Genomic DNA, 115,343 nt, shown 5'->3' with positions numbered 1-115,343 from the left:
CGCCACTGGCCGGCGTACTGCCGCAAAGCGCTGGCCACGCCGGCGGCGCAGCCAAGCACAGCCTGGAAATCGCCTCGGGCGCCATCGCCATCGCCGGTATCCTGCTGGCGGCGCTGCTGTTCCTGGGCAAGCGTCGCTTCGTGACGGCGGTTGCCAACAGCGGCATTGGCCGTTTCCTGTCGGCCTGGTGGTTCGCCGCCTGGGGCTTCGATTGGATCTACGACAAGCTGTTCGTCAAGCCATACCTTGCTATCAGCCACATTCTGCGCAAAGACCCGCTCGACCAGACCATCGGTTTGATCCCGCGTGCCGCCAAGGCCGGTCACACCGCCCTGAGCCGCAGCGAGACTGGCCAACTGCGTTGGTATGCAGCTTCCATGGCCGTCGGTGCCGTGCTGGTGATCGGCGCCATCGTTGTGGTAGCGGTCTGACTATGAACATTGCGTACTTTGCGAACTTGCGAAAGGAAACGAGCCCGTCATGATTCTGCCCTGGCTAATCCTGATCCCCTTTATCGGCGGCCTGCTCTGCTGGATGGGTGAACGCTTCGGCGCCACCCTCCCCCGCTGGATTGCGTTGCTGACCATGTCCCTGGAACTCGCACTCGGCCTCTGGCTGTGGGCGCATGGCGACTATTCATTTGCTCCGGCACCGGGTGTCGATCCCACCTTCGCGCTTGAATTCAAGCACGTGTGGATCCAGCGCTTCGGCATCAACGTGCACCTGGCCCTCGACGGCCTGTCGCTGTTGATGATCCTGCTGACCGGCCTGCTGGGTATCCTCTCGGTACTCTGCTCCTGGAAAGAGATTCAGCGTCACGTGGGTTTCTTCCACCTGAACCTGATGTGGATTCTGGGCGGCGTTGTCGGCGTGTTCCTGGCGCTGGACCTGTTCATGTTCTTCTTCTTCTGGGAAATGATGCTGGTGCCGATGTACTTCCTCATCGCGCTCTGGGGTCACAGTTCTTCGGACGGCAAGAAAACCCGGATCTACGCGGCGACCAAGTTCTTCATCTTCACTCAGGCTTCCGGCCTGATCATGTTGGTGGCGATCCTGGGTCTGGTGCTGGTCAACTTCAACAACACCGGCGTGATTACCTTCAACTACGCCGACCTGTTGAAAACCAAGATGTCGCTGACCACCGAGTACATCCTGATGCTGGGCTTTTTCATCGCGTTCGCGGTGAAGCTGCCGGTGGTGCCGTTCCACTCCTGGCTGCCTGACGCGCACGCCCAGGCGCCGACCGCAGGTTCTGTGGACCTGGCCGGTATCCTGCTGAAAACCGCTGCGTACGGCCTGTTGCGTTTCGCCCTGCCGCTGTTCCCGAATGCCTCGGCCGAGTTTGCGCCGATCGCCATGACCCTGGGTCTGATCGGGATCTTCTACGGCGCGTTCCTGGCTTTTGCACAAACCGACATCAAGCGTCTGATTGCCTTCTCGTCCGTTTCCCATATGGGCTTCGTACTGATCGGCATCTACTCCGGCAGCCAACTGGCGCTGCAAGGCGCAGTGATCCAGATGTTGGCCCACGGTGTTTCGGCCGCTGCCCTCTTTATCCTGAGTGGTCAGCTGTACGAGCGCCTGCACACCCGTGACATGCGTGAAATGGGTGGCGTGTGGTCGCGCATCGCGTACTTGCCGGCGATCAGCCTGTTCTTTGCCGCCGCGTCCCTGGGCCTGCCGGGCACCGGTAACTTCATCGGCGAGTTCCTGATCCTGATGGGTTCGTTCGTGCACACGCCGTGGATCAGCGCCATCGCTACCTCCGGCCTGGTATTCGGTTCGGTCTACTCGCTGATCATGATCCACCGTGCGTACTTCGGTCCGGCCAAGTCCGACACCGTCCTGCACGGGATGGATGCTCGCGAACTGATCATGGTGCTCGGCCTTGCGGTGCTGCTGATCTACATCGGCGTGTACCCGCAACCGTTCCTGGACACTTCTGCCGCGACGATGCATGGCGTGCAGCAGTGGTTCGGCACCGCCTTCACTCAACTCGCTTCGGCACGGTAAGAGCGCTATGGAATTCACGATCCAACACTTTATCGCGCTTGCGCCGCTGCTGATCACCAGCCTCACCATTGTGGTGGTGATGCTGGCGATCGCCTGGCGCCGCAATCACTCGCAAACGTTCCTGCTGTCCTGTGCCGGTTTGAACCTGGCCCTGCTGTCGATTATCCCGGCACTCAAGGTTGCGCCACTGGCGGTCACCCCGCTGATGATGATCGATGACTTCGCGCTGCTGTATATCGCGTTGATCCTCGTCGCCACCCTGGCGTGCGTGACCCTCGCCCACGCCTACCTCGGCGAAGGCGGCACGGGCTACCCGGGCAACAAGGAAGAGCTGTACCTGCTGATCCTGCTGGCTGCGGCCGGCGGCATCGTGCTGGTCAGCGCTCAGCACCTGGCCGGCTTGTTCATCGGACTGGAACTGCTGTCGATCCCGACTTACGGCCTGGTGGCCTACGCCTTCTTCAACAAGCGCTCCCTGGAAGCCGGCATCAAGTACATGGTGCTGTCGGCCGCCGGTTCCGCGTTCCTGTTGTTTGGTATGGCCCTGCTCTACGCAGAAGCCGGCAGCCTGAGCTTCACCGGTATCGGTCACGCCCTGGCCGCCAGCAACAGCCCGGCGCCGATCGCCCAACTGGGCCTGGCGATGATGCTGATCGGCCTGGCGTTCAAGCTGTCCCTGGTGCCTTTCCACCTGTGGACCCCGGACGTGTACGAAGGCGCCCCGGCGCCGGTGGCGGCGTTCCTGGCCACGGCCTCCAAGGTTGCGGTGTTTGCGGTGATGGTGCGTCTGTTCCAGATCTCGCCTGCTGCCAACACCGGCGTGCTGAGCAACGTGCTGACCGTGATCGCCATTGCGTCGATCCTGTTCGGTAACCTGCTGGCCCTGACCCAGAACAACCTCAAGCGTCTGCTCGGTTATTCGTCCATCGCCCACTTCGGCTACCTGCTGATCGCCCTGGTGGCGAGCAAAGGCCTGGCCGTGGAAGCCATCGGCGTGTACCTGGTCACCTACGTCATCACCAGCCTCGGCGCGTTCGGTGTGATCACACTGATGTCCTCGCCGTACAAAGGCCGTGACGCCGATGCCCTGTACGAATACCGCGGCCTGTTCTGGCGCCGTCCGTACCTGACTGCCGTGCTCACCGTGATGATGCTGTCGCTGGCCGGTATCCCGCTGACCGCAGGCTTTATCGGTAAGTTCTACATCGTCGCGACCGGTGTCCAAGCCCACGAATGGTGGTTGGTTGCCTCCCTCGTGCTGGGTAGCGCCATCGGCGTGTTCTACTACCTGCGCGTGATGGTCACCCTGTACCTGATCGAGCCAAACCTGCGCCGTGTGGACGCCGAGCTGCACTGGGAACAGAAAGCCGGTGGCGTGATGCTGCTGGCCATCGCCCTGCTCGCGTTCTTCCTGGGTGTGTACCCACAACCGTTGCTCACCCTGGTGCAGCACGCGGTACTGGGCGTTTGATCGCTTAGGACTATGCAGTAAACAGAACGGCGCCTTCGGGCGCCGTTTTTGCGTTCTGGGGGAATGTATTGGGCAAGGTGTCTCTTGGTACCTATCCGTTATTTGGGTTAGGGCCGGTCGCGGCTAAACCGGCGTCCTGCCGGTTTACCCGCTCCGTACTACCTGCGTTCAGCCAGCGTGGTTTAACGGGGCGTCTAAGATCAAAGTCAAAAGCAGATCAAGATCAAAAGCAGAGCACGGCGGCCTGACAGCCGACCTGATCCTTGAAGCTGAACCCAATTCCAATGTGGGAGCTGGCTTGCCTGCGATGGCATCTACTGGTTATGCCTGATACACCGAGTTGTCTGCATCGCAGGCAAGCCAGCTCCCACAGAAAAGCAAAGCAGTACGGTGCTGGCAGATGCACTCGGTTGAATTGTGGGAGCGGGCTTGCTCGCGAAGGCGTTGTGTCAGTGACACATGAGCTGGCTGACCCACCGCCTTCGCGAGCAAGCCCGCTCCCACATTTGGATTTCAGTACATCAGGTAGAGGTGCTTTTGCCCTGCTCGCTTGCAGCGCTTTTATCCTCTTCCAATCACGGAAAATTCCGCTTCCGTTTGCTACCGCGTCCGGCATCTCCCCGCTAAGGGCCGCCGTATGGTGGTTGCGTTTTAGGAAAGTTCCCACAGCCAGGTCACTCGACCGAGTGCGCGCGGGCCAACAAACTATACGCTGACAAATCAAGCTCCGACTGGTTCGGGGCGGTTGGCTAGTATCTAGCGGCCGCCAAGCATCTCGGCAACGGTCTCGCTGCCCGGCCCCCCCTCAACCCACCCACACCGATGGCGCCACGCGCGGTGAACCCTCAGTCCAGAACAGCGAGTGGCTCGCGAGGGCCAACGAATCAATCCACCCACGCAGTTGCGACATGCTGTAGGCCAAGCTGACGATTCCGTTTGCCTTGTGAGGCGTCGGGGTCGTTGGGTAAATCCGCTTGTTGAGCAGGGGCCACCTAAGCTCAAGATCAACCGCCCAGCCGAGGCGGCGTGCACCTCCAATCGTGATCCGAGACGCCCCGCGCGCCCAGTAAGGGAGAGTGCCCTAACGAGGCTGCAACAGCAGCGCCACCAACGCACTCCAGCCCGTCTGGTGCGAGGCGCCCAGACCGCGCCCGGTCTCCCCGTGAAAATACTCATGAAACAGCACCAGATCACGACTGGCCGGGTCCGCTTCCAGCTGCGCATACCCCGCCATCGATGGACGCAGCCCGTCCTCATCCCTCAGGAACAATCGCGTCAGACGCTGACTGAGGCCGTCTGCAACTTCTTCAAGGGACGCCAGATAACCACTCCCCGTCGGGTACTCCACCGAGAAGTTATCCGCGTAGTACCGATGAAACTCGCGCAACGATTCGATCAGCATGTAGTTCACCGGCATCCACAAGGGCCCGCGCCAATTCGAATTGCCGCCGTACAACCGTGAGTCCGACTCGCCAGGCTGGTAACGCGCGCACAAGGTGTCGCCGTTCATCTTCAGCGCCAGTGGCTCCTGGGCAAACGCCTTGGACAAGGACCGCACACCAAAGCCTGACAGAAACTCCTGGTCATCCAGCATGCGGCGCAACAAATCCTTGGTCCGTTCGCCACGCAACAGCGCCAGCAACAGGCGATTGCCCTGCCCCGGCTCGTTCCAGCGCGACACCAACTTGGCCAAGTCCGGCCGGTGATGCATGAACCCCAGCAGCCGCTCACGCAAGCCTTCCAGGCCTTCATGTTCGCGCTGCTCCAGCACCAGCACGGCAAACAAGGGCATCAGGCCGACGATGGAACGCAAGCGCACCGGTTCGTTCTGGCCGTCGGGGCGGTGCAACACATCGTAGAAGAACAGATCCTGCTCATCCCACAGCCCTTCGGCGCTGTCGTCGACGCAGTTGATGGCGCCGGCGATGTACAGGAAGTGCTCGAAAAACTTCACCGCAATATCGACGTACACGACATTGCGCTTTGCCAGCTCCAGCCCGATCCGCATCAGGTCCAGCGCGTAGGCCGCGACCCACGCCGTGCCGTCGGCCTGATCCAGCTGGTAACCCGGCGGCAAGGTCGCCGAGCGGTCGAACAAGGCAATGTTGTCCAGGCCCAGGAACCCGCCCTGGAACAGGTTGCGGCCTTCGGCATCCTTGCGGTTGACCCACCAGGAAAAATTCAACAGCAGTTTGTGGAAAATCCGCTCAAGAAAATCCATGTCGCCGACACCTGTCAACGCCTTGTCCTGCTGATACACCCGCCAACTGGCCCAGGCATGCACCGGCGGGTTGGCATCGTCAAAACGCCATTCATACGCCGGCAGTTGGCCGTTGGGGTGCATGAAGCGGTCCTTCACCAACAGCAGCAACTGCTGCTTGGCATACCCAGGATCAATCAGCGCAATCGCCACCGCCTGGAAGCCCTGGTCCCAGGAGGCGTACCACGGGTATTCCCAGGTGTCGGGCATGGAGAGGATGTCGAAGTTGGACAGGTGCCGCCAATGGGTATTGCGGATGTGCAGGCGCTCGGGCGGTGGCGCCGGTTGGGCAGGGTCGCCGTCGAGCCACTGGTTCACGTCGAAATAGTAGAGCTGTTTGGACCACAGCAAACCCGCCAGGGCCTGGCGCTGCACATTGCGCGCGTCCGCATCGGAGATGCCGTGTTGCAAGGCCGCGTAGAACTGATCGGCCTCCTCGCGGCGCTGTTCGAACAGCTTGCGCGCGTTGATCTGCGGCGCATCGGTGGGCGCAAACCGCAGGTACAGGATTTTGCTTTCCAGGCCCGCCAGTTCGAGGATGAAACGTGCGGCGACCTTGGTGCCCGCATCGCGGCGAATCGCCGACTGCACGCCAGCCACCACGTAATCGTTGATGCCATCCTTGAACGGCCCGGGTGCCGGCTGCCCGTCCAGGCGCTGATAGTTGCTCTCGTTTTCGCAGAACAGCCACTCCACGCCGTCCTGGCCCCAGGCGCTGAGGTGGCGATCGGAAAGTTCGTGATGACGGGCCAGCACCTGTTCGCCGTCCAGGCGCAACTGCGGCTTGGGCGCATCCTGGGTCCAGCTCCAGTCATTGCGCGCCCACACCTGGGGCAACACCTGCAGGCGCGTCGGCTGGTCCGAGCGGTTATGCACGGTGACGCGCATGAAAATATCGTCGGGCTGATGCTTGGCGTATTCGACGCTGACATCGCAGTAGCGGTTGTCTTCGAACACGCCCGTGTCGAGGATTTCGTACTCGGCATCCGCAAGCCCACGGCGCGCGTTCTCGGTGGTCAGGTCGGCGTAGGGAAAGGCCGCATGCGGGTATTTGTAGAGCATGCGCATGTAGGCATGGCTGGGTACACCGTCGACGAAAAAGTACAGTTCCTTGACGTCTTCACCGTGGTTGCCCTCGGCGTTATTCAAGCCGAACAACCGCTCCTTGAGGATCGTGTCGCGCTCGTTCCACAGCGCCAGGCCCAGGCACCAGCGTTGCGCCTTGTCGCTGAAACCGGCCAGGCCATCTTCGCCCCAGCGATAGGCGCGGCTGCGCGCGTGGTCATGCGGGAAGTAGGCCCAGGCATCGCCGTCTGCGCTGTAGTCTTCGCGCACCGTGCCCCATTGGCGTTCACTCAAGTACGGGCCCCACTCGCGCCAACGCTCGGCCTCTGGCGTCGCCAGGCGCTGGCCTTCAATCGTTTCAAGGATGTTGGTTACGGGTGCGGCCGTCATTGGGTCCTCCATCACTGACACAGTGACGGGCAGTGTAGAACCCATCCACGCTCGGATGCACATGAAGTCTCGTCCACCCAGGCAAAAAAAGAGGCCGCTGATCAGGCGGCCTCGGTTTTTTCAACGCGGTAAAAGTGCGAGCGTGCTTAGAAGATCGCGTAGGTGTAGTTGAAGATCAGGCGGGTTTGATCCTGATCCGCAGTGCCGGTGTTGTGACCGTGATAAGTACCGGTCCGGAAGGTGGTGCCGAAGCCTTTGAGCGGGCCTGCCTGCACGACGTAATCCAGGCGGAAGTCGGTTTCGTTTTCTTTCTGGTCAGGGCCGCCGGCGACTTTGGACTTGATGTCCGTACCGTCCAGGTAAGCCACGGAAGCTTTCAGGCCGGGTACGTAGGCCTTGAAGTCATACGAGTACTGACCGAAGTTGACTTGCTCGCCCGCACGGGAGAACTGGCCAACCACGGCGTCGGTGAACAGGTAGAAGTCGCTGCCGCCCGCGCCTTGTTGCTGTGGGTCAGCGAGGCTGCCCTGGTTGACCCAGACGAAGCCGCCGTCGTCGCTCACGCCGATGTGGCCGAGCATCAGGCTGCTGCCGCCCAGTTGGTAAGTGAACGCGGCGCTGTAGGTTTTGTTGTCCACTTCACCGGCGTGCTTGGCGTAGCCACCGTTGTTGTTGAACGCATAACCGCTTTCGCCATTCTTGCCGTCGCTGGTGCTGTCGAAGTAGCGCAGGTCAGTCTTGAACGATTGGTCATTGCCCAGCGGCAATACGTGGACCAGGCCGAAATAGTTCTGTTTGTAGAAGTCTTGCAGGTTGGCGTAGTAGTACTGCAGCGTCAGGTTTTTCGCGATGGCGTTGTCGGACGACCCGAACGGTTTGTAGTCCACACCACCAAACTTGAAGCTGTCGCTGTCGCGCGTACCGCCGGCCACACTCAGGCCCGTGGAGTTACTGGACGCACGGCCTTCGGCCTTGTTCAGCTCACCGCCGGTGAAGGTTACGTTCGGAATGTCGCTGGAGGTGAGGATGCCGCCGTCAAAGGTCTGTGGCGCAACACGGCTGTCGTTGGAGACCAGAATAGGCAGCACCGGGGCCAAACCACCGCCGACGTGCAACTCGGTCTGGGAAATACGGAATTTCACGTTACCGGCGGCGCGACCGAAACTGTCGGCCGGTTCTGTGCCGTTGTTCTTGGTCGGGAAGAAGCTGTTGCCGTTCCCTGCCAGGCCTGGGCCTGCGGCGTGGCCGTCGCCACCATCAAGACGCAAGGCGCCGAACGCCATGACGTCGAAACCGACACCAAGGGTGCCTTGGGTGTAGCCGGATTTGTAGTCGAAGCGCAGCAGTGTCGCAGCTTCGCGCAGATCGTTGTTGGTCCCCGAGCGGTTGTCTGCGCTGTAGTACATGGTCCGCGAACTGATGGCGGCGTGGCTGTCTTCAAGAAAGCCACTGTGACCTGTGCCAGTGCCCAGAGAACCGAGCCCGAAGTCATCCGCGCAGGCGTGTTGCGCGAGCAATGCAGCGGTGATGGATAACGCCAGTGTAGAAATTTTCATGCGTGACGGCCCCTAAACATTTTTTTATGTGCGTTGTGTGCAAAACGGCGTTTTCATCCCTACAAACGTGACGATTGTTTCATGAGCACCGCGGCGCTCCTCGTGAAGAATTTGTTAGAAAAGTGCCTGTGAAAATGAAATTTCGCCGCCAGGGTTTTTTGTCATATTCACGTCATCTCATTCATTTGCAGAATGAAGTCCAGAGGATTCTTCGTTTGCAACACTGGCTCAAGCTCAACAAAATCCAGCGATAGGCCAAGTTCACGCCCCTAGCCATCAGGAATTTTTCTATGCCCACCACCGCACATGTCAGCCCCGACGACATCCGCAGAGGCTTTTCCAAAGCCATGTCCGACATGTACCGAGATGAAGTTCCGCTGTACGGGGCGCTGATGGCCCTGGTGGCCGAGACCAATAGCCGGGTGTTGGCCGGTAATTCGGGGCTTTCCCGGCAGTTGCAGCGCACGGGTGAAATCGAGCGTCTGGACATGGAACGCCACGGCGCCATTCGCCTGGGCACAGCCATGGAACTGGCAACCATCCGCCGTCTGTTTGCCGTGATGGGCATGCAGCCGGTGGGCTACTACGACCTGACGCCCGCGGGCGTGCCGGTGCATTCCACTGCGTTTCGCGCCGTGCATGAACGCTCACTGCAGGCCAGCCCGTTCCGTGTCTTTACTTCACTGCTGCGTTTGGAACTGATTGAAAACCCTGAGCTGCGCGCCTTTGCCGAAAACGCCCTGGCCAAACGCAACATTTTCACCCCGGGCGCCATGGCGTTGATCGAACAAGCGGAACGCGACGGCGGCCTCAACGCCCAAGACGCCGATGCATTTATCCGCCAAGCCCTGGAAACCTTTCGCTGGCACCACACCGCCACGGTCACCGGCGCGCAATACCAGCAACTGAGCGACCAGCATCGCCTGATCGCCGACGTGGTTGCGTTCAAGGGCCCGCACATCAACCACCTGACCCCGCGCACCCTGGACATCGACCAGGTGCAGGCCGCCATGCCCGGCAAAGGCATCACCCCCAAGGCCGTGATCGAAGGGCCACCGCGTCGCCACTGCCCGATCCTGCTCCGCCAGACCAGCTTCAAAGCGCTGGACGAGCCGATCGCCTTTACCGACGCGAAGGGCAGCCACAGCGCGCGCTTCGGCGAAATCGAACAACGTGGCGTCGCGTTGACGCCCAAAGGCCGCGCCCTGTACGACCAGTTGCTGAACGCTGCGCGCGACGAATTGGGCGCCTTCCCGAACGAGGCCAACGCCGCGCGGTATGTGCAATTGATGGAGCAGCACTTCGAGGCCTTCCCCGACAACCACACTCAGATGCGCGAGCAAGGGCTGGCGTACTTTCGCTATTTCGTCACTGAGCAAGGCCTGGCGGCGCGCGGCCAAGCCAATCAACCGGACACACTCCAGGCGCGCATTGCTGCCGGCCATGTGGACGTGGAACCGCTGGTGTATGAGGATTTTCTACCGGTGAGTGCGGCGGGGATCTTTCAGTCCAACCTTGGGGATGCGGCGCAGAGTCACTATGCGGCGAATTCGAACCAGGCCGAATTCGAGAAAGCACTGGGCTGCCGAACGATTGATGAGCTGAAGCTGTACAGCGAGACGCAACAGCGCTCCATGGATGAATGCATCCAGGCGCTGCAGGCATGAAATGAGAGTGCCCACCCGGCTCACCAGCGCAATCCTTGCGCCGCAACAGTCCCCAGAGCCGGGTGGGCGGTGCGCATGATAGGCAGTGAAAAGCGCTCTGTCCCTCAGACAATTCTGAACAAATATGTCCGCGCCCTGTAGGAGCGCGGACGGCAACTACACCAACTGCTGCACAATCTTGTCTTTGACCAGCAGACGCTTCTTCTTCAATTTCTCCAGTTCTTCGTCAGCTCCGCCTGAAGACTCGAAAGCCAGCACCTCCTTGTCGGCGGCGTCGTATTGCTCGAGCAGCGTGTTCAAACGGTCATCGCCCCTCCTGCGTTCGTGAACGACTTCCTTGGTCAAACCCAGATCCTGATACAGGTCGTGTTTCACTGGCATGGAGTACCTCCGCAAGTTGATCAATGGCCTACGCGTTTGAAGCTAGCCCATTGCGAGGGGTCTTGTCATGTCCGGAGTCATTACATCCCCGTTCGTCGTAATGCGGGCGATGCGATCAAACCTTTACCACGCCCTGCCCTCCACTGTAGATCGCCACCCGAGGGAGAACGGTTTCATGAATCACGCTGCCACTGCTGTCGACACCCAATGCATCAACACGATTCGCACCCTGGCCATGGACGCCGTGCAGAAGGCCAACTCCGGCCACCCCGGCACGCCGATGGGCCTGGCGCCAGTGGGCTACACGTTGTGGAGCCGCTTCCTGCGGTATCACCCGCAGCATCCCGACTGGCCTAACCGCGACCGTTTTGTGTTGTCAGTGGGGCACGCGTCGATGCTGCTGTATTCGCTGCTGCACCTGGCCGGTGTGGTGGAGATTGATGCTCACGGCAAGCGCTCCGGCCAGCCGGCCATCAGCCTGGACGATATCAAGCAGTTCCGGCAGATGAGCTCCAAGACCCCGGGCCATCCCGAGTACCGCATGACCACCGGCGTTGAAACCACCACCGGGCCCCTTGGCCAGGGTTGCGCCAACAGTGTCGGCATGGCCATGGCCGAGCGTTGGCTGGGCCAGCGTTTCAACCGCGACGGCAGCGTGCTGTTCGATTACAGCGTTTACAACCTGTGCGGCGACGGCGACATGATGGAAGGCATCAGCAGCGAAGCGGCCTCGATTGCCGGGCACCTGAAGCTGGACAACCTGTGCTGGATCTACGACAACAACACCATCAGCATCGAGGGCCATACCGAACTGGCGTTCAGTGAAGATGTGATCAAGCGCTTCCAGGCCTACGGCTGGCATACCCTGCACGTCACCGATGCCAATGACTTGCAAGCCTTGAGCAGCGCCCTGGAAACCTTCAAGGCCAACACCGGCGCACCGACCCTGATTGTGGTCGACAGCGTTATCGGCTACGGCTCGCCACACAAACACAACACCGCCGCCGCCCATGGCGAACCGCTGGGTGCTGATGAGATCCGCCTGACCAAGGCGGCCTACGGCTGGCCCGAGGATTCCAGCTTCCTGGTGCCCGACGAGGTCCGCACCGTGCTGCGCGATGCGCTGCTTGAACGCAGCCAGCCGCAGTATGAAGAATGGACCCGCCACTTGTCGCAGCTCGAACAGTACGAACCGGAACTGGCGGATGAACTGCGCCGCATGCGCGCAGGCGAAATGCCCGAGCATTGGCAGGATGAGCTGCCCAGCTTCGAAACCGACGCCAAAGGCGTCGCCAGCCGCGCAGCCGGTGGCGAGGTATTGAATGCCTTTGCTCAACAGGTTCCGTGGCTGCTCGGCGGCTCCGCAGACTTGTCGCCATCGACCAAGACCAACCTGACCTTTGATGGCGCCGGGCGGTTCAGTGCCGATGATTACAGCGGGCGCAACCTGCACTTCGGCATCCGCGAGCACGCCATGGGCGCGATTGCCAACGGCATGGCGCTGTCGTACCTGCGACCCTACACCTCGACTTTCCTGGTGTTCAGCGACTACATGAAACCGCCGATCCGCCTGGCGGCGATCATGGAATTGCCGGTGGTGTTTGTGTTTACCCACGACTCGATTGGCGTCGGCGAAGATGGGCCGACGCACCAACCCATCGAGCACCTGACGCAACTGCGCGCGACGCCGGGGCTACTGACCCTGCGACCCGGCGACGCCAACGAAACCCTGGAGCTGTGGAAGGTCGCACTGGCGCAGACCCATCGGCCAAGTTGCGTGGTGTTGTCGCGTCAGGCGCTGCCCACCCTGGACCGTACGAAATACGCGGCGGCGTCCGGTGCGGCCAAGGGCGCTTATGTCCTGGCGGGCGCGGACAACCCCAAAGTCCTGCTGCTGGCGACGGGCAGTGAAGTCAGCCTGGCGGTTGCGGCTTATGAGCAGTTGAAAAGCGAAGGCATTGCTGCGCAGGTGGTGTCGATGCCCAGCTGGGAACTGTTCGAAGAGCAGGACCAGGCATACCGCGACAGCGTGTTGCCGCCGGCGGTAAAAGCCCGGGTCGTCGTGGAACAAGCCGGCCCGCTGGGGTGGGACCGTTACGTCGGGCAGACCGGCGCCAAAGTGGTGATGAGCACCTTTGGCGCCTCGGCCCCCTTGGCCAAGCTGCAGGAAAAGTTTGGGTTTACCACAGAGAACGTGGTGAAGCTGGCCAAGGAGCAAATAGCTAACGCCTGATAAAAAATGCGCAAGCGGCTGGCCCGCTTGCGCATTTTGACCTGATTGGCAGTTAAGTCAGTTCTCGCACCAGAAACGGCGCAGTACGGCTGACCTTGCTTTTGGCCACCTTCTGCGGCGTGCCACTGGCCACCACCTTCCCGCCCTGCATGCCGGCCCCCGGCCCGATATCGATCACCCAGTCGCTCTGCGCCACGACGCGCATCTCGTGCTCCACAACCACCACCGTATGCCCCGCCTCGACCAGATGATTCAGCTGGCTGAGCAAGCGGTCCACATCGCGTGGGTGTAACCCGGTGGTGGGCTCGTCCAGGACATACAACGTGGAGCCGCGCGCATTGCGTTGCAGCTCGGTCGCCAGCTTGATGCGCTGCGCCTCACCGCCGGACAGCTCGGTGGCCGGCTGGCCCAACCGCAAATACCCCAGGCCAATATCGCGCAACACCTGCAACGAGCGCAGCACACCAGGCTGCTCGGCAAACACCGCCACCGCCTGCTCCACTGTCAGCCCCAGCACTTGGGCAATGCTCAACCCCTGCCATTTGATCGCCAGGGTTTCAGGGTTGTAACGCGCACCGTGACAAGTCGGGCACGGCGCGTACACGCTCGGCATGAACAGCAACTCGACACTCACAAACCCCTCACCCTCGCAATTGGGGCAGCGGCCCTTGGCGACGTTGAAGGAGAACTGCCCGGCATCATAGTGGCGCTTCTTCGCCGCCGGCGTGGCGGCGAACAGTTTGCGCACGTTGTCGAACAGCCCGGTGTAGGTCGCAAGGTTGGAGCGCGGCGTACGGCCGATGGGTTTCTGGTCCACCTGCACCAGGCGCCGGATCGACTCCAGACCCGCAGTGATACGTCCGCCGCTGGTTTGCGGGGTGTCGTCTTCCAGGCTGGGCTCTTCGTCGGCTTCCACCACACGGCCCAACCCCGCGCCCACCAGTTCCAGCAGCGCCTGGCTGACCAGGCTGGATTTGCCCGAGCCCGAAATACCCGTTACGGCCGTGAAGCATCCCAGTGGGAAGTCCACGCTCAGGTCATTGAGGTTGTTGCGCGTCACGCCTTCGAGCTTCAACCAACCGGTGGGCTCACGGCGCGCCTGGCTCGGCGGGCGTCGCTCGGCAAACAGATATTCGCGCGTCTGCGACGCCTCGATATCCGCCAGGCCCGCTGGCGGGCCGCTGTACAGCACTTGCCCGCCGTGCTCGCCGGCAGCCGGCCCCACGTCGATCAGCCAGTCGGCGCGGCGCATGGTTTCCAGGTCATGCTCAACCACAAACAGCGAATTGCCTGCGGCTTTCAAACGCTCCAGCGCAGTGAACAACGCTTCGCCATCCGCCGGGTGCAGACCCGCCGATGGTTCATCCAGCACATAGATCACGCCGAACAACTGCGAGCCCAATTGCGTGGCCAGGCGCAGGCGCTGCAGCTCGCCGGATGACAACGTCGGCGTACTGCGCTCCAGGGACAGGTAGCCCAGGCCCAGCTCGATCAGGGTGCTCACGCGTTCAAGCAAATCCTCGGCGATGCGCTGGGCGGCCAGGCGTTTTTCCACCGACAGCTTCATCTTGTCCTGCCCCGCCGCCACCGGCCGCAGCAACTCGGCCAACTGCGACAGCGACAGTTGCGACAGCTCACCGATATCCACCCCGGCAAATTTCACCGACAGCGCCGCGCGGGTCAGGCGTTTGCCCTCGCACATTGGGCAGGCGCTGCCCTGCATGAACTGCGAGACGCGCTTTTTCATCAGCGCACTTTGGGTGTGGGTGAAGGTGTGCAGGATATAGCGCCGCGCGCCGCTGAAGGTGCCCTGGTAACTGGGTTCGAGCTTGCGCTTCAAGGCCGCGCGGGTCTGTTCGGGCGTGAAGCCTGCGTACACCGGCACGGTCGGGGTTTCTTCGGTGAACAGGATCCAGTCGCGCTGTTTTTTCGGCAGGTCGCGCCAGGGAATGTCCACGTCATAGCCGAGCGTCACAAGGATGTCGCGCAGGTTCTGCCCTTGCCACGCCAACGGCCACGACGCCACCGCACGCTGGCGAATGGTCAGCGACGGATCGGGCACCATCAGCGCCTCGGTCACCTCATACACCCGGCCCAGGCCATGGCACTGCGGGCACGCGCCCTGGGGCAGGTTCGGCGAAAAGTCCTCAGCGTACAGCATGGCCTGGCCCGGCGGATAACTGCCGGCACGCGAGTACAACATGCGGATCAGGCTCGACAAGGTCGTGACGCTGCCCACCGAAGAACGCGCACTCGGCGTGCCGCGCTGCTGCTGCAGGGCCACGGCCGGCGGCAGGCCTTCGATGGAATCCACATCCGGCACGCCCACCTGATCGATCAGGCGCCGTGCGTAAGGCGCTACCGATTCGAAATAGCGACGCTGGGCTTCGGCGTACACCGTGGAAAACGCCAGGGATGATTTGCCGGAACCCGAGACGCCGGTGAACACCACCAGGGCGTCCCGCGGAATGTCGACGTCGACGTTACGCAGGTTATGTTCGCGAGCGCCGCGCACTCGCACAAAGCCAAGGTGCTGGCCGGTGACGGGAGGGATGTTGCGCTGTGAAGTCATGGAAGACCTTATCGGACAGTGAGCACGCTGCGCACCCGTTGTGTGAGGGATTCGGGGCTGTAGGGCTTGCTCAGCAGATGAATGTCGGGGCTCAGCAGATGATTGCTGGAGAGAATGTCGCGGGTATGCCCGGAGGTGAACAGCACCGCCACCGGCGGTACCTGGGCGCGGGCCCAGTCGGCCAAGTCAGTACTTTTGACCCGGCCGGGCATGACCACGTCGGTAAAAATCAGGTCCGGCTGCACGCCGCCCTGCAGCGCTTGCATCGCGCGGTCGCCGTCTTCGGCGGTGAGCACGGTGTAGCCCGACTGCTCGAGCAATTCCACCACCGTCACCCGTACATCGACGTTGTCCTCGACCACCAGAATGGTTTCCTGGCCGCCCGCGTGCGGCACAGCCTCAACGGGGTGGCTGTCCGGGTCCTCGGCGCCGAGGCTGCGCGGAAAGTACATTTGCACCACCGTGCCCTTGCCCTCCTCGCTCCACACCTCGACATGGCCGCCGCTTTGCCGCACGAAACCAAACACCATGCTCAGGCCAAGGCCGGTGCCATGGCCTTCACGCTTGGTGGTAAAGAACGGTTCGAACACCCGCGCCAGGACCGCCGACGACATGCCCACGCCAATATCCGTGACGGCCAGGCGCACATATTCGCCAGGCAGGACGCTCTTGCCCGCACAGTCGTCGGGGTTGAGGATGATGTTATCGCCGGTGATGCGGATCACGCCCTCGCCTTGCATGGCATCGCGGGCATTGATCGCCAGGTTGAGCAAGGCGTTTTCCAGCTGGTTGCGGTCGACGTTGATGCACCAGGAATCCTGGGGCAATTGCACATCGATATGGATGGTTTCGCCCAACGCGCGCTGCAGTAATTCACCCAAACCTGCATAAATGCGCTGGGGGTTGTAAACAGCCGGCGACAACGGCTGGCGTCGAGCAAAGGCCAGCAGTTGCGACGACAGTTTGGCGCCGCGCTCCACCGCTGCGATGGCGGCCGTGACCCGGCGCTGTACCTGGGCATTCTCGGGTTCGTGCCGGGCCAGCAGGTGCAGGTTGCCGGCGATCACTTGCAGCAGGTTATTGAAGTCGTGGGCCACGCCACCGGTCAGGCCGCCGATGGCTTCGAGTTTTTGCGACTGACGCAATTGCGCTTCGGCCGAGGAGCGCGCCTGCACTTCGGCCGCCACGCGTTGCTCCAGGTTATGCGTCAATTCCTGGCGCAAGCGCTCGGAGTTCACGTGGCCGGTGGTCTCTACCACAATCGCGAGCACACCGGCCGGTTGTTGGTCATCGCCGGCGACGGGGCTGTAGTAAAGATCCATCCAGACATCTTCCGGCTTGCCATTGCGCAGCAGCACCAGTGCCTTGTTGTTGAACGATAACGTGCCGCCCGCCAGACAGGTGTCCACGACATGCCGGTTGAACTCGGCCACTTCCGGCCAGCCCAGCTCCACGGGCGTGCCCAACAGAAACGGATGCCGGCCGCCGGCAAATACCGAGTAGCTGTCGTTGTAGATCATGTACCCAAGCCGCCCCCACAGCATCACCATCGGCATGGGGGATGCCAATAGCATCTGCACGGCGCTGACCAGACTCTTCGGCCAGGCGTGGATCGGGCCCAGGTCAGTGGTCGACCAGTCGAAGGCGCGGATCCGCTGGGCCATTTCACCGCCCCAGCCTTCGCAGCCATGGGTGTTGGATAAAAATTGCATCTATGGGCTCGTGGCGAAGAGAAGGATGGATGAGTGATGCAGTTACGCTGATAAAAACTTGGAGCCTGACTGCAATAATTCGTTTCATTGCATATAGCTTATCCGAGAAGGACTGAGCAACTGCCGTCAGTGAAAATCCCGGCTGCGCACATTAATCCCATCCAGCAGCGGCGTCAGATCGGTCAGGCGCCCGGCAATCAAGTGCCGCACCTCGCCTACCGCCTCCCAGCGCCCGTCGACTTTCAACAGGCGCGAACCGACCAACGCCTGACGCTGACGCTCGGCCAAGTCACGCCAGACCACCACATTGAGGTTGCCGAACTCATCTTCCAGGGTGACGAAGGTAACCCCGCTGGCGGTGCCCGGGCGTTGCCGGCCAGTGACCAGCCCCGCGACGCTGACGTTGCGCCCATGCGCCACCGCCATCAGCTCGAGGGAACTGCGACAGCGGCGTTTACGCAGCTCATCACGCAGCAACGCCAGGGGATGCGGGCCGAGGGTGGTGCCGACCGTGGCGTAGTCGGCCTGCAGGTCTTCGCCAACCGTTGGTGCCGGCAGCTGCACCGCCGCTTCGTCGGGGCTGGGCAGGCCAGCGAACAGCCCCAGCTGTTTATGCACCCCGGCCACTTCCCAGCGCGCCGTGTGCCGGTTGCCGGCCAACGCGCGCAAGGCGCCCGAGTCCGCCAGCAACGCCTGGGCACGAGCATCCAGCCCAGCGCGTTCGTCCAGGTCGGCAATGTCGCTGAACGTACCGCGCTGGCGGGCCGCTTCGATGCGCCGCGCGTCCTCCTCGCGAAACCCCGAGATCATGCGCAAACCCATGCGGATCGCCGGTTGCTGGCCGTCGATGGGTTCCAGGCTGCAATCCCAGTCACTGGCCAGCACATCCACCGGGCGGATCTGCAAGCGATGCCGCCGCGCATCCTGCAGGATCTGGTCCGGGCTGTAGAAACCCATGGGCCAGCTGTTGATCAGTGCACAGGCAAAGGCCGCCGGCTCATGGCATTTGAGCCAGCAACTGGCGTAGGTCAGCAAGGCAAAGCTGGCCGCGTGGGACTCGGGAAAACCATAGCTGCCAAAGCCTTTGATCTGCTCGAAGATTTGCGCGGCAAATGCCTCGCTGTAACCGTTCTTGAGCATGCCGGTGCGCAGGCGCTCCTGATGCGGTTCCAGCCCGCCGTGGCGTTTCCAGGCGGCCATGGAACGGCGCAACTGGTCGGCCTCGCCGGGGCCATAGTCGGCGGCGACCATGGCGATCTGCATCACTTGTTCCTGAAACAGCGGCACGCCCAAGGTGCGTTCCAGCACCGCCTCGAGTTGCGGTGAGGGATACGTCGTCGGCTCTTCGTTATTACGCCTGCGCAAATACGGGTGCACCATGCCGCCCTGGATCGGCCCCGGCCGCACGATGGCGACCTCGATCACCAGGTCATAGAATTTTTGCGGCTTGAGCCTGGGCAGCATCGACATCTGCGCGCGCGACTCGATCTGGAACACGCCAATGGTGTCGGCCTTGCTGATCATCGCGTAGGTGGCGGCGTCTTCCTTGGGAATCGTCGCCAGCGCCAGGTCCAGGTTGCGATGCCGGCGCAGTAAATCGAAGCAGCGGCGGATCGCACTGAGCATGCCCAGGGCCAGAACATCCACCTTGAGCAGGCCGACAGCGTCGAGGTCGTCCTTGTCCCATTGGATGATAGTGCGCTCGGCCATGGCAGCGTTTTCCACCGGCACCAGCGTGTCCAGCGGGTATTCGGAAATCACGAAACCGCCCGGGTGCTGGGACAAGTGCCGGGGGAAGCCGATCAACTGCTGCGTCAGCGTGAGCACGCGGCGCAGGATCGGGCTTTGCGGGTCGAAGCCGCCTTCGCGCAGGCGCTCCAGGGGCGGCGCATCGTCACTCCAGCGCCCACAGCATTCGGCCAGGGCGTTGATCTGGTCCGGCGGTAAGCCGAGGGCCTTGGCCACATCGCGCACTGCGCCGGCCGCGTGGTAGCTGCTGACCACCGCCGTCAAGGCCGCGCGGGTACGCCCGTAACGCTGGAACACGTACTGCAGCACTTCTTCGCGGCGTTCGTGTTCGAAGTCGACGTCGATATCCGGCGGTTCATTGCGCTCCTTGGACAGGAAGCGCTCGAACAGCATGCTCATCAGGCTCGGGTTGATCTCGGTGATGCCCAAGGCAAAACACACCGCCGAGTTGGCCGCCGAGCCCCGGCCCTGGCACAGGATCGAACGGCTGCGGGCAAAGCGCACAATGTCGTGCACGGTGAGGAAATAACTTTCGTAACCCAGCTCGCTGATCAACTCCAACTCATGGTTGATCTGCTGCAAGGTCTTGGCGTCGACACCCTCAGGCCAGCGCTGGGCAATGCCTTCTTCGGTGAGCTGGCGCAACCAGGATTTCGCGTTCTGGCCGGCGGGCACCAGCTCGCGCGGGTAGTGGTAACGCAATTGGCTGAGGTCGAACGTGCAGCGCCGCGCGATGGCCAGGGTTTCATCGAGCAAGGCCTGCGGGTACAGCGCGCCGAGGGCGTCGAGGCTGCGCAGGTGCCGCTCGCCATTGGGGTGCAGGCGTGTGCCAGCGTCGGCCACCGTGACGTGATGGCGGATGGCGGTCATGGTGTCTTGCAGGGCGCGGCGACCGCGCGCATGCATGTGCACATCGCCGCAGGCCACCGCCTTGATATGCAGGCTGGCGGCCAGGGCCAGGCGCTGCTCCAGGTGGCGCGCATCGTTCTGGCCGCAATGCAGGTGCACCGCCAGCCACAGGCGATCGGCGAAGGTACGCCGCAGCCACTGGATCGAGGCCTGGGTGTCGCTGTCTTCGGCAACCCACAGCGCCAGCAGGCCAGGCAGAGGCTGGTCGAAGTCTTCCTGCAGCAGGCGATAACGACCTTTTTCGGCACGGCGTCGGGCCAGGGTAATCAGCCGGCACAAGTGCTGGTAGCCACTGAGGTCTTCTACCAGCAACACCAGTTTGGGGCCGTTCTCGATGCGCACCTCGCTGCCGATAATCAGCGGCATGTCCACCGCCTTCGCCGCCTGCCAGGCGCGCACGATGCCCGACAAGGTGCATTCGTCGGTGATCGCCAAGGCGCTGTAGCCCTGGCGCTTGGCGCGCTCGAACAACTCCAGCGCACTCGACGCGCCGCGCTGGAAACTGAAATTGGACAGGCAATGCAGCTCGGCGTAACTCATGCAAACCAGCCTTGCAGCCACAGCCCATCGCTTTGCCCGACGGTGCGATAGGCCCAGCCTTGCTGCCCGGCGCGGGTCTGGATCAGGTAATAGTCACGGCGAATATCGGCGCCATCCCACCAACCGGATTCGATGCGTTCCGGGCCCATCAGAATCTGTACGCCCTGCTCGGCCAGCAAGGTCGGCTCGTGCAGCAACCAGCCCGGGCGCTGCACCTTGTTCAAGGTGGGGCACGCGCGGCTATCGGCGGCGGCTTGCCAGGCGCATTCGGGGCGGTGGTCGGCATGAAAGCGCAGGCCTTGCACAGCTTCATCGCCCAGGCGTGCGCGCAGGCGTTCGCGCAGTTGCTCCCAGGGCAACGTCTGTTGCGGGCGGTCGTCGAACAAGTCCTGGCGCTGCGGCACGAACACCGGCAGGTCCTGGGCCACCAGGCGAAAGCCGCGAACCGGCGAGGTGACTTGCACCTGCTCCAGACGGCCGCGGGCCAGTTCGAACAGCATCGCCGGTTCGCGCTCGGCGCTGAGCAGGCCGACCTTGATCACGCTGTCAGGCGCCTGGGCGTGTTCCAGGTGCAGGTCGAAACGCTGCACGCCGCTGTCGCGACCGCAGAGGAAGGCCGACAGGTCACCGGTCAGGCGGCGCAACGGAAACAGTAAGGCCTGGTGGGATTGCACATCGAAATTCAGCTCGATGCGTGCATCGAACTGCTCCGGTGGCTGATAAAACGCCAGTGGCAGCGGCCGCTGCCCGCTCAGCGCATCCAGGTGCTTGAGCAAGCCGGCATCAAAGCGCCGCGCCAACGTGTGGCGGGGCAACGCCTGCACCTGGGCCAGCGTGCGCAGGCCCATGCGTGACAAGGCGGTGGCGGCTTGCGGGTCGAGGCCTGAACGCTCGACAGGCAGTGGCGCCAGGGCTTGGTGCAGCGCGTGATCATCGGCCACGGCCAGGCCATCGTAGATATTGGCCAGCACCCGCGCCGCCGCCGGATTGGGCGCGGCGACGATACGGTGGCGAAACCCCAACGCGGTCAGCTCGTTGCGCAACCGCGCCTCGAACTGCGGCCACGGCCCGAACAGGCCCAGGCTCGATTCGATCTCGAACAGCAAGGCGCGCGGGTAATACACACTGACCTGGGAACTGAACCGGTAGGCCCAGGCCGCCAGAAACTGCTGCCAGCGCTCGATTTCTGCGGGGTCGTATTCGGCGCTGGCGAAGGTCTTGGCCAGCGCATGCGCAGCCGTCAGCGATTGCCCGGGACGCAGGCCCAACGCGCGGGCGGCGGCATTGACGGTTTGCAACACGCGACGCTGCGGCGTGCCGGCCAGCAGCACCAGCGGCTGGTCGGGCTCGGGATGCACACGCTGCACCCCGTCCAGCGCCAATTGCGGGAAGACAATACACACCCAGCGCATGGCAACCTCAGTGCCCCGCCAGCGCAATCGGCGCCGGATGGGCCAGCCCGCCCCGGCATTTGAGCACCCGCACTTGCGCAGGTTTTGCCTCAACGGCCAGGCGCAAGGCGGCGGGCGAGGCATTGATTGCCTCGTGTAAAGAGCGCCAGGCAAACGCCAGGGTCTGGCCGGTTTCGGCCGCCACCTGCAAACGGCGCAAGGCGCGGTCATCAGCCTTGCGCGGCCAGCACAGCACGGCGCCGCAACTGCCGGAACGCAGGCATTGTTCGACGGCCCACAAGGTATCGCGCTCCTCGGCCTGGATCACCGAAAGCTGGCGCAAATCCACCCCGGCGTTCTGCCAGGCGTGCGGGTACGGCGTGTAAGGCGGCGCGACCAGCACGATGCGCTCCCCTGCCGTTGATAAGCGCGCCAGGGTCGGCAACACCAATTGCAACTCGCCGACCCCTTCCTTGGCCATCAGGATTTCGCTCAGGGCCGCCTCCGGCCAGCCGCCGCTGGGCAGCACCGCGTCCAGCGCCGCCAGCCCGGTGGGGTGCACGCTGGCCGGCGGCGCAACCGGCCGGCCCTTCCAGACTCGGCCGCCATTGAACAGCGAGTCCAGAGCAACGACGGCGCCCATCAGCCTTGCCTCACCAGGCCGCAGAACACCCCTTCGATGGCCAGGTCCTGATCGGGGCCTACCTCGATGGGTTGATACGCGGGGTTACGCGGCAGCAGGCGCACATGCTCGCCATGGCGCTCGAAGCGTTTGATGGTGACCTCGCCGTCCAGACGCGCCACCACAATCTGGCCGTTCAAGGCTTCGGCGCTGCGACGTACGCCGACCAGGTCGCCGTCGAGAATGCCGTCTTCGATCATCGAGTCGCCCTGCACCCGCAACAGGTAATCCGGGGTTTTCGCAAAGGTGGCGGGGTCCAGTTGCAGGCGGTTGTGCACTTCGGCGTCGGCGCCAATCGGCAAACCGGCGGCGACGCGGCCGAGCACGGGCACATCCAGCCATTCGGGGCGTGCCGGCTGGTTGAGCAGGCGGATGCCCCGGGCCTGGTTAGGGTTGACCTCGATGTAACCGGCTTCCGTGAGGGCCACCACGTGCTTGCGCGCAACGCTGCGGGAGGCAAAACCGAACGCCTCGGCGATCTCGGCGAGGCTGGGGGGCTGGCCTTGCTGCGCGATACGGTCGCGGATGAAGGTCAGGATGGCAGTGCGGCGGGGGGTCAGGGTCGTCATGGAGTACATTTGTACTCTTGTAGGAAATCTCTGACAATAGCCGTCAGTCGGGAGCGTTCGAGTGCCTGTCCGAGGGCAGCAACGCACCGGCACTCAGCGCAAGCCTGCCTCTCGAGTCAGCCATAAAAAGGCCAGGTCTCAACTATCTTTGCGCCGCGCACCGCCAGCAGCTCCCCAAACTGCAACAGCACATACTCACTCTGCGTGGGCCGCAGTGGCGCGTTCGGGGGGGATGTTTGGGCGTGTCGTCACAGGCGGCGAGCAGGCCGAGGACGGCCAACAATAAGGCAATGCAGCGCATGGCCACCCTCTCTTTTTAGGCTGTGGAAGCTGCTTGCACACTAAGACAGCAACGCCACGGCGCTGAGGGTTTTGGCGGACACAAAGGGGGCTTGGTGGGGCAGTCGAATGCGAGGCGTTGGCCACCCCGCATCCAGCGGTTCGCTTAGAACGCGATACCGACCTTGAAACCGTACTCGTCACGCTTGAGCTTGGTGTTGTCGGCGACATAGGAGTCGTCGTCAAGCTTGTATTCGGTACGGGTGTAGTACAGGCCCGCCATCACTGGCAGGTCGCCTTTCTGGTTCATCAGCAGGCTGACTTCAGCGTAAGGGTTGGTGCGGTCCTTGAGGTCCACGGTGTCGCTGCCCACGCCATCGACTTTGAGCTTGGCACGGCCGTCGATGGTACGACGGGCACCGGCTTCGACGCGCAGAGTCATGTCATCGAACTGGTGGTTGTAACCCAGGGCAGCTTTGGCGAACGGCGACTTGTTGGTGAGCTTGACGTCGTAGTCATTGGTGTCCGGCTCGTAGCGGGTCCAGCTGTAGCCACCACCCACAATCACGTCGACAAAGTTGCGCGCGTCGAGCGCGGCACGCCAGCCGAGGTCCAGGTCAGCCTGGCCTTCCTTGAGTTTGTTGTCGCTCTTTTCGCCGTACTTGGCTTCGATCCCGGCCTGGTAGATAAAGCCGGATTCAGCGGTGAGCTTGTTGCCGAAGTTGTAGAACAGGCCCGCTTCAGGCATGTGGTCCTTGTCGCTGTCGCTGCCGCCTTCGAGCTTGAAGTCGTTGTAGCTGCCCTGCAGACCGAAAACCGAAATCGGGCCCGTCGGTGCAGCGGCGAACACCACGGCAGGCGCAGCGACCAGCGCCAACAGCGAGGAGCCCTTGAGGAATTTTCCGAATAGCTTGGACATCGTTTTACATCTCCTTGTCTGGTGAGCAAATTATTCAGGAATCGCTTCGAACCTCGGCTTTCGCGAAAGGTTCGAATTAATTTGCGTCGATTTGGAGAAAAAACGGTTCAGCGCAGGCTCTATCTCAAGCTTCTTTGGAAGCTGCTATCACTAGGCCATTAAGGCTCTCGCGAAGAAGAGGATGCACCGGCAGGCGAATACCCAAGGTGCCATGCAGCACTGCCAGCAGCTCATCGACACTCTCGATTGCGCGCTTTTCACTGGGCTGATCCAGGCAGTGGACCGCGTAGTGGGCGTTATTCAATGTGTAGCGTTTACCCGGCGCGAGCAGCGCAGCTTTCAATTGGCCGACAAACACCGAATCCGGGTGCGTCGACACGTACCAGTTGCCGATTTCATAGTCCCTATCCGCCTGCACCTGCAGGTCAAACACATACAAGCCACGCCACTCCTCGCCCACCTTGGCCCACAAGGTGTAATCGGCGCCATTGCACGTCAGCCGATAGGGTTCGTGGGCGGTGGCCTGGATCGCCTCGGTGTCCAGCTGCAAGGGGCTGCTTGGCACCATGCCGCCGAAGCCGACGTCGGTGACATAGCGCACGCCTTCCAGGGTGACCAGGCTCAGGCGATGGGTGCGTCCGGTGCGCGCATCTACCGGCCCGCCCATCACTACCCAGCCGGTGAGACCGCGCGCCTCGAAACCCAAATCCTGCAGGAGCGCGAGAAACAAGTGGTTCAACTCGAAGCAATACCCGCCACGCCCATCGAGCAGAACCTTTTGCTCGATGCTCGGCAAGTCGATCGGCACCGGGCAGTGCAGCAACGTCGACAGGCTTTCAAAGGCGAACGTGCACACATGGCGCAACTGCAATTGCTGCAGGGTTTGCAGGGTCGGCGGCGGCGGCGTGTCGTAGCCCAGGCGTTGCAGATAAAGCTGGCGATGAGTCAAGCGGGGCATGGCGCGATCCTTGAGCGCGGGGCGAAGCGCTCACTATGCAGGGCCAGTGTGCGACTTGTCATTTTGACTGAACCTTTTTGAACACTCACCGATCCATCTATAACAAGACAGGGAGGCAACATGAGTACCGCAAAAATCTACACCATTAATTACCAGCTGCACGGCCAACCGAAGTCCTTTGTGGTGCGCGCGGAGGTGATGAACAACGCCGAGGCGTGGCATTGGGCAGCGGTGGATGCCGACATCGCCCATGTCAGCCGCATTGGGCGTGTGGGTCACGAACAGGTGAAAAAAACCACTCGGCCCTGGGCGGAAAAGTTCGGTATTACCGACGTCACCTGGGTGCCGCCCAAATAAGCAAAAGCCCCGCAATGGCGGGGCTTTTTGTGTTTCTTTAGTTAGTTTTCAAGTCGCCCAGCGGATCATAGGGCGGCTTTTTTTTCGGCTGTTTTTTCTTGTCCAACGGCGCGATCGCAGGGCCGATGGGGTCGACTTGCGGGTCGGCTACATCCGGGGAGTCCGGGTCAAAACCCAGCTCGTCCTTGCCACTGCCATGCTCGTCTGAACGCGGGCCTTTCGGGGGATTACTCACGGCGATCTCCTGGTTTTAAAGCGGGCGGGCTTTGTCGTGAAGGTGTTCAAGGTCTTGCTCGACCTGTTCCACATCGTCGTCCTGACGCTGCGCCGGGTCGTTGGGGCGTAACGCATCGTTGTCGCGCTCCTCTTCACCGGGTGTGCGATCAGGGTCAGGGGTGCCGGGCGGCGGCTGTTTGTATTCGGGCATGATGGTTTACCTCACGGGGGCTACACAGATGTAGAGAAACCGCGGCAAGCCATCGTTCAACTTGATTGCGCAAAGCATGCGAAGATGCCACCCCGCCCTTCTTGAGACCAGACCCGGATGTTCGAGCTCAAACCCTGCGACCCCGCCACCTTCCGCCAGCAGACCCGCCGCAGCACCCTGATCATTGCCGTGCTGTTCGTGGCCCTGGCAATGCTGCTGTCGAGCCTGGCGGTCATGCTGTTCGGTGAACCTGGCGGTGACAACTTTCGCTTCAATGTCGGCGGTGTGTTTGCCGGGGTGCTGATCACCGTCGCGTTGGTGCGCGGGCCGTTCTGGACCCAGCCCTGGCTCGCGCCGGCGGTGTATGGCTGGCAGCTCAAGCGCAGTTTGATGAGCGTCACCAACGTGATGCACAAGGTCACCGAAGGCGTGCAGGCCAACGACCCGACGGCGATCAAGCTGCTGCGTTTTTACCACTTGGGGCTCACGCAGATGCATGCACTGGACGCCAACTCCAGTGCCCAGGCGCAATTGCTCGGCGAGATCGACGCCCACCAGGCGAAGATGCAGGCACTGGGCATTAACACCGAGCAAACCCGCCTGGACCCCGCATGGCTGGACAGCCTTAAAAGCGCCTAAGCCAGCACGCCGATGCTCTGTTCATCCAGCCCCCGCACGAAAGCTTCTTGAAGGGACACACACCCCCTCACCGTGTCAGTTGGAAACCTGGGTGCGCCAGCAAAATACCGCGCTCACCGCGATGGCCGCGCCCGCCAGGCCGAACACCCACGGCGCTGACGCCACCGGCAGCAACAGGCCCGCCAGCAACGGCCCGAGGCCCGCGCCGACATCGCGCCACACCGCATTCGAGGCCAGTGCCGAGACGCGCATCGAGCCCGGGTTGCGCTCGGCCACCAGGGTGGTCACCAGCGGCAGTTGCAGCGCGCGCAGCACCAATACCGCCGCCGCGCCGACGATCACCCAATAACTGCCGAACGCCGTCAGGGCCAGGGCACTCAAGAATGAAAACAGCAACAGCATCGACGTGGCGCCAAAGCGTTGCGCCGCCCGGCCGCCCAGGGGGCTCAGGAGCATTTCCGAGGCATACCGCAGGGCCATCAAGCCGCCGGCGATCAGCACCGCATCGCCGCCGAGAATCTTTTGTGCCTGGATCGACAGGCCAAAAATAAACAGCCCGTCCAGCGCCACGCCCTCGATAAACGACCAGGTCGCCACACTGTCGGGCCACTTGAAGCGCCGCCCGGTGCTGTGCAAATCATGCCCGGCGGTGGGCAAGCCACGCGCCACCCACAAGCCCGCCAGGCAGCAGCCGGCAAGCATCACAAAGATCGGACGTGGGCCGGCCCATAAGGTCAACCAGCCACCCAGCGGCAGCGCCAGCATCGGCCCGAGGGCGATCATCGCGCGTGAACGCCCCGCGCGGCGGGCTGCGCCAACGGGCTCGGACGTTGCCAACACTTGGGTCGACAGGTTCAGCGCGGCAAAACACAGGCCCCAGATCAGCCGCAGGCCCAGCAGCGCAGCGAACCCTGACAGCAGCGAGTTGCCCAGGGCGCACACCGTCGCCGCGCCGGCAGCAATCATGCACGTCAGCCGGTCACCGTTGCGCGCATAGAAATTGAGCACATGCCGATAGCCAAAAATCCGCACCAGGCGGTTGGCTGCCAACAACACCCCGGCCTGCGCCAGCGTGATGCCAAAGGCCTGGGACTCCATCGGCAACAGCAAGTACAGCAACACGTCGCTGGGCAGGCACAACGCGAGGGTCAGCGCGGCGCGTCGGGACGTGGTATCGGCAGTGCGTTGGGCCAGGCTGGACATAAATCTGAAACATCCTGAAATATTCAGGCCGCCACGTTAGCCTTCCCATGGCGGACTTTACAACGCCCAATCACGCCTTTTTCCCATAGGGCAACAAACGCAAACCGCTGGCCACACTGCCCACCAACGCAAACACGCACCCCAACCACAGCGCGTATTGCGGGCCACTGCCCAGGGACAGGTGAAAACACAACGCCACCAATGACGCCCCCAGCGTTTGCCCCAGCAGCCGCGAGATCGCCACGATGCCGCTGGCCCCGCCGCTGCGGGCCAAGGGTGCGCTGGTCATGATCGCCTTGAGGTTGGGCGATTGAAAAAAGCCAAACCCGGCGCCGCACAGCGCCATGCGCCAGCCGATATCAAAGGCCGACGCGCCGCTGCCCAGGGTGGCCAGCGCCGCCATCCCCGCACTGAGCAGCAACAGGCCGATGCCGCACAACACGCCCAGCGACACGCGGTCTGCCAGGCGCCCTGCGACCAGGGCCATGACCGCAACAACGGCCGGCCACGGCGTCATCAGAAAACCGGTTTCCACCTGGCTATGACCAAGCACCGCCTGCAACAGAAACGGCAATGACACAAAGGCCAGGCCCTGGGCGCTGAACGCACAGATCGCCGTAAGGGAAGACAGCGCAAACACCGGGCGCTTGAACAGATCCAGGGCCAGCATCGGCGCCGGGTGCCCAGCCTGGCGGCGCAACAGTAACGCACCGCAGACCAGCGCCACGGCGATCAGGCCCAGGGTCAATGCGCCCTGAACGCCGTGCACCGCCGTGCCCAGGCCAAGCACCAGCAAGGCGAACAACCCGGCACACAGCAGCGCGGCGAGGCGGTCGAACGCGTGACCGGTCATGGGCAGTGTCGGCAATGACCGCAGGCCCAGCCCCAGGGCCAAAAGGCCCAACGGCACGTTGATCAGGTACAGCCAGTGCCAGCTGGCCACCGACAGAATCGCCGATGCGGCAGTCGGCCCGAGGGTGAACGCCAGCCCCACCACCAGCGAGTTATAGCCAAGGCCGCGCCCGAGCATTTTTGCCGGGTAGATATGCCGCAGCAACGCGGTATTCACGCTCATGACCGCCGCCGCGCCCAGGCCTTGCGCCACACGCGCGGCCGTCAGGGTCAGCAACGACCCGGCCAGCCCGCACAACAGCGACGAGACAATAAACAGCAGCAACCCACCGAGGTATACCCGACGGTGCCCCCACACATCACTCAACGAAGCGAATGGCAGCACCGTGGCGATAATCGCCAGTTGGTAGGCGTTGACCACCCAGATCACCGAGGCCGAGTCGGTGCCGATGCCTTCGGCCAATGTGGGCAGCGCGGTGTTGACGATGGCCGTGTCGAGGGTCGCCATGCCGATCCCCAAAGAAAGAGCGATCACGGCCGGCAGGCGTTTATTGAAGGGCAACCCATCGGCAACAGAAGACATGAACAATCCGGCGCTGGTAACAAAGGCCCCTAGAGTACGGGCAGATGCGGATTTTTTCAGTGGCCAATTGCCTGGCTGTCAGAGTTTTCATGTTTGCCAACGCCTCGTGGCGAGCGGGCTTGCCCCGCGTTGGAGTGCGAAGCGCTCCCCCTCCAGTCGCCGCGGTGTATCTGACAAACCCGGTGGGCAGCCTTTGGGGCCGCTTCGCAGCCCAACGCGGGGCAAGCCCGCTCGCCACAGGTTATTCACTCGCCACAGCTCCCACTATCAACTCACCGCCCAACCAACCGACCTGGACCACGCCTGCTTCCTCGCCCAGGCGCGCCACCAAAAATTCACACAACCGGGCAAAACGGCCGTCGCCCTGCACATGCAGCAAAGCGTCGAGCTCCAACGCCTGCACCTGCCGCAAGCGCGAGGTGAACTGGCGCCGCCATACACGTCGGGGTTATGCGGGAACACCGTCCTCAACGTCGCGGTGCGTGACCGCCGGCGCCGGCTGGTGAACAGCGTTAACGCCAGGCGTGTATCCGCTCTGTGTCGCAAACACGACAGAACGTCATGCCGGTGTATCAAGGTGGTGCGCGGATACACAGCGATACACAGTGAATAATTAACCGCCAGATAGACGCCAAATTATTCGGCATCCCGAACGACACAATTAGAAATATTCGCCTTTCCGAACGAAGCCCTTCAGGTGGCCTCGATGACCCTAAAAATCACCATAAATTTCATGCGGTTGTTGTCATCTTTGTTACATGCCAACTGGCATACATTCTGCTTTATCCCTGTTTCTGGTAATAAAATGTTTCAGCTTTGAGACAGTCTCATCAACTGAAACACAATCCGTGGCACGCCAATAAAAACGACAACGCCCCAAAGGAGGGCGACCTTTTCGACTTTTTGATCGACATCAACTTTCCAAGACTGCTGCTGCACATCTGTACCCAAAAGGGCGAATGGCCTGATCGCCAATAACAAGCCTGACTATAAAAAGGACGAATTGATGAGCTCGAGCAAGAACCACGCAGTGTCCTTCATGGACGCAGAACCCCTGGCCCCGGCGTGCGCCGAAAGCGCCCTTGGTTTTGGCCCCTTCCTGTTACTCGCACGCCAGCACGTATTGCTGCGAAACGGTGAGCCCGTCACCTTGGGCAGCCGCGCCCTGTGTTTGCTGATTGCCCTGGCCACCCGCGCCGGCGAACTGCTGGAGAAAGCCGAGCTGATCTCGTTCGCCTGGCCCAAGGTGGTGGTGGAGGAATGCAACCTGCGCGCTCAGATCGTCGCGCTGCGCCGAGCCTTGGGCGACGATGGCAACTTCAGCTATATCGTCACGGTGCCGGGCCGCGGCTATCGCTTCGTGGCGCCGGTGACCGTGCAGGCGGCCGGCGAAGACCATCTGCCGGTGCCCCACGCGCGCGTCCATGAGCCCTCTGTCGCGCCGCCGTCCTGCGAGGTGATTGGCCGCGATGAGTTGGTCGACAGCCTTGCCGACCAGGTGCTGAACCAGCGGTTCTTGACCATCACCGGCCCTGGCGGCATCGGCAAAACCACCGTCGCCATGGCCGTGGCCCATCAATTAGCCAACGAACTCAAGCTGGACACCTGCTTCGTCGACCTGGCGCCGGCCACCAGCGGGCAATGGGTCACCGGCATGCTCGCCAGCGCCCTGGGCATCCAGACCGTCAGCGACGAGCCATTGCGCAGCATCGCCGCCACCCTGGCCGACCGCCGCCTGTTGCTGGTACTGGACAACTGCGAACATGTGTTGCCGGCCACCGCCGATGCCGTGGAAACTCTCTTGCGCAGTGCCCCTCAATGCTACGTGCTGACCACCAGCCGCGAGCCGCTGCGCGCCGAGGGCGAGCGCGTGCACGACCTAGCGCCGCTGCAAGTGCCCGACGAACACAGGACACTCAGCGCCGTCGAAGCCCTGAAATGGTCCGGCGTGCGCCTGTTTGTGGAACGCGTGCGCACCCTCGACCCCGACTTTGTTTTCAATGACGCCGACGTGGCGGCCGTCAGCGCCATCTGCCGCAAGCTCGACAGCAATGCGCTGGCCATCGAAATAGCGGCCGCGCGGGTACGCACCTTTGGCATCCAGGACCTGGTCGGCCTGCTGGACGGCAGCTTCCGCCTGCAAATGACCGGCCGGCGCACCGCCCTCGCCCGCCATCGCTCACTGAGCGCGACCCTGGACTGGACCTATTCGATGCTCAGCGGCGACGAGCAGGCGATGCTGCGCCAACTGGCGGTCTTCACCGGCTCCTTCACCCTTGATGCCGTCAAGGCCATGACTGCCAGCAGCGCCCTCGACCCGCGCAATGCCCTGCCCTTGCTCGAAAGCCTGATGGACAAGTCACTGCTGCTCGCCGGCGAATCGCAGTTGCTCAAACGTTATCGCCTGCTGGAGACCACCCGCGCCTACGCCCTGGAAAAGCTCGCCGAACAGGGCGAAACCAACGCCACCGCCGAACGCCATGCGCGCTATGCCCTTGGGGTGTTGCAGGAAGCCGGGCAGACGCTGGATGGCCTGTCACCGCAAACCTGGGTCGCGCTGTATGGCCCCGAGATCAACACGGTGCGCTCGGCACTCGACTGGGCCTACTCAACGACCGGCAACCTGCCATTGGGGATTGAACTGACGTTGGGCGGCGTGCCGTTATGGCTGCGCCTGTCGCTGGTCAGTGAGTGCCGCAGCTGGGTTGATCAGGGCCTGGCCAGCGACGCCAGCACCCCGTTGCCGGCGCGCCAACGCATGCTGCTGAACACCGCGCTGGCCAGCGCGCTGATGCTCACCGACGGCACGGGCGGCCCGTTGCGGGAAGCGTGGCGCCAGGTGCGCGAGGACGGCCGCGAACTCGGCGATGCCGAGCACAAACTTCGCGCGCTGTGGGGGCTCTGGGGTGACCGTTGCGCGTGTAACCAGTACGCCGAAGCGCTGGAGTTGGCCGAGCGCTACATTGCGTTGAACAACAGCGGGAACCAGCAACTGCTGGGCAAACGCATGCGGGCGGTGGTGCTGTTTCACATGGGCGACCTGGCGGGCGCCCGACAAAATATCGACGAAGCCCTGGGTTCACCGTCGGCCCCGCGCTCGCACATCATCGACGCGCTGTTTGATCAGCGCATCGCCGCACGCTGCCTCAAGGCGAAAGTGCAACTGATGGAAGGCGACGTCGACCCGGCCCTGCGGCTGATCGGCACCTGCGTCGATGAAGCGGTGTCACTCGATCACCCGGCGACCCTCTGGTACACCTTGTGCCTGGGGGCGATCCCCCTGGCGCTGCTGGCGTCCAACCTGCCGAAAATGCGTTATTACCTGGGCCTGCTGCAGGACAGCACCACCCGCCAGGACTTGCATATCTGGCGGCAATTTCGCCTGTGTTTCGAGAGCATCCTGCTGATCCGCCAGGGCTCGCCGGAAGAAGGCGTGCCGCAACTAGGCCAAGCCCTGCAGCACCTGCAGGGCCAGGGCGATGGTCAGCTCTACAGCCTGTTTCGTTGTGAATACGCTTTGGGGTTGGCGCGCCTGGGCCTGGAAAAACTCGCGCTGGAGGTGTTGGAGGAGACGCTGCAATTGGCTATCGGCCGCCATGAGCGCTGGTTTGTGCCGCAGATGCTGCGGATCAAGGCCCAACTGACACTGCGCCAGGGCAACTACGGGTCGGTGGACACGGCCACGGTGCTGCTGCGCCAGGCGTGGGTGGATGCACAGCTGGCCGGTGCGCACTTCTGGCGGGCGCAGATTGCCACGGACCTGGCGCGGTTGCAGGAGCCCAAGTCACGCATTGCTTCTCTGCCCAGGTTTCAGCATCGCTGAGGGCATAGCCGGTATTTGGGTGATGGCCGCCTTGGGTTGCGCCCTTACGGCGGGTCACTTTGGAAAAGCCCAAAGTAAGCAAAGGGCTCTTGCCCCACCACTCGGCACCTCGCCTAGGCTCGGTGTGCCCTCACGCAGGCTTTGCAGCGTGGTTTAACGGGGCGCCTAAGATCAAAATCAAAAGCAAAGCACGGCGGCCTGACAGCCGACCTGATTCTGGAAGCTGAACTCAATCAAATGTGGGAGCTGGCTTGCCTGCGATGGCATCAACCCGGTGTACCTGACAGACCGAGTTGTCTGCATCGCAGGCAAGCCAGCTCCCACAGAAGAGCAAAAGCAGTGCAGTGGTGAAGGCTGAAATCGGTCAACTTGTGGGAGCGGGCTTGCTCGCGAAGGCGGTGTGCCAGTGACACATGAGCTGACTGAACCACCGCCTTCGCGGGCAAGCCCGCTCCCACATTTGGATCTCTGTGCTTCAGATAGAAATGTGTTGCTGTGCTTTTGATCCGCTTTTGTTTCTACCAGTGCTTTGCTTTTGATTTTGATCTGACAGGCCCCGTCAACCACGACAACATCTGGCGCGCGGGCGACGGGTATGGCGGTGAGTATCACGATGTAGACAAGCCCTGAGGCATGTCGGATGAGGCCCCCATCGGATGGGGGCCCATTCGCGGGGTGCATTCAGTTGGTGTCGAAACCCAACTGGCGGTACAGCGTTTTCATGTCGTAGTAATCGGTGCATTCGACAATCTTGTTGGCCTCGATCCTGATCACGCAAGTGCCGTCGACATTGATCTTGCGGTGAGTCGCCTGATAGCCGAACAGCTCGCCCTCATGGGTGCCCGTCATATGCCACTGGATCGTCCCGCCGCGCTCGCCGAGGCTGATCAAGTCGCGGATAACCTCGAAATCGGGCAATGCCTTTCTGATCAGGTCGAAAAAGTCGCCCAGCGCCGGGCGCCCTCGCATGATTTGCCCCGCGGCCTTGTCTTCATAGACGGTCGCCTCGGAAAAAATCGCGAGAAACCGCTCTTTGTCGGCGGTAGACCAGCTGTCGGCCCACTCCTGGATCAATGCACGGTGTTGATCTGTCATGGTGAATCTCCTGGGAAAGTTGGAACAGTGCAGCGCCACCCAATTGGTTGACGCCTGCGTCCATCGCCCGTGACAGATACACCTTCAGCTCCTGCTGAGCAGATACTCCCTCCGTACCAAAGCGCCAGACAAGCGTAGTCCGCGCGACGATTAAATCAACCGCGCCGCGACCAGCCAATCCGCTACCGCCTGGAACGAAGCATCCGGCACCGGATCACCGGGCACAGTCTTGCGCGCGATCTCAGCCGCCAGGTTCTTGTCCGGCGCGTGCGGAATACCCAGGTCGTAAGCCTCCTGCAACATCAGCAACGCCTCCTCCGGTGAGGCCCGGCACACGATCACCGGCACTGGCGTCTCACCGCGCACATAACGCACGCCAATCACCCAGCCATCGGTGGTGCCGATCATCATCGACGCCCTGCCCAGCCCCAGCTTGGTCGCCAACGCCTGCATTTCATTGCGCTGGCGCCGCCGCTCGCTCTTGATCAGCGGGTCGCCGTCGATGTCCTTGCGTTCGCGCTTGGTTTCGCTGCGGGTCATTTTCATGTCGCGACCGAACAGCCAGCGCTGCATGATCACGTCCACCGCACCGACCAGGATGAACGCGCACAACACGGTGAACACCAGCGGCTTGAGCACCAGGAAAAACGTCGATTCCATGCACTCCGCGCCACAGCGTGACGACTCCATCAGCGCCTGCAACGCATGCTTGCCGATCACATAAAACGCGATCGCCAGCACATGCACCTTGATCAGCCCCTTGATGAACTCCACCAGGTTGCGTAGGGCAAAAATTTTCTTCAAACCCTCGGCCGGGTTGATGCGTTTGAACTCGGGCTTGATCGGGTCCACCGAGAACACAAAGCCGCGCATGGTGATGATATTGGTCAGGATCACCACGCCGGTGGTCACCGCCATCACCGGCAAGGTAATACCGATGACCAGTTGCTCGGCATGGTCAAGCACCCGCGGCCACACCGTGGCGAAGGGCTCGATGTAGATTTGCGCGGTGAGGTCGATCAGCGCCGTGACCTGGGCCTTGGCACGCGGCGCCAGGATCGAGATGCACAGCGTGCAAAACAGGATGACCATGCCCGACACCAGGTCCTGGCTCTTGGCGACCTGGCCTTTCTGGCGTGCGTCCTTGAGCTTCTTGTCCGTGGCCGGCTGGGATTTTTCTTCGCTGGTATCGGCCATCGGCTACTCCATGCCCGCCAGGGTTTTGAGCAATTCGACAGTGCCGCGAAATTCCGCCAATTGGTCAAGCATCAACGGAATCAGAAAGCCGATGTAGATCACCATCAGGATCGAGAAAAACAGGTTTTTCACTGGCAGCGACAAGTCGAACATATGCAGGTTCGGCGCCATCCGCGACAGGTAGGCAAGCATCAGGTCGGTGATCAGCAACGAGATCAGCAAGGGCGAAACCATCAGCACGCCGACGCGCATGATCTGGTCGAGAATCGACAGCACCGCCAGCAACGCGGAGCTGGCAAACACCGGCGTGAATGAAGTCACCGGCCATAACTGGTAGCTGTGGTAATAGCCGTCGACCATCAGGATAAAGCCGCCGGACATGAAGAACAGCGTGATCAACATCACCGTGAGCAAGGTCGCCATCACGCTGGATTCACCGGATGACAACGGGTCCACCAGCTGCGCCATGGTCGAGCCGCGTTGCAGGTCGATCAACTCCCCCGCCACTTCCGCGGCCCAGAACGGAATGCCGAACAACAGGCCGATGAGGATGCCGATCAGGAACTCCTTGATCAGCAGCCCGGCGATGAACACGCTGCCGTGCTCGGGCATTCGGGTCAGCGCGTCGAATACCGGAAAGAACATCGGGATCGAAATGGCCACCGCCACACAGCCGCGAATCATGCCGGTCAGGCCCAGGCGGTTGAACGCCGGGGTGATCACCACCACCCCCATGGCGCGGCAGGCGGCAAGCGAGGCGGCGCTGATCACCGGGTAGGCGACCTCCAGAAACTGCGCGGTAAGGCTGGCATCCATGGGCGGTCAGCGCGTCCACAGCGGGAAGTTATCCAGCACCTGGCTGCCCAGCTCCGCGACTTGGCCTGCGAGTACCGGGCCGAGAAACACGATGGTCAACAGCACCGCCACCAGCTTTACCACCTGCGGCAAGGTCTGGTCCTGGATCTGTGTCAGCGCCTGGAACAGCCCCACGCTCAAGCCCACGATAATCGCCACGCCCAGCGCCGGTGCCGAGAGCATCAGCACGGTCATCAGTGCCTGTTTCATCAATGACAGGAAAACGTCCTGGCCCATGGGTCGTGCCTCAGCCGTAACTCAGAATCAAACCGTGCATCAAGCGCGACCAGCCACTCAGTGACACGAATAAAAAGATCTTCAGCGGGATCGAAATCAGGTTCGGCGAGACCATCGACATGCCCATCGCCATCAGCACGTTGGACACCAGCAAGTCCACCACCAGGAACGGGATGTAGAGCAGAAAGCCGATCTCGAAGGCGCGGGTCAGTTCCGAGCTGACAAATGCCGGAATCAGCACCACCAGGTCATCGTCGCGCAGGTCGGCGCGGGCTTCCGGTGACCAGATGGTCTCGGTGGCCTGCACAAAAAAACCGCGCTCGGACTCATTCGCAAAACGCTTCAAATGCGCCTGCAGCGGCGGGCGCAGCGCATCGCCCAGGTCTTTGAGTTGCTCGACATGCTCGATATTGAGGTCGCGCCCCTCGACCTGGCGGTACATGTCGCCAATCAACGGCGTGGTCACGTACACCGACAGAATCAGCGCGATGCCGTACAGCACCAGGTTAGGCGGCGTCTGCTGCACCCCAAGGGCGTTGCGGATCAGGAACAGCACCACCGAAATCTTCATGAACCCGGTGAGCGTGACCACTGCCAACGGGATCAGCCCGATCGTCGCAACAACCAGGATGATCTCGATCAGGTTCGGCTGATAACCGGTCATGGGGTGGCAAAACTCAGCAGGCGCACGCCCAGGCCGTCACCGATTTTTACCAGTTGGCCCTGGCCGACGCGACGCCCGTTGACCATCAGGTCAACGCTATCCACGCCCGGCGTGTTGAGCTGCAACAGGCTGCCCGCACCCAGTTCCCGCAATTGCGCCAGGGTCAGTTCCAGGCTACCGACCTGGCACACCAGTTTGAGCGGCAAGTCATCCAGGGCCGCAGCGGCATCAACATCAGTCATTGTGTTCTCCATGTGCAAAGGGGGTGCTTGTAGTTCTTCCTGCAACCGCAATTCGTCACCCTGGTATTGGCAGCGGGCCTGCAAGCGCCCGTCCAGGTCGAGCAACAAGCCCGAGCCCTGCTCCAGCATCAGCACATCGCCGGGCCGCAGGCTGCGCAATTCGCCCAGGGTCAGCCACTGCCGCCCGGCCACCACCGCCAGGGTCTGGCGCAGGGCGGGCAGCGGGTCGGGTTCGATCTGGCCGTATTGCGCCAGCAGCTGCGCCACCAGCACGGCAGCGCCTTCGCTCAGGTCCAGTTGCGCGCTCATGGCCGGCTGGTTGCCAAAGGTCAATTCGAGCGCCAGGTGCACGGCATACGCGCACTGATCGTCAGTGGCCTCGACTAACTGCACCGGGTGGCCGAGCACCGGTTCCAGGGTCTCGATCAGGTCGAGCACCGCCAGTTCCAGCAGCAACGAGCGTGGCAACGATGGCAGCAACTGCGCATCGAACTGCAACGCCAGCGGCACCAGTACTTGCTCCAGCGCGGCCGACGACAGACGCAGGCGCACCGGGGCGCGACCCAGCAGCAAAAACACATCGCGCGAATTGCCCAGGCCTTGCACTTGGGCGGCCCAGCTCACGCGCAACGCTTGCCCGGCGCAACGGCCCTGCCAGGCGCGACGGCGACGGTGCAGCTGGTTATGCAGCGCCAACAGCGCCGGGTCGTACTGCGTCAGCCAGGGTGCCAATGGGCCGGCAAGGGCGGTGATCATGTGCCGGTGCCTTCTTCGCGCAACTCACCGACACGGCGTTCATCACTCTCACGCCCTTGCAGCAGGCTTTGCCAGGCTTCGGACTGGCGTTGACGGCTCAGGCGTTCCTGGCGAAACAGGTCACGCTCGCGCTCCTGGCTTTGCAGGGTGGTGGACACGTGGCGTACGTCGTTCTCGAGCAACTGCTGGTCATCCGACAGGCCGCGCAAACGCTCCTGAGCCGCCTGCCAGCTGGCCACCGACAGGCCCTCAGTCAAGGCTGCATAAACCTGACGGGCTTCCTCCGCAATCGCTTCACGGTGCAGGCGCAGTTGCTCCTTGGCGTCGGTCAACACGTCGTGGGTCTGCGCGCAGCGTTGCTGTTGGGCGGCCAGTTGGTTGGCGGCGCGTTGTTCACGCAGCACCCGCAGGGTTTGCAGGGTGCGCAATTGGTCGGTTTTCATTGGGCTGTCTCCATGTTCATGCCAATACAAATCTGCGTGGCGAGCAGGCTTGCCCTGCGTTGGGCTGCGTAGCGGCCCCTTGCAAACTCACCGCGTTCTTCCCGAAAAAACTCAGTGCCTGGTTTTGGGGCTGCTTCGCAGCCCAACGCAGGGCAAGCCTGCTCGCCACAGCAAGCCCGCTCGCCACAACAAACCTGCTTTTCACAAACATTTGCGCCACTCTTTAACAGGCTCATGTCAACACCTGGCGCATGCGGATCAGGGTCTGGTCCAGGCTGCTCGGCTCGCCGGCGTTCTGGCGCAGGAACGCTTCGATGGCCGCATGGCGGTTGATGGCTTCGTCGGCCAGCGGGTCGCTGCCGGCGGAGTACTCGCCGACGCGGATGAGCATTTCGATTTCGCCGTAGCGCGCCATCAGCTCACGTATGCGCATGGCCAGGCGTTTGTGTTCTTCACCGGCGACCTGCTCCATCAACCGGCTGCGGCTGCGTAACACGTCCACCGCCGGGAAGTAATTGCGCTGGGCCAGTTCGGCGCTGAGGGCGATATGCCCGTCGAGGATCGAACGGGCTTCTTCGGCCACCGGGTCACTGGCCGCATCCCCTTCCGTCAACACGGTGTACAGCGCGGTGATGCTGCCGGTGGGGCCGGGGCCGGCGCGTTCGAGCAGGCGCGGCAAGGCCGAGAAAAACGACGGCGGATAACCGCGACGGGTGGGCGGTTCGCCCACGGCCAGGCCGATTTCGCGCTGGGCGCGGGCAAAGCGCGTCAGGCTGTCCATCAGCAGCAATACATTGCGGCCCTGGTCGCGGTGGTACTCGGCCAGCGTGGTGGCGACAAACGCCGCACGCACGCGCTCGGCCGCCGGACGATCCGAAGTCGCAACCACTGCCACGGTGCGCGCGCGGGCCTGGGCGTCGAGTTGCACGTCGAGCAGTTCGCGCACTTCCCTGCCCCGCTCGCCGATCAGGCCGATCACAATCACATCGGCTTCGCTGTTGCGGATGATGCTGGCGAGCAACGACGACTTGCCCACGCCCGGCTCACCAAAAATGCCCATGCGTTGGCCCTGGGCCAGGGTCAGCAAGCCGTCGATGGAGCGAATACCCAGCGCCATCGAACGCACGATCAGTTGCCGCGAAAACGGCGCGGGCGGCTCGGCATGCAGGGGGTAACGCTGCAAGGCCAGGGTCGGCGGGATGCCATCGCCGTCGAGAAAATCGCCCATGGGGCTGATCACCCGGCCCAATTGCGCATCGCCCACGGCAACGCCCAGGGTTTCGCCGGTCGCCGTGATTTGCGTGCGGGTCGACAGGCCTTCCATGGAGCCGATCGGCGACAGAATCGCCTCGTCGCCATCAAAGCCGATCACCTCGGCGCTCAAGCTGCGGCCACTGCCGGGGTCGCGCAGTTGACACAGTTCACCGATGCTCGCACCGGCCACACTGGCGCGCAGCAATACACCGCGAATGCTCAATACCGTGCCGTGCATCGGCCGTGGGCGGGCCTGCGCCAACCGTTCAGTCAGGCGTGGCAGCAGCTGTTGCAGGTTCATGCCACACCTTCTTCGGCAAAGGGCAGCAGGCTGCGGCGCAGGGTTTGCAACTGCGCTTCCAGGCCCAGTTCGACGGACCCAGCTGGGCTGTTGAGGCGCGCCTGACCGGCGCTCAGCTGCTCATCGACGTCCACGGCAATCGCCAGGCCTTCGTGCTTGAGGCGTTGGCGCAAGGCCTCGACGTCGGTCGGCGGCACCCACAGGGTCAGTGCCTGGTCCTGGCGAAATGCACTCAGGGCCTGGCGGGTGCAACGCACGACGCGGTCAGCGTTGTCCAGCTCACCCAACACCTCGTGCACGATGCCCAAAGCCAGGTCGGCCAGCGACGCTTCCAGGCTGCTCAAGTAGTGCTGCACCTGGGATTGGGTCTGCACCAGCAACTGCGCGACTTGTTCGGCGCCTGCCTGGCGCGCGCTTTCAAAGCCCTCGGCGCGGGCGGCGTGCAGCCACTGGTCGCTGTCGGCCTTGATCTGTTCGGCCTGTTCCTTGGCGGCTTGCAGAAAGGCAAACCCATCGGTCCACAGCGCTGCTTCTTCAGCACGCAGGATGCGCGCAGTGGGCCGGCTCGGTAATTCACTCATGGGCGTTGTCCTCGGCCGCAAGGCTCGCAGCAGCGGCCTGAACGATTTCCAGGTCGCGGGGCAAGCGTGCGCTGTGGCCCTGGGGGAAGGCGAAACGCAGGCGCAGCCAGCCCTGCAAGTCGGCGTGCTGGGCCTGCAGCCAGGCGGCAACACAGCCTTGGCCGTCGCGGTCGATGGCCTCAATCAGCTCCGATGGCTCGCGCAGCAGGTCTGCGGCGCCGCCAAGTTGGCGCTGCGCCAACGCCTGGCTGAATACCTCGGCACCGAGGCCCTCGCGCAATTCGTTGACCACCTCACGGCGGATCTCGCGGCTCAGGGTCGAGGCATGCCAGATGGCACCGCACAACCGTGGCAGGCGTGAAAACTGCGCGGGTGACAACAGCAACACCGCCAGGTCGGCGGCGGACGGCGTCACCAGGTGCGCAATTGGCGCCAACTGATAATGGTTGACCAGCAACTGCTCCAGACGCTGACGAAAACGCGCCTGGCCTTGCAGGGCCTGCAGCACTTCATCGGGCAACTCATCGGCGAAACAGGCGCCCAGGCTCGGCCCGCGCACAAACTGCAGAGGCTCGGCGATCAGCCCCTGCCAGCGTTCAACCAGGCTCATTCACCCTCCTTGAGCACATACATCGCCTGGGACTGACGCCGCGCCCAGTGTTGGCGAGCCAATACCCCAAGCGCGCCGAGGGCAATCAGCAGCAAGCCGCCAAACATCACGCGTGCCTGCGCCAGGTTGTCTTCCAGCAACCACAGCCCCATGAAGCGCGCCAACCGCGGTTGCGCCGGGTTCTGGCTGATGGCGACGGCGGCCTTGATCGCCGTCACCGAGACGCCGTCGTAGCTCAGGCCGGAAATGCCGTTGGCGACCAAGGTCTTGATCTGCGGGATCAGCGTATTGATGTCGGTGCCCGGGTCGTAACGCACCAGCACCGAGGCCGACGACGGTGAAATCACGCGTTTGAGCAGGTCGTTGTCGGGCAACACCACGTGCACGCGGGCGGCGACGATGCCGTCGATCTGCGACACCGAGTGCGACAGTTCTTCGCTCAGCGCATAGATCATCTGCGCGCGCTCCTGCACCGGCGACGACACCAGGCCATTGCCCTTGAACACCTCGCCCATGTTGGAAAAGCTCTGTTGCGGCAGGCCGGCGTTGTCGAGCAGCGTCATGGCCTCGGCAAAGCGCTCCTCGTCCACCACCACTTTGAGCTGGCCGTTGTCCTGGGTCTTGCGCTCCGCCGGGATGCCACCGCGCAGCAGCACCGCGACCATGGCGTTGGCATCGCGCTCGCTGAGGTTGGTATAGAGGTCGGTGTTGCACGCCTGCAAGAGGCTGGCGAGCAGGCCGATCAGCAGCAGGCGCAGCGCGCGGTTTGGGCTTGGCATGGCGTTATTGACCCTTGAGCAACGTGTTGGCGGACCCGGAAATCTGCGTCGCACCGCGCACCACCATCTGGGTTTCGATGGAGTAATCGAACATCTTGCCCAGGGAGTGCACGATCTGGTCGACCTGTTGCTCGCCGACTTTTTTGCCCGGCTCGCCCTGCGGCGAAGCACTTGCCGTGCGGATGTCCACCGAGGCCGGCGGCGGCGCCGACGGGTTATTGGTGAGCACATCGGCGCGTTCGGAAAACGCGCGCGTACGGTCGATGAAACTGTTCATGCGCTCCATCAGGCCCGAGCCGATCTGGTGCGGGCTGGCGCCTTCGGGCATGCCCTTGGCGGTATTGGCCATGTGCTCGAACAGGTTCTGCGAGGCCCCGGCGGGCCCCGCACCGGCGGACGGCGGCAAGGCCGTGGCGCCGGCGGCGAGACTGATAGTCATAGGGGCTCCCTACTCTTCGTCGTCATCGGACATGGCGTCGTTCAGCAGTTCCTGCATCTTCGGCATGATGATGAACTGACCGCCGATAGTGACGGCCTGGGTGATCAACGCATCGTTGAATTCGGCGTCGCTGGTCTCCGACGGTTTGTCGGCGGCCTTGGCGTTATCCACCGCGGCGTTGAACTTGGCTTCAGGGCTGGCGCCACCGGGGGCGAGGTTGCTGTCTACGGCCGTTACGGACATGGTGCTGCTCCTTTACTGGGTTGGGGTTTCGGTACTGACTTGCGCGCCACGGAACACCCGCACGCCGCGCTCGCGCGCCACCGGGGCGGCCACGACCGTGGGTTGCAGGTGGTCGACATGCTGTTGCACCAGCGCCAGGTATGGCGGCGGGCCGGAAACAAACACTTCATCGCCCTCGGGGCCGTTGCGCATGGAGAGTTGCTGGCCGAACACGTCGAGGGTGTTCAGGTAGGCCTGCAACTGGTCCAGGTTCAGGGCGCTGGACTTGAACAGCTTGGTGCTGATTTCATCGCTGGCATTGAGGTACAACAGGTTGCCATCGAAGTACCAGGTCAGGCCGTTGGTGCTGCACAAGGTCTGCAGGAACTCACCGGCGGTGGCTGCGCGAATGGTGCTGCGCGCCTTGCCGCGCACCTTGTCGGAGAGCACCAGCGGCACGTCGAGGTTGTGGCCGAATTCTTCCAACGCGCTGCGAACGTCCTGATCGACCAGCACGTAGGCGTAGGGCTGCGAGAACCACGCGGGCTCCTCGGCCGCGTTGGCAAAACCCGCACCGAACAGGCATAGGAGCGCCATCAAAAATATGCTTACATGGCCTGCGCCTTCGCCCGACGAGTTGTGACGATGACCCACAAATTTCTGCTCGCCAGCACCTTGCTGCTGGCTGCCTGCTCCAGCAAACCTGCGACCGATACCGACAAATCCCTGCAACTGGCCAACGACCTGAGCAAGCGCGGCGACTACAGCAGCGCGGCTGCGTTGTACGAGCGCGCCACCCAGCAACCGGGTGCCGGCATTGAGCTGTGGCTCAAGCTCGGCCAGGCCCGGCTCGACGCCAAGGACGCGCTGGGCGCCGAACGCGCCTTCCAGCAGGCGCTGGGGTTCGATGCCCACAACGCCGACGCCCTGCTCGGCCTTGGCACTGCGCAGTTGCAATTGGGCAAGACCCAACGCGCCGTGACAGCGTTGGGGCAGGCTGCCGAGATCAATCACTTGCCGGTGGCCTACACCCGCCTGGGCATTGCCCACGTGCTGAATGGCCAGGCCGGTGCCGCACAAACCGCCTTCGCCAAAAGCCTGAGCCTGCAGCCCGACGACCTCGACAGCCGTTGCAACCTGGCGCTGGCTTATGCGCTGGGCGGGCAGCCGCAACAGGCGCTGGATACCATTGCGCCCGTCACCCAATCGCCGCGCGCATTGCCACGGCATCAGCGCAATGAGTTGTTGGTGATGGTGTTGGCCGGGTATGAGCAGCGGGTGGCCAGCCTTCCCCTTGACGACATCCCTGCCGCAGAACGTGCGCGATTGGTGGTGGAGGCCAAGCGGATCAAGGCGATCAGTGATCCGGTGGCGCAGGCCAAGGAATTGGGGTTGGTGGACCCGCGTTGATCCCGTGGTGATTAAGGGTGTTGTGGTGAACGGGCTGGTTGAGGTGAACGGGGTTGCTGTGGCAAGTGGGCTTGTTGTGGCGAGCGGGCTTGCCCCGCGTTGGGCTGCGAAGCGGCCCCTCTCGCCGCGTTCTTTCAGATAGCACTCAGGGCCTGGTTTTGGGGCTGCTTCGCAGCCCAACGCGGGGCAAGCCCGCTCGCCACAGGACTTCGTCAGAACACAGGAAACGTGGCCTTCAACAGTCATTGTTGGCCTCCGGTGGCGCCGGCTTTGGCTTCTTGCTGGTCCTTGCGGCGTTGCAGCTGCTCGCGGTCGAAGCCTTCGATGTAGACCTGCGCGGCGCGGCCAACGGGGGCGGCCATCGCCGGGCCGGTGGTGCGGCCTTGGGTCAGGTCCTGTCTGCGCTCGACCATCTGCATCAAATTCAAATTGTTCGCGCAGCCCAGCGGCAGCGTCGGTTTGAAGTCTTCGTCCAGCCCGATTGCGTCCTTGGCCGCTGGCTGCTGGCACTGGCTCGGCAAGCCATCCGCGCGAAACTCCGGCGCGTAGTACACCGGCGCCAAGTGGGTCTGGCAGCCCATCAGCGCCAGGGGCAAGAGCATCAACACACGCAAAGCAGCCATCGCAGGCCCCCTCATCAATTCATGTAAAAACCGAACGCGCCGCCGCTGCGCGGGCCGCTGGCTGCGGCGGTCGCCGGTTGTGCGTCCAGCGGCGTGGCGAGCGTGCGACTGCGCACCGGCTCGACCAGGTACGGGGTAATCAGGATCACCAGTTCGGTTTCATTGCGCTGGAAACGCTTGGAGCGAAACAGGTTGCCCAGGATCGGCAAGTCGCCAAGCAGCGGCAGCTTTTCAATGTCCTGGCTGCTCTCACGCTGGAACAGCCCGGCAATCGCGAAGGTCTGCCCGCTGCCGACTTCCACCCGCGTGTCCGCGCGGCGCACGCCGAAGGACGGCACATGGAAGTTGCCGAAATCGACGGTGCCGCCGCTGACCACGCTGCTGACTTCCGGGCGTACTTGCAGGGCGATGCGACCGTTGGGCAACAGCGTCGGGTTGAACAGCAGCGACACGCCGAACGACTTGTATTCGATGCCCACCAGGTCACGGTTGACCGGCACCGGGATCGCCACTTCGCCACCGGCGAGGAAGCTGGCGGTCTGGCCGGTCATGGCGGTGATATTCGGCTCGGCCAATATCTGCAAAATGCCGTTGGCCTGCAGCGCGTCGAGCATGCCGTCGATGTTCACATTGCCCGAGCCGGTGCCTGCCGTTGCCAGGCCACCGGCCGTTGCCGCTGCCAGGCCGCCGCCGGTGATCAGGCCAAAGGAGAAGGTGCCGTTGCTGAACATCGCGTTCCAGTTCACGCCGTAGTGCAGCAATTCGGAGCGCGAGACTTCGGCAAACCGTACGCGCAGGTTCACCTGGGCCGCGCCTGCGTATTCGGTGGTGTTGATTGCGCTCTGGAAGCCCTGGCCCTGCGGGTTGAGCAGCGCGTTAAGGTCCGTCGCTTCGGCCACCGAACCGACGGTGCCCTTGGCGATCAGGCGGTTGCCGGCGCCGCTGATCTGCGCGCCATTGCCGGGGTGCAAGGCCTGCATCGGCGTGGTCACCGCGGCCGTACCGCTGCTGACCGACAAGGTCAGGCTGGCCAGTTGTTTACCGTCATTACCTAGGGCAATCAGGCTGGTAGTGCCTGGCGCCTTGCCGAAAATATAAATCGTGCCCGGCGACACCACCTGCAGGTCGGCCACGTTCGGCTCGGCGACCAGTACCGAATCCACCGGCGCCACAAAATGCAGAATGCGCCCTTCACCGGACGCCAGGTTGATCGAACCTGAGGCCCCGTTGGCAATGTCCTGAGCCTGACTTGCAGTGGAGACCAGAGCCAGCAACAACATACAAAAACGCATCATGAGGCAGACGCCAGGGAGGTGACGGAAGCCGCGGCAGGCGCGCGGCGGTTGGAAATATCGGTGAGGCTGATGGTCACCAGCGCTTGCAGGTTGTACTCGGTGGCCAGCTCGCGGAACGACAGCACCGCCAGCTCCAGTTCACCGCGCAGCACCAGACGGCGCAGGCTGCGCCGCAGCTCCGGGTGCACCAGCAATACCGCGCTGTTGACCTCGCGGGTGTTTTCACAGGCTTGGCGCAGTTGTGCGAGCAAGGCGCGGCTGACGTCTTCGGGGATCAATTCGCGCTGCGGCTCCTGGCGACGCAGGGACGCGCGCAACTGGTCTTCCAGGCCCGGCGCCAGCACCAGTGCACCGATTACCCGGTTACGGTCGGCGTACTGATGGCTGATCTGGCGCGCCAATGCCGCGCGCAAATGTTCGGCCAGCCGCCCGGCATCGGTCTCGCGGGCGCCCCACTCCACCATGGCTTCGAGCAAGGCGCGCTGATTGCGGATCGACACGCCTTCGCCGACCAACAGGCGCAAGGTCTCGGCAACGCGCTGCAAGGGGACCAGGCGCAAGGCTTCCTTGACCAGTTCGCCGTACGTGGCTTCGGTGCGCTCGAGCAGCAGGCGGGTTTCCTGGATGCCGAGGAAGTCGGCGGCATAGCGGCGCAGGCTGCGTTCCAGCACGCCGCGCAAGACTTCGTCGGGCAGCAGGAAACCGATGCCGGCGTTGCGCAAGGTCTCTTCGTGCTGGCGCTCGACCCAGTGGGCATTACGGCCGTTGAGCGGCGAGTCGGCTTGCACGGTGGCGATGTCCAGCAGTTGCACATGCACCGGGTCGTCCTGCACAAGCAAGCCATTGATCGGCAGTTCGCCTTCGCTCACCGGCACGCCTTCCAGCGACACGCGGAAACTGCCCGGCGTGGCATTGGCCTCCATGTAGATGCCCGGCACCGGCACATCCACGCCCAGGTCAGTACGGATGTCGTGACACAGCGCTTCGACACGCTGGCGCAGCAACTGGCGCGGCGCGCTCTGGGACACGCCGCTGCCCAGGGTGAGCAGCACGCGAGTATCGGGCAGCAGGTTGTCATCCAGTTCGGCCTGCGCCTCGACCACCGGTTCCGGGGTTTCGGCCAAGGCTTCCAGCTCGCCCCGGGGCTGGCGGGTGTGCCGGCGGTACATCACAAACGCTGCGCCGCCAAAGGCTGCGGACAAGCCGAGGAATACCCAGGTCGGAAAACCGGGCAACAGGCTCACACCGATCATGATCAATGCCGTCAGGCCCAGTGCCCGGTAGCTGGCGCCCAGTTGCTTGATGATCTCGCTGCCCAGGTCGCCGGCTTCACCGTCGCTGTTGACCCGCGTGACCACCGTGCCCGCCGCCACCGAAATCAGCAGCGCCGGGATCTGTGCGATCAGGCCGTCACCCACGGTCAGCAGCGAGTAGGTGTGCACCGCTACACCGAACGGCATGTCGCGTTCGATCATGCCGATCAGCATGCCGCCGAGCAGGTTGACCGCCAGAATCACCAGGCCGGCGATGGCGTCGCCTTTGACGAATTTCATCGCGCCGTCCATCGCGCCGAACATCTGGCTTTCGCGCTCCAGGCGCGAACGCCGACGACGCGCTTCGGCCTGGTCGATGTCGCCATTGCGCAGGTCATTGTCGATGCTCATCTGCTTGCCGGGCATCGCGTCCAGAGTGAAGCGCGCGGCCACTTCCGCGACGCGTTCGGCGCCTTTGGTGATCACCACGAACTGCGCCACGGTGATGATCAAAAACACCACCATGCCGACCACGACCTGGCCGGCGATCACAAAGTCACCGAAGGCCTTGACGATATGGCCGGCGTCGCCGTGCAGCAGGATCAAGCGGGTGGTGGTGATCGACAAGGACAAGCGAAACAGGGTGCTGAGCAGAATCAGCGGCGGCAGCGCGGAGAATTCCACGGAATGGCCGATGTAGAACGCAACGATCAGGATCAGGATGCTCAGGGCAATGTTGAGGCCGATCAGCATGTCCACCAGGTAGGTGGGCAGCGGGATGATCATCATCACAATCGCCATCAGCATGAATGCGACGATGATCACGTCGGTGCGCTGCGCCGCCATGCGCGCCAGGTTGTTCAGGCGGTTGAGGGCACTCATGCGCCGGCCCTGCGCGCAGCCAGGTAGCGTTTGAAGCACTGGCGCGCTTCGTCCTTGCGCTCGCCGTACCACAGCGCGCGGGCGCGCAGCAGCAACAGGCTGGCGGACTCGCCTTCCAGCGCCACCAGACGATCGAGGGCGCCCAGGGCACGGCCGGCGTCGCCGCTGTCGGTGAACGCGAGCACCAGCGAGCGCAGCAACACACCGTCTTCTGGCGCGACGCTGACGGCGATCAGCAGCATCACCAGCGCGCGCTGGGACTGGCCGTTGCGCCGGTACAGCTCGCCAATGCCTTTGAGCAATTGCACGGCGTCGTCGTTATCGCGGGCCATCAGGCATGTACCTCCGAGCGTTGCTGTTCGAGGGTGCGGCGCATCTCGATCTCTTCGCTGATCAGGTCATGGGCCAGTGCCTTGATGTCCGTCTCGGCATCGAGGGACGGCAGGATGTGTTCCATCACGTGTTCCAGCAGCTCCAGGGAGCGGGCGCTGCCGAACAGCAAGGAGTCAACGCCCGCGGCGCTGGTGAGTGCTTCGAGGTCACTGCGCAGCGAGCGGCGGGTTTGGGTCTTGCGGGTGTTGAGCACCGCTTCGAACGCAGTGGCCTGGCGTGAGTTGACCGGGCGAACGGCTTCGACGGGGGCGCTGCGTGCGTCGCTGGGGATGAGCGGGCGGGGTTCGACTTTCATGCGGGGGCCTGCAAACAGCGTTCATGGCTGAATAGGTACTCTGCCCCAAGATCTCTAGCGCCTGACAGATAGCTTTCGCGGGCAAGCCCGCTCCCACATTTGAATTGCGTGGCGGTGGGTAGACTTGGGTTGGCGGGGCGGACGCCATCGCGGGCAAGCCAGCTCCCACGGGTGGGTTGGGTGCGTTCCATGGGGCGACTCATAAGGTGAAGGTGAAGCGCTCTTCGCCACGGGCGAGGATCACTTGGTTGTTCTCGATGCGCTCCAGCACCCAGTTGTCCGCCAGGGCCGCGCCGGGGTACAGGCGTTTGCCGCTGTCGTTGATCACGTAGGGGTTGGTGCCGAACCACACGGCCTGGAAGCGCACACGCGGGCGTGCGGCGTCGGCGCGTACGCTGACGCGAGGGTTGAGGACGATCTGTTGGCCGTAACGCTCATCAAAGGCTTGTTGCAGGGCCAGCCATTGAGGTCTTTGCGACTGATCGAAGCTGCCGACGGCACTGAGCTGGCCGTTGGCGTCAGTGACCTTTATTGCATCCAGGTGGGCAGCCTGGAGTTGCTGCTCCAGCCAGGTTTTGGCGTGTTCACGCGACGGTTTTTTCAGCGCAGGCACCTGCGCCGCGACCGCGGCCTGGGTGAGCGGCGTGTCGTTGCGCACCGCCAACGCCCCCGCACATAAAAACAGCAGGACGATCGCGACAATCCAGGGCGTAAATGTGCGTGTGGCGTCCGAAGGTTTTTCCTCCCCCTCAGGCGAGGCCAGGCTGACACCTGCCATGCCGATACGCAGCTGCAACGGCAGTCGCGCGCGATGGCCGCTGCCGTGGGGAATACGGACATTTTTGCCAAGCACCACATCGCCGCCCAACGCTTCGACTGCCACCTGGCCGCCCTCGAACCGCAGGCGCAGATGCAGGCCGGCGATGCCGGGATCGCTGAGTACCAGGTCGGCCGCGAGGTCCGCGCCGAGGGTGTAGACAGGCTGGTCGAGCACCAGGGAACTGCCCTGATGCAAACCGCTGGTCACAGTCAGGGTCGGTGCGCCAATACCAGCGACCGGACCCAAGGAAATCAAGGCTGTCATGTTCGGGTTTGCCCCCTTGAGCATGTGCAACGGGGTCAACAATCAGAAGGTGAAAACACTCAGCAGGTAAACGGGCAGCGCCGGCGCCGCCCGTTTTGGCGAATCAGTTCTGCGGACGCTGTTTGGTGGCGTCGAGTTCCGCTTTTTTCGCGGTACTGATTTCAGTGATCTTGGCCGACTTCTCGATAGCCATGTTGAAGGTCGCTTCCATCTTCGCGATAGCGTCGTCGGCGCCGCCGGCTTTTACTGGTGGGACATCAGCCATGTTCATCTCCTTGCATCGATAGGGAAGTTATTCAGTTGCGCAACAGCAAGCTGAAAGTATGCAAACCGGTGAATGCCCAAAACGTCAGACAGTGAGCCTTCGAACCGTCGTTGGTTTGCATGGGCCCCATACTACTCACGATCAAAACGCCTTCGTTGTGAAAGCTTGTGAAACGTTTCGCTTACAGGGTGTGAAAGGTTTGGCTCAACCTGGTAGTGAGAAAAACTCATGCAGCTGAGGCCGTTGAACTTTTTTAAAAAAATCAATACACGCAAAAGACCCAGTGTTTACGGGCCTCTGACGGCATCAATTGAACAGTTTACGAACTTTCAACCGCTGGTTGAGTGTTCGATTAGGGACGTTCTCACCGCTATTTTCGCGACCACTTCACATTTTTCGCTAATAGCCTTTTGCCCAACTTTGCGGATACTTCCATTTGTAACAAAAGCGACTTGATCATCGCGTTTGATAGCTCGGCGCGAGTGGCCTTAATGCCCGCGAGCAACTAATTGCCTGCGCCGAATTAGTACAGTTGCACTAATAGCCGAAATCATTAGTGCGCAGGCCCTGATATATGAAAGAACTTGAAGGTGATCATTTATGCCAGCGATCCCAAGTAGTCGTGACCCTGTTGACACCCCGGGCACAGACGGCTCGCAGAAGAAATTCGAAACCGCGTTGGGTATGCACAACAGCTGACCGACAGGTGTCGCACCAGCTTTAGTGTGGCAAGCTGGCTTGTTGTGGCGAGCGGGCTTGCCCCGCGCTGGGGCGCGAAGCGGCCCCTCCTACAAACACCGCATTCTTTCAGGCAAACCGCGTAGCCGGTTTTGGGGCCGCTGCGCAGCCCAACGCGGGGCAAGCCCGCTCGCCACTGCAAGCCCGCTCGCCACAACGGGCCAGCTCGCCGCAATAGGCCTGCTCGCCACGACGAGCCCGCGCCTACAGTTTTAGGTTTGCGGCGTACAGCTAATCGCACTCAGGTCCAGGTGCCCGTCCTTCAGCGGTGGGCACCAGTAGTACCCGCCCGTCAACGGCTTACTGATGCGATACAGCCCATCCACTATCCCGTCTTCCAGCCCGCTCATACGCCGCAGCTGCGCTTCAAACGCATCAAAGGAATGCCCAAACGCAAGGAACATCAACCCCGCCTGACCGTTCTCGGCCCAAGGCATCGAGCGGCGCACCACGAAGGCTTCCGGGGTGAAACTTTCCTGCGCGGTGCGTTTGGTGTGCGCGGACTCGGGGGCGTCGTCCAGCTCTTCGTTATCGCCATGGCGGCGGCCGATGATGTGGTCGCGCTCCTGCGCAGGCAACGCGGCAAAACCGTCGAGGTCGTGCTGCCATTGCTGGATCGCGGCAAAGCTCGCGCCGCTGTCGGTCATCGCGGCTTCGACCGCGGCGTCGTCGTGGGGGTTTTCAGTGCCGTCTTCATAGTCGGTCAAATCGAAGCCGGTCTTGTAGCGGAAACCTTCGGTCATCTGCACCAGGCGAAAGGCCGGCGCCAAGGCCTTTTCAACACTGCGGCTGCGCAACAGCAGCTCACCGCGATCCACGCCATGCAGCCACACCCACAGCGCCTGCTGGGTGGAGGGGTTATGCGCGCCCGGGCCGCTGACGACAGGGAACGCGCGCAAGCCGTCAATGGTTGCGCCCAGTGCAGTCACCAGCGGCTCACCCAAACCCACCACCGCGGCCGAATCCGTCAACTGCACCAGCGCGTCCAATGCGGCGGGTACGGCTGCCAGGCAATCCACGGCAAAAAACAGATGGCGTGCCTGCAAGGGCACCGGTGCGGCAAGAATGCCCGGCTGGTACTGACTCATGTGAACTCCTTCAAGAAAGCCGCGTAGTTTAACCGCCGCACGCCTGCTTTTGCTCAGGCTTTTCCAGATCACGCGGGGGCCAGACCCAATTGCGCCTTCAGCAGCGTCCAGCCCTTGGGCGTAACCCGTACCGCGCGGGAATCTTTCGAGCGGCGCAACCAACCGGCTTCGCACATCGCGCTGAGCAACTGCACGCCCAACGGCCCGGCCAAATGGTTGTAGCAGCACCGGGCAAAGCGCAGCGCCTGCGCCTCGCGACTTTGAGGTTTGAGCGCTATCGCCGACACAGGCGCAATCGCGCTGAGGCCGGATTCGCCGCCGGCACCCTCAACACCGCGCGACAAATCGGCGCAGCGCTGGGCGTGGCGCTGGCAGGGACGCTGCTGTAATGCGTCTGGCGCTTGCCACGCAGCCCTCGGATGGGTGACTCTCTAGTCATGTTTTGCAACTATTCCAGGGGTAGCGACATGACCACCAGTAACCTGCTCGCCCAGCTGTTTCCGACCTGCGCCGCCGATATTCCCGAACAATTTCGCCTGGCGGCGCCCATTGAACAGCGTGATTACCTGGTCGACGGCCAGTTGCAGGTGTGGAACGGCCCATTGGCCCAGGTACTGAGCCCGGTGCAATTGGGCGATGAGCGCGTGCATATCGGCAGCACGCCACTGCTGGACGCCGACACCGCCCTGACCGCCCTCGACGCCGCCGTGCGCGCCTACGACCGAGGCCAGGGCGAATGGCCGACGATGCGCGTGGCCGAGCGCATCCAGCATGTGGAAGCCTTTTTGCGGCGCATGCGCGAACAGCGTGACGCGGTGGTCAAGCTGCTGATGTGGGAGATCGGCAAGAACCTCAAGGACTCGCAGAAAGAATTCGACCGCACCTGCGACTACATCACCGACACCATCAATGCCCTCAAGGAACTCGACCGCCGCAGCAGCCGCTTCGAGCTGGAACAGGACACGCTTGGGCAAATCCGCCGCGTACCGCTGGGCGTGGCGCTGTGCATGGGGCCTTACAACTACCCGCTGAACGAAACCTTCACCACGCTGATCCCGGCGCTGATCATGGGCAACACCGTGGTGTTCAAGCCGGCCAAGCTTGGCGTGCTGTTGATTCGCCCGCTGCTGGAGGCGTTCCGTGACAGCTTTCCGGCCGGGGTGATCAACGTGATCTACGGCAGTGGCCGTGAAACCGTCAGTGCGCTGATGGCCAGCGGCAAGATCGATATCTTCGCGTTCATCGGCACCAACAAGGCCGCCAGCGACTTGAAAAAGCTGCACCCCAAACCACACCGTCTGCGCGCGGCCTTGGGCCTGGACGCGAAAAACCCTGGCATCGTGCTGCCCGAGGTGGACCTGGACAATGCAGTCAACGAGGCCGTCACCGGCTCGCTGTCGTTCAATGGCCAGCGCTGCACTGCGCTGAAAATCCTGTTTGTGCACGCAGATGTCGTCGAGCGCTTTATCGAGAAATTCAACACCAAGCTGGCGACATTGAAGCCAGGCATGCCGTGGGAAGACGGCGTCTCGCTGACGCCGCTGCCGGAAGTCGGCAAGGTCGATTACCTCAACGCGCTGGTGGCCGATGCGGCGCAGCATGGCGCCAAGGTGGTGAATGCCAATGGCGCAACCAGCCGCGGTTCGTTCTTCTACCCGGCGGTGCTGTACCCGGTGAACCCGCAGATGCGCGTGTACCACGAAGAGCAGTTCGGGCCAGTGGTGCCGATCGTGCCTTATCGTGACCTGGGCACGGTGATCGACTACGTGCTGGACTCGGACTTCGGTCAACAACTGAGTATCTTCGGCACCAATGCCGTGGAGGTCGGGCGCCTGGTAGATGTGTTTGCCAACCAGGTGGGCCGTATCAACATCAACGCCCAGTGCCAGCGCGGCCCGGACACGTTCCCGTTCAACGGCCGCAAGAACTCGGCCGAGGGCACGTTGTCGGTACATGACGCATTGCGCGTGTTCTCGATCCGCACGCTGGTGGCGACCAAGTTCCAGGAAAGCAACAAGGCGCTGGTCAGCGATATCCTGCGCAACCGTGACTCAAGCTTCTTGACCACCGACTACATTTTCTAACGATGGCGCAGTTCACAATGTGGGAGCGGGCTTGCTCGCGAAGGCGCTTGATCAGTCAACGATGTTTCGACTGACACTGCGCATTCGCGAGCCAGCCCGCTCCCACCCTTTAGACCGCGTTCGCACTGACTACTGAGGCCACGTTTATACCGATGAACCTGCATTTGCCCGCGTTCGCCCGGCGCCTGCTGCGCCCCTTGCTCGACCCCTACCGCCGCTATCGCCATGCCAAGCTGATCCACGCTGTGCGCGTGTCCATCGGTTTGCTGGCCACCATTTTGCTCACCACCGGCATCAACCTGCCGCACGGCGAGTGGGCCTCGGTGACCATGCTGATCGTGATCGGCGGTTTGCAGCACCACGGCAATATCGGCAAAAAGGCTGTGGAGCGTGCTTACGGCACCTTGATCGGCGCCAGCGTCGGCTTGTTGCTGGTGGTGCAACAGGCCTATTTCGGCCAGCCGCTGCTGACTTATCTGTTGATGTCGGTGGTGTGCGGGTTCTTTTCCTATCACGCCATCGGCAAGGGCGGTTACATCGCGCTGCTGTCGGCGATCACGGTGTTTATCGTGGCGGGGCACGGGGATAATCCGATATCCGACGGCTTGTGGCGCACCGTCGACATTCTGATCGGCATCGTCTTGGCGCTGGCGTTCTCCTTCGCCCTGCCGCTGTACGCGGTGTACTCGTGGCGCTACAACCTGGCCAGCGCGTTGCGTGACTGCGCGCAAATCTATAGCCGAATCATCAGCGGCCAGTCGGTCACCGATGATGAACACTTGAAGCTGCTCAACCGCTTGAATGCGGCAATGCTGCAGTTGCGCTCCTTGATGCCGTCGGTGTCCAAGGAAGTGCGCATCTCCATGACCGAACTGGATGCGATCCAACGGCATCTGCGCATGTGCATCAGCACCCTGGAGATTCTCGGCAATACCCGGCCCGACCCGCGCGATGAACAGGCGATGGCGCGGGTGCAGGTGATGTTGAAGGCGGAGCACCGGCAGATTCGGGTGCAGTTAGTGGGCATGGCGCGGGCATTGAAGCTGGGGTTTACCGAGCGGCTGGAACGGCCTGCCACGCATGCAACGGATGACGAGGCGCTGGAAGCGCCGGTACAGAATGCGCTGGACGGGTATCGGTTGTTGACGTTGCAACTGGCGGCGAATGTGGATGCCATGCGCCAGCGATTGGCCAAGACGGCGAGTCACTGGAAGATTTGACGAGAATGCAAAGGGACAGCGTACGGTTAAGTAACGCTGTCCCGGCGCACGCTCAAGCATGACGGATGATCAGGTCAGACGGGTGATGCGCACCGAATTGACGATAAAGTCATTGCCACCCTCCGCACCACTGCCGCCGCCTTTGGCCTGGTAGTTATAAAGCACAACTTCCGCACCGCCCATACTGCCGACAAACTCGGCATCCAGCACATACCATTGCTGCCGAGGTATGGAGACTGGGCCTTTGAGGGTTTGCCCAGCCACAAATATAGCCAGGAGCGGATCGTTATAACCCGACTGATTATAAATAGTTGCATCAACCCGATAACGGTGAGCGCTGTTGAAATTACGCACCGCATTGAACAAGACACCCGCGTTCGATGCCGGCCAGAGTGCGGTGACAACTTGAAAGCCTGTGCCTGACATGTAACCACCCGCCGCACCTGCACCGGTACTCCAGGGTCCATAGCTTCCACCCGGAAAGTTGGATACAGCGTCAGTCCACGAATCGTTAATTATGTAGCTCGCTGTTGGAAACACTACGGCTCGCCATTTGTCCGTGCCGCCATCGTAGGCCACTCGAGTCTCAATTTGAAATCTGGAGTTCCTCGGCAGCGCCGTCAAAACATTACGCAGCACTGCCTGATTCACCAGGCCATTTATCGCATCGTGAGTCGTGACCACATAATCCGTCAGCACCTCCTGCGATCGCCCCTCTCCTATCAACGTCATCCATACACGCTGGCCTGCTTTACTTAACGGCCATTGACTCAACGCCAACTGAGCATTGCCCGCGAAGTTGTTCAAGTCGATGACCGTTCCATTGGCTTGATGATTAATTGTGGGTGTCGGCAACAGGGCTGGCGCAATTGCACCGACTGTGACGGTTTGAACGGTTGACTGAGCTGTTCTTCCAGCCCGTTGAATCGAATACTGCAACTGCACCCGGCTATTGACACTGTTATGCAGCACTTGAGCCGCCGTCAGATCGAACACTACGGTGCCACTCGCATGACCACTCAGGGTTGTTTGATATTGACTGCCATCCTGATAAATCCAACTCAGTGTGATGCTGTCCGTGGCGAGCATGCCAGGGTATTTAACTGTCACGCCGGTGTTGTATTGAATGGCCAACGGGTCAACTGTCGTCGCTTGCGCAGTGTTTGAAGCGCCGTTGAGTGTTGGGTAGGGCAACACATCGGGAGTCGGCGTGCCTACCACCCTGACCACAGTGGTGCCCGACCGTCCCAGTGGCGAGCCCGTGCCGGTTTGCCACTCGAACCTTAGGCTGACCGTGGCATCCGTCAGCGCGCTGAGCACGTCGTTGCCGATAGGAATGGTCTCCCCTCGCAGGTTTCTGTCGGTGACCGCCGGCAAACGAAGCGTACGGGTTGACTCGCCATACTCGGTCACCTGGGTGATCACCACTGTGAGCACAACGCGGTTGCTCGGGCTCGGTGTCGGCGTCTTGCGCGGCAACGCGACCAGCGCCGCAAACCGTGCCGCGCTGAACTGGTCCAGATCGACGACGGAGGCTTCGACATCGTTGACCGTGAAGATCGGCGGATCAAGCAGGCTGGGGTCCAGTTCGCTGTTGAGGATGTAGGGTCGGGAATAGGCGTACTTCTCGCCGGAGGTGTTGTTCACCACATCGCGCACCATAAATTGCACACCCACCGGGCCGTACGGGTTGCCCGCCTGGATAACCGAAGGGCTGATGAAAACCCGGATCGGCCCCAGCCCGGCAGCCTCGTCGGGGCTGACCACATGGTCAATGGTCGTGGCGCCGTAGGCGACGGTGATGGTGTCGTTCTTGCGGATGTTTTCGTACTTGGTAATCAGGCACCACAACCCGCCGGTAATGTTACTGGGATTAAGGATCGAACCCGCCGGGAACCCCTCAACCGACAGGATCAAGCCTCTGTGGAATTGTTCGGATGCCCAGAACGTGAGGCCACCGGGACGCTTGGTCTTCACCAGGTAAGTTTCAGGCATGGAGCGCAGTAATTGCCCGCTGGCAGCGCGCTTGACCTGGCCGAACACCGGGAATTCGCCTTCCGGAATTTTGGTCTTGGGGATGGACAGGTTGTAGCGATCAGTCACTTTGGTGACGATGGCCGAGGCCACCGCAATGCTCGAGTCCCGCCAGTAGATCGCGTAAAGGTCGTTGACGGTGGCCGCGTACCAGCTCTCGAAGGTAAAGAGCGCATTGGGGTCGGTTTCGCGCTGACCCAGCCCCCACTTCGCGGTTTCCGGGTACAGGGCCTCAGCCAGTGAAACAGACGGATAGACCGAATACGGCGGCGGTGAGAGTTCTTCAGTGGGGGTGGTCATGGCCATCACCTTGCTGGGTTGGGACGCGCGCAAATGGCGCGACGGGCAAGGTCGATGAAGCGCTTGGGACAGTCATCGAATCTACTGTCAGAACTGACAGTAGCGACAAATGGTAGAGACCGTTTTACGGCGTCAGGGAGCCGCCAGGCCGGCAAGTCGTTGCAAGCGTTAACGAAAAAGGGACAGCCTGCGTTGACGCAGTGCTGTCCCATGCACGTCCTGTGCGTGTTACGTGAGGCACCAAAGACTTTAAACCGGGACGAAACTCACACTGTCCGAGCCATTATTGACGACCAGTGCTACGCCGGCGGCGGGCGAGAAGGCTATGTTTGCAGCGTTGCTGAACCCGGTGAGGCGTTTAGAAACCTGGTTTGTGTTGGTGTTGATGATGTACACCGAATCGCGATTGGACCCAATGCCGCCAGGGCCCACGCCGCCCACCCAGAGTTCCGGAGCATTCGGGTTTCGCGTGATGCCCCACGCCCAATTGATACCCGTGATTTTCTGGATGATGACGTTACTCATAAGGTCCACAACCAGGACGCCATCAACGTCACTGACATAGGCGTAGCGCGCCGGCGTGCCCGCACTGAAGGCAATTTGCACGGGCCGATTGGTACCGCTGATTCTCGCCACGAGCGCATTGCGGGTACCGGCGCTGATGATATCCAACACCGAGGCTGAAGCGACGAGCACCTGTGTTTGTTCCGGGTTGACCGCCACGCCGAACGGGTTCACCCCAACGGAGACCCGACCCAGAACGGCGCCCGAGGCGGCATCATGGACCGACACGAAGGAATTTCGGGTGCAGGCAACAAACAATCGCGAGCCATCCGCCGTAATGGCGAGCCCCGAAAGGTCGTTGCCGCCCGCGATCTGAACTGTCGAAAGGATCCTGTACGTGGAGGTATCGATGACGGTGTAACTTGACCCATCAAAATTGCCCACATACAGACGCCGGTTGTCTGGACTGAGCACCGACAGGAACGCCGAGTTCACATTGAAGAGGGTGTAAATGACTTTACGCGCCTTGATATCAATCACTGAAACCGAATGGCTAAACTGACAGGTTACAAAAGCCCGCAGCCCATCGCTGGTGATACTGATCCCGTGGGGGGCCATCCCGACGTCAACCGTCTCGGTCAACCCGCCGCCCTGGGCTTGAAACGTCAGCTCCTGAATAGCCGAAGATTGTGTCTTGGTCCCCGTCGTCACCTCATAAGACAGCTTGATGAGCTGACCTGGGCTTTGCGCGAGGATTTGGGCGCTGATGGAAAACAGCACCAGGCCGCTGCTGACCCCGGCCTGCACAGGAATACTGGCGACAGTACCATCGGCAAAGGTCCATTTAAGCCTGATTATCTGCGCCTCAGTCATGCCCTGATACGCCACGGCCACAACGGCGCCACTCGGATAGTTGCTGGCGAGGACAATCTGGGGCCCCGTTTTGTTATCGAAAGCCGGCGCCAGCAGCCGCAGCGCTGGCGTACCGACCACTTGAACCACACTGGTGCCCGAGCGATTGAGCACCACACCCCCAGCGGTTTGCCACTCAAAGCTCAGGCTGATCTTGGCCTCCATCAACGAGCTGAATACGCCGTTGCCGATGGGAATGCTCTCGCCCCGCAGGTTTCTGTCGGTCACCGCCGGCAAGCGAATTGTTCGGGTTGACTCGCCGTACTCGGTAACCTGGGTGATCACCAATATGAGCACCACGCGGTTGCTCGGGCTCGGCGTCGGCGTCTTGCGCGGCAAGGTGACCAGCGCCGCGAAATGTGCCGCGCTGGACAGATCCAGATCAACGACGGAGGCTTCGACGTCGTTGACCGTGAAGATCGGCGGGTCCAGCAGGTTGGGGTCCAGTTCACTGTTGAGGATGTAGGGCCGGGAATAGGCGTACTTCTCGCCGGAGGTGTTGTTCACCACATCGCGCACCATGAACTGCACGCCTACCGCGCCGTACAGGTTGCCTGCCTGGATAACCGACGGGCTGATAAAAACCCGGATCGGTCCCGGCCCGGCAGCCTCGTCGGGGCTGACAACATGGTCGATGGTGGTGGCGCCGTAGGCGACGGTGATGGTGTCGTTCTTGCGGATGTTTTCGTACTTGGTAATCAGGCACCACAACCCGCCGGTAATGTTGCCGGGATTGAGGATCGAACCCGCCGGGAACCCCTCAACCGACAGGATCAAGCCTCTGTGGAATTGCTCCGCAGCCCAGAACGTGAGGCCTCCGGGACGCTTGGTTTTGACCAGGTAGGTTTCAGGAAGGGAGCGCACCAATTGACCGCTGGCAGCGCGCGTGACCTGGCCGAACACCGGGAATTCACCTTCCGGAATCTTGGTCTTGGGGATGGCCAGGTTGTAGCGATCAGCCACCTTGGTGACGACAGCCGAGGCCACCGCAATACTCGAATCGCGCCAGTAGATCGCGTAAAGATCGTTGACGGTGGCCGCGTACCAGTTCTCGAAGGTAAAGAGCGCGTAGGGGTCGGTTTCGCGCTGGCCCAGACCCCAGGTCGCGGTTTCCGGGTAAAGCGCCTCAGCCAATCGGACAGCAGGGTAGACCGAATAAGGCGGTGGAGACAGTTCTTCAGTGGGAGTGGTCATGGCCATACCTTGCTGGTTTAGCGCGCTGAAACGGCGCGACGGGCAAGGTGAATGAGGCGCTTGGGGCAGTCATCGAATCTACTGTCAGAACTGACAGTGGCGACGAATGGTAGGCTTGCAGGAAAAATCCGACAGGCAACAACAGGATCGACAATCTGTTGTTACCCACCCATTTTCTTACATTTTTTTCACGATTTATTCACATCCGCAGACGTAGGGTGAAGCCTCATCCGTTACAAACGTTGCACATCAAGCCCGCCGCCCCAGCGGGCTTTTTTTTGCCCTGAATAAAGGCTTATCGCGCGGCCTTGGTCGCGGGCGCAATCGCTTGTTCACGAATGGCGCGCTGGGTATCCAGCACCTTGGCCAACGCGGTTTCAGCCTCAGCGCTTTGCTGCGGCACACGAATCGCGGCCGACACCAGCGTGATCAACTTGGCCATTACCTCGGCGTCCGTGGCCGGGCGGCCCAGGCTCATGGAGTTCATCAGCAGGCGCAGTTCCGTCCCCGCCATCACCCCGGAAATCGCCTTGAGGGCAAATTGCAGGCGCACGCCAAGCTCATTGCGGGGCAGGTCCGGCAAGGCCAGCGCAAACGCCTCAAAAAAACGCTGGAACACCGGCTGGTAATGAACCTTGAGGTATTCCTGGATAAACGGCGAGGTGTCGCTGTAAACCCGACCCAGGAAGCGAATGAATGAGCGCCCTTCCCCGCTGGCCGGGTCACTGCGCTCCAGGCCCATGGCCGGGGCGAACAGCACGCCAAGCAAGGTATCGCAATCAAGGGGCCCATCGGATTCGGCTTCACAGCGCGCGAGCAGCTCCAGGCGCTGCTCGTTGAGCGGCTCCAGGCGCTGCATCAGCAGGGTTTTCATCAGGGAATCCTTGTCCCCGAAGTGATAGTTCACGGCGGCCAGGTTCACCTGGGCGCGCTCGGTAATCTGCCGGAGCAGAACGGCGTCGTAGCCGTACTTGATGAAGAGAGCCTCTGTCGCATCCAGCAGTCGAGTCTTGGTAACGTTTGGAGCGCTGAGTTTCTTCGCGACCATAGGAGTTCCACGGGGGAAATATTGTTTTAAAAAATAATTTGATTTTTTATACCGGGGCGGCCCTTCGAAAGCAAGTACTGACACTGCGCTATCCATCTAAAAGCCTGTATAACCGGGACTTCTGCGACTCGCCGGGAGGATCGCGAGTCGCTCGAACGCACGCGCGATAAAATCGTTTCAAAGGGTAAAACCGCTCTACATCCATGGCTGGCGAAGCGCATGGAACGCGGTTACTATTCAAACAATATTTTAAAAACAAGAAATAAAACCAGTCCGTGACGCGTACCAGGCAGCTCCCGAACTTGTTACAAGGATTTACCGGGCGCAAGCGGCACCGTCGAGACTGCAGGCGTAGTCATGATGACAGAGACCCCCGCGCACCCAGGCTTGATCTCCCTGCAAGGCATCGGCAAACGCTATCAGCTTGCCGGCCAGGAACTGAACATCCTCAATGATGTGTGCCTGTCCATCGCCAGCGGCGACAGTTGCGGCATTCTCGGCGCCTCCGGCTCCGGCAAAAGTACCCTGCTCAATATCCTCGGCCTGCTGGATTTGCCCAACTGCGGCCAATACCACTTCGCCGGCCACGATATTTTCAGCGCCAGCCCCGACGAGCTGGCGGCGATCCGCAATCAGCAGATCGGTTTCGTGTTCCAGAGCTTCAACCTGCTGCCGCGCCTCAGCGCCCTGGACAACGTCGCCCTGCCCTTGAGTTACCGCGGCGTGTCGCGCCACGAGTCGGTGGAGCAAGCGTTGCGCATGCTGGAACAGGTCGGCCTGGCCGAGCGCGCCCACCATCGCCCCGCCGACCTCTCCGGCGGCCAGCGTCAACGCGTGGCAATTGCGCGCGCGCTGGTCGGCAAACCCTCGGTGATTCTTGCCGACGAACCCACCGGCAACCTCGACAGCACCACGGCGCAGGAAATCATGGATCTGCTTCTGGGCCTCAACCGCGAGCAGCAAGTGACCCTGATCATCGTCACCCATGACCCGCATATCGCCGAGCGCCTGGAGCGCAAGATCCTGGTGCGCAATGGCGTGGTGCATGAGGCCGGGCGCCTATGAGCTTGCGGGTCGAGCAGAGCCTGAGCCAACTGCTGCACGAAGCGTTCGTGAGCCTGCGCACCCTGGGCAAGCGCTCGGTCCTGGCGCTGCTGGGCATCGTCATCGGCAGTTCATCGGTGGTGGCCTTGATCAATATCGGCCATAACGCGGCGGTGGATGCCGCGATGATTTTCAAGGACATGGGCACCGACACCCTGGTCGCCCAGTTTCCGCCCAAAGGCAACAGCAGCGCCCCGATGCGCGCCAGCCTCGACCTTGAGGCCGTGCGCGACACCGTGCCGGGCATTGCCCATATCGGTGCCCTCAGTGTGTTCGGTGGCCCCATCGTGTTCCACGGCCGCACGGCTAACGCCAACCTGGTCGGCACCACAGCCGATATCAAGGACGCCATGCGCCTGGTGGTGCGCGACGGGCGATTTCTTTCGCCTTTCGACGCCAGTGAAACCTACGCCGTGATCGGCGACCAGCTCGCTCAAGCCCTGGGTATGCCGGGCGATCCGCTGAAACCGGGCGACCGCATACGCATCAACGACTACCTGTTTCTGGTAGTGGGCATCCTGCACAACCAGGCCCGCGCCATGCTCATGCCAGTGCAGGCCAACGAATCGCTGTTCATCCCCGCCGAAGGCATGCGCCGCATCTACCCGACGCCGCAGATCGGCAACGTGATTATCCGCGCTACGCCGGGCCAGGACATGGAACGCATCGCCCGCGACGCCTCCAGCGCCTTGAAACGCCAACTCACCGACCACGATGTCGACATCCAGGTGCCCCAGCAAATGATCGATGGCATGACCCGGCAGAGCCGCACGTTCGCCTATTTGTTGCTGGCGCTGGGTGCGATCTCGCTGGTAGGCGGCGGCGTCGGTGTGATGAACGTGATGCTGATGAATGTCTCGGAGCGCCGCCGTGAGATTGGCATCCGCATGGCCCTGGGTGCGCGTCAGCGTGACATCCGCAACCTGTTCCTGCTCGAAGCCGTGACCCTGACGGCCGTCGGCGCACTTTGCGGCGCGGTGCTGGGCATGAGCGCCGCCTGGCTCTACGCCTGGCTGTCGGGCTGGGCGTTTGCCCTGGCCGCCGCCGCCCTGCCCCTCGGGGTGGGCAGTACGTTGCTGGTGGGCTTGTTCTTTGGCATCTACCCGGCGGTGTCCGCCTCGCGGCTGCAGCCGGTGGAGGCCTTGCGTGATGAATAAATGGCCGCTGTTACTGCTGATCGCAAGCCTGCCGGCCATGGCTGGCGACGTGGTGATCAACCCGTCCGCCCCCAGCAGCACCCGCAGCGGTTACGAGCGCGGTGTGTCGTTGAATGCCCAGGTCACCACCCTGACCCTGGGTGATGCGGTGTACCTGGGCTTGCGCAACAACCCGGCGATCCGCAGCGCGTACCTGCAACGGGTGGCGCAGAAGTTCGACCTGCGCGTGGCCGAAGATGTGTTCAACCCCAAGCTCACGCTCAACAGTTATTACCGCCAAAGTCGCGGCACCGCCGATAACTCACGCAACGCCAACCTGGCCCCGAACGCCACCTTGCTCGGCGAATACGGCACGCGGCTGAGCATGGCCTGGACCCAGCAACTGAACAACGCCGATCGCGCCGGCCGCTACCGCAGTGACGGCCTCGACCTGGCGCTCATCCAGCCGCTGGCGCGCGGCGCCGGCTGGGAGGCCACCACCGCGCCGTTGCGCCTGTCGCGCCTGTCGGAACAGGCCAATCGGCTCAACCTCAAGGCTACCGTGGCGCAGACCATCAGCCAGATCATCGCCACGTACCGCGAACTGCTGCGCGCCCAGGAGCAGTTGAGCATCGTCCAGGATGCGCTCAAACGCTCCAACACGCTGCTGGAGGTGAACAAGGCATTGATCAGCGCAGGCCGCATGGCCGAGTTCGAAATCGTGCAGACCGAAGCGGACATCGCCACCCAACAACTCGGCGTCGAAGAAGCGCAGAACCAGCTCGATACCAGCCGCCTGGCCCTGCTGCGCCTGTTGGCACTGGACCTGTCGACGCCCATCCGCGCCAGCGAGGCGCTGGAGGCCAGGCCAATGACCATCGACAAGCGCCAGGCCTTCAACCTGGCGCAGACCCAACAGCCGGAATACCTCGCCGCCTTGCTGGGCAGCCAGCAGGCCGACCTCAACCTGGTGATCGCCAAGGATTCCGGGCGCTGGCAGGTCGACCTGGTGGCCGGGGCCAACCAGATCCGCGATGCCTACAGCAACAACGACAACGGCAATGGCATCGGCAACGGCAACGGCAACAACCGCACGTGGAACAGCTACGCTGGCGTGCAGGTGCAAATCCCTATCGGTGACATCAGCACGCGACAGGCCGAAGTGCGCGCGCGGGTCAACGTAGAGGACCAGGAGATCCGTATCACCGATGCGCGTCAGGAGCTGGAACGCAACGTCAATGACGTGGTGCGCGACCTCGGCACCCGCTGGCGCCAATATGAAATCTCCCAGCGCGCTGTTGAGCTGTCGCGGCGCAAGATCGAAATCGAACGGGAAAAACTCAGTGCCGGGCGCTCCACCAACTTTCAGGTGTTGAGTTTCGAGACCGACCTGCGCAACGCCGAGAACGCGCAGCTCAATGCACTGATCGCTTATTTGAACGCCCAGACCCAGCTCGACCTGACGCTGGGCATGACGCTGGAAAGTTGGGAAATCGCCCTCAATGACTACTGATAAAAAACGCCTGCTGGGCGCTGTATTGGTCGTGCTGCTGACCGGCGCAGGCATTGCCGTGCTCAGCCATCGCAGTGACGCCGGGCAAGCCCAGACGGCCGAGCAGTGGCTGGCGGTGAAACCCGACGCACTCGTGCACCAGATCGGCCTGGTGGGCAAGATCGAACCCGAGTCCACCGTCACCCTGACGGCGCCGTTCGACGGCAACGTGCTGGACAACCTGGTCGAGCAAGGCCAGCGTGTCGACGCCGGCCAGGTGCTGCTGCGCATGGACCCGGCCACCCTCGAGGTACAACTGCGCGACGCGTTGTCCGCCCAGCTCAAGGCCCGGCGCACCGTGCAAGAGATGCAAGACTGGGACAGCAGCCCCGCCGTCAGCCGTGCACGCCGCAGCCTGCGCACTGCCGAAATGACCGCCGGCAACACCCAGCGCAAACTCACCGAAAGCGAAAACCTGTTCAAGCGCGGCATCATTCCGCGCAACGAACTGGACGACCTCAAACAACAGACTCAGCAGCAGCAACTGGACCTCGCCTCGGCCCGCAGTGAACTGCAGCAGGCGCAGAGCCAGGGCCAGGGCGAATACAAGCAGATCGCCGACATGGAACTGACCAATGCCACGGTCAAGTACGACGCCCTGCACAAGCTGCTCGATGGCAAGGAGGTCAAGGCGCCGTTCTCCGGCATCGTGGTGCCCGCCCCCGGCAGCAATACGTCGACGCCGGGCGGTGGCAACAGTAACGCGCCGGTGCAGGCCGGCAGCAAAGTCAGTCAGGGCCAGGTGCTGTTCGGCCTGGCGAACATCGAACGGCTGAAAATCGTCGCCAAGGTGTCGGAGCTGGACATCAACCAGCTGCACCAGGGCCAGGCGGTGGAAGTGATGGGCGATGGCTTCGACGGTGAGCGGCTGACCGGCTCCGTGAGCGTGGTCAGTGGCTTGGCGATTGCCAGCGACAGCCAGGGCAGCGCGCAGTTTCCGGTGACGTTGTCGATTCCCAAACTGACACCGCAGCAATTGCAACGCGTGCGGCTGGGCATGAGTGCGCGGTTGACCATCGTCACCTACAACAACGCGCAGGCGATTGTGGTTCCCAGCCAGGCGATCAACCGCGCTGACATGACCGTGGAGTACCGCGCGACGATGGATCAACCGGTGGAGCGGGTGAAGGTCACCACCGGGCAATCAACCGCGCAGGGGGTGGAAGTGTTTGGCCTCAAGCCTGGTTTCGTGAAGATTGGAAGTTGAAACGCCGATCAACTGTGAGAGCGGGCTTGTCGGATCGCCGCACCGCTGCGATGGCATCAACGGCTTATGGCTGATGTACCGAGTTGCCTGCATCGCAGGCAAGCCAGCTCCCACAAAAAAACAGAGCACAGAAGTCTGCCGGCTGAACTCGCTCCCACATTAGATATTTGTCAGCTTCAACGCCAACGCCTTGGCTTGAATCGCCACGTCGGTCACCGCTGTGCTTTCCCACCACATCCCACGCAACGGCGGGCCCATGGCGAACAGGCGGCGGCTGACATTGCCCTCGGCATCCAGCACAGCGCCCGATACGTCCGCCGCAATCCCCAACGCCAATGGCCCGGGCTGGATCAACCCACGCTTGAGCAACTGCTGGGGCAACGGCCGGGCCACGCGGCGCCAGTCGTACTCAATGCCACTGGAATTGATCAACGCCGCCCCCGACACCTGCGTCACCTCCTGCTCGCCGCGACGACGCACGCGGACAGTCACACCGCCGTCCGAAGCCACCAGGCCCTTGAACGATGCTGCCTGAATGCGCAACCGCCCTTCGTCCTGCAACCGTGCCACCAATTGCGCGCTCAACGGCGGCGAACGGTGATGATGACTTTCCCACCACGGCCGTACATGGCGCACGAACTGGCGTTTTTCGACGTCGCTGGCCTGGCTCCACAAACGGGCAACATGCGCGCGCACGGTGTCCAGCGGCGCCTGCCAATCGATGCCTTGCTGCAGCGCACTGCGGCATTGGCGGCGCACCTCGCGCAGCAATTGCCTCGGGCTGCGCAGGCGATGGTCCTCGGCGAGAAAATCCACCCAGCCCGGGGGCTGGCGCCGTACATGCGGCAGCAGCCCGTGGCGCGAAAAAATCTCGATCGGGCCACGATGGCCGGCCTGCTCCAACGACACCACGGCGTCCACCATGGTCAGCCCGGAGCCGATGATCAGTACCGTCGATTGCGGGTCGATCAGGGTCATCGCCTGCACATCCCACGGGTCCACGGCTGCCGCGTTCAAGCCGCTGGAGTCGGTCTGCGGCGTACGCGCTGCGGGAAACATGCCGGTGGCCAATACCGCGAAGGCGCCGCGCAGTTGCTGGCCGTTATCGAGTGTCAGTACTGTGGCGCTCTCATCCACGTGCAGGTCGATGACCTCGCCACGCACATGCTCCACCGTCGAAGCCGACAACGCCTTGGCTTCGGCCAGCCGCTGCTGCGCGTACAGCCCAAAGATCCCGCGCGGCGGGAACAGCTCACTGATCGGCACCGCTTGCTGGTGCGCCTGCGGCCACCCACCGGCGCCGATGTAGTCGGTGAGCCATTGGGTCAGGTCGTCGGCGTTATCCGGGTCGACGCTCATGCGCGCGGCGTTGCCGTTCAAGGTGTGGCCCAGCTCGACCGCGCTGTAGGCTTCGCCTCGGCCCAGTTCAGCGCGGGGCTCAATCACCAGGATGCGACGCTGCCCAGGCAGGCGCAGCAATTGCACGGCCAACATCGTGCCGCTCAGGCCGCCGCCGATGATCAAGACATCAGCGTTGCGGGTGGATTCAGTCATGCACATTCGCCCTTACTGTTTACCCAGATAAATATCGTGCAAATCGCCGCGCGCCCGCAGTTCAGCGGCGCTGCCACCCAAGACCACCCGCCCAGTATCCAGCACGTAGCCCTGGGACGCATAGGTGAGCGCGACGTTGATGTTCTGCTCGGCGATCAAAAAGCTCACCTGCTGCTCACGGTTGAGCTGGGCGATGATCGCGAAAATTTCCTGCACGATCATCGGTGCCAGGCCCATCGAAGGCTCGTCGAGCAGCACCAGGGTGGGCCGCGTCATCAACGCGCGGCCGATGGCGACCATCTGCTGTTCGCCGCCGGATGTCAGCCCGGCACGCGTGTGGCGCTTGGTCTTGAGGCGTGGAAACCAGGCGTAGATGCGTTCCAGGTCATGCTCCATGGCCTTGCGGCTCAGGCGCCGCACAAAGCCGCCACTGCGCAGATTGTCTTCGACCGTCAGCTGGCCGAACACATGCCGGCCCTCCAACACATGGACCATGCCCTCACGCACGCGCTGGCTGGGGTCGATGCCGGCAAGGTCGCGGCCGGCGTATTCGATCACGCCCCGGCTGACCTCGGCCCGTTCGGCACGCACCAGCCCCGAGATCGCCTTGAGCGTGGTGCTTTTGCCGGCGCCATTGGCGCCGAGCAAGGCAACGATGGCGCCCTTGGGCACGCTCAAGGACACCCCGGCCACCGCCAGGATTGCGCCGTCATAAATCACTTCGATGTCATCGACCGTCAACAGCGCTTGGCTGGCGGACTCGGCGGCGGGTTGGCTCATGAGTTATTCATCCCCGGTGCAGGTGCGCGGCGTCAGGCCTTTTTCCTTGGCGAACGCGGCGGATTTTTCGTCAATCAATGGGCGCAGCAACGCGCGGTCGGCGGCGATCCAGTCGCTGATCAGCGTCCAGTTGGCGCCGTCCCATTGCTGCACCCGCGCCGAACCGCCGCCTTCATGGTCGCGGCACGACAGTTTGAGGTTCTGCATCAGGCCCAGGTAGCCCATGTCCTTCAAGCGCGCGTCGTCGATGTTCAAGTGTTCCAGGCCCCAACGGCCTTCTTCGCCGTTGAGCGGGCGCTTGCCGAATTTGGCCTGGCCGGTGCGGATCGCTTCCACGGCCACGGCGGCGTTCACCAGGCCGGAGTTGTAGTAGACGCTGCCGAAGTTTTTCAGGTCCTTGAGGTCACTGTGGCCCTTGTCGAGGATGGACTGCTTGAGGCGTTTGTGGATCTCGAAGTCGGCACCGGCCGGGTATGGCGTCAGCGCCAGATAGCCTTTGGCGGACGCACCGGCAGGCAGTACGTCTTCGCTGGAGCTGGCCCAGATATCGCCGATGATATGGTCGACCGGGAAGCCAAAACGCGCGGCGGTTTTCACCGCTACCGGCGTGGATACGCCCCAGGTGCGCAGGAACACCCAGTCCGGGTTCGCCTGGCGGACCTGGCGCCATTGCGCCGACTGTTCATTACCCGGATCGGCCACCGGAATCTGGATATTTTCAAAGCCGTATTTCTCTGCCAGCAACTTCAGCGGGCCAAGGGTTTCGCGCCCGTAGGCCGAGTCGTGGTAGACCGTGGCGATCTTCTTGCCCTTGAGTTTGTCGAAACCGCCTTCGCGCTGGGCGATGTAGTTCACCAGGGTTGAGGCTTCGCTGTAGAAGGTCAGCATCACCGGGAAGTTGTACGGGAACACCGTGCCGTCGGTGGCTTCGGTACGGCCGTAACCGAGGGTGATCAGCGGGACCTTGTCCACCTCGGCACGCTCACTCAGCGCGTACGCCGCCGGGGCGCCATTGGGTTGATAGACCGCGACCGGCGCGCCATCCAGGCCATTCTTGAAGCGCTCGTAGCACTCGATGCCCTTCTCCGCCGTCCACTCGGTTTCGCATTCCTGCCACACCAGTTTCACGCCATTGATGCCGCCTTCGACCTCGTTGATATAACGCAGGTAGTCGATCATCCCGGCCCACACCTGCACGCCGCTGGAGGCGTACGCGCCCACACGGTAGGTGGCCAGGGGAATGAATTGCTGGTCGGGCGAGGCCGTCGCCTGGGGCACAGTGCCCGCCAAGGCGGCCAGCGCAAAGGCGGCGCCGACCAGGGAACGTTTCAAGGTTGCACGCATATTGGATTCTCTTGAGGGAATGTTAGAAGCGCAGCGGCCACTGCCGCAGACGGTCACGCAGGTTGTGCAACAGACGAATCAACCCCTCGGGTTCCTTGATCAGGAACACGATGATCAACACGCCAAAGATGATTTTTTGCAGGTTCTGCAATTGCCCCGCATCCACCGAGCCGCCGAACAAGGCCTGCCCGGCATGGCTGAGGAAAATCGGCAGCAGGCTGATAAACGCCGCGCCGACAAAGTTGCCGGCGATGCTGCCCATGCCGCCGATAATGATGATGAACAGGATCTGGAACGAGCGGTTGATATCAAAGCTGCTGGCGCTGGCAGTGCCCAAGTAAGCGAAGGCCCACAGCGCACCGGCAATGCCTAAGTAGAACGAACTGACGGCGAACGCCAGGCGCTTGTAACGCACCACCGGGATACCGACCACGGCGGCGGCGGTGTCCATGTCGCGGATCGCCATCCAGTTGAGGCCGACCTGGCTGCGCACCAGGTTGACGGCGGTCCAGGTCAGCAGCAACACCGTGACCAGCGTCAATAGGTAACGCCCCAGCGGCGTGTTGAGGTCATGGCCGAACAGCGCCAGTTGCGGCGCAGAAATGGTGCCGGAGGAGCCGTAGTTGTAGAACCAGGGGAATTTGACGAACAGCCACTCCAGAAAAAACTGCGCGGCCAACGTGGTGACCATCAGGTAAAAACCCTTGATCCGCGAACTGGGCAGGCCGAACAACAGCCCCACCAACGCGCTGATCACCCCACCGCCGAGCAGCGCCACCGGCAAACCGAGCGCCGGCAGACGCAGCAAAAACCCGTAGGTGGCGAACGCGCCGACAGCCATGAAACCGGCCGCGCCCACCGAGGTTTGCCCGGTGTAGCCGGTCAGCAGGTTCAAGCCCAGCCCGGCCAGTGACAGCACCAGAAACGGGACGAGGATTGCATTGAGCCAATAGTCATTGCCCCACAGCGGCACGACAACAAAGGCCAGCGCCAACAGGCCGATCAGGCCCCAGGGCACGCGTCGCTGGATCAACACCAACGGTGCGGTTTGTTGAACGACAGGAATCGACATGGGTTCAGACTCGCTCGATGGCGCGCTCGCCGAACAGGCCGGCGGGACGGATATACAGGAAGGCCAGGGCCAGTACGTAGGCGAACCACGGCGTGATGCCGCCGCCGATCAGTGGGCCGATATACACCTCGGCGAGGTTTTCCGCCGCGCCGACAATCAGCCCGCCGACAATCGCCCCGCCAATCGAGGTAAAGCCGCCGATGATCAGCACCGGCAAGGCCTTGAGCACCACCAGCGACAGCGAAAACTGCACACCTTGGCGCGCGCCCCACAGCAGCCCCGCCACCAGCCCGACCACACCGGCCACGGCCCAGACGATCTGCCAGATACGGTTGAGGTTGATGCCGATGGACAGCGCCGCCGTGGTGTCATCCGCCACCGCGCGCAACGACACGCCGATGCGGGTCTTGTTGAACAGCAACGCCAACACCGTGACCAGCACCACCGCCGCCGCGGCGGCAATCAGATCAAACTGGCTGAGCATCAGTGGCCCGACAAACAGCGGCACGTCGTCGATGCCCAAATCCAGCGCGCGCACCTGCGAGCCCATCAAGCCCTGGGCCAGGCCTTCGATAATGAACGACAGGCCCAGCGTGGCCATGAACAGAGTGATCTGCGAACGGTTCACCAACGGGCGCAACACCAGACGTTCGATCAGCAAGGCACCGACGACCATTACGATTACCGTCAGCAGCAGCGCCAGGGCGAACGGCACGCCTTGGTCATGCAGGCTGACGAAGGTCAGCGCGGCGAACAGCAGCATCGAGCCCTGGGCGAAATTGAACACGCCGCTGGCCTTGTAGATCAGCACGAAGCCGATGGCGACCAGCGAGTACAGGGTGCCGGCGAGCAAGCCGCCGAGCAGGGTTTCGAAAAAGAACGTCATCAGTGTGCGACTCCCAGGTAGGCGCTGATCACTTCGGGGTTGGCCTGAACCTCGGCGGGCGTGCCGTCGCCGACCTTGCGCCCGTAGTCGAGCACCACCACATGGTCGGACAGGCCCATGACCACGCCCATGTCGTGCTCGATCAACACCACGGTGGTGCCCAGGTCGCGGTTCACGTCGGCGACGAAGCGCGCCATTTCGTGTTTTTCTTCGGCGTTCATCCCGGCCATGGGTTCGTCGAGCAGCAGCAGGCTGGGGCCTGCGATCAACGCGCGGCCCAACTCCACACGTTTTTGCAGGCCGTAGGACAGGTTGCCCACCAGCACGTCGCGGTGGGCTTGTAGCTCCAGGAATTCGAGGATGCCCTGGGCACGCAGGCGGAAGGCCTCGGCCTCACGCCGGGCGCGCGGCAAACCCAGGGCCTGTTCGATAAAGGTGCTGCGCATATGCCGCGACAGGCCGGTGAGGATGTTGTCGAGCACGCTCATCTTTTTGAACAGCGCGTTGTTCTGGAAGGTGCGGCCAATGCCTCGACGCGCCGCGCCCAATGGGTCGATGCGGTGGAAGTGTTGTTGCTCAAAGACGATCTCGCCGGCGTCAAAGCGGTACACACCGTTAAGCACGTTGAGCAACGAACTCTTGCCGGCGCCATTTGGCCCGATCAGCGCGCAAATCTCGCCGCGCTGCACGTCAAACGACAAGGCATTGATCGCCTTGACGCCCTTGAATGACAACGAGATGTCGCGCACCTGGAGAATGGCCTGGCTCATGCGATGTCCCGTTTGAATTCGGCCAGCCATGTCGGCTCGGCCTTGGATTTAAGCGGTTGCCAGATGTAGGACAGACGCTGAAAGCCCAGCAGCCTGCGCACGCGGTTTTTCAGCAAGCGGCGCAGGCCACTTTGCGGGTGGGCGATGGCCCAGTCGCACAGGCGTCGGCGCCAGGTACCGTGGGGCGCGAGGCGGCTTTCGATGTCGTCGGCCAGGTGGTGCAAACGCTCAGGTGATAACAGCAGGCCGGTCGGAGCGACTTCACTGCGATCGCGTCGGGCCGAGGCGAGGTTTTCCGGAAACGCCAGGCCATGGCCGCTGTTGAGCCACTGCTCCAGCACCACAGCCAACCCGCCCTGCCAGTGAGTGCCCTCCTCGCTCCACAACGCGGTTTCGCCAGAGGGTTGCCACCAGCGCTGCAAGTGCTGCGCCGGGTCCAGCGGGCCGAGCAACTGGGCGAAATCCAGTCGATTGGCAGACGCCCAGTGCCGCACTTGCCGGCGGTCCTGCACATACGAATGGGTCGGGCGAATACGCCACAGCTGTTGGTAAAGGACTTCGGGCTCGAGGTCATCGGCCAGGGTCACCACCTGCCCGCCGACCGATTGCGCAGCCAACGCCAACAACAGCAGGTTCGGCTCGAACGCGCCGCTGAGGGCCAGCCGCGACTGCTCGCCAAAGCCATGCTGGCGCAACCCATCGGCCAGGCGCTCGACGTCGCGCAAGGCGTCAATCCACCGCCAGGCATACCACTGGCCCTGGCGCTTGTGGCGCAGGGCCGTCTGCAACGGCGTGATTTGCGCCCAGTGGCGCAGGTGTTCCAAAGGCTCGGACAGGTTGCCGAGCAGTTCGGCGGGCCATTCCAGGCCCAGCGGACGTTTGAGTTCGTGCACGCTCATAGGGGTGATGCTCCTATTAAAGTGATGTGCGTGCGGTGGTCCGCTGGCTGAGTTATTTGGATCAATACAGTTCTACTGTGGGAGCTGGCTTGCCTGCGATAACGGTGTGTCAGTCGGCACATTTCCAGCTGACCCGACGCTATCGCAGGCAAGCCAGCTCCCACATGGATTGGGTTTGTTCAGTTATAGAGCGCTGGCCTTGAGATCTCTGTAACCGGCACCCGGATGATTCGGCGCCAGCCGTGCGCCATCGCCGAACAACTTCTCGCGCAAGGTGCCCTGGGCGTATTCGGTCTTGTACACGCCGCGCTTTTGCAGCTCCGGCACCAACAGGTCCACGGCGTCGATAAAGGTTTCGTGGGTCAGCGCATAGGCCAGATTGAAACCGTCCACGTCAGTCTCCTCGACCCATTCCTGCAGCAGGTCGGCCACGGTTTCAGGGCCACCGACAAACAATGGGCCAAAGCCGCCAATGCCAACCCAGTCGGCCAGTTCGTTGGGCGTCCAGACTTTGTTCGGGTCCGCCGTGGAGAAGGCCTCCACCGCCGACTGAATGGCGTTGGTGTGCACGTGCTTGAGCGGTTCATCGGGTTTGAACTGGCTGAAGTCGATACCGGTCCAGCCAGAGATCAGTGCCATCGCGCCTTCGTAGCTGACGTAGGATTTGTACTCGTCAAACTTGGCCTTGGCTCTGGCGTCGGTCTCGCCGACGATCACCGTCTGCAAGTTGAAAATCAGGATTTTCTTCGGGTCGCGCCCGGCTTCTGCGGCACGGCGGCGGATATCGGCCACGGTCTTTTTCAGCAACACCTTGGACGGCGCCGCGACAAACACGCACTCGGCCTGCTCGGCGGCGAACTGCTTGCCACGGCTGGACGCACCAGCCTGGTACAGCACCGGCGTGCGCTGCGGCGACGGCTCGCACAGATGAATACCGGGCACCTGGAAGTGTTTGCCAACGTGACGGATTTCGTGGATTTTGCTCGGGTCGCTGAAAATTCGGCGCTCGCGATCACGCAATACCGCGCCCTCTTCCCAGCTGCCTTCCCAGAGTTTGTAGCAAACCTCCAGGTATTCCTCGGCGTAGTCATAGCGTGCGTCGTGTTCGGTCTGGGCTTTCTGGCCGAGGTTCTTGGCGCCGCTTTCCAGGTACGAGGTGACGATGTTCCAACCGACGCGACCCTTGGTCAGGTGATCGAGGGTGGAAAGCCTGCGGGCAAACGGGTACGGGTGCTCGAACGACAACGAGGCGGTCAGGCCGAAACCCAGGTGTTCGGTGACCAGTGCCATCGGCGCGATCAACGACAGCGGGTCATTGACGGGCACCTGCGCCGCCTGGCGAATCGCCGCGTCACCGTTGCCGTTGTACACGTCGTAAATACCCAGCACGTCGGCGATAAACAACCCGTCGAATTTGCCGCGTTCGAGGATTTTGGCCAGGTCGGTCCAGTACTCCAGGTCTTTGTACTGCCACGAACGGTCACGCGGGTGCGCCCACAGCCCGGGCGATTGGTGGCCGACGCAGTTCATGTCGAAGGCATTCAAGCGAATTTCACGGGACATCAAAGCGCTCCGTTGAGGTGGTAGTTGCCAACGATCTGGTATTTGCTGCGCAACGGATCATCAAGGCTGGGCGGCAGCGCGGTGCGCTGGCCGGTGAGTTCGAACTCGGCATTGCTGGCGAAAATCAGCGCTTCGGCGGCGGCGATCTGCGCTTCGGTGAGGGCCACCGGGCTTGGGTCGGTGGCGGCGCGCTCAAGCAAGGCAGCGGCCACATCGACGCGGATCTGCCAATCGCCGAAGCGGCTGATCACGTAGGGGTCATCGCTTCGCTCAACCGTGCGGCGGGTGCTTTCCAGCAGTTGGCGCGCGTGATTCAGTGCGGTCATGGGTCAGGCTCCTCAGTTCCAGGCGTGGCGGGCGGGCTTCACGCCGTTGAGCACGAAGTTGCCGATCAGGTGGTATTTCCAGCGGGCCGGGTCGTGCAGGGTGTGGGTGCGCGCATTGCGCCAGAAGCGGTCGAGGTTGTGCTTGGCGGTCACCGAGCGAGTGCCGGCGAGTTCGAATAGTTTGCTGCTGGCGAGCAAGGCGGTTTCGGCCGACAGCACTTTGGCCTGGGCAACGACCAGCGAGGCGTGGGCCACGGTGTCTTCGTTCGGCTCGGCCAGGGCCAGGTCGACCGCCTTGCCGGCTTTGGCAAGAATGGCTTCGGTGCCGTGCACGCGCCATTGCAGGTCGCCAATGGCGGCGATGGTGAATGGGTCTTGCCAACCATGCTCTTGTTGGCTGTCAATCCAGGGGCGTGCCTGGCGGGCGTGGATTTTGGCGTGTTCGAGCGCGCCAAGGGCGATGCCGGTGTCGACGGCGGCCTGGATGATCTGCGAGATCGGGCCGTTGGCGGTGGGTCGGTCGAAGGCCAGGTGAGCCGGGATCACTGCGGTGCGCGGCACGCTCACGCCGTCGAGTGTCACCCCGCCGCTGGCGGTGGTGCGTTGGCCAAAGCCGTCCCAGCTATCAACCACCGTGAGCCCCGGCGCATCGCGTTCAACGAACGCAATAAAGGCCTGGCCGTTTTCATTGTTGCCGACGGTGGGCACGATATGCGCGAACAGCGCGCCGGTGCAGTAGAACTTCTCGCCGTTGATTTGCGCGGTGTCGTGCTCAAAACGGATCTGGGTATCAAACGTGCCGGCGTTTTTGCTCTTGGCTTCGGAGAAGGCATTGCCGAACCGATAACCCGCCAGGACCTTGCCGAAGTAGTGGCGCTTTTGTTCCTCTGTGGCGGTTTGCAGCAGGATGTCCACCACGCCCAAATGGTTCTGCGGGATTTGCCCCAGCGATGGGTCGGCGGCGGAGATCAACTTGATCACCTCGGCCACCGTCACATAGGACACCTCGGCGCCGCCATAGGCTTTAGGAATGGTGATGCCCCACAAACCGCTGGCAGAAAACTCGTCAAGTTCGGCCACCGGCAAGCGCCGCTCGCGGTCGCGTGCACTGGCGTCGACGGCAAAGCGTGCGGCCAGGCGCGTGGCGACCTCGATGGCCTCGGCGTCCGAGCGAATGATATGGGCAGGTTGTTGAGGGTGGGCTGACATGGGCCGACTCCAGGCTCCGGTGAGATAACCTGGGTGATTGCAGGAGTCGTGCCTGAATCTAATCGCCAATAAAATCAGGATGTTGCGACTAAAATCTTCAAACGCCTGCGTGTGCAGGCGAGCAAAGTGTCCATCCACTGTTGCCTGGCAGACAGTTAGATCACCACGTTGCGCACAAAGCGCACCGCCACCTCTCCGTCATTGCGATAGCCGTGGGCCTGGCGGCTGGCGAACATGAAGAACTCACCGGTGGCCACGTGTTTTTCTTCGTCATCGAGGATCAGGGTCAGGCGGCCTTCGAACACAAACAGCTGCACGCTCCAGCCTTCCGGGTCAGGTTCCGGGCTGTAACGGTCGCCCGGTTCCAGGCGCATCTCCCACAATTCCACTTCGCGCCGGGCAGTGGCCTTGGCCAGCAATACGGCTTTACTGCCGGGAATGTCGCCGGCCCACGCCAACTCGTTGATGCGGCTGTGATCGCCGGCATCCGGCGCCTGGATCAGGTCGCTGAAAGCCACGTCCAGGGCTTCGGCGACGCGGTCCAGGGTGGACAGGCTGACATTCTTCTCGCCCGCCTCGATGGCCACCAGCATGCGCCGGCTGACGCCGGACTTTTCCGATAGCGCGGTCTGGCTCATGTCGGCAGCATGCCGCAAACGACGGACGTTCTGACTGACGTGTTGCAGGACCGACGCCCGATGTGGATTTTCTTTGTGCACTATATTGCTCAATAGGTAGGTGTGCGCAGTATACTGCCCAGCGTGCGGCGCATTGTGCGGTCCGTGCCTTTCCCTTGCAAGACCGAGCCGCCATGACTGCCCCGAACCCTTCCTCACGCTTCAACCGTTTCAGCAAAGCCGAATGCATTCTCGTGGTGATCACCATGATCTGGGGCGGCACCTTTTTGTTGGTGCAACACGCGATGACGGTCAGCGGACCGATGTTTTTCGTGGGTCTGCGGTTTGCCGCAGCGGCCATCGTGGTTGGGTTCTTTTCGTTGCGCACCCTGCGCGGCCTGACCTTGTTTGAGTTGAAAGCCGGCGCCTTCATCGGCACCTCGATCATGTTCGGCTACGGCATGCAGACCATCGGGCTGCAGACTATTCCGAGCAGTCAGTCGGCGTTCATCACGGCGCTGTATGTGCCGTTCGTGCCGCTGCTGCAATGGCTGGTGCTGGGTCGCCGCCCGGGGCTGATGCCAGCCATCGGCATCATGCTGGCGTTTACCGGCTTGATGTTGCTCACCGGCCCGGCCGGCGCGTCGCTGAACTTCAGCCCCGGCGAAATCGCCACGCTGATCTGTGCCGTGGCGGTGGCCGCCGAAATCATTCTGATCAGCGCGTTTGCCGGGCAGGTGGATGTACGCCGGGTGACCGTGGTGCAACTGGCCACGGCGTCGTTATTGTCGTTTCTGATGGTGGTGCCGATGGGGGAACCCTTGCCAGGTTTCTCGTGGTTGCTGGTATTCAGCGCGGTAGGCCTGGGCTTGACCAGCGCGGTGATTCAGGTCGCGATGAACTGGGCGCAGCAGAGTGTCTCGCCGACACGCGCCACCTTGATCTACGCCGGTGAACCGGTGTGGGCCGGCGTGATCGGGCGGATAGCCGGTGAGCGCTTCCCGCCGATCGCGATGGTGGGGGCGGCATTGATTGTGGCGGCAGTGATTGTGAGTGAGCTGAAGACTAAAGGGCAGAAGGCCATCGAACTGCAGGATGAAAGGGAACAGGAACAGCAGGGGTAAGGTCTGACTGCTGTAATGGCTGTCAGATCGCCATCGCGGGCAAGCCAGCTCCCACAGGAAGCCGTGGTGACGGCTGCAATGGCGCCAGCTGAAACAATGCCAAACGGGGGGTTTCAGCCTACCTTGTAGGATCCTGCCACATCTTGGCGTTTGGTGATCGACAAAGCGGCACGTATGATGCATCCCAAACTCCCGCAGATTAGAAGCCTATGTCCCTGATAGTTCTACTGCTTCTGCCTTTTATTGGCAGCTGTCTGGCGGCCTTGCTGCCGCACAATGCACGTAACACCGAATCCCTGTTGGCTGGCCTCGTGGCCCTGGTCGGCACCATTCAAGTCGCCCTGCTCTACCCTCAGATCGCCCACGGTGGCGTGATCCGCGAAGAATTCATGTGGTTGCCCAGCCTTGGGTTGAACTTCGTGCTGCGCATGGATGGGTTCGCCTGGCTGTTCTCGATGCTGGTGCTGGGCATCGGCTCGCTGGTGTCGCTGTATGCGCGCTACTACATGTCGCCGGACGACCCGGTGCCGCGTTTCTTCGCGTTTTTCCTGGCCTTCATGGGCGCCATGCTCGGGCTGGTGATTTCCGGCAACCTGATCCAGATCGTGTTCTTCTGGGAACTGACCAGCCTGTTCTCGTTCCTGTTGATCGGCTATTGGCACCACCGCGCCGATGCCAGGCGCGGCGCCTATATGGCGCTGATGGTCACCGGCGCGGGCGGCCTGTGCCTGTTGGCCGGCGTGATGCTGCTGGGGCATATCGTCGGCAGCTATGACCTGGACCAGGTGCTGGCGGCGGGCGATCAGATTCGCGCGCACTCGCTGTACCCGGTCATGCTCGCCCTGGTGCTGATCGGCGCCCTGAGCAAAAGCGCACAGTTCCCCTTCCACTTCTGGCTGCCCCACGCGATGGCGGCACCGACGCCGGTTTCGGCGTATCTGCACTCGGCGACGATGGTGAAAGCCGGCGTGTTCCTGCTGGCCCGCCTGTGGCCGTCGCTGTCCGGCAGCGAAGAATGGTTCTGGATCGTCGGCGGTGCCGGCGCCATCACCCTCCTCCTCGGCGCTTACTGCGCCATGTTTCAAAACGATCTCAAGGGCCTGCTGGCCTACTCCACCATCAGCCACCTCGGGCTGATCACCCTGCTGCTGGGCCTCAACAGCCCGCTGGCCGCCGTCGCTGCGGTGTTCCACATCCTCAACCACGCCACCTTCAAGGCCTCGCTGTTCATGGCGGCGGGCATCATCGACCACGAAAGCGGCACCCGAGATATTCGCAAGCTCAGCGGTCTGGTGCGCCTGATCCCGTTTACCGCGACCCTGGCGATGGTGGCCAGTGCGTCGATGGCCGGGGTGCCGTTGCTCAATGGCTTCCTGTCCAAAGAGATGTTCTTCGCTGAAACGGTATTTATCTCGGCGACCGCCTGGGTGGAAATTGCCCTGCCGATGATTGCAACCATCGCCGGCACTTTCAGCGTCGCCTATGCGCTGCGCTTTACCGTCGATGTGTTCTTCGGCCCGCCCGCCACCGACTTGCCGCACACGCCCCACGAACCGCCGCGCTGGATGCGCGCGCCGGTGGAACTGCTGGTGTTCACTTGCCTGCTGGTGGGCATCTTCCCGGCCCAGGTGGTCGGCTCGATCCTCGCTGCCGCTGCGCTGCCGGTGGTCGGTGGTGTGCTGCCCGAGTACAGCCTGGCGATCTGGCACGGCTGGAACGCGCCGATGATTATGAGCCTGGTGGCGATGTCTGGCGGCGTGGTGCTCTACCTGCTGCTGCGCAAACAGCTCAAACGTGGCCGCTTCAAGTACCCGCCGGTCATCAGCTACTTCAACGGCAAGCGCATGTTCGAACGCAGCCTGGTGGTGATGATGCGCGGCGTGCGCCGGATCGAAAAACGCATCAGCACCAAACGCCTGCAGACCCAGCTGTTCCTGCTGGTAATGGCAGCGGTGATTGCAGGTTTGATCCCGATGCTCAACAGCGGACTCAGCTGGGGCGACCGGCCGAAGATCCCGGGCTCCATTGTGTTTGTGACCCTGTGGCTGCTGGCGATTGCCTGCGCCCTCGGCGCCGCGTGGCAAGCCAAGTATCACCGACTGGCAGCCCTGACCATGGTCAGCGTGTGCGGCTTGATGACCTGCATCACCTTCGTGTGGTTCTCGGCGCCGGACCTGGCGTTGACGCAGCTGGTCGTCGAAGTGGTGACCACCGTGCTTATCCTGCTGGGCCTGCGCTGGCTGCCACGGCGGATCGAAGAAGTGTCGCCATTGCCCAGCTCGTTGCGCAAGGCGCGCATTCGCCGCCTGCGTGACTTCCTGCTGTCCACCGTGGTCGGCGGCGGCATGGCGCTGCTGTCCTACGCGATGCTGACCCGCCAGACGCCCAACGATATCTCCTCGTTCTACCTCAGCCGCGCCCTGCCCGAAGGCGGCGGCAGCAACGTCGTGAACGTGATGCTCGTCGACTTCCGTGGCTTCGATACCCTCGGCGAAATCACCGTGCTCGGCGCCGTGGCGCTGACGGTGTATGCCCTGCTGCGGCGCTTCCGTCCGTCCAAAGAAAGCATGCAACTGCCCGCGCAACAGCGCCAGTTGGCGCCGGACGTGGCCACCGACCTGGTCAACCCGCGCCAGGCCAGCGACACCGCGCTGGGCTTCATGATGGTGCCGGCGGTGCTGGTGCGCCTGCTGCTGCCAATTGCGCTGGTGGTGTCGTTCTACCTGTTCATGCGCGGTCATAACCAGCCGGGCGGCGGCTTTGTCGCAGGCCTGGTGATGTCGGTAGCGTTCATCCTGCAATACATGGTTGCCGGTACGCAGTGGGTTGAGGCGCAGATGAGCCTGCGGCCAATGCGCTGGATGGGTTTTGGCCTGCTTTCGGCAACCCTGACCGGGCTCGGCGCGCTGTTTGCCGGTTACCCGTTCCTCACCACCCACACCTGGCATTTCAGCGTGCCGGTGCTCGGCGATATCCATATCGCCAGCGCGCTGTTCTTCGACGTCGGCGTGTACGCCATGGTCGTCGGTTCCACGCTGCTGATGCTCACCGCCCTCGGCCACCAGTCCGTGCGGGCCCACAAACCGAGCAACCAGGCCAAAAAAGTGGTTGCCGCAACGCAAGGAGCCGCCTGATGGAAGAAGTCATCGCAATTGCCATTGGGGTCCTGGCGGCCTCCGGCGTCTGGCTGATCCTGCGGCCACGGACGTTCCAGGTGGTGATGGGCCTGTGCCTGCTGTCGTACGGGGTCAACCTGTTCATTTTCAGCATGGGCAGCCTGTTTATCGGCAAGGAGCCGATTATCAAGGACGGCGTGCCGCAAGACCTTCTGCACTACACCGATCCCCTGCCCCAGGCGCTGGTACTGACGGCCATCGTGATCAGCTTCGCCATGACCGCGCTGTTTCTGGTGGTGCTGCTGGCCTCACGCGGTCTGACCGGCACTGACCATGTAGACGGTCGGGAGCCCAAGGAATGACGTGGATCAATCAACTGATCGTCGCGCCGATCCTGCTGCCGTTGCTGACCGCCGCGCTGATGCTGATGCTCGGCGAAAAACGCCGTCCGCTGAAGGCAAAAATCAACCTGTTTTCCAGCATCATCGGCCTGGGCATCGCCGTCCTGCTGCTGTACTGGACACAACAAGGCGGCCCCGGCTCCATCGGCGTGTACCTGCCGGGCAACTGGCAGGTACCGTTCGGCATCGTGCTGGTGGTGGACCAACTGTCGGCGATGATGCTGGTGCTCACCGGGATCATCGGCGTGAGCGCGCTGCTGTTCGCCATGGCCCGTTGGGACCGTGCCGGTACCAGCTTCCACGCGCTGTTCCAGATCCAGATGATGGGCCTGTACGGCGCCTTTCTGACGGCGGACCTGTTCAACCTGTTCGTGTTCTTCGAAGTGCTGCTGGCGGCGTCCTACGGTTTGATGCTGCACGGCTCGGGCCGTGCGCGGGTGTCGTCGGGGCTGCATTACATCGCGATCAACCTGCTGGCCTCGTCGCTGTTCCTGATTGGCGCGGCGATGATCTACGGCGTTACCGGCACGCTGAACTTTGCTGACCTGGCACTGAAAATCCCCTTGGTGCCAGAGGCCGATCGCGGCCTGTTGCATGCCGGTGCGGCGATTCTGGCAACAGCGTTCCTGGCCAAAGCCGGCATGTGGCCGCTGAACTTCTGGCTGGCGCCCGCCTACTCCTCGGCCAGCGCGCCGGTGGCGGCGATGTTTGCGATCATGACCAAAGTGGGCGTGTACACCGTGCTGCGCCTGTGGACCTTGCTGTTTTCGGGGCAAGCCGGTGCTTCGGCGCTGTTTGGCGGCGACTGGCTGGTGTACGGCGGCATGGCGACCATCATTTGCGCAGCATTGGCGATGGTAGCGGCGCAGCGGCTGGAACGCATGGCCAGCTTGAGCATTCTGGTGTCGGCCGGGATTCTGCTGTCGGCCGTGGGCTTTGCTCAGCCAAGCCTGACGGCCGGAGCGCTGTTCTATCTGGTCAGTTCGACGCTGGCATTGAGCGCGCTGTTCCTGCTGGCCGAACTGATCGAGCGTTCGCGCTCGGCCAATGACCTGCCGCTGGACGAGGAAATCGATGCGTTGCCCAAGGCCATGGAGTCGTTGCATCCACGGCCCGGTGTGAACCTCGACGATGAACAAAAAGCCGTGGTCGGCCAGGTGATTCCGTGGACCATGGCCTTTCTCGGTTTGAGCTTTGTTGCCTGCGCATTGCTGATTATCGGCATGCCGCCGCTGTCTGGCTTTATCGGCAAGCTCAGCCTGTTGAGCGCGCTGGTCAACCCGCTGGGGCTGGGGAATGCGGTGGATGAACCCATACGCCCCGCCGCCTGGGGCTTGGTGACATTGCTGATCCTGTCGGGCCTGGCGTCGCTGATCGCCTTCGCCCGCCTGGGCATCCAGCGCTTCTGGACGCCGGAAGAGCGCCCCTCGCCGCTGCTGCGCCGCTATGAGTGCCTGCCGATCTTCTTCCTGCTCGGCCTGAGCATCCTCTTGACGTTCAAGGCCGAGCCGTTGATGCGCTACACCCAGGCCACCGCCGAAAGCCTGAACAACCCGGAACACTACGTGATGGCCGTCTTGGCGACGCGCCCGGTGCCGAGCCCTGAAGCCAAGACCGCCGCCCTGGAGGTGCAGCCATGAAGCGTCTGTTCCCTGCCCCCTGGTTATCGCTGGCGTTGTGGCTGTTGTGGCTGGTGCTGAACCTGTCCGTCAGCCCCGGCAACCTGCTGCTCGGCGCGCTGCTGGGCTTTCTTGCCCCGCTGCTGATGGCGCCGCTGCGCCCGCTGCCGATCCGCATCCGCCGCCCAGGGGTGATCCTGCGCCTGTTTCTGGTGGTGGGCCGCGACGTGATCATCTCTAATCTGCAAGTGGCCTGGGGTGTGCTGATCTGCGGCTCGCGTGCGCCGCGTTCGCGCTTTATCAAAATCCCGCTGGACCTGCGCGACGCCAACGGCCTGGCCGTACTGTCGATGATCACCAGCGTCACACCCGGCACGGTCTGGTCGGAACTGGCGCTGGACCGCAGCATTCTGCTGTTGCACGTGTTCGACCTTGAGGATGAAGCGCCCTTTATCGAGCACTTCAAAACCACCTACGAGCGGCCCCTGATGGAGATCTTCGAATGAGCGCCCTGCTCTCCAACGCGATCCTGATCAGCCTGTTCCTGTTCTCGCTGGCCATGGTGCTGACACTGGCGCGCCTGTTCAAAGGCCCGTCGGCACAGGACCGGGTTCTGGCACTGGACTATCTGTACATTCTGGCGATGCTGATGATGCTGGTGCTCGGCATCCGCTACGCCAGTGACACCTACTTTGAAGCAGCGCTGCTGATTGCGCTGTTTGGCTTTGTCGGGTCGTTCGCCCTGGCGAAATTCCTGCTGCGTGGCGAGGTGATCGAATGATGCCGTTATGGGTTGAAGCCAGCGTGGCGGCATTGCTGGTGCTGAGCAGCGTATTCGCACTGATCGGCGCGATCGGTCTGCTGCGCATGAAGGACTTTTTCCAGCGCATGCACCCGCCGGCGCTGGCCTCTACATTGGGTGCGTGGTGTGTGGCGTTGGCGTCGATCATCTACTTTTCGGTGCTCAAGTCCGCGCCGGTGCTGCACGGCTGGTTGATTCCGATTCTGCTGTCGATCACGGTGCCGGTGACCACGCTGCTGCTGGCTCGCACTGCACTGTTCCGTAAGCGCATGGCCGGGGACGATGTACCCGCCGAGGTCAGCAGCCGCCGCTGATCGACCAGGCGCACACAGTAAAACATGTGGGAGCGGGCTTGCTCGCGAATGCGGTACATCAGTCACACATGTATTGACTGACACTGCGCATTCGCGAGCAAGTCCGCTCCCACATTGATTTGCGCTAGGCGAAGGATCGGATTCTGGCCGCCAGCTCTGCCAACTCAGCATCATCCGCCCGTACATGATCGTGGGACGAGATATAGCCCTCATACGCCTCGAAGAACTTGTCCACCTTCGAACTCAACGGCTTGAACGCACTGTCCGAGCCCGTGCCATGCATGGGAAACAGCTTCGCATGCAGGTGATCCACCCCATACCCTTCCAGCATCATCCCGGTGCGCGCCACATCCGGAAACGCCCGGTCAATCTGCAATGCGGTTTTTTTGGTGGCGACAACAAGGTCGGCCAGCACCTTATCCGACTGCGCAAACGCATAACTGCCGTAATGTTGCTTGGGGATCACCACGCTGAAACCCGGCGTGTTGGGGAAGATCGACAGGAACGCCATATGGTGTTCGTCCTCCCACAGAATGTGGGCTGGAGAGGTCTTTCGGACAATGCTGCAAAAAATACAATCCATTCAAATCACCGCCAGTTTCATCATGGGTTAGGTCGTGGCGATCATCTAAAGCCATGAATGGGCGAGCGTCAAAACAAAAGAGAATTTTCCGAAAGCTCTTACGAAATTGAGATCAGAAACGCCACGGTGATGGGCCGCCCTGATCGATGAGCTGATCATCACCCGTATCCCGGTGCTGTTGGGACAAGGGATTCCCTTGTTCAGCCAGATTGGTAGTGAGCGTGAACTGCGCCATGTCGGCACGTATGCGTCGCAGAATGGGTTTGGCAAGGTGCTCTGGGACGGTAAAGGGGCCAATCAACAGCCCCAATCACACGTCAAACCAAGGTCACCGCGTTGGCGTAGATGTCAGTCGGTGGACTCCCGCCTTGCCTACCCCACACTTCCTCTCGCCCATTGATCACTGCAAGCGAATGGCCCACCATTTGACCGTTAACCGGAACGCCATGAGTCACAAGACCCAGTTGCCCACGCGCCAAGTTTTCAACAGTGGTTTTTTGGATGTGGGCACTCAGGCCCAGGCGCACGAACCCATTGTAATTGTGACCAAAGGGCTCACCGTCATTGATGCTGTATAACGCGCTCTCGAAACCTCGCGCGGCATATCCGTCGTTATTCTCCACTTGCGCCCGTTTAGCACTCACGGCATACAGAAAATTAGCATCTGCCACCATCGCCGGATTATCGCCACTGAACTCAGATCTATAGGTTGCCTGCGCCAGCTCATCTTTGGACAGGTGGTACCAGCGGTCATCCCGCATCTGTATGTTCCAGCCATCACCCGCTGCGATTACCTGCTTGTAAATATCGGTCGGCTTCTGGCCAAACTTCATCATTGCGACCTTTATGGCTGCCACCGTCGTGCAATTGCTTTTATTTGGCCCCTGCTTGAAACCACTCCAGATATTGCCGGGCTCATTACCCACGCCAGGTCTTCTGCCAGGATTACTCCTGTCGGTATAGAGGTCATCAAGACTCATCCTCTGAGTGGGAGTGTTATGACTTACCTGCCGCGGATGACGAAGCCCAGGTCCGTTATGTGCACGGGGGTGGCCAATGTCATGCGACCGGCTGGACAGAGACTCTCGCCCCGCATCCGGGAACAGGTGCTGTATAGACTGAAAAACCGCCGCTTGGGAGGCTATGTAGACATCCAAGGTTTGAATCAGCTTGTGGAGATCGTTCTTGAACGTACCGCTGTCCACCTTTTCCAGAAGCGTCTTCAAACTGAAAGATAACCGTTGAGCCATTTGTGCCTTGGAACCTGTCGCATCAAATAACTCATTGAGCTGCTGTTTGACCGCAACCACTTCGGCCGCAGGCGCAACGGAAACCGCCCTGGGTCGCAACCCATTTGGCGCATACCCGGGGCCCACACCTCCCGTCCCTGCCGCCCCTGAATTCCACATCTGCAACGCTCCCGATTAAGTGAAAAGCCCGCAGGGCTCTCACCCGCTCAGTGGTAAGTCGGATGCGGACAGTTCCATACCCTATGTAGGCTCGCTGCCCTGTCCATCGCAGAACTTTCAACGACAATTCGAGGAAGCGCTGGCGTGCCCTTCGATAGCATTGCCTGGGTGACGCTGATGCTCCGAGGCGTCTGCATCGCAGGCAAGCCAGCTCCCACAGAAAAGCAAAACCCAGGCGGCATTGCAGCCAACCAAATTGTGGAAGCTTAACTCGGTCGAATTGTGGGAGCGGGCTTGCTCGCGAAGGCGGTGGGTCAGTCGCCAGATTCATTGGCTGATGCACCGCATTCGCGAGCAAGCCCGCTCCTACACTGGATCGAGTGAGCCTTTAAAACGATGTGCAAAAAAACGCCCCGAACCAGTCGGGGCGTTTTTCATTCAGCGTTACCGATCAAGCTTGATCAGCCAACCGCCACGTCGTCCCGCCCTTGCCGTCTTCCAACACCACACCCATCGCGGTCAGTTGGTCACGGATACGGTCGGACTCGGCCCAGTCTTTGTTAGCCCGCGCAGCCAGACGCGCCTGAATCAGCGCATCAACTTGCGCCGCGTCCACACGCCCTTCGGCGCCGGCTTGCAGGAAGTCATCGGCTTCCATCTGCAGCACACCCAGCACGCTGGCCAGCTCCTTCAAGCGTGCAGCCAGCCCGGCCGCTGCATCCAGATCAGTCTCGCGCAAGCGGTTGATCTCACGCACCATCTCGAACAGCACCGCACAGGCTTCCGGCGTGCCGAAGTCGTCGTTCATCACTTCGGTAAACCGTGCCACGAACGCTTCGCCGCCGGCAGGCGCCACGGCTGGCAGGCCTTTCAACGCGTGGTAGAAACGCTCCAGGGCGCCCTTGGCGTCCTTGAGGTTGTCTTCCGAGTAGTTGATGGCGCTGCGGTAGTGGCTGGACACCAGCAGGTAACGCACCACTTCCGGGTGGTACTTTTCCAGCACGTCGCGAATGGTGAAGAAGTTGTTCAAGGACTTGGACATCTTCTCGCCATTGATGCGGATCATGCCGCAGTGCATCCAGGCGTTGGCGTACGTCTTGCCGGTAGCGGCTTCGCTTTGGGCGATTTCGTTTTCGTGGTGCGGGAACTCAAGATCGCTGCCGCCGCCATGAATGTCGAAAGTCTCGCCCAGGCAGCAGGTGGACATCACCGAGCACTCGATGTGCCAGCCCGGACGCCCGGCGCCCCATGGCGACTCCCAGCTCGGCTCGCCGGGCTTGGTGCCTTTCCACAGCACGAAGTCGAGCGGGTCTTGCTTGGCTTCGTCGACTTCGATGCGCGCGCCGATGCGCAGGTCTTCGATTTTCTTGCGCGACAGCTTGCCGTAGCCCATGAACTTGGCGACGCGGTAGTACACGTCGCCATTGCCGGGGGCGTAGGCATACCCCTTGTCGATCAGGGTCTGGATCATCGCGTGCATGCCCGGGATGTGATCCGTGGCGCGCGGCTCCATGTCCGGCTTGAGGATGTTGAGACGCGCCTCGTCCTCGTGCATGGCAGCAATCATGCGTTCGGTCAGCGCGTCGAACGACTCGCCGTTTTCGTTGGCACGGTTGATGATCTTGTCGTCGATGTCGGTGATGTTGCGCACATAGGTCAAGTCATAGCCGCTGAAACGCAACCAGCGGGTCACCAGGTCGAAGGCAACCATGCTGCGGCCGTGGCCGATGTGGCAGTAGTCGTACACGGTCATGCCGCACACGTACATGCGCACCTTGTTGCCATCGAGCGGCTTGAAGACTTCTTTGGTCTTGCTGAGTGTGTTGTAGATCGTTAACACGACAACTCCCTTAAATCACTGGCCCCACGAATCACGCAAGGTCACGGTACGGTTGAATACCGGCTGACCAGGTTTCGAGTCCTTGATATCTGCGCAGAAGTAACCTTCGCGCTCGAACTGGAAACGGTCTTCCGGCTGTGCGTCGCCAAGCGATGGCTCGGCACGACAACCGGTGAGCACTTGCAGGGAATCAGGGTTGATGTTGTCCAGGAAGCTCGCGCTGTCTTCAGCCTTTTCAGGGTTCGGCGAACGGAACAGACGATCGTACAAACGCACTTCGCACTCGATGCTGGCAGCGGCCGGCACCCAGTGGATGACGCCTTTGACCTTGCGGCCCTCAGGGTTCTTGCCCAAGGTTTCCGGGTCGTAGGAGCAACGCAGTTCGACGATGTTGCCATCGGCGTCCTTGATCGCTTCATCGGCGCGGATCACGTAGCTGCCGCGCAGACGCACTTCGCCATTCGGCTCCAGGCGCTTGTAGCCCTTTGGCGGCTCTTCCATGAAGTCATCACGGTCGATGTAGATCTCACGCGCGAACGGCAGCTTGCGCACGCCGAGTTCTTCTTTTTGCGGATGACGCGGCAGTTCGAGGTTCTCGACCTTGTCTTCCGGGTAATTGGTGATCACCACTTTCAACGGACGCAGCACGCACATGGCGCGCGGTGCGTTGGCGTCGAGGTCCTGACGGATGCTGAACTCGAGCATGCCGTAGTCGACCACGCCGTCGGAGCGGTTGGTGCCAACCATCTCGCAGAAATTACGGATCGACGCCGGGGTGTAACCGCGACGACGGAAGCCCGACAGCGTCGACATGCGTGGGTCGTCCCAGCCATGCACGTGCTTTTCATCAACCAGCTGCTTGAGCTTGCGCTTGCTGGTGATGGTGTAGTTCAGGTTCAGGCGGCTGAATTCGTACTGACGCGGGTGCGCCGGCACCGGCAGGCTGTCGAGGAACCACTCGTACAGCGGGCGATGGCTTTCGAACTCCAGGGTGCAGATCGAGTGGGTGATGCCTTCGATGGCGTCCGACTGACCGTGGGTGAAGTCGTAGTTCGGGTAGATGCACCACTTGTCACCGGTCTGGTGGTGGTGGGCATGGCGGATGCGGTACATGATCGGGTCGCGCAGGTTCATGTTCGGCGAGGCCATGTCGATCTTGGCGCGCAGCACGCGAGCGCCGTCCGGGAACTCACCGGCGCGCATGCGGTTGAACCAGTCCAGGTTCTCTTCGACCGAGCGGTCGCGGAACGGGCTGTTTTTGCCCGGCTCGGTCAGGCTGCCACGGTATTCCTTGGCTTGCTCCGGGGTCAGGTCGTCGACGTAAGCCTTGCCGGCCTTGATCAACTCGACGGCCCAGTCGAACAACTGGTCGAAATACTTGGAGGCGTAGCGCACTTCACCGGACCACTCGAAGCCCAGCCACTTGATGTCGCTTTCGATGGCGTCGATGTATTCCTGGTCTTCCTTGGCCGGGTTGGTGTCGTCGAAACGCAGGTGCGTGACGCCACCGAACTCCTGGGCCAGGCCGAAGTTCACACAGATCGACTTGGCGTGGCCGATGTGCAGGTAACCGTTGGGCTCAGGCGGGAAACGGGTGACGATCTGCGTGTGCTTGCCCGAATCCAGGTCCGCCTGGATGATCGGGCGCAGGAAATTGACCGGGACGGCAGGTCCGGCCTTGGAATTCGAGGTAGGGTCGACAGTGGGCTTGCTCATAGGATCCTTGAACAGACGAAGTGCTTGGCCAGAAGTAGGGGCCGATAAAACAAAGGGCTTATGATAGCCGAAGCTGTCAAGCCGCTGACAGAGCGTGGTCGAAAACTGCTGCATTTAATGCATCGGCGGTAAAAAACCACCTCGAAATTCCTGCAGGTCACGCTAAACTGCGCGCCTTGGCCTCTGTTTAGCCAATCAGGTAAGGCGCTCAGGCGTCCAAACCCACGAATTCCCTGAAAAGAGTAGTGAACATGACTCAAGTCAAACTGACCACCAACCACGGTGACATCGTCATCGAGCTGAACGCCGAGAAAGCGCCGATCACCGTCGCCAACTTCATCGAATACGTTAAAGCCGGCCACTACGAAAACACCGTTTTCCACCGTGTCATCGGCAACTTCATGGTCCAGGGCGGCGGTTTCGAGCCTGGCATGAAAGAAAAGAAAGACAAGCGCCCAAGCATCCAGAACGAAGCTGACAACGGCCTTTCCAACGACAAGTACACCGTCGCCATGGCCCGTACCATGGAGCCGCATTCGGCCTCCGCGCAGTTCTTCATCAACGTCGCCGACAACGCCTTCCTGAACCACAGCGGCAAGAACGTGCAGGGTTGGGGCTACGCGGTATTCGGTAAAGTGACCGAAGGCCAGGACGTTGTCGACAAGATCAAAGCCGTGCAGACCACCGGTAAAGCCGGTCACCAGGACGTTCCGGTAGAAGACGTTATCGTCGAGAAAGCCGAGATCGTTGGGTGATATTGCTGATTTCAGATTTGCATCTGGAAGAGGACCGCCCGGACATCACCCGGGCGTTTCTGGATTTGCTCCACGGGCGCGCCCGTGGCGCCCAGGCGTTGTACATTCTGGGCGACTTCTTTGAAGCCTGGATTGGCGACGATGGCATGACACCGTTCCAGCGTTCGATTTGCGCGGCCCTGCGTGAGCTGAGCGACAGCGGCACCCCGATTTTCATCATGCACGGCAACCGTGACTTCCTGATCGGCAAGGCGTTCTGCAAAGCTGCAGGCGCCACCTTGCTCAAGGACCCGAGTGTCGTGCAGTTCTACGGCGAGCCTGTGCTGTTGATGCACGGCGACAGCCTTTGCACCCGCGACCTTGGCTACATGAAGCTGCGGCGCATCCTGCGTAACCCGATTGTGCTGTTTATCCTGCGGCACCTGCCATTGCGCACCCGCCACAAGCTGGCGCGCAAGCTGCGCAGTGAAAGCCGCGCGCAGACACGCATGAAAGCCAACGACATTGTCGATGTGACGCCCGAGGAAGTGCCGCGGGTGATGCAGCAATTTGGCGTGCGCACCCTGGTCCACGGCCACACGCACCGCCCAGCGATCCATAAGCTGCAGATTGGTGATCAGGCGGCCAAGCGCATTGTGCTGGGGGATTGGGACAAGCAGGGCTGGGCGTTGCAGGTAGACGAGCAAGGGTTTGCGTTGGCGGCGTTTGACTTCGTCAATCCGCAGCTGGCGCTGCCTGGCGCCTGATTCTCAAACGCCACCGACCCAATGTGAACAGAGATCCAAATGTGGGAGCGGGCTTGCTCGCGAAGGCGGCGTGTCAGTCAACTCAAGTATCGACTGAACCACCGCCTTCGCGAGCAAGCCCGCTCCCACCTTTTTGACCGCGTACAACCTCGAATCAGTGCCCCGAAGCCTCCGGCCCGGCCTTCGCCGCAAACGGCGGTTTCGCCAGCCACACAATCACGATCAAGCCCATGAACATCCACCCCAGCAGCGTGAAGTAATCCACGGTGGACATCATGTACGCCTGGCTGGTGAGGATCTGGTCCAGCTGTGCATAAGCCTTGTGCCCTGCCCCGCCGAGTGCCTGCAAGGCATCACGGGTTGCCGAGTCGTACGTGGTCATGTTCTCGCTCATGTACGCATGGTGCTGGTCCGCCCGGCGAATCCAGATCCAGGTGGTCAGCGAGGCCGCAAAACTGCCGCCCAGGGTCCGCAGGAAGGTCGCCAGGCCCGCGCCGTCGGCGATTTGCGCCGGCGGCAGGTCGGACATCAGGATGCTCAAGGTCGGCATGAAGAACAGCGCCACGCCAATGCCCATGAACAGCTGCACCAGGGCGATGTGGGTGAAGTCGACTTCATTGGTAAAGCCGGCACGCATGAAGCAACTCAGGCCAATTGCCAAAAATGCCAGGCCCGCCAGCAAGCGCAGGTCGAACTTGTGCGCGTACTTGCCCACAAACGGCGACATCAGCACCGGCAGAATGCCGATCGGCGCCACCGCCAGGCCCGCCCAGGTGGCGGTGTAGCCCATCTGGGTTTGCAGCCATTGCGGCAGGATCAGGTTGATGCCGAAGAACCCCGCATAACCGAGCACCAGCACAATGGTGCCGATGCGGAAGTTGCGGTAGGCAAACAGCCGCAGGTTGACCACCGGGTGCTTGTCGGTCATTTCCCAGATAACGAACACCGCCAGGGCTATCGCCGAAATCACGGCACCAACGATGATGAAGTTGGATTCGAACCAGTCCAGGTCATTGCCCTTGTCGAGGATGATCTGCAGCGCGCCGACACCGACGATCAGGCTCAGCAGCCCGACGTAATCCATGGGCTGGTAACTGGTGACCACCGGACGTTTCTTCAACTGCGAACGCACCACCAGCACCGCAAAGATGCCGATGGGCACGTTGATAAAGAAGATCCACGGCCAGCTGTAGCTGTCGGTAATCCAGCCGCCGAGGATCGGGCCGGCAATCGGCGCCACCACCGTGACCATCGCCAGTAACGCCAGGGCCATGCCGCGCCTCGCCGGCGGGTAAACCGCGATCAGCAACGTTTGGGTCATCGGGTACAGCGGCCCGGCCACCAGGCCCTGCAGCACCCGAAAGCCGATCAGCTCAGGCATCGAGGTGGAAATACCGCAGAGGAACGAGGCCAGCACAAACAGGATGGTCGCCCACAAAAACAGCTTCACCTCGCCAAAGCGCCGGCTCAACCAGCCGGTCAGCGGCAAGGCAATCGCGTTGCTCACCGCAAACGAGGTGATCACCCAGGTGCCCTGCTCCGAACTCACACCGAGGTTGCCGGAAATGGTCGGCAAGGCCACGTTGGCGATCGTGGTGTCGAGCACCTGCATAAAGGTCGCCAGCGACAGGCCAATAGTGGCCATCAACAGGCTGGGTGGCGTGAACGAGGCGTTATTGCTCATCAGCGTTGCACAGCCTTGGGCGCGGCGAGGCTGTTGTCATGGATCAGCTGAGTGATCATGGCATCGGCTTCGGCCAATTGGCGGTCATATACGTTGGTGGTGAACGAGGCCTTTTGCGGCGCCTGTTGCGCCAGCACCGGGCCGCTCTTGTCGTGCAGGTCCACGTTGACCACGGTGCTCAAGCCCACACGCAGCGGGTGCTTGGCCAGCTCGTCGGCGTTGATGTGAATACGCACGGGCACCCGTTGCACGATCTTGATCCAGTTACCGGTGGCGTTCTGCGCCGGCAGCAAGGCAAACGCGCTGCCGGTACCGGCGCCCAGGCTGTCCACGGTGCCGCTGTACTTCACGTCACTGCCGTAGATATCCGACTCGATGTCCACCGGCTGGCCGATACGCATATCGCGCAGCTGGGTTTCCTTGAAGTTGGCGTCGATCCACAACTGGTTCAGCGGGATCACCGCCATCAACGCGGTACCCGGCTGCACGCGCTGACCCAATTGCACCGTGCGCTTGGCCACATAGCCGGTTACCGGTGCAATCAAGGTGCTGCGGGCGTTGGTCAAGTACGCCTGGCGCAGTTGCGCGGCGGCGGCCTGCACGTCCGGGTGGGACGAAATCACCGTGTCGTCCACCAGTGCGCTGGAGGTCTTGAACTGTTGCTGCACGTTGGCCAGGGCGCTTTGCGCCGAGGTCAGGTCGTCACGGGCATGGGACAGTTCTTCCTGGGAGATCGCGCCGCCGGCGGCAAGGTTCTTACGACGGTTGTAATTGTCCTGGGCCTTTTGCACGTTGGCTTGCTGCGCCAGCACCTGGGCTTTCATGCCATCAACGTTGCTGTACAAGCCCCGCACCTGACGCACGGTACGCGCGAGGTTGGCCTGGGCACTTTGCAGGCCGACAGCGGCGTCATTGGGGTCGAAGTTGATCAGCACCTGGCCTTCGTGGACCAGGTCGCCGTCGTCAGCGCCGATGCTGACCACAGTGCCGGTGACCAGCGGGGTTATTTCCACCACGTTGCCGTTCACATAGGCATCGTCGGTGCTTTCGTTGAAGCGCCCGTAAAGCTCATACCAGGCCCACACGCCGATCACGCCAAGAATCACGATCAGCGCCAGGCCGATCAGCATGATTTTGCGTTTGCGTGGGTTGCTGTCTTTTTGCTGCTCTTTGGGTTGCTCTGTTGCGTTGTTGCTTTCGGCAGTGGCCATGACAAATACCTCAAATTATTCCGTGCGTGTAGCTGGGGTGGTTACGGCCACGTTATCGGCGTTGTACCCGCCACCCAGGGCTTGCATCAATTGAATCGACAGATCGATCTGCGCAGCATTCAAGGCCGCCAACTGACGCTGGGCCTGCAGCAATTGCTGCTCGATGCTGAGTACATCCAGGTAATTCCCGATCCCCGAGCTGTAGCGCTGAACCCCGGTGTCGTAAGACTGCTGGGCAATGTCCGCGGCGTGTTGCTGGGCCTGGATCTGCCGACCGGTATCGCGCAATTGCGAAAGGGTGTTGCCAATATCGCCCAAGGCTTGCACCAGGGTTTTGTTGTACTGGGCCACCGCCAGGTCGTAATCGGCGTCGCGGGCATCGAGGTCGGCGCGCAGGCGGCCGCCGTCGAAGATCGGCAACGAGACCGTCGGCGCAATGCTGAAGAAACGGCTGGCCGAGCCAAACATCGCGTCGCCCAACAACGACTCGGCCCCGGCGCTCGCGCTCAGGTTGAGGTTGGGGTAGAAACGGGTCTTGCTCGCGGCGACGTTCTTGCTCGCCGCCTCGACGCGCCAGCGTGCGGCGATCAAGTCCGGGCGACGGCCCAGCAACTCGGCCGGCAGCACAGAAGGCACGGCAACGGCGCTGGGTTTGAGCACGTTCGGGCGGGTCAGCTCGCTGCCACGGTCGGGGCCTTTGCCGAGCAATACGGCCAGGGCGATCTTGGCGCTTTGCAGCTGTTTTTCTGCATCGATCAATTGCGACTCAGAGCTGGCTTCCAGGCTTTCGGTCTGCTGGTACTGGTACTGGCTGTCGATACCGGAACTCAGGCGGCGCTTGCTCAGGTCGAGCATCTGACGGGTGCGCTTGAGGTCGTCGGCGGCCAGGTCACGCACGATATGCGCCTGGCCCAGGTCGCTGTAGGCCTTGGCCACGTTGGCGGCCAGGGTCAGGCGCGCGGCTTGCTGATCGACTTCGGCGGCACGCGCCTGGCCCAACGCGGCTTCCCAGGCGGCGCGCTGGCCACCCCACAGGTCAAAGTTGTAGTTGAAGCTGGCGCCGATGTTACGCACGGTGGCGTAGGCATCGCCCTGCCCCAGCGGGTCCTGATCCTTGGCCAGGCGCGAACGGCTCACGCCGGCGCTGGCATCCAGGGTTGGCATGCGGGCGGCATCGGCGGCGTAGGCAGCGGCTTGCGCCTGGTGGGCACGGGCGCTGGCGACTTGCATGTCAGGGCTGTTTTGCAGGGCTTCATGGATCAAGCCGTCCAGCTGCGGGTCGCCAAGGCTCTTCCACCAATCGGCCGTCGGCCATGCGGCGCTCGACAAGGTCACGCCACTGAGGGACTTGCCGGTTTGCAACGTGTTGGCATCGAGGCGTTGGCCCTGGGTGTCGAGGCCGCTGAAGTTGGCACAACCGGCCATGCTCATCGCCACCAGCACCAGGCTAAGTGCGCGTGTGTTCATTGATTACCTACCCGCTGGATGACGATGGCGTCACCGGCAGCTATCAGAATTTTCGTGAGGATTTTTTCCAGGGTTTGCAACTCGCCGGGCTGCAGGGCGCCGGCCAGCTCATTCATCGCCTGCGCGCCGATGTGCGGCAGCATGTCTGCCAGGCGCTGGCCGTCTTCGGTCAGCACCAGCTGCACCTGGCGCCGGTCCTGCTCGGAACGCTTGCGCGCCAGCAGGCCCTTTTGCTCCAGGCGGTCGAGCATGCGGGTCATGGAACCGCTGTCCAGCGACAGGTTGCGACACAGCTCGGCGGGCGTGTCGACCTCGTACTGGGCAATGATGATCAACACCTTGAACTGCGCGGCGGTGACGCCATGCGGTTCCATATGCGTGTCGATAATGCGGTCCTTGAGCAGCGCGGCGCGGCCCAGCAACAGGCCGAGGTGGCAGTTGCGAAAGCTGTCAGGGGTGAAGTGGGTCATCGAAAGTCACCTTATTACTGCCTAGGCAGTGAATGTATGACAAGATGTTACTGCTTAGGCAGCGAATGTCAAATGGAATTATTAGCTTGCTTGCTAATTGACCGACAGGTGGGCTGCCCACAAACGAACGTGGGAGCTGGCGTACCTGCGATGACGGTCTGTCAGTCAATGAATCATCGACTGATGGACCGTCATCGCTGGCAAGCCAACTCCCACAGTGTTTGTGCGTGAGGGTTTAGAAATCGCGCTTGTAGAAGATATCCAGTGAACTGGCCACGCCACTGGCCACTTCCAGGTACACCTTTTTGCTCAGCAGGTAGCGCAGGGCAATCGTACTGGCCGGTTCGAACACCCCAACCCCATACCGCAGGCTGAGTTTTTCGGTGATCTTGCCGCTGGCCACCACGGCGGTGTTATTGCCGGTGCCCTGGGTGTCGAGGTCGAAGTCCTGGATACCCAGCTTGTTGGCGATATCCGAGGTGACCCCGGCGCTGCCCATCAACCCCAGCCCCAAGGCGGCTTCGGCCAGCATGTTGTTGTCTTCGCCGGTGTTGTTGCGCGAACGCCCCAGTACCAGATACGAGAGTGCATCCTCCTGAGGCATGGTCGGCTCGGAGAAGATCTGCGTGGTCGGTTGTTCGGCGCTGCCGCTCAAGCGAATACCGGCCGTCACCGTTCTGGACGGTTCGGTAACGACGCGCACCGCTTCGACATCCAGGAACGGTTGGTCCAGTGGCCCTGCAAACAACAGCCGCGCGCGGCGCACGTCCAGCCGCTGCCCGTAGGCACGGTAGCGGCCATCGTTGAGCCACAGCTCGCCACGGGTGTCCATGTTGTCGCCGATGTGCACATGGCCCTGCACTTTGGCGGTGAGCCCGAAGCCCGCGAAGTTGAGCTGGTCTTCGCCCACCACCACGTCGATGTCCATGGCCATCGCCATCGGCGCCTTGCCCTCCTCGGTCTGGCTGCCGACGATCACGGTGTCATCGGAGACCTTGACGGTGGACGGCGGCAATTCACGCACGGTGATGTTGCCACGCGGGATGTGCACCTTGCCGGCAATCGCCAGCTTGTCGTTTTTCAGGCTGATTTTCAGGTCCGGCGCCACTTCCAGCTTGGCGTAAGGCTCAACCGTGACCGGCAACTGCGCGCCTTGCAGGCTGAGGTCCACCACCAGCGCCTGGCCCCAGTCGATCTGCCCCTTGAGGCTGCCCTGCCCGGCCTTGCCGCTGTGCCACGCGCCATTCAACTGCACGCTTTCGCCGGCAATCAGGGCCTGCACGTTCAAGCCTTCAAGGCTGATCGGCAACTCCGGCCCGGAGACTTCACCGCCCACCAGATTCACGTTGCCGTTGACCTGCGGTGCCAGCAAACCACCGGAGATACGCCCGTTGCCGTTGAGCTTGCCGGTGAGTTTGTCCACCATCGGCACAAACGGTCGGGCCACGGCGAGGTCCAGGCCGTTGAGGCTGAAATTACCGGTGATCGGCTTGTTCTTCGGCAACGGGTTGATCTGCGCCTGCACCAGCAACTCGCCGAGCTTGCCGCCACGGAAGGTCAGCTGAGTGTCGATGCGTTTAGGGTTGAGGGTGGTTTCCAGCTTCAGGGTGTCGTAGGGGAAATCCACCCACTGAGCCTTGTCCTTGACGCGCAGGGTGCCACCGCTGGCATCCACCGCGATCACGCCTTTAGGCCCGCTGGCGGGCAGGTCGAGCTGCACGTCGGCGTTGAGCTTGCCTTGCCAGGCGAAATCCTTGGGCAGAAAGGCAGCCAGGCTGTCGATGGGGAATTGCTTGAGGTGGTAACGCAACTTCGGCTCAGGCATCAGGCGCTGATCTTCACCGCACAGGCTGGAATGGCCAGACACCCAGCAATGCGCCGCAAAGGTCAGCTTGCCGTCCGCCAGGCGTTCGATCCTGGCCGGGGCTTGCAGCTTCCAGTCCTGGCCACCGGCTTGAACGTCACCGCTGGCCAGGCGCCCGCGCCAGTTACCTTTGTCGAGGTTGCCATCGAGCGCCAGGCCCAGCTTGACCAGCGGCCCGGCCAGGTCCAGCTGGACTTTCTGGCTTTTGATATCCCCTTGGGCGCTGGCGGTCAGGGTGCCGACCTGGGTGTCGCCGGCCTGGATACCAATGCCCTTGAGGTCGATCTTCGCGCGCTGGGCGCTGTCGAGTGTGGCGTCGAGGGTGAGGTTTTGCAGTTGATTGTCGGCGAACGCCAGTTGCTGGCCTTTAAGGTCGAGTTTGCCTTGCGGCGCCTTCAACGTACCGGCCACATCGACGCGCCCGTTGATCTGCCCACGCAGTTGCGGCCACAACTGGGCCAGGCGCGTCAGCTTGATGTCGATCTGCCCGGCCACACGTTGCTGCAGGCTGCCGCTGCCATTGATGCGGTTATCACCCAGGCGGATGTCCAGGTTGGCCAGGGTCCATTGCTCGCCTGCGCCGTCTGCCTTGGCCGCCAGCACGGCAGTCTGACCGCGCAAGCGGCCCTTGAGGTCGAGGTCGGCGTTGAGCTTGAGTTGTTCCTGTTTGAACTCGCCCTTGCTGCGCAGCGGCCCAGCCAACGTGCCGGGTAACTCCGCGACCCAGTACGCCGGGTTCAGCGCCGACAGGTCCAGCGCGGTGTCCCAGGCAATGCCGTCGGCAAACTGCAGGCTCAGGTGGCCTTCAGCCTTGCCTTGGCCGGCCGTCAATTTCAGTTCGGGCAGGAAGAGTTGCTTGAGGTCGCCACTGAACGGCGTGACCACATTGAATTTGCCGGCCGGGCCGTCGAGGTCGGCCTTGAGGTTGCCGAGGTAATTGCCGTCTTTGTAGGAAATCTCGCCGTTGAGCGTATGCAGCGCGAACTGCGGCTCATCAATCAATGGATAGAGGCGGTGCCAGGGAAAATCCAGCCAATCGATCTTGGCGTCGGCGCTGAAGCCTTGTTGCCAGTCCAGATTGGCGCTGAGCTTGAGGCTTTGCTGGTCGCCGGCATTCAAATCCAGACCGGCGATCTGCGCGCCCTTGGCGTCAACCTTGCCCTGCAGCAGCAGGTCCACCGGGCCTTTTTCCGCTGGCAGCACGGCCTTGCCCAGCAGTTGATAACCGCTGCTCAGGTCGCCCTTGGCGGTGAGGTCCAGTTGATTGAGTTGCAGGGTGTCGGGCAAGTCGGCGCTGGGTTTGAAGCCATCGGCGCTGATGTGCAATTGCGCGGGCAAGTTCTCCACCAGTGGTTGCAGCTCACCGCTGAGTTTGGCGGGCAGGTAGCCACTGCTGTCGGCGTCGAGCTTGAGGGTCTTGAGCAAGTCTCCGTCGAGCTTGAGCGCAACCTTCCACGGCGCGCCGCCGGGCGCGTACGGCAGGCTCAGGTTGCCCGTGGCGCTCAACGGCCAGTTGCCGGTCGGTTGCAGCAGACCGGCCAGGTCCAGCACCAGGTCATCGCGTTGCAGGTGCACCGAGTCGATCTGCAGGCCCGCAGCGGTCCAGTGCGCCGCGAGCTGCAAGCCCTTGAGCTCTTCGCTGCCATTGAACAGCAGGCTACCGACGCGAACGTCGCCCAACTGGATCGCCACCGGCAGTTTCAACTCCGGCAGCTGGATCGGCCCACTGCTGCTGTCATCGGTACTGGGTGGGAATTGCAGGCTGACCTGTTCCACGTCCAGCTGGTTGATGCACAGGGTCATGCGCAGCAGGCAGGCCGGCGACCAGTCGAACTTCGCCGCATTCAGCTCGACCCGGCTGGTGTCTTGCTGCCACAACAGGTGGTCGACACGCCACTGGCCACCCAAATGCCCCTGGAAATTCTCAACCGTCAATCCGGGCACCTGGCGCAAGGCCCAGCGGCTGCCCGCTTGGCTGCCGAGTACCGCCCACAGTGCCAATAACACCACGGCGAAGACTGCCACGATGGCCAGCCCCGCTATTTTCAAACCACGCATCACAGCTCAGGCCCCATGGAAAAGTGCAAACGAATGCCGCCCGGATCTTCCAGGGCATGGGCCAGGTCGAGGCGGATCGGGCCCACCGGCGACACCCAACGCACGCCCACGCCCACACCGGTTTTCAGGCTCGGCATGTCCAGGCTGTTAAAGGAGTTGCCTTGGTCGACAAAGGTCGCGATCCGCCATTTTTCGGCGATGGAATATTGATATTCGGCACTCAGCGCCACCATGTAGCGGCCGCCGATGCGGTCACCGCGATCGTTTTCGGGTGACAAGGTCTGGTACTCGTAGCCACGCACGCTCTGGTCACCACCGGCAAAAAAGCGCAGCGATGGCGGCACCGATTTGTAGCCATTGGTGGCACTGCCGCCAAACTGCGCACGGCCGAGGAAACGGTGGTTGTCCCACAAGGTGGTCAAGCCCTTGATCGTGGCGGTGCCGTAAAGCAGGTTGGTGTCGGAACCCAGGCCTTCCTTGGCGACCTTGGCGTCGAACATCAGGCGATAGCCATTGTGCGGGTCGATGCGGTTGTCGCTGCGCAGGTAGGAATAATTGATCCCCGGCATCACCAGGTTACTCAGGCCCGAGTCATTGCCCAGGCGGTATTCTTCGCGCTGGTATTTGAGCGAGATGACCCGCGTCCAGCCGCTGGGCAATTTGCTGTGCCATTCAGGGCCGAGGGTGAGCAATTTACTCAGGGTGTCGGTATTGGCGATCTCTTCATTCTGGTAGCCGCCGGCAAAACGCAGTTTGTCGGTGAGCGGTGGGTCCAGCGGGATGTCGTACCACAGGCCGACGTTCTGGCGCGGCGCCGACAGCTCGGCTTCCCAGCCATAGCTGTGACCTTGTGGGTTGACCCAGTGACGCGTCCAGTTGGCTTTGCCGCGCGGGCCGACGTCGGTCGAGTAACCCAGGCCCAGGCCCATGGTGCGCGGCTTGCGGGTGTCCAGTTGCACCGCCACCGGGATCACATCGTTGGCCGAGGCTGCGGGGCTTGCGTCTACGCGCACGGCTTCGAAAAAGCCACTCGCCTGCAGGTTCTGGTTGAGTTCGGCGATCAGCTCGGAGTCGTAAGGGTCGCCGCTTTTGAACGGCACCATGCGTTGCAGCAGGTCTTCATCAAACGGCGTGTCGCCGGCAAAGCTGACCTTGCCCATGCTGTAGCGCGGGCCGCTGTCGTAAATGAGTTCGATATCGGCGACGCCGGCTTTGGGGTCAACCGAGAGTTTCTGGCTGGTAAAGCGCCCGCTGAAAAAGCCGTAGCGCGAGGCCTGGTTCTGGATCAGACGCTTGGCGTCTTCGTAGTGGCCGTGGTTGAGCACGGCGCCGGATGTGAGGTCGCTGCTGTCGGGCACGCGAAAAGCCTTGAGGCTCGCGGCCTGGCCGTCAACCCGAATGGTCACGTTGCGCAAATGCACCGGCTCGCCGGGGTCGATGGTGAGGATCAGGCGTGGATTCTTGCCGCCTTTTACATCACTGACGATTTGTGGCTGATAGTAGCCCAGCGCCTGGGCCGCCTTGCGGGCCTGCTCTTCGGCGCCGCGGCTGAACCGCAGCAGGGCTTCTTCATCACGATCGCCTACCCCGCCGATATAGCCTTCGATGTTGGCTTTCAACGCGTCGTTTGTAGGCTTGATCCGCACGTCCAATTCGCTTTGCGCCAAGGCGCCGCAGCTTGTGAACAGCAGAATCAAGCCGCTGGTAAATCTTCCTGGAAACTTCATAGGCGCGGATGCTACACGAGCTGGGGAGAGACTTTGAACCCGGAATTATCTGAATAATTCTGCATTAAGCCGTTGCAACATGTAACGACTGCGGATTGGGGTGGAAAAACACGTGCTCCAGGATAGGCCCTATCGCCACTTCACCGATTTCCTCATAGCCCTGGCGCTTATAAAAATCCAGGTAGCGTGAGTTGCCGGTATCGAGCACTACGCCTGAGGAATGCGGGTCGTCGGCGCACCAGTTGTGCACGGCCTCAAGCAATTGCTCGCCATAGTGTTTGCCCTGAAATTGCGGGTGGATGCCCAACAACGGCAGTACGTGCACCGACTCGGTCGGCAGGCACGCCAGCACCGCGTGATGGTATTCCAGGTAACGGCGAGTGCCGCGCACACCGGTACTCAACCACATGCGCAATTGCCACGCCCAGCTTTCGGTAATGCCCAGGCGCCGTTGCGGTGGCGCAATAAGGGCGATGCCGATCAGCCGGTCGTTGACGAACAGGCCGATGGCGGGCAGTTTCTGAAAGAAATGCTGCTTGACCAGCTCACGCACCGTGGCGCGTACCCGCTGTTCATAGCCTGGGCGTTCAGCTTCGAAGATGTAGGCGAACGTCGGCTCATGCCGATAAGCCTGGTAGAGCATGGAGCGCGCTTCGCGCGAATAGCCGCTGTTGAGCAGGCGGATCTCGGCAAGGGCCGTCGAAGTGTCAGGCATACAGTCAATCTCCCTGGGCGCCATTCAGAAGATGGCGTTCTTATGGGTACGAACCTACGCAGCACCAGTCGTTCCCAGACATTAGCAGTGCATCTGCTCGACCGCCACGCTGGCCCCCGTCGGACTTGTCGGCTAGCATCGCCCTTTTGCCAGACTGGACTGCCGACCATGAAAATCGTCTCCTTCAATATCAACGGGCTGCGCGCCCGCCCTCATCAGCTGGCGGCGCTGATTGAAAAGCATCAACCCGACGTGATCGGCCTGCAGGAAACCAAGGTTCATGATGACCAGTTCCCGCTGGCCGAAGTGCAGGCGTTGGGCTACCACGTTTATTACCACGGCCAAAAAGGCCATTACGGCGTGGCCCTGCTCTCGCGCAAAGAAGCGCTGAGCGTGCACAAAGGTTTTGCCAGCGATGAAGAAGACGCACAGCGCCGCTTCATCTGGGGCACCTTCGCCGACGAGAACGGCAACCCCGTGACCATCATGAACGGCTACTTCCCCCAGGGCGAAAGCCGCGACCACCCGACCAAGTTTCCGGCCAAAAAACGCTTCTACGAAGATTTGCAGCACCTGCTGGAAAGCCAGTTCAGCAATGACCAGGCCTTGGTGGTGATGGGCGACATCAACATCTCCCCGCAAGACTGCGACATCGGTATCGGCGCCGACAACGCCAAACGCTGGCTGAAAACCGGCAAGTGCAGCTTCTTGCCGGAAGAACGCGAGTGGATGGCCCGCCTGAAAAACTGGGGCCTGGTGGACAGCTTCCGCCACCTCAACCCGGACGTGGCCGACCGCTTCAGTTGGTTTGATTACCGCAGCCGTGGGTTCGAAGATGAGCCCAAGCGCGGCCTGCGCATTGACGTGATCATGGCGTCCAACGGCCTGGTGCCGCGGGTCAAGGATGCCGGCGTGGACTACGAGCTCCGGGCGCTGGAAAAGCCGTCGGACCACGCGCCGATCTGGCTGGAACTGAGCTGACGCGACTCAATGTGGGAGCTGGCTTGTGTGGGAGCTGGCTTGCCTGCGATGCAGGCACTTCGGTCTTCCAGCTAAACCGAGTTGATGCTATCGCAGGCAAGCCAGCTCCCACCTTTGGGTTGGTTGTGTGCCCGTCACACCGTTGAAACCTTACTGACTTAATCTCCCGGCACTCCCTTTGGCTTAAGAAGGTGCCGGCATGATGCTGCGCGTTCTGCTCCTGTTGATCCTGCCCCTCTACGCAGTTGCCGCTGCCCTGCCCGTTCCCGACCAAGGCCCCGCGTTGCGCATCCAGGGTTCCAACACCATCGGCGCCGCGCTCGGGCCCGCGCTGGTCATGGGCATGATGCAATACCAGGGCTTGCAGGCGGTGCACAGTGAACCGGGCGACGGCGCCAATGAACAGCGCGTGATCGGCAAGACCCGCCAAGGCAGGACGGTCACCATCGAGGTGGCGGCCCACGGTTCCAGTACCGGGTTCGCGGCGTTGAAAAAACTCAGCGCCGACCTCGCCGCGTCGTCGCGCCCGATCAAGGACAGCGAACTGGTGGACCTTGAACCGTTGGGCGACCTGAAAAGCCCCGAGGCTGAGCAAGTGATCGCCATTGATGGCCTGGCGATTATCCTCAACCCGCAAAACCCGTTGAATACCCTGAACACCGAGCAACTGGCGCAGATTTTCAACGGCGAAGTCGACACGTGGGAGGCACTGGGTGGCATCGGCGGGCCGATTCATTTGTATGCCCGGGATGATCAGTCCGGCACCTACGACACCTTTAAGGAACTGGTGCTACGCCTGCGCGGTAAACCCCTGGCGCCTGCCAAGCGCTTCGAATCCAGTGAGCAACTGTCCGACGCCGTAAGCCAGGACCCTCAGGGCATCGGCTTTATCGGCCTGCCGTATGTGCGCCAGGCCAAGGCCGTGGCAATCGTCGATGGCGACTCACAACCGATGTTGCCGTTGAACAGCCTGATTGCCACCGAGGACTACCCGCTGTCACGCCGACTGTTCTTTTACCTGCCGCCCTCGAGCCGCAACCCGTGGGCCAAGGCGCTCGTGGACTTTACCCAGAGCAGCAAAGGCCAGGCGATTGTCGCAGCCAACGGTTTTATCGCGCAGCAGGTGCAGGCGATCAGCGTGGAGCCGCGCCCGTCGATGCCTGCGGACTATCAAGCCATCGCGCGTGAGGCCCAGCGACTGAGCGTGAACTTTCGCTTCGAAGAGGGCAGCGCCAGCCTCGACAACAAGGCGCGCCAGGATTTGCAGCGGGTGGTGGCGTACCTGAAAAGCCACGACAAACTCCACAAGCAGGTGACGCTCGTAGGGTTTGGCGACGCCAAGAATGACCCACAGCGCGCCGCGCTACTGTCGAAGTTGCGGGCAATGGCGGTGCGCCGGGAACTGGTGAGGAACGGCGTGGTGCTGCGCGATATTCTGGGGTTTGGCGCGCAGATGCCGGTGGCGGCGAACACGGCGGACGAGGGGCGGATCAAAAACCGGCGAGTGGAGGTTTGGGTGCACTGACGCCTGGCGAGCAAGCCCGCTGTGGCGAGCGGGCTTGCCCCGCTGGCTACATTTACTGCCCGCTGCGCATCAGCTCTTTGGGCACGTACTTGCCGATCTCGAACTTGCCGATCGCCGCACGGTGCACTTCATCCGGGCCGTCGGCCAGGCGCAAGGTGCGTTGCATGGCGTACATGTAGGCCAGCGGGAAGTCGTTGGAAACCCCGGCACCGCCGTGAATCTGGATGGCGCGGTCGATCACTTTCAACGCCACGTTCGGCGCCACCACCTTGATCTGCGCGATTTCGCTTTTCGCAACTTTGTTGCCCACGGTGTCCATCATGTACGCCGCTTTCAAGGTCAGCAGGCGGGCCATGTCGATTTCCATCCGTGAGTCGGCGATCTTGTCGATATTGCCGCCCAGGCGGGCCAATGGTTTACCGAACGCGGTGCGGCTGACGGAGCGTTTGCACATCAGTTCCAGCGCGCGCTCGGCCATGCCGATGGAGCGCATGCAGTGGTGGATACGGCCTGGGCCAAGGCGGCCCTGGGCAATTTCGAAGCCGCGACCTTCGCCGAGCAGTACGTTTTCGTACGGCACGCGCACGTTGTCGAACAGCACTTCGGCGTGGCCGTGCGGGGCGTCGTCGTAACCGAAGACCGGCAATGGGCGCACGATTTTCACCCCGGGGGCATCCACCGGCACCAGGATCATCGAGTGCTGCTGATGACGCGGTGCATCCGGGTTGCTCAGGCCCATGAAGATCAAGATCTTGCAGCGCGGATCGCAGGCGCCGGAGGTCCACCATTTTTTGCCGTTGATCACCCACTCGTCACCCTGGCGCTCGGCGCGGGCGGCCATGTTGGTGGCGTCTGAGGACGCCACGTCCGGTTCGGTCATGGCAAAGGCCGAGCGAATCTCGCCGCACAGCAACGGCTCGAGCCAGCGTTGTTTTTGCTCTGCGTTGGCGTAGCGCACCAGCACTTCCATGTTGCCGGTGTCGGGGGCTGAGCAGTTGAACGGCTCCGGGCCCAGCAGGGAGCGGCCCATGATCTCGGCCAGTGGTGCGTATTCGAGGTTGGTCAGGCCGGCGCCCAGTTCGGATTCGGGCAGGAACAGGTTCCACAGGCCCTCGGCTTTTGCCTTGGCTTTCAACTCTTCCATGATGGCGGTGGGCTGCCAGCGGTCGCCTTCGCTGACCTGGCGTTCGAACACCGGCTCGGCCGGGTAAACGTAAGCGTCCATGAATGCGGTGACGCGTTCACGCAGTTCCTGAACCTTGGGCGAATAGGCGAAATCCATGAGCAGCTCCCTTCTCTGAGAGGTTGTTTAGGTCATGCAATCGATGCTAGAACAGCGCTGATAATTTACCTAGCCTATTCTCGGCGTGTATTAACATTCATCACCGATATATGATCGGCGCCTGAGCACCTGACAAATCGCCACCTAACAATAAGAGCGCAACGAAATGAATCTGAGCAAGGTCGACCTCAACCTCTTTATTGTCTTCGATGCGATCTACACCGAAGCCAACTTGACCCGTGCCGGGCAGATCGTCGGCATCACCCAGCCGGCGGTGTCCAACGCGCTGGCGCGCTTGCGCGAAACCTTCAATGACCCGTTGTTCGTGCGCACGGCCCAAGGCATGGTACCCACGCCGATGGCGCAGAACATCATCGGCCCGGTGCGCAATGCGTTGTCGTTGCTGCGGGTGTCGGTGCAGGAAAGCCGGATTTTCAACCCGCAGCAGGCGGCCAAAACCTACCGCATCAGCATGACCGACCTCACCGAAGCGGTGATTCTGCCGCTGTTGTTCCAGCGCCTGCGCCGCCTGGCGCCGACGGTGGTGATCGAGAGTTTCCTGTCCAAACGCCGCGAAACCACCAAGGAACTCGCCGCGGGGCGCCTGGATTTTGCCGTGGATGCGCCGCTTAACACCGACCCGCAAGTGCGCCACGTCAAGCTGATGGAAGACCGCTACGTGTGCGCCATGCGCAAGGGCCATCCGATGGCGGGCAAGGACAAATTCACGCTGGATGACTACCTGTCGCTGACGCATATCCATATCTCCAGCCGCCGCAACGGCCTGGGCCATGTGGACCTGGCCCTGGGCAAGATGGGCATCCAGCGCAAGATCGCCCTGCGCTCCCAGCATTACCTGATGGCCTCGCAAGTGTTGCAGCAGACCGACATGGTGATGACCGTGCCCGAGCGCTTTGCCCGGCGCCATGAATTGCACTGGTTCAACCTGCCGGTCAACGATGTGCCGCCTGTGGAAACCCACTTGTACTGGCACGAAAGCACCGACCAGGACCCGGCCAACCGCTGGATGCGCGAGCAAATGATCGAGTTGTGCCAACAGGTGACGGCGCATGAGAAGAAGCTCGATGGCAAGCAAGCCTGACCTGTGGCAAGCAGACCTTTTGTGGTGATCAGGCCCTGTGTGGCGAGCAGGCTTGCCCTGCGTTGAGCTGCGTAGCGGCCCCAATCCCAGGCGCCGCGTTTTACCTGAAAAATTGAGTCAATGTTTATTGCAGGCGCGTCACACCCAACGCAGGGCAAGCCTGCTCGCCACAGCACACCCGCTCATAAGGTTGGAAAGGCAGCTTGACGTTCACGTCAACCTGACATTAGCTTAGCGCCAAGACCTTCTTGAGCGCCCCCATGAGCACGACCTACAGCATCTCCGACCTCGCCCGCGAGCTCGACATCACCACCCGCGCTATTCGCTTCTATGAAGAACAAGGCCTGCTGGCCCCGGAACGCCGGGGCCAGGAGCGCATCTATTCGGCGCGCGACAAGGTCAGCCTCAAACTGATCCTGCGCGGCAAGCGCATCGGTTTCTCCCTGGCCGAGTGCCGCGAGCTGATCGAACTCTACGACCCCAGCAGCGGCAACCACATCCAACTCAACAGCATGCTCGCCAAAATCGCCGAACGCCGTGAGCAGCTTGAGCAACAACTGCTGGATATCGAACAGATGAAGCTGGAACTGGACACCGCCGAAGAGCGCTGCACCCAGGCCCTCGCGCAGACCATGAGCCAGGTTGGCCAATAACGATAAGGTAGCCATCATGCCCCTCCCCTCACACGTACGCCTGGTGGAAGTCGGCCCGCGCGACGGCCTGCAGAACGAAGCCCAGCCCATCAGCGTGGCCGACAAGGTCCAACTGGTGGATGCCCTGACCGGCGCGGGCTTGAGCTATATCGAAGTGGGCAGCTTTGTCTCGCCCAAGTGGGTGCCGCAGATGGCCGGGTCGGCGCAAGTGTTTGCGCAAATACAACGCAAACCCGGCGTGACCTACGGCGCACTCGCACCGAACCTGCGCGGTTTTGAAGATGCCGTGGCCGCGGGCGTAAAGGAAGTCGCCGTGTTTGCGGCCGCGTCCGAGGCGTTTTCCCAGCGCAACATCAATTGCTCCATCAGCGAAAGCCTGGAGCGCTTTGCGCCCATCATGGCGGCGGCCAAGCAGCACGGCGTCAGCGTGCGCGGGTATGTGTCGTGTGTGTTGGGTTGCCCTTACGAAGGTGACATCGCGCCGGAACAGGTCGCGGCGGTCGCGCGCGAGTTGTACGCCATGGGCTGCTATGAGGTTTCCCTGGGCGACACCATCGGCACTGGCACGGCGGGCGCTACGCGGCGGCTGTTTGAGGTGGTCGGCGCGCAGGTGCCACGGGACAAGTTGGCCGGGCACTTCCATGACACCTACGGGCAGGCGATTGCGAATATCTACGCCAGTGTGCTGGAAGGGATCACGGTGTTCGACAGCTCCATCGCGGGCCTGGGCGGCTGCCCCTACGCCAAGGGCGCCAGCGGTAACGTGGCGACTGAAGACGTGGTGTACCTGCTCAACGGTCTGGGTATCGACACGGGCATCGACCTGCAGGCATTGATTCTCGCGGGCCAGCAAATCAGCAGCGTGCTCGGCCGGCCCACCGGGTCGCGGGTGGCCAAGGCGTGTAACGCCAGTTGAGTAGAGCGGCTGTGACAATGTGTTACCGCACCGCTACATATCGAGTAACACGGGAACATATTTTGTCGCATTCGCTGTAGGCGATTTCTTATAAAAAATTCAACCTGCTGATTTTAAAGGATTTTTAAAAGTTGGCACGGCTTCTGCTATCTCTATTGCATAACAAGAATAAAAAGCGCCAAACCTAATAAAAATAAGACGAAACGACTCTGACATAACAAAAACAACACGGCAGAGACGCAGCTAACAGATTTTTTTGGAGAAGATGTGCTTCGCAGGGTACGGCATGCCGAAACCCGCAACCGGTTAGAGAAAAATAAAACTACCTCAGGTAGCTGCCACTGGTTGGATCGGTAACGAAGAAGCAGATCAGCGCTCAAAAAAATACGTTTGCTCTTGACCCCGAATGGGGGTCGCCCAAAACAGCGGTAAAGGGTAACGGCTGCCAAAAACAACAACAGGCCGCCCCTCAATAATAAAAAAGAGCACGCAACGACAAATTAAAGGGGACCTTCGGGTCCCCTTTGTGCTTTCCGGGATTCGACAAACGCTCGTCTGGCATCGATCAAAAAGCGTGTTCGCGAAGGCGGTGCGTCAGTGACAGATGAGCTGGCTGACCCTGCGCATGCGCGAGCAAGCCCGCTCCCACATGGGCTTGGGTTGTTAGTTGGACTGGGTTTTCAGCTCCTCGATCGAGATTTCGCGCATGCGAAATTTCTGGATCTTGCCCGTTACCGTCATCGGAAACTCTTCCACGAATTTGAAATGCTTGGGCGTCTTGAAATGCGCGATGCGGCCCTTGCACCAGGTTTGCAGCTCCAGCTCGTTGGCCATATGGCCCGGATGGAACTTGACCCAGGCGACGATCTCTTCACCGTAACGCTCATCCGGTATGCCAATAACTTGCACATCTGCCACCGCCGGGTGGGTGAAGAAAAACTCTTCGAGCTCGCGCGGGTACACGTTTTCGCCACCGCGAATGATCATGTCCTTGTTGCGCCCGGCGATACGCACGTAACCGTGTTCGTCCATGGTCGCCAGGTCGCCGGTGTGCATCCAGCCCGCGTCATCGATGACGTCACGGGTGCCGTCGGGGTTGTTCCAGTAGCCGAGCATGACGCTGTAGCCGCGCGTGCACAGCTCGCCGATTTCACCGCGCGCGACGGTATTGCCGGCGGTGTCGATGATCTTGTTTTCCAGCTGTGGCTGGGTACGGCCCACGGTGGTGACGCGGCGCTCCAGGTCATCGTTGGCACCGGTTTGCAATGACACCGGGCTGGTTTCGGTCATGCCATAGGCAATCTGCACTTCACCCATGTGCAGCTCGCTGATGACGCGGCGCATCACCTCGATAGGGCATGTGGCCCCGGCCATGATCCCGGTGCGCAAGCTTTTCAGCTCGAATTCGCCGCGGCGAGGGTGATCGAGTATGGCGATGAACATGGTCGGCACGCCGTAGAGGCCGGTGGCGCACTCTTCGGCGACGGCGCTGAGGGTCAGCAGCGGATCAAAGCCGTCATTCGGGTAGATCATCGTGGTGCCGTGGGTGATGCAGCCGAGGTTGCCCATGACCATGCCAAAGCAGTGATACAACGGCACCGGAATCACCAGCCGGTCCTGCGCCGTGAGGCCCAGGCTTTCGCCAACCATGTAACCGTTATTGAGAATGTTGTGATGACTGAGGGTGGCGCCCTTGGGAAACCCGGTGGTGCCGGAGGTGTATTGAATGTTCACGGCCTGGTCGAAGTGCAGGCTGGCCTGGCGCCTGTGCAGTTGTTCGGGCGGGACGCCAGCCCCCAGGGCCGCCAGCTGCGACCAGGGCAGAAACCCCTGCGGTGGGTTGGGGTCGAGGCTGATCATGGCGCCCAGGTTGGGGCTCAGTGCTTGCAGCATGGCGTGATAATCGGAGCTTTTGAATGACCCGGCGCACACCAGCCATTGGCAACCGGACTGCTTGAGCACGTACTCCAGCTCACTGCTGCGGTAGGCCGGGTTGATGTTGACCAGGATCACACCAAGCTTGGCACTGGCAATCTGGGTGAGGCACCACTCTGCACAATTGGGCGCCCAGATGCCCAGGCGGTCGCCGGCTTGCATGCCCAGGGCCAGGAACGCACGGGCGTGCAAATCAACCGTGTGAGCCAGTTGCCGCCAGGTGTAGCGGCGTTGCTGATGGCGCACCACCAACGCTTCACCCTCGGGATAGCGCGAGACCGTGTTATCGAAGGCCTGGCCAATGGTCATGGCCAGCAAGGTCTTGTCCTGAGAGCCACGGCTGTAGCTCTGATTCGGTTGATCCATAACGACCCCTTTTGTCTTTTTTGTAAGGTGGACGGCGACTGCTTGACGTAAACGTAAACTACGATTGACAGCCTCGCAACGCAAGCTTACGTTAACGTAAAGGTGAGCGCCCTCCCCGGCGCTCAACCACACAACAACAAAGCTCACATTAAGGTGCCTGTCCATGAGTTACCCGTCCCTGAACTTCGCCCTCGGCGAAACCATCGACATGCTGCGCGACCAGGTGCAGTCCTTCGTGGCCAAGGAAATCGCGCCCCGCGCGGCTCAAATCGACAGTGACAACCTGTTCCCCGCCGATATGTGGCGCAAGTTCGGTGACATGGGCCTGCTCGGCATTACGGTGCCGGAAGAGTACGGCGGCGCCGGCCTGGGCTACCTCGCCCACGTGGTGGCCATTGAAGAAATCAGCCGAGGTTCGGCGTCAGTCGGCTTGTCCTATGGCGCTCACTCAAACCTGTGCGTCAACCAAATCAACCGCAACGGCAGCCACGAACAGAAGCTCAAATACCTGCCGAAGTTGATCAGCGGCGAGCATATCGGCGCCCTCGCCATGAGCGAGCCGAATGCCGGCTCCGACGTGGTCTCGATGAAACTGCGCGCCGAAAAACGCGGCGACCACTATGTGCTCAACGGCAGCAAGACCTGGATCACCAACGGCCCCGATGCCAACACCTTCGTGATCTACGCCAAGACCGACGTGGAAAAAGGCCCTCACGGCATCACCGCATTTATCGTCGAGCGCGACTGGAAAGGCTTCAGCCGCAGCAACAAGTTCGACAAGCTCGGCATGCGCGGCTCCAACACTTGCGAGCTGTTTTTCGATGACGTGCAAGTGCCCGAAGAAAACATCCTCGGCGCACTCAATGGCGGCGTGAAAGTGCTGATGAGCGGCCTGGACTACGAACGCGTGGTGCTGGCGGGCGGCCCGATCGGCATCATGCAGGCGTGCATGGACCTGATCGTGCCGTACATCCACGACCGCAAGCAGTTTGGCCAGAGCATCGGCGAATTCCAGCTGATCCAAGGCAAGGTCGCCGACATGTACACCCAGCTCAATGCCAGCCGCGCCTACCTCTACGCGGTGGCGCAGGCATGCGAGCGCGGTGAGACCACGCGCAAGGACGCCGCCGGGGTAATCCTGTTCAGCTCCGAGCGCGCCACACACATGGCCCTGGACGCCATTCAGATTCTGGGCGGTAACGGTTACATCAACGAATTCCCCGCCGGGCGCCTGCTGCGTGACGCCAAGCTGTACGAAATCGGCGCCGGCACCAGTGAGATTCGCCGGATGCTGATCGGCCGCGAACTCTTCAACGAAACCCGCTGAAGGAGCGCCCATGGCCACCTTGCACACCCAACTCAACCCGCGCTCGGCAGAATTTGCCGACAACAGCGCAGCCATGCGCCTACAAGTTGACGCCCTGCACACCCTGCTCGCCCACGTGCAGCAAGGCGGTGGCGCCAAGGCTCAGGAGCGGCACACGTCGCGCGGCAAACTGCTGCCCCGTGAGCGGATCAATCGTTTGCTCGACCCGGGCTCGCCGTTCCTTGAACTGAGCCAACTGGCGGCCCATCAGGTGTACGGCGAAGACGTGCCGGCGGCCGGGGTGATTGCCGGGATCGGCCGCGTGGAAGGCGTCGAATGCATGATTGTCGCCAATGACGCCACGGTAAAAGGCGGCTCCTACTACCCGCTCACGGTAAAAAAACACCTGCGCGCGCAGACCATCGCCGAGCAGAACCGCCTGCCGTGCATTTACCTCGTGGACTCCGGTGGCGCCAACCTGCCGCGTCAGGATGAAGTCTTCCCGGATCGCGAGCACTTCGGGCGGATCTTCTTCAACCAAGCGAATATGAGCGCCCAGGGCATCCCGCAGATTGCGGTGGTGATGGGCTCGTGCACGGCGGGCGGTGCCTACGTGCCGGCCATGGCCGACGAAGCGATCATGGTGCGTCAGCAGGCGACCATCTTCCTCGCCGGCCCGCCGCTGGTGAAAGCGGCGACCGGCGAAGTGGTCAGCGCCGAAGACCTGGGCGGCGCCGACGTGCACTGCAAGATCTCCGGCGTGGCCGACCACTATGCCGACAGCGATGAACACGCGCTGGCCCTGGCCCGGCGCAGCGTGGCCAACCTCAACTGGCGCAAACAGGGGCAGTTGCAGCAACGCCCGCCGGTGGCGCCGCTGTACAGCAGCGAAGAGCTTTACGGCGTGATCCCGGCCGATGCCAAGCAGCCGTTTGATGTGCGCGAAGTGATCGCGCGGCTGGTCGACGGCTCGGTGTTCGATGAGTTCAAGGCACTGTTTGGCACCACGCTGGTGTGTGGTTTTGCCCACCTGCACGGCTACCCGATGGCGATTTTGGCCAATAACGGGATTCTGTTCGCCGAAGCCGCGCAAAAAGGCGCGCACTTTATCGAACTGGCCTGTCAGCGCGGGATTCCGCTGCTGTTTTTGCAGAACATTACTGGCTTCATGGTCGGCCAGAAATACGAAGCCGGCGGCATCGCCAAGCACGGCGCCAAGTTGGTGACCGCGGTGGCCTGCGCCAAGGTGCCCAAATTCACGGTGATCATCGGCGGCAGCTTTGGTGCCGGTAACTACGGCATGTGCGGCCGGGCTTACGACCCGCGCTTTTTGTGGATGTGGCCCAATGCACGCATCGGCGTGATGGGCGCCGAACAGGCGGCCGGCGTGCTGGTGCAGGTCAAGCGTGAACAAGCCGAACGCGCTGGCGCAAGCTTCAGCGCCGAAGAGGAAGCCGCGATCAAGCAGCCGATCCTCGACCAGTATGAAACCCAGGGCCACCCCTATTACTCCAGCGCGCGCTTGTGGGATGACGGCGTCATCGACCCGCAGCAAACCCGCGACGTGCTGGCCCTGGCCTTGTCCGCTTCGCTGAACGCCCCCATCGAGCCGAGCCGCTTCGGCGTGTTCCGCATGTAAATGGAGCTGTACCCCATGAGCGATTTCAACACCCTCGAACTGATCACCGACCGCCGTGGTTTTGCCACGCTGTGGCTCAGCCGCGAAGCCAAGAACAACGCGTTCAACGCCGAAATGATCCGCGAACTGATCATCGCGCTCGACCAGGTGCAGGGCGATTCGTCGTTGCGCTTTCTAGTGCTGCGCGGGCGCGGCAAGCACTTCAGTGCCGGTGCCGACCTGGCGTGGATGCAACAATCGGCCGAGCTGGACTACCACACCAACCTGGACGACGCCCGCGAGCTGGCGGAATTGATGTACAACCTGGCCAAGCTGAAAATCCCGACCCTGGCTGTTGTGCAGGGCGCGGCCTATGGCGGCGCGCTGGGTTTGATCAGTTGCTGCGACATGGCCATCGGCGCCGATGACGCGCAGTTCTGCCTGTCGGAGGCGCGCATCGGCCTGGCTCCGGCGGTGATCAGTCCGTTCGTGGTGCAGGCCATCGGCGAACGTGCGGCGCGG

The 115,343-nt window shown here is 62.1% G+C and carries 97 protein-coding genes and 2 pseudogenes (2 of these 99 running past the window's edge); 32 read left to right on the top strand and 67 right to left on the bottom strand.

The annotated features are described in order from the left end of the window. The 3 genes in view from nuoL to nuoN are tightly spaced (at most 49 nt apart) and all read left to right on the top strand, a layout consistent with a single transcriptional unit that may run on beyond the window. Nucleotides 1-431, top strand: partial view of an NADH-quinone oxidoreductase subunit L gene (gene nuoL, locus ACP7B3_RS24230; protein ID WP_145164680.1) — the end only. Its footprint begins 1,423 nt before the window's first position; 431 of the gene's 1,854 nt are visible here — the last part of the coding sequence; its start codon lies off the left edge, out of view; the stop codon is at nucleotides 429-431. A gap of 49 nt (nucleotides 432-480) precedes the next feature. Further along, nucleotides 481-2,013, top strand: coding sequence for an NADH-quinone oxidoreductase subunit M (gene nuoM, locus ACP7B3_RS24225; protein WP_106579875.1), 1,533 nt, complete (start codon nucleotides 481-483; stop codon nucleotides 2,011-2,013). Between the two features lie 7 nt (nucleotides 2,014-2,020). Then, nucleotides 2,021-3,484, top strand: coding sequence for an NADH-quinone oxidoreductase subunit NuoN (gene nuoN / locus ACP7B3_RS24220; protein ID WP_145164678.1), 1,464 nt, complete (start codon nucleotides 2,021-2,023; stop codon nucleotides 3,482-3,484). A gap of 1,081 nt (nucleotides 3,485-4,565) precedes the next feature. Here nuoN and ACP7B3_RS24215 read toward each other — a convergent pair. After that, nucleotides 4,566-7,199 carry an MGH1-like glycoside hydrolase domain-containing protein gene (locus tag ACP7B3_RS24215; RefSeq protein WP_426181371.1) on the bottom strand — a complete coding sequence of 878 codons (2,634 nt, stop codon included), beginning with the start codon at nucleotides 7,197-7,199 and terminating at the stop codon, nucleotides 4,566-4,568. 146 nt (nucleotides 7,200-7,345) lie between these two features. Continuing rightward, nucleotides 7,346-8,755, bottom strand: coding sequence for an OprD family outer membrane porin (locus tag ACP7B3_RS24210; protein WP_145166144.1), 1,410 nt, complete (start codon nucleotides 8,753-8,755; stop codon nucleotides 7,346-7,348). Nucleotides 8,756-9,045: 290 nt separating this feature from the next. Here ACP7B3_RS24210 and hglS point away from each other — a divergent pair, with 290 nt between their 5' ends. Then, a complete protein-coding gene (gene hglS / locus ACP7B3_RS24205; RefSeq protein WP_426181367.1) occupies nucleotides 9,046-10,422 on the top strand; it encodes a 2-oxoadipate dioxygenase/decarboxylase HglS in 1,377 nt (458 codons plus the stop codon). A 156-nt stretch (nucleotides 10,423-10,578) separates the two neighbouring features. On the opposite strand, the gene ACP7B3_RS24200 is transcribed toward hglS, so the two are convergent. Further along, a complete protein-coding gene (locus ACP7B3_RS24200) occupies nucleotides 10,579-10,803 on the bottom strand; it encodes a DUF465 domain-containing protein (RefSeq protein ID WP_106579897.1) in 225 nt (74 codons plus the stop codon). 175 nt (nucleotides 10,804-10,978) lie between these two features. On the opposite strand from ACP7B3_RS24200, the gene tkt reads away from it, so the two are divergent. Continuing rightward, nucleotides 10,979-13,036: a transketolase gene (tkt, locus tag ACP7B3_RS24195; protein WP_426181363.1), complete on the top strand. Its 2,058-nt coding sequence runs from the start codon at nucleotides 10,979-10,981 to the stop codon at nucleotides 13,034-13,036. A gap of 52 nt (nucleotides 13,037-13,088) precedes the next feature. Here tkt and uvrA read toward each other — a convergent pair whose 3' ends face one another. From uvrA to ACP7B3_RS24150, 9 genes and pseudogenes are all read right to left on the bottom strand, one after another. Continuing rightward, entirely contained in the window at nucleotides 13,089-15,608 is a 2,520-nt protein-coding gene (gene uvrA / locus ACP7B3_RS24190; protein ID WP_426181360.1) for an excinuclease ABC subunit UvrA, read from the bottom strand. Nucleotides 15,609-15,616: 8 nt separating this feature from the next. Further along, complete coding sequence (locus tag ACP7B3_RS24185) at nucleotides 15,617-17,320, bottom strand: ATP-binding protein (protein WP_416363165.1); 1,704 nt, start codon at nucleotides 17,318-17,320, stop codon at nucleotides 15,617-15,619. A gap of 126 nt (nucleotides 17,321-17,446) precedes the next feature. Next, nucleotides 17,447-20,539, bottom strand: coding sequence for an error-prone DNA polymerase (locus ACP7B3_RS24180; protein WP_426181356.1), 3,093 nt, complete (start codon nucleotides 20,537-20,539; stop codon nucleotides 17,447-17,449). Next, nucleotides 20,515-21,930 (bottom strand): Y-family DNA polymerase, encoded by a 1,416-nt coding sequence (locus tag ACP7B3_RS24175; RefSeq protein WP_145166137.1) that lies wholly within the window; start codon nucleotides 21,928-21,930, stop codon nucleotides 20,515-20,517. Before ACP7B3_RS24175 ends, ACP7B3_RS24180 begins: the two co-directional genes overlap by 25 nt. A 7-nt stretch (nucleotides 21,931-21,937) precedes the next feature. Beyond that, a complete protein-coding gene (gene imuA, locus ACP7B3_RS24170) occupies nucleotides 21,938-22,552 on the bottom strand; it encodes a translesion DNA synthesis-associated protein ImuA (RefSeq protein ID WP_106579903.1) in 615 nt (204 codons plus the stop codon). Further along, complete coding sequence (gene lexA / locus ACP7B3_RS24165) at nucleotides 22,552-23,169, bottom strand: transcriptional repressor LexA (RefSeq protein ID WP_106579904.1); 618 nt, start codon at nucleotides 23,167-23,169, stop codon at nucleotides 22,552-22,554. Before lexA ends, imuA begins: the two co-directional genes overlap by 1 nt. Nucleotides 23,170-23,276: 107 nt before the next feature. Continuing rightward, a pseudogene (locus tag ACP7B3_RS24160) lies at nucleotides 23,277-23,375 on the bottom strand (hypothetical protein); the annotation flags it as partial. A 230-nt stretch (nucleotides 23,376-23,605) separates the two neighbouring features. Then, nucleotides 23,606-24,358 carry an outer membrane beta-barrel protein gene (locus ACP7B3_RS24155; RefSeq protein ID WP_145166135.1) on the bottom strand — a complete coding sequence of 251 codons (753 nt, stop codon included), beginning with the start codon at nucleotides 24,356-24,358 and terminating at the stop codon, nucleotides 23,606-23,608. 124 nt (nucleotides 24,359-24,482) lie between these two features. Then, nucleotides 24,483-25,316 carry an arylamine N-acetyltransferase family protein gene (locus tag ACP7B3_RS24150; RefSeq protein WP_426181350.1) on the bottom strand — a complete coding sequence of 278 codons (834 nt, stop codon included), beginning with the start codon at nucleotides 25,314-25,316 and terminating at the stop codon, nucleotides 24,483-24,485. Nucleotides 25,317-25,436: 120 nt separating this feature from the next. Here ACP7B3_RS24150 and ACP7B3_RS24145 point away from each other — a divergent pair, with 120 nt between their 5' ends. Beyond that, on the top strand, nucleotides 25,437-25,673 hold the full coding sequence (locus ACP7B3_RS24145) for a DUF6555 family protein (RefSeq protein WP_106579910.1): 237 nt from the start codon (nucleotides 25,437-25,439) through the stop codon (nucleotides 25,671-25,673). 37 nt (nucleotides 25,674-25,710) lie between these two features. On the opposite strand, the gene ACP7B3_RS24140 is transcribed toward ACP7B3_RS24145, so the two are convergent. Then, entirely contained in the window at nucleotides 25,711-25,908 is a 198-nt protein-coding gene (locus tag ACP7B3_RS24140; protein ID WP_426181346.1) for a DUF6021 family protein, read from the bottom strand. A gap of 15 nt (nucleotides 25,909-25,923) precedes the next feature. Continuing rightward, nucleotides 25,924-26,100, bottom strand: a complete 177-nt coding sequence (locus tag ACP7B3_RS24135) for a hypothetical protein (protein WP_178119767.1) — start codon at nucleotides 26,098-26,100, stop codon at nucleotides 25,924-25,926. 117 nt (nucleotides 26,101-26,217) lie between these two features. On the opposite strand from ACP7B3_RS24135, the gene ACP7B3_RS24130 reads away from it, so the two are divergent. Continuing rightward, nucleotides 26,218-26,739 carry a DUF3087 domain-containing protein gene (locus tag ACP7B3_RS24130; RefSeq protein WP_145166132.1) on the top strand — a complete coding sequence of 174 codons (522 nt, stop codon included), beginning with the start codon at nucleotides 26,218-26,220 and terminating at the stop codon, nucleotides 26,737-26,739. Between the two features lie 75 nt (nucleotides 26,740-26,814). On the opposite strand, the gene ACP7B3_RS24125 is transcribed toward ACP7B3_RS24130, so the two are convergent. From ACP7B3_RS24125 to ACP7B3_RS24115, 3 genes and pseudogenes are all read right to left on the bottom strand, one after another. Next, a complete protein-coding gene (locus tag ACP7B3_RS24125; RefSeq protein WP_262207393.1) occupies nucleotides 26,815-27,942 on the bottom strand; it encodes an MFS transporter in 1,128 nt (375 codons plus the stop codon). A gap of 70 nt (nucleotides 27,943-28,012) precedes the next feature. After that, nucleotides 28,013-29,377 (bottom strand): MFS transporter, encoded by a 1,365-nt coding sequence (locus ACP7B3_RS24120; RefSeq protein ID WP_426181341.1) that lies wholly within the window; start codon nucleotides 29,375-29,377, stop codon nucleotides 28,013-28,015. A gap of 241 nt (nucleotides 29,378-29,618) precedes the next feature. Continuing rightward, nucleotides 29,619-29,816 (bottom strand): annotated as a pseudogene (locus tag ACP7B3_RS24115) (DNA-binding domain-containing protein); the annotation flags it as partial. A 567-nt stretch (nucleotides 29,817-30,383) separates the two neighbouring features. Between ACP7B3_RS24115 and ACP7B3_RS24110 the strand changes: the two are divergent. Beyond that, entirely contained in the window at nucleotides 30,384-33,200 is a 2,817-nt protein-coding gene (locus ACP7B3_RS24110) for an ATP-binding protein (RefSeq protein WP_426181338.1), read from the top strand. A 681-nt stretch (nucleotides 33,201-33,881) separates the two neighbouring features. On the opposite strand, the gene ACP7B3_RS24105 is transcribed toward ACP7B3_RS24110, so the two are convergent. The 14 genes from ACP7B3_RS24105 to ACP7B3_RS24040 form a co-directional block, all read right to left on the bottom strand. Further along, nucleotides 33,882-34,295 carry an ester cyclase gene (locus tag ACP7B3_RS24105; protein WP_145164102.1) on the bottom strand — a complete coding sequence of 138 codons (414 nt, stop codon included), beginning with the start codon at nucleotides 34,293-34,295 and terminating at the stop codon, nucleotides 33,882-33,884. 150 nt (nucleotides 34,296-34,445) lie between these two features. Then, nucleotides 34,446-35,492 (bottom strand): EscU/YscU/HrcU family type III secretion system export apparatus switch protein, encoded by a 1,047-nt coding sequence (locus ACP7B3_RS24100; protein ID WP_262207680.1) that lies wholly within the window; start codon nucleotides 35,490-35,492, stop codon nucleotides 34,446-34,448. A gap of 3 nt (nucleotides 35,493-35,495) precedes the next feature. Further along, nucleotides 35,496-36,308: a type III secretion system export apparatus subunit SctT gene (sctT, locus tag ACP7B3_RS24095; RefSeq protein ID WP_106578746.1), complete on the bottom strand. Its 813-nt coding sequence runs from the start codon at nucleotides 36,306-36,308 to the stop codon at nucleotides 35,496-35,498. A 6-nt stretch (nucleotides 36,309-36,314) separates the two neighbouring features. After that, nucleotides 36,315-36,584 (bottom strand): type III secretion system export apparatus subunit SctS, encoded by a 270-nt coding sequence (sctS, locus tag ACP7B3_RS24090; protein ID WP_003208314.1) that lies wholly within the window; start codon nucleotides 36,582-36,584, stop codon nucleotides 36,315-36,317. A gap of 10 nt (nucleotides 36,585-36,594) precedes the next feature. Next, nucleotides 36,595-37,248 (bottom strand): type III secretion system export apparatus subunit SctR, encoded by a 654-nt coding sequence (sctR, locus tag ACP7B3_RS24085; protein WP_017137580.1) that lies wholly within the window; start codon nucleotides 37,246-37,248, stop codon nucleotides 36,595-36,597. Then, the gene (gene sctQ / locus ACP7B3_RS24080; RefSeq protein WP_145164097.1) at nucleotides 37,245-38,246 is read right to left on the bottom strand and encodes a type III secretion system cytoplasmic ring protein SctQ; all 1,002 of its coding nucleotides are present in this window, start codon (nucleotides 38,244-38,246) and stop codon (nucleotides 37,245-37,247) included. Before sctQ ends, sctR begins: the two co-directional genes overlap by 4 nt. Further along, entirely contained in the window at nucleotides 38,243-38,689 is a 447-nt protein-coding gene (locus ACP7B3_RS24075) for a hypothetical protein (protein ID WP_145164095.1), read from the bottom strand. The genes sctQ and ACP7B3_RS24075 overlap by 4 nt, the downstream gene beginning before the upstream one ends. A gap of 232 nt (nucleotides 38,690-38,921) precedes the next feature. After that, entirely contained in the window at nucleotides 38,922-40,244 is a 1,323-nt protein-coding gene (locus tag ACP7B3_RS24070) for a FliI/YscN family ATPase (RefSeq protein ID WP_145164093.1), read from the bottom strand. Beyond that, nucleotides 40,241-40,825, bottom strand: coding sequence for a FliH/SctL family protein (locus ACP7B3_RS24065; RefSeq protein ID WP_145164091.1), 585 nt, complete (start codon nucleotides 40,823-40,825; stop codon nucleotides 40,241-40,243). Before ACP7B3_RS24065 ends, ACP7B3_RS24070 begins: the two co-directional genes overlap by 4 nt. Continuing rightward, a complete protein-coding gene (locus ACP7B3_RS24060; protein WP_145164088.1) occupies nucleotides 40,818-41,435 on the bottom strand; it encodes a type III secretion protein in 618 nt (205 codons plus the stop codon). The genes ACP7B3_RS24065 and ACP7B3_RS24060 overlap by 8 nt, the downstream gene beginning before the upstream one ends. After that, nucleotides 41,432-42,214, bottom strand: coding sequence for a type III secretion system inner membrane ring lipoprotein SctJ (sctJ, locus tag ACP7B3_RS24055; protein ID WP_106578752.1), 783 nt, complete (start codon nucleotides 42,212-42,214; stop codon nucleotides 41,432-41,434). Before sctJ ends, ACP7B3_RS24060 begins: the two co-directional genes overlap by 4 nt. Nucleotides 42,215-42,218: 4 nt before the next feature. After that, nucleotides 42,219-42,653, bottom strand: coding sequence for a hypothetical protein (locus ACP7B3_RS24050; RefSeq protein ID WP_145164086.1), 435 nt, complete (start codon nucleotides 42,651-42,653; stop codon nucleotides 42,219-42,221). A gap of 9 nt (nucleotides 42,654-42,662) precedes the next feature. Further along, the gene (locus ACP7B3_RS24045; RefSeq protein ID WP_119739909.1) at nucleotides 42,663-42,896 is read right to left on the bottom strand and encodes a hypothetical protein; all 234 of its coding nucleotides are present in this window, start codon (nucleotides 42,894-42,896) and stop codon (nucleotides 42,663-42,665) included. Between the two features lie 12 nt (nucleotides 42,897-42,908). After that, on the bottom strand, nucleotides 42,909-43,472 hold the full coding sequence (locus tag ACP7B3_RS24040; protein WP_145164084.1) for a type III secretion protein: 564 nt from the start codon (nucleotides 43,470-43,472) through the stop codon (nucleotides 42,909-42,911). Between the two features lie 48 nt (nucleotides 43,473-43,520). Here ACP7B3_RS24040 and ACP7B3_RS24035 point away from each other — a divergent pair, with 48 nt between their 5' ends. Next, on the top strand, nucleotides 43,521-44,285 hold the full coding sequence (locus ACP7B3_RS24035) for a tetratricopeptide repeat protein (protein ID WP_242199429.1): 765 nt from the start codon (nucleotides 43,521-43,523) through the stop codon (nucleotides 44,283-44,285). A gap of 242 nt (nucleotides 44,286-44,527) precedes the next feature. On the opposite strand, the gene ACP7B3_RS24030 is transcribed toward ACP7B3_RS24035, so the two are convergent. From ACP7B3_RS24030 to ACP7B3_RS23990, 9 genes are all read right to left on the bottom strand, one after another. Beyond that, complete coding sequence (locus ACP7B3_RS24030; protein WP_426181327.1) at nucleotides 44,528-44,908, bottom strand: hypothetical protein; 381 nt, start codon at nucleotides 44,906-44,908, stop codon at nucleotides 44,528-44,530. 14 nt (nucleotides 44,909-44,922) lie between these two features. After that, entirely contained in the window at nucleotides 44,923-46,203 is a 1,281-nt protein-coding gene (locus ACP7B3_RS24025; RefSeq protein ID WP_426181324.1) for a type II and III secretion system protein family protein, read from the bottom strand. Next, nucleotides 46,200-48,338, bottom strand: coding sequence for a type III secretion system export apparatus subunit SctV (sctV, locus tag ACP7B3_RS24020; RefSeq protein ID WP_426181321.1), 2,139 nt, complete (start codon nucleotides 48,336-48,338; stop codon nucleotides 46,200-46,202). The genes ACP7B3_RS24025 and sctV overlap by 4 nt, the downstream gene beginning before the upstream one ends. Continuing rightward, nucleotides 48,335-48,670, bottom strand: a complete 336-nt coding sequence (locus ACP7B3_RS24015; protein WP_145164076.1) for a tetratricopeptide repeat protein — start codon at nucleotides 48,668-48,670, stop codon at nucleotides 48,335-48,337. Before ACP7B3_RS24015 ends, sctV begins: the two co-directional genes overlap by 4 nt. Then, nucleotides 48,670-49,026: a hypothetical protein gene (locus ACP7B3_RS24010; RefSeq protein ID WP_242199423.1), complete on the bottom strand. Its 357-nt coding sequence runs from the start codon at nucleotides 49,024-49,026 to the stop codon at nucleotides 48,670-48,672. Before ACP7B3_RS24010 ends, ACP7B3_RS24015 begins: the two co-directional genes overlap by 1 nt. A gap of 199 nt (nucleotides 49,027-49,225) precedes the next feature. Then, nucleotides 49,226-50,110, bottom strand: coding sequence for a SctD/MshK family protein (locus ACP7B3_RS24005; RefSeq protein WP_426181317.1), 885 nt, complete (start codon nucleotides 50,108-50,110; stop codon nucleotides 49,226-49,228). Nucleotides 50,111-50,213: 103 nt separating this feature from the next. Beyond that, a complete protein-coding gene (locus tag ACP7B3_RS24000; RefSeq protein WP_016969018.1) occupies nucleotides 50,214-50,375 on the bottom strand; it encodes a hypothetical protein in 162 nt (53 codons plus the stop codon). A gap of 950 nt (nucleotides 50,376-51,325) precedes the next feature. Further along, nucleotides 51,326-52,201, bottom strand: coding sequence for a Dyp-type peroxidase (locus ACP7B3_RS23995; RefSeq protein WP_426181314.1), 876 nt, complete (start codon nucleotides 52,199-52,201; stop codon nucleotides 51,326-51,328). A 68-nt stretch (nucleotides 52,202-52,269) separates the two neighbouring features. Next, nucleotides 52,270-52,545, bottom strand: coding sequence for a hypothetical protein (locus ACP7B3_RS23990; protein WP_426181312.1), 276 nt, complete (start codon nucleotides 52,543-52,545; stop codon nucleotides 52,270-52,272). Between the two features lie 123 nt (nucleotides 52,546-52,668). Between ACP7B3_RS23990 and ACP7B3_RS23985 the strand changes: the two genes are divergently transcribed. Beyond that, nucleotides 52,669-54,285, top strand: a complete 1,617-nt coding sequence (locus tag ACP7B3_RS23985; protein ID WP_404483320.1) for an NADP-dependent glyceraldehyde-3-phosphate dehydrogenase — start codon at nucleotides 52,669-52,671, stop codon at nucleotides 54,283-54,285. 158 nt (nucleotides 54,286-54,443) lie between these two features. Continuing rightward, entirely contained in the window at nucleotides 54,444-55,505 is a 1,062-nt protein-coding gene (locus ACP7B3_RS23980; protein WP_426181540.1) for an FUSC family protein, read from the top strand. 69 nt (nucleotides 55,506-55,574) lie between these two features. Here ACP7B3_RS23980 and ACP7B3_RS23975 read toward each other — a convergent pair whose 3' ends face one another. The 3 genes from ACP7B3_RS23975 to ACP7B3_RS23965 form a co-directional block, all read right to left on the bottom strand. Further along, entirely contained in the window at nucleotides 55,575-57,839 is a 2,265-nt protein-coding gene (locus tag ACP7B3_RS23975; RefSeq protein ID WP_426181309.1) for a hypothetical protein, read from the bottom strand. A 249-nt stretch (nucleotides 57,840-58,088) separates the two neighbouring features. Further along, nucleotides 58,089-60,449, bottom strand: coding sequence for a YncE family protein (locus ACP7B3_RS23970; RefSeq protein WP_426181306.1), 2,361 nt, complete (start codon nucleotides 60,447-60,449; stop codon nucleotides 58,089-58,091). A gap of 295 nt (nucleotides 60,450-60,744) precedes the next feature. Continuing rightward, nucleotides 60,745-61,497 (bottom strand): TetR/AcrR family transcriptional regulator, encoded by a 753-nt coding sequence (locus ACP7B3_RS23965; RefSeq protein WP_426181303.1) that lies wholly within the window; start codon nucleotides 61,495-61,497, stop codon nucleotides 60,745-60,747. A 357-nt stretch (nucleotides 61,498-61,854) separates the two neighbouring features. Here ACP7B3_RS23965 and ACP7B3_RS23960 point away from each other — a divergent pair, with 357 nt between their 5' ends. Genes ACP7B3_RS23960 through ACP7B3_RS23945 form a run of 4 tightly spaced genes read left to right on the top strand, consistent with a single transcriptional unit; the run spans nucleotide 61,855 to nucleotide 66,496 of the window. After that, nucleotides 61,855-62,562 (top strand): ABC transporter ATP-binding protein, encoded by a 708-nt coding sequence (locus ACP7B3_RS23960; RefSeq protein ID WP_262209178.1) that lies wholly within the window; start codon nucleotides 61,855-61,857, stop codon nucleotides 62,560-62,562. After that, nucleotides 62,559-63,758, top strand: a complete 1,200-nt coding sequence (locus ACP7B3_RS23955) for an ABC transporter permease (RefSeq protein WP_145164055.1) — start codon at nucleotides 62,559-62,561, stop codon at nucleotides 63,756-63,758. Before ACP7B3_RS23960 ends, ACP7B3_RS23955 begins: the two co-directional genes overlap by 4 nt. Next, nucleotides 63,751-65,250 carry a TolC family protein gene (locus tag ACP7B3_RS23950; protein WP_426181299.1) on the top strand — a complete coding sequence of 500 codons (1,500 nt, stop codon included), beginning with the start codon at nucleotides 63,751-63,753 and terminating at the stop codon, nucleotides 65,248-65,250. The genes ACP7B3_RS23955 and ACP7B3_RS23950 overlap by 8 nt, the downstream gene beginning before the upstream one ends. Next, nucleotides 65,240-66,496, top strand: coding sequence for an efflux RND transporter periplasmic adaptor subunit (locus ACP7B3_RS23945; protein WP_426181296.1), 1,257 nt, complete (start codon nucleotides 65,240-65,242; stop codon nucleotides 66,494-66,496). The genes ACP7B3_RS23950 and ACP7B3_RS23945 overlap by 11 nt, the downstream gene beginning before the upstream one ends. A gap of 159 nt (nucleotides 66,497-66,655) precedes the next feature. On the opposite strand, the gene ACP7B3_RS23940 is transcribed toward ACP7B3_RS23945, so the two are convergent. The 11 genes from ACP7B3_RS23940 to ACP7B3_RS23890 form a co-directional block, all read right to left on the bottom strand. Next, nucleotides 66,656-68,050, bottom strand: a complete 1,395-nt coding sequence (locus ACP7B3_RS23940; protein WP_242199412.1) for an FAD/NAD(P)-binding protein — start codon at nucleotides 68,048-68,050, stop codon at nucleotides 66,656-66,658. 12 nt (nucleotides 68,051-68,062) lie between these two features. Next, complete coding sequence (locus tag ACP7B3_RS23935; protein WP_262209163.1) at nucleotides 68,063-68,830, bottom strand: ABC transporter ATP-binding protein; 768 nt, start codon at nucleotides 68,828-68,830, stop codon at nucleotides 68,063-68,065. A gap of 3 nt (nucleotides 68,831-68,833) precedes the next feature. Continuing rightward, nucleotides 68,834-70,174, bottom strand: a complete 1,341-nt coding sequence (locus tag ACP7B3_RS23930; RefSeq protein ID WP_426181291.1) for an ABC transporter substrate-binding protein — start codon at nucleotides 70,172-70,174, stop codon at nucleotides 68,834-68,836. A gap of 22 nt (nucleotides 70,175-70,196) precedes the next feature. Further along, nucleotides 70,197-71,246 carry a branched-chain amino acid ABC transporter permease gene (locus tag ACP7B3_RS23925; protein ID WP_426181288.1) on the bottom strand — a complete coding sequence of 350 codons (1,050 nt, stop codon included), beginning with the start codon at nucleotides 71,244-71,246 and terminating at the stop codon, nucleotides 70,197-70,199. A 4-nt stretch (nucleotides 71,247-71,250) separates the two neighbouring features. Beyond that, nucleotides 71,251-72,132 (bottom strand): branched-chain amino acid ABC transporter permease, encoded by an 882-nt coding sequence (locus tag ACP7B3_RS23920; RefSeq protein ID WP_426181285.1) that lies wholly within the window; start codon nucleotides 72,130-72,132, stop codon nucleotides 71,251-71,253. Further along, nucleotides 72,132-72,902 carry an ABC transporter ATP-binding protein gene (locus tag ACP7B3_RS23915; RefSeq protein ID WP_242199404.1) on the bottom strand — a complete coding sequence of 257 codons (771 nt, stop codon included), beginning with the start codon at nucleotides 72,900-72,902 and terminating at the stop codon, nucleotides 72,132-72,134. The genes ACP7B3_RS23920 and ACP7B3_RS23915 overlap by 1 nt, the downstream gene beginning before the upstream one ends. Next, a complete protein-coding gene (locus ACP7B3_RS23910; protein WP_145164038.1) occupies nucleotides 72,899-73,801 on the bottom strand; it encodes an AMP-binding protein in 903 nt (300 codons plus the stop codon). The genes ACP7B3_RS23915 and ACP7B3_RS23910 overlap by 4 nt, the downstream gene beginning before the upstream one ends. Nucleotides 73,802-73,984: 183 nt before the next feature. After that, a complete protein-coding gene (locus ACP7B3_RS23905) occupies nucleotides 73,985-75,364 on the bottom strand; it encodes an LLM class flavin-dependent oxidoreductase (RefSeq protein WP_145164036.1) in 1,380 nt (459 codons plus the stop codon). Beyond that, on the bottom strand, nucleotides 75,364-75,690 hold the full coding sequence (locus ACP7B3_RS23900; RefSeq protein ID WP_145164034.1) for an acyl-CoA dehydrogenase: 327 nt from the start codon (nucleotides 75,688-75,690) through the stop codon (nucleotides 75,364-75,366). Before ACP7B3_RS23900 ends, ACP7B3_RS23905 begins: the two co-directional genes overlap by 1 nt. A 12-nt stretch (nucleotides 75,691-75,702) precedes the next feature. Then, nucleotides 75,703-76,899 carry an SfnB family sulfur acquisition oxidoreductase gene (locus ACP7B3_RS23895; RefSeq protein ID WP_426181278.1) on the bottom strand — a complete coding sequence of 399 codons (1,197 nt, stop codon included), beginning with the start codon at nucleotides 76,897-76,899 and terminating at the stop codon, nucleotides 75,703-75,705. Nucleotides 76,900-77,054: 155 nt separating this feature from the next. Continuing rightward, complete coding sequence (locus tag ACP7B3_RS23890) at nucleotides 77,055-77,618, bottom strand: helix-turn-helix domain-containing protein (protein ID WP_106578787.1); 564 nt, start codon at nucleotides 77,616-77,618, stop codon at nucleotides 77,055-77,057. Between the two features lie 92 nt (nucleotides 77,619-77,710). Between ACP7B3_RS23890 and ACP7B3_RS23885 the strand changes: the two genes are divergently transcribed. The 7 genes from ACP7B3_RS23885 (at nucleotide 77,711) to ACP7B3_RS23855 (ending at nucleotide 84,892) form a co-directional block, all read left to right on the top strand. After that, a complete protein-coding gene (locus ACP7B3_RS23885) occupies nucleotides 77,711-78,640 on the top strand; it encodes a DMT family transporter (protein WP_426181274.1) in 930 nt (309 codons plus the stop codon). Nucleotides 78,641-78,849: 209 nt separating this feature from the next. Then, nucleotides 78,850-81,774, top strand: coding sequence for a monovalent cation/H+ antiporter subunit A (locus tag ACP7B3_RS23880; protein ID WP_106578789.1), 2,925 nt, complete (start codon nucleotides 78,850-78,852; stop codon nucleotides 81,772-81,774). Further along, nucleotides 81,774-82,118, top strand: a complete 345-nt coding sequence (locus ACP7B3_RS23875) for a Na+/H+ antiporter subunit C (RefSeq protein ID WP_007986256.1) — start codon at nucleotides 81,774-81,776, stop codon at nucleotides 82,116-82,118. Before ACP7B3_RS23880 ends, ACP7B3_RS23875 begins: the two co-directional genes overlap by 1 nt. Then, nucleotides 82,115-83,797, top strand: coding sequence for a monovalent cation/H+ antiporter subunit D (locus tag ACP7B3_RS23870; protein WP_145164026.1), 1,683 nt, complete (start codon nucleotides 82,115-82,117; stop codon nucleotides 83,795-83,797). The genes ACP7B3_RS23875 and ACP7B3_RS23870 overlap by 4 nt, the downstream gene beginning before the upstream one ends. After that, nucleotides 83,794-84,282, top strand: coding sequence for a Na+/H+ antiporter subunit E (locus tag ACP7B3_RS23865; protein ID WP_145164024.1), 489 nt, complete (start codon nucleotides 83,794-83,796; stop codon nucleotides 84,280-84,282). Before ACP7B3_RS23870 ends, ACP7B3_RS23865 begins: the two co-directional genes overlap by 4 nt. Next, a complete protein-coding gene (locus tag ACP7B3_RS23860) occupies nucleotides 84,279-84,557 on the top strand; it encodes a K+/H+ antiporter subunit F (RefSeq protein WP_106578792.1) in 279 nt (92 codons plus the stop codon). The genes ACP7B3_RS23865 and ACP7B3_RS23860 overlap by 4 nt, the downstream gene beginning before the upstream one ends. Beyond that, nucleotides 84,554-84,892 carry a Na+/H+ antiporter subunit G gene (locus tag ACP7B3_RS23855; protein ID WP_426181269.1) on the top strand — a complete coding sequence of 113 codons (339 nt, stop codon included), beginning with the start codon at nucleotides 84,554-84,556 and terminating at the stop codon, nucleotides 84,890-84,892. Before ACP7B3_RS23860 ends, ACP7B3_RS23855 begins: the two co-directional genes overlap by 4 nt. 124 nt (nucleotides 84,893-85,016) lie before the next feature. Here ACP7B3_RS23855 and ACP7B3_RS23850 read toward each other — a convergent pair whose 3' ends face one another. The 4 genes from ACP7B3_RS23850 to ACP7B3_RS23835 form a co-directional block, all read right to left on the bottom strand. Further along, nucleotides 85,017-85,475 (bottom strand): HIT family protein, encoded by a 459-nt coding sequence (locus ACP7B3_RS23850; protein WP_145164020.1) that lies wholly within the window; start codon nucleotides 85,473-85,475, stop codon nucleotides 85,017-85,019. Between the two features lie 317 nt (nucleotides 85,476-85,792). Next, nucleotides 85,793-86,785, bottom strand: a complete 993-nt coding sequence (locus ACP7B3_RS23845; protein ID WP_426181265.1) for a hypothetical protein — start codon at nucleotides 86,783-86,785, stop codon at nucleotides 85,793-85,795. Nucleotides 86,786-87,335: 550 nt separating this feature from the next. Beyond that, nucleotides 87,336-88,724: a cysteine--tRNA ligase gene (gene cysS, locus ACP7B3_RS23840; protein ID WP_145164016.1), complete on the bottom strand. Its 1,389-nt coding sequence runs from the start codon at nucleotides 88,722-88,724 to the stop codon at nucleotides 87,336-87,338. A 15-nt stretch (nucleotides 88,725-88,739) separates the two neighbouring features. After that, nucleotides 88,740-90,440 (bottom strand): glutamine--tRNA ligase/YqeY domain fusion protein, encoded by a 1,701-nt coding sequence (locus ACP7B3_RS23835; protein WP_262206148.1) that lies wholly within the window; start codon nucleotides 90,438-90,440, stop codon nucleotides 88,740-88,742. Nucleotides 90,441-90,691: 251 nt separating this feature from the next. On the opposite strand from ACP7B3_RS23835, the gene ACP7B3_RS23830 reads away from it, so the two are divergent. Together ACP7B3_RS23830 and lpxH are read left to right on the top strand one after the other, a co-directional pair. After that, on the top strand, nucleotides 90,692-91,195 hold the full coding sequence (locus ACP7B3_RS23830; RefSeq protein WP_106578797.1) for a peptidylprolyl isomerase: 504 nt from the start codon (nucleotides 90,692-90,694) through the stop codon (nucleotides 91,193-91,195). Then, on the top strand, nucleotides 91,192-91,941 hold the full coding sequence (gene lpxH / locus ACP7B3_RS23825; RefSeq protein ID WP_369303195.1) for a UDP-2,3-diacylglucosamine diphosphatase: 750 nt from the start codon (nucleotides 91,192-91,194) through the stop codon (nucleotides 91,939-91,941). Before ACP7B3_RS23830 ends, lpxH begins: the two co-directional genes overlap by 4 nt. 154 nt (nucleotides 91,942-92,095) lie before the next feature. On the opposite strand, the gene ACP7B3_RS23820 is transcribed toward lpxH, so the two are convergent. The 7 genes from ACP7B3_RS23820 to ACP7B3_RS23790 all read right to left on the bottom strand — a co-directional run bounded on the left by ACP7B3_RS23820 (nucleotide 92,096) and on the right by ACP7B3_RS23790 (nucleotide 103,137). Continuing rightward, nucleotides 92,096-93,625, bottom strand: coding sequence for a DHA2 family efflux MFS transporter permease subunit (locus ACP7B3_RS23820; RefSeq protein ID WP_145164010.1), 1,530 nt, complete (start codon nucleotides 93,623-93,625; stop codon nucleotides 92,096-92,098). Beyond that, on the bottom strand, nucleotides 93,625-94,836 hold the full coding sequence (locus tag ACP7B3_RS23815; RefSeq protein WP_179608734.1) for an efflux RND transporter periplasmic adaptor subunit: 1,212 nt from the start codon (nucleotides 94,834-94,836) through the stop codon (nucleotides 93,625-93,627). The genes ACP7B3_RS23820 and ACP7B3_RS23815 overlap by 1 nt, the downstream gene beginning before the upstream one ends. Before the next feature lie 15 nt (nucleotides 94,837-94,851). After that, on the bottom strand, nucleotides 94,852-96,303 hold the full coding sequence (locus ACP7B3_RS23810; protein ID WP_242199386.1) for an efflux transporter outer membrane subunit: 1,452 nt from the start codon (nucleotides 96,301-96,303) through the stop codon (nucleotides 94,852-94,854). Beyond that, entirely contained in the window at nucleotides 96,300-96,773 is a 474-nt protein-coding gene (locus ACP7B3_RS23805; RefSeq protein ID WP_145164004.1) for a MarR family winged helix-turn-helix transcriptional regulator, read from the bottom strand. The genes ACP7B3_RS23810 and ACP7B3_RS23805 overlap by 4 nt, the downstream gene beginning before the upstream one ends. A gap of 235 nt (nucleotides 96,774-97,008) precedes the next feature. Beyond that, a complete protein-coding gene (locus tag ACP7B3_RS23800; RefSeq protein WP_426181254.1) occupies nucleotides 97,009-100,695 on the bottom strand; it encodes a translocation/assembly module TamB domain-containing protein in 3,687 nt (1,228 codons plus the stop codon). Continuing rightward, entirely contained in the window at nucleotides 100,695-102,422 is a 1,728-nt protein-coding gene (locus ACP7B3_RS23795; RefSeq protein ID WP_242199384.1) for an autotransporter assembly complex protein TamA, read from the bottom strand. The genes ACP7B3_RS23800 and ACP7B3_RS23795 overlap by 1 nt, the downstream gene beginning before the upstream one ends. Before the next feature lie 64 nt (nucleotides 102,423-102,486). Then, nucleotides 102,487-103,137 (bottom strand): GNAT family N-acetyltransferase, encoded by a 651-nt coding sequence (locus ACP7B3_RS23790; protein ID WP_145163998.1) that lies wholly within the window; start codon nucleotides 103,135-103,137, stop codon nucleotides 102,487-102,489. 168 nt (nucleotides 103,138-103,305) lie between these two features. Here ACP7B3_RS23790 and xthA point away from each other — a divergent pair, with 168 nt between their 5' ends. Together xthA and ACP7B3_RS23780 are read left to right on the top strand one after the other, a co-directional pair. Further along, complete coding sequence (gene xthA, locus ACP7B3_RS23785) at nucleotides 103,306-104,118, top strand: exodeoxyribonuclease III (protein WP_106578806.1); 813 nt, start codon at nucleotides 103,306-103,308, stop codon at nucleotides 104,116-104,118. A 199-nt stretch (nucleotides 104,119-104,317) separates the two neighbouring features. Next, a complete protein-coding gene (locus tag ACP7B3_RS23780) occupies nucleotides 104,318-105,643 on the top strand; it encodes a substrate-binding domain-containing protein (protein WP_426181249.1) in 1,326 nt (441 codons plus the stop codon). A 52-nt stretch (nucleotides 105,644-105,695) separates the two neighbouring features. On the opposite strand, the gene ACP7B3_RS23775 is transcribed toward ACP7B3_RS23780, so the two are convergent. Next, a complete protein-coding gene (locus ACP7B3_RS23775) occupies nucleotides 105,696-106,925 on the bottom strand; it encodes an acyl-CoA dehydrogenase (RefSeq protein WP_426181246.1) in 1,230 nt (409 codons plus the stop codon). A 166-nt stretch (nucleotides 106,926-107,091) separates the two neighbouring features. Here ACP7B3_RS23775 and ACP7B3_RS23770 point away from each other — a divergent pair, with 166 nt between their 5' ends. From ACP7B3_RS23770 to ACP7B3_RS23760, 3 genes are all read left to right on the top strand, one after another. Continuing rightward, the gene (locus ACP7B3_RS23770) at nucleotides 107,092-108,027 is read left to right on the top strand and encodes a LysR family transcriptional regulator (protein WP_017136514.1); all 936 of its coding nucleotides are present in this window, start codon (nucleotides 107,092-107,094) and stop codon (nucleotides 108,025-108,027) included. A gap of 260 nt (nucleotides 108,028-108,287) precedes the next feature. Beyond that, on the top strand, nucleotides 108,288-108,680 hold the full coding sequence (locus tag ACP7B3_RS23765) for a MerR family transcriptional regulator (protein ID WP_106578810.1): 393 nt from the start codon (nucleotides 108,288-108,290) through the stop codon (nucleotides 108,678-108,680). Between the two features lie 16 nt (nucleotides 108,681-108,696). Continuing rightward, nucleotides 108,697-109,596, top strand: coding sequence for a hydroxymethylglutaryl-CoA lyase (locus ACP7B3_RS23760; protein WP_426181242.1), 900 nt, complete (start codon nucleotides 108,697-108,699; stop codon nucleotides 109,594-109,596). A gap of 663 nt (nucleotides 109,597-110,259) precedes the next feature. Here ACP7B3_RS23760 and ACP7B3_RS23755 read toward each other — a convergent pair. After that, the gene (locus tag ACP7B3_RS23755) at nucleotides 110,260-111,897 is read right to left on the bottom strand and encodes an AMP-binding protein (RefSeq protein WP_426181239.1); all 1,638 of its coding nucleotides are present in this window, start codon (nucleotides 111,895-111,897) and stop codon (nucleotides 110,260-110,262) included. A 163-nt stretch (nucleotides 111,898-112,060) separates the two neighbouring features. On the opposite strand from ACP7B3_RS23755, the gene ACP7B3_RS23750 reads away from it, so the two are divergent. The 3 genes in view from ACP7B3_RS23750 to ACP7B3_RS23740 are tightly spaced (at most 15 nt apart) and all read left to right on the top strand, a layout consistent with a single transcriptional unit that may run on beyond the window. After that, nucleotides 112,061-113,224 (top strand): isovaleryl-CoA dehydrogenase, encoded by a 1,164-nt coding sequence (locus tag ACP7B3_RS23750; protein WP_242199379.1) that lies wholly within the window; start codon nucleotides 112,061-112,063, stop codon nucleotides 113,222-113,224. 10 nt (nucleotides 113,225-113,234) lie between these two features. Beyond that, nucleotides 113,235-114,842 carry a carboxyl transferase domain-containing protein gene (locus tag ACP7B3_RS23745; protein ID WP_426181235.1) on the top strand — a complete coding sequence of 536 codons (1,608 nt, stop codon included), beginning with the start codon at nucleotides 113,235-113,237 and terminating at the stop codon, nucleotides 114,840-114,842. A gap of 15 nt (nucleotides 114,843-114,857) precedes the next feature. Further along, nucleotides 114,858-115,343: the 5' portion of a gamma-carboxygeranoyl-CoA hydratase gene (locus tag ACP7B3_RS23740; RefSeq protein ID WP_242199373.1), read on the top strand. It continues 321 nt past the right edge of the window; only the first 486 of its 807 coding nucleotides appear in the window; its start codon is at nucleotides 114,858-114,860; its stop codon lies beyond the right edge, outside the window.

This window comes from Pseudomonas sp. TWRC1-2 (assembly GCF_049896685.1).
Classification (GTDB): Bacteria; Pseudomonadota; Gammaproteobacteria; order Pseudomonadales; family Pseudomonadaceae; genus Aquipseudomonas.
The sequence above is the reverse complement of the archived record's forward strand: the minus strand, read 5'-3'. Positions and strand labels throughout refer to the sequence as shown.

Coding starts and splice junctions, on each gene's coding strand:
- ACP7B3_RS24135 (WP_178119767.1), bottom strand. CDS start 26,100: ATGCCCGAATACAAACAGCCGCCGCCCGGCACCCCTGACCCTGATCGC.
- ACP7B3_RS23985 (WP_404483320.1), top strand. CDS start 52,669: ATGACCACCAGTAACCTGCTCGCCCAGCTGTTTCCGACCTGCGCCGCC.
- ACP7B3_RS24040 (WP_145164084.1), bottom strand. CDS start 43,472: ATGGCGCTCCTATGCCTGTTCGGTGCGGGTTTTGCCAACGCGGCCGAG.
- ACP7B3_RS23940 (WP_242199412.1), bottom strand. CDS start 68,050: ATGACTGAATCCACCCGCAACGCTGATGTCTTGATCATCGGCGGCGGC.
- ACP7B3_RS24130 (WP_145166132.1), top strand. CDS start 26,218: ATGTTCGAGCTCAAACCCTGCGACCCCGCCACCTTCCGCCAGCAGACC.
- ACP7B3_RS23820 (WP_145164010.1), bottom strand. CDS start 93,625: ATGAGCAATAACGCCTCGTTCACGCCACCCAGCCTGTTGATGGCCACT.
- ACP7B3_RS23905 (WP_145164036.1), bottom strand. CDS start 75,364: ATGTCCCGTGAAATTCGCTTGAATGCCTTCGACATGAACTGCGTCGGC.
- ACP7B3_RS24215 (WP_426181371.1), bottom strand. CDS start 7,199: ATGACGGCCGCACCCGTAACCAACATCCTTGAAACGATTGAAGGCCAG.
- ACP7B3_RS23850 (WP_145164020.1), bottom strand. CDS start 85,475: ATGGATTGTATTTTTTGCAGCATTGTCCGAAAGACCTCTCCAGCCCAC.
- ACP7B3_RS23800 (WP_426181254.1), bottom strand. CDS start 100,695: ATGCGTGGTTTGAAAATAGCGGGGCTGGCCATCGTGGCAGTCTTCGCC.
- ACP7B3_RS23760 (WP_426181242.1), top strand. CDS start 108,697: ATGCCCCTCCCCTCACACGTACGCCTGGTGGAAGTCGGCCCGCGCGAC.
- ACP7B3_RS23865 (WP_145164024.1), top strand. CDS start 83,794: ATGAAGCGTCTGTTCCCTGCCCCCTGGTTATCGCTGGCGTTGTGGCTG.
- ACP7B3_RS23885 (WP_426181274.1), top strand. CDS start 77,711: ATGACTGCCCCGAACCCTTCCTCACGCTTCAACCGTTTCAGCAAAGCC.
- ACP7B3_RS24005 (WP_426181317.1), bottom strand. CDS start 50,110: ATGACAGCCTTGATTTCCTTGGGTCCGGTCGCTGGTATTGGCGCACCG.
- uvrA (WP_426181360.1), bottom strand. CDS start 15,608: ATGACTTCACAGCGCAACATCCCTCCCGTCACCGGCCAGCACCTTGGC.
- ACP7B3_RS23920 (WP_426181285.1), bottom strand. CDS start 72,132: ATGACGTTCTTTTTCGAAACCCTGCTCGGCGGCTTGCTCGCCGGCACC.
- lexA (WP_106579904.1), bottom strand. CDS start 23,169: ATGTACTCCATGACGACCCTGACCCCCCGCCGCACTGCCATCCTGACC.
- imuA (WP_106579903.1), bottom strand. CDS start 22,552: ATGGGCGCCGTCGTTGCTCTGGACTCGCTGTTCAATGGCGGCCGAGTC.
- ACP7B3_RS24145 (WP_106579910.1), top strand. CDS start 25,437: ATGAGTACCGCAAAAATCTACACCATTAATTACCAGCTGCACGGCCAA.
- ACP7B3_RS23750 (WP_242199379.1), top strand. CDS start 112,061: ATGAGTTACCCGTCCCTGAACTTCGCCCTCGGCGAAACCATCGACATG.
- ACP7B3_RS23775 (WP_426181246.1), bottom strand. CDS start 106,925: ATGGATTTCGCCTATTCGCCCAAGGTTCAGGAACTGCGTGAACGCGTC.
- ACP7B3_RS24175 (WP_145166137.1), bottom strand. CDS start 21,930: ATGCGCTGGGTGTGTATTGTCTTCCCGCAATTGGCGCTGGACGGGGTG.
- ACP7B3_RS23960 (WP_262209178.1), top strand. CDS start 61,855: ATGATGACAGAGACCCCCGCGCACCCAGGCTTGATCTCCCTGCAAGGC.
- ACP7B3_RS24105 (WP_145164102.1), bottom strand. CDS start 34,295: ATGACAGATCAACACCGTGCATTGATCCAGGAGTGGGCCGACAGCTGG.
- ACP7B3_RS24075 (WP_145164095.1), bottom strand. CDS start 38,689: ATGAAAACCGACCAATTGCGCACCCTGCAAACCCTGCGGGTGCTGCGT.
- ACP7B3_RS23875 (WP_007986256.1), top strand. CDS start 81,774: ATGGAAGAAGTCATCGCAATTGCCATTGGGGTCCTGGCGGCCTCCGGC.
- sctQ (WP_145164097.1), bottom strand. CDS start 38,246: ATGATCACCGCCCTTGCCGGCCCATTGGCACCCTGGCTGACGCAGTAC.
- ACP7B3_RS23975 (WP_426181309.1), bottom strand. CDS start 57,839: ATGACCACCCCCACTGAAGAACTCTCACCGCCGCCGTATTCGGTCTAT.
- ACP7B3_RS23995 (WP_426181314.1), bottom strand. CDS start 52,201: ATGAGTCAGTACCAGCCGGGCATTCTTGCCGCACCGGTGCCCTTGCAG.
- ACP7B3_RS24035 (WP_242199429.1), top strand. CDS start 43,521: ATGACCCACAAATTTCTGCTCGCCAGCACCTTGCTGCTGGCTGCCTGC.
- ACP7B3_RS23745 (WP_426181235.1), top strand. CDS start 113,235: ATGGCCACCTTGCACACCCAACTCAACCCGCGCTCGGCAGAATTTGCC.
- ACP7B3_RS24010 (WP_242199423.1), bottom strand. CDS start 49,026: ATGAAAGTCGAACCCCGCCCGCTCATCCCCAGCGACGCACGCAGCGCC.
- sctT (WP_106578746.1), bottom strand. CDS start 36,308: ATGGATGCCAGCCTTACCGCGCAGTTTCTGGAGGTCGCCTACCCGGTG.
- ACP7B3_RS23915 (WP_242199404.1), bottom strand. CDS start 72,902: ATGAGCCAGGCCATTCTCCAGGTGCGCGACATCTCGTTGTCATTCAAG.
- ACP7B3_RS23835 (WP_262206148.1), bottom strand. CDS start 90,440: ATGAGCAAGCCCACTGTCGACCCTACCTCGAATTCCAAGGCCGGACCT.
- ACP7B3_RS24015 (WP_145164076.1), bottom strand. CDS start 48,670: ATGGCCCGCGATAACGACGACGCCGTGCAATTGCTCAAAGGCATTGGC.
- ACP7B3_RS24045 (WP_119739909.1), bottom strand. CDS start 42,896: ATGTCCGTAACGGCCGTAGACAGCAACCTCGCCCCCGGTGGCGCCAGC.
- ACP7B3_RS23895 (WP_426181278.1), bottom strand. CDS start 76,899: ATGTCAGCCCACCCTCAACAACCTGCCCATATCATTCGCTCGGACGCC.
- ACP7B3_RS24120 (WP_426181341.1), bottom strand. CDS start 29,377: ATGTCTTCTGTTGCCGATGGGTTGCCCTTCAATAAACGCCTGCCGGCC.
- ACP7B3_RS23860 (WP_106578792.1), top strand. CDS start 84,279: ATGAGCGCCCTGCTCTCCAACGCGATCCTGATCAGCCTGTTCCTGTTC.
- ACP7B3_RS23870 (WP_145164026.1), top strand. CDS start 82,115: ATGACGTGGATCAATCAACTGATCGTCGCGCCGATCCTGCTGCCGTTG.
- ACP7B3_RS23955 (WP_145164055.1), top strand. CDS start 62,559: ATGAGCTTGCGGGTCGAGCAGAGCCTGAGCCAACTGCTGCACGAAGCG.
- ACP7B3_RS24025 (WP_426181324.1), bottom strand. CDS start 46,203: ATGATGCGTTTTTGTATGTTGTTGCTGGCTCTGGTCTCCACTGCAAGT.
- ACP7B3_RS24155 (WP_145166135.1), bottom strand. CDS start 24,358: ATGTCCAAGCTATTCGGAAAATTCCTCAAGGGCTCCTCGCTGTTGGCG.
- ACP7B3_RS24100 (WP_262207680.1), bottom strand. CDS start 35,492: ATGGCCGATACCAGCGAAGAAAAATCCCAGCCGGCCACGGACAAGAAG.
- ACP7B3_RS24065 (WP_145164091.1), bottom strand. CDS start 40,825: ATGAGTGAATTACCGAGCCGGCCCACTGCGCGCATCCTGCGTGCTGAA.
- ACP7B3_RS23810 (WP_242199386.1), bottom strand. CDS start 96,303: ATGAACACACGCGCACTTAGCCTGGTGCTGGTGGCGATGAGCATGGCC.
- ACP7B3_RS24070 (WP_145164093.1), bottom strand. CDS start 40,244: ATGAACCTGCAACAGCTGCTGCCACGCCTGACTGAACGGTTGGCGCAG.
- sctR (WP_017137580.1), bottom strand. CDS start 37,248: ATGACCGGTTATCAGCCGAACCTGATCGAGATCATCCTGGTTGTTGCG.
- sctJ (WP_106578752.1), bottom strand. CDS start 42,214: ATGCCAAGCCCAAACCGCGCGCTGCGCCTGCTGCTGATCGGCCTGCTC.
- ACP7B3_RS23930 (WP_426181291.1), bottom strand. CDS start 70,174: ATGCGTGCAACCTTGAAACGTTCCCTGGTCGGCGCCGCCTTTGCGCTG.
- sctS (WP_003208314.1), bottom strand. CDS start 36,584: ATGGGCCAGGACGTTTTCCTGTCATTGATGAAACAGGCACTGATGACC.
- nuoN (WP_145164678.1), top strand. CDS start 2,021: ATGGAATTCACGATCCAACACTTTATCGCGCTTGCGCCGCTGCTGATC.
- ACP7B3_RS24060 (WP_145164088.1), bottom strand. CDS start 41,435: ATGAGCCTGGTTGAACGCTGGCAGGGGCTGATCGCCGAGCCTCTGCAG.
- ACP7B3_RS24110 (WP_426181338.1), top strand. CDS start 30,384: ATGAGCTCGAGCAAGAACCACGCAGTGTCCTTCATGGACGCAGAACCC.
- ACP7B3_RS23755 (WP_426181239.1), bottom strand. CDS start 111,897: ATGGATCAACCGAATCAGAGCTACAGCCGTGGCTCTCAGGACAAGACC.
- tkt (WP_426181363.1), top strand. CDS start 10,979: ATGAATCACGCTGCCACTGCTGTCGACACCCAATGCATCAACACGATT.
- ACP7B3_RS24150 (WP_426181350.1), bottom strand. CDS start 25,316: ATGCCCCGCTTGACTCATCGCCAGCTTTATCTGCAACGCCTGGGCTAC.
- ACP7B3_RS23830 (WP_106578797.1), top strand. CDS start 90,692: ATGACTCAAGTCAAACTGACCACCAACCACGGTGACATCGTCATCGAG.
- xthA (WP_106578806.1), top strand. CDS start 103,306: ATGAAAATCGTCTCCTTCAATATCAACGGGCTGCGCGCCCGCCCTCAT.
- ACP7B3_RS23935 (WP_262209163.1), bottom strand. CDS start 68,830: ATGAGCCAACCCGCCGCCGAGTCCGCCAGCCAAGCGCTGTTGACGGTC.
- ACP7B3_RS23795 (WP_242199384.1), bottom strand. CDS start 102,422: ATGAAGTTTCCAGGAAGATTTACCAGCGGCTTGATTCTGCTGTTCACA.
- ACP7B3_RS23765 (WP_106578810.1), top strand. CDS start 108,288: ATGAGCACGACCTACAGCATCTCCGACCTCGCCCGCGAGCTCGACATC.
- ACP7B3_RS23815 (WP_179608734.1), bottom strand. CDS start 94,836: ATGGCCACTGCCGAAAGCAACAACGCAACAGAGCAACCCAAAGAGCAG.
- ACP7B3_RS23970 (WP_426181306.1), bottom strand. CDS start 60,449: ATGACCACTCCCACTGAAGAACTGTCTCCACCGCCTTATTCGGTCTAC.
- nuoM (WP_106579875.1), top strand. CDS start 481: ATGATTCTGCCCTGGCTAATCCTGATCCCCTTTATCGGCGGCCTGCTC.
- ACP7B3_RS23805 (WP_145164004.1), bottom strand. CDS start 96,773: ATGACCCACTTCACCCCTGACAGCTTTCGCAACTGCCACCTCGGCCTG.
- ACP7B3_RS23790 (WP_145163998.1), bottom strand. CDS start 103,137: ATGCCTGACACTTCGACGGCCCTTGCCGAGATCCGCCTGCTCAACAGC.
- ACP7B3_RS24185 (WP_416363165.1), bottom strand. CDS start 17,320: ATGCAATTTTTATCCAACACCCATGGCTGCGAAGGCTGGGGCGGTGAA.
- ACP7B3_RS23945 (WP_426181296.1), top strand. CDS start 65,240: ATGACTACTGATAAAAAACGCCTGCTGGGCGCTGTATTGGTCGTGCTG.
- ACP7B3_RS24210 (WP_145166144.1), bottom strand. CDS start 8,755: ATGAAAATTTCTACACTGGCGTTATCCATCACCGCTGCATTGCTCGCG.
- ACP7B3_RS23880 (WP_106578789.1), top strand. CDS start 78,850: ATGTCCCTGATAGTTCTACTGCTTCTGCCTTTTATTGGCAGCTGTCTG.
- ACP7B3_RS23950 (WP_426181299.1), top strand. CDS start 63,751: ATGAATAAATGGCCGCTGTTACTGCTGATCGCAAGCCTGCCGGCCATG.
- ACP7B3_RS23900 (WP_145164034.1), bottom strand. CDS start 75,690: ATGACCGCACTGAATCACGCGCGCCAACTGCTGGAAAGCACCCGCCGC.
- ACP7B3_RS23925 (WP_426181288.1), bottom strand. CDS start 71,246: ATGTCGATTCCTGTCGTTCAACAAACCGCACCGTTGGTGTTGATCCAG.
- ACP7B3_RS24200 (WP_106579897.1), bottom strand. CDS start 10,803: ATGCCAGTGAAACACGACCTGTATCAGGATCTGGGTTTGACCAAGGAA.
- hglS (WP_426181367.1), top strand. CDS start 9,046: ATGCCCACCACCGCACATGTCAGCCCCGACGACATCCGCAGAGGCTTT.
- ACP7B3_RS24125 (WP_262207393.1), bottom strand. CDS start 27,942: ATGTCCAGCCTGGCCCAACGCACTGCCGATACCACGTCCCGACGCGCC.
- ACP7B3_RS23965 (WP_426181303.1), bottom strand. CDS start 61,497: ATGGTCGCGAAGAAACTCAGCGCTCCAAACGTTACCAAGACTCGACTG.
- ACP7B3_RS24030 (WP_426181327.1), bottom strand. CDS start 44,908: ATGGCTGCTTTGCGTGTGTTGATGCTCTTGCCCCTGGCGCTGATGGGC.
- ACP7B3_RS24000 (WP_016969018.1), bottom strand. CDS start 50,375: ATGGCTGATGTCCCACCAGTAAAAGCCGGCGGCGCCGACGACGCTATC.
- ACP7B3_RS24050 (WP_145164086.1), bottom strand. CDS start 42,653: ATGACTATCAGTCTCGCCGCCGGCGCCACGGCCTTGCCGCCGTCCGCC.
- ACP7B3_RS23770 (WP_017136514.1), top strand. CDS start 107,092: ATGAATCTGAGCAAGGTCGACCTCAACCTCTTTATTGTCTTCGATGCG.
- ACP7B3_RS23910 (WP_145164038.1), bottom strand. CDS start 73,801: ATGAGCGTGCACGAACTCAAACGTCCGCTGGGCCTGGAATGGCCCGCC.
- ACP7B3_RS23780 (WP_426181249.1), top strand. CDS start 104,318: ATGATGCTGCGCGTTCTGCTCCTGTTGATCCTGCCCCTCTACGCAGTT.
- ACP7B3_RS23855 (WP_426181269.1), top strand. CDS start 84,554: ATGATGCCGTTATGGGTTGAAGCCAGCGTGGCGGCATTGCTGGTGCTG.
- sctV (WP_426181321.1), bottom strand. CDS start 48,338: ATGAGTGCCCTCAACCGCCTGAACAACCTGGCGCGCATGGCGGCGCAG.